Raw genomic sequence first — 114,087 nt, 5'->3', positions numbered from 1 at the left:
AACATCGCCATAACGCCATCACCAATAAATTTATCCAGCGTACCATTGAACTTGAAAATAGCTTTCGTACATACATCCAAATACTCATTAAGCACCTGAATAACTTGCTCTGGCTCTAGTCGTTCCGACATCGGTGTAAATCCGCGAATATCAACAAATATCAATGAGATATCCTTACGGCTTCCGCCAAGCTTCACATCCTCACCGGATTGAAGGAGCTCGTCCACAACGGTTTTGGAAACGAATCGTCCGAAAATCCCCGTAACCCGATTCCGTTCCTTCCGTTCTTCCAAGTAATGGCTAACCAATGACCACACGTAGATGGTAACTAGCGCAAATTGCGGATAGACCAGCGGCAAGAACAAGGAACCAATGCTATAGAACCCTAACCAAATAAGGCCATAGAGTACGAACAAGCCAAGGAAAATGAATAGTGCAGTCTTCCCATTGAACTTTTCAAATAAGAATATCGCAAGCAGCGAAACAAGAAGAATAATAGCGATCCCAGCTGACTTCGAAGCATCTTTATAGAAAACACTTTCTAACAAGGTTTGAATCATATTCGCATGAATCTCAATCCCGAACATTTTGACGGAAGAGATCGGTGTCGGGTACTCATCCTGCATAGCCGTTACGAATGGGCCCACCAGCACAATGCTCCCCTTCAAAGGCAACGGTTTAGAACTATTAAGAACATCAACGAATGACAACAATTCATAGCCAGTTGTTGCATCCACCTTTTGCCTTGGCAGTGTAAAGAACTCTGTCGTCACTTGATTTCTTTCATTGGTAGGCACGACTTCAGTTCCGCGCATCCATTCTCCCGTGCCTGGATCACGCTTGACCTTTTCGTTATCTTCCAAAACTAAATTCGCCAGAGCAACACTGAACGCGGGTATGTAAGTGCCTTTCTCGTCTGGCAATCCAACCGGCAGCTTACGAGCTTTGCCATCCTTATCAACAAACACATTGATGTGTGCCATCTGATCTCTTTTGGTCGTTAGGGTTGTGGAGGGGTAATCAATTCTTTCAGGAACTAGTTCGCCTGCAGACTGTTGTTTAGAGGGGTAATTGATTTGTACTGGTAAAATAATATTGGAGTACTTCGCTAGCACATCAGCTAATGCTTTATCGTCAGCCGGGTTCTTCGAAGGCTCTGCAAGCACAACGTCGATCCCAATAGCCGCGGCACCGGATTGCTCCAATTTCTCTATGACTTGCGCATATGTACTTCGATCCCATGGAAACTTCCCGATGGCAGAAAGTGATTTCTCATCGATTTTAACAATCTTGATGCGATCATCCGGTTGACGCTCATCGACCGATTTTGCACCACGCAAAATATCTTGGAGAGGACCTTCAACAAAGTAAAACAAACCACTCGAGTTCACGGTGTAGAAATATGTCGAAAATACCATTAACAATAGACCTACTACTAAAGTCTTAATCCATTTCTTCTTACCCATATAATCCTCCCCGAGTTTACTAGTTTCATTGTAAGATGCTATGTAGGAATTGGCAATAAATTGTTACAAATTTCACCGCTTTTCAGCAAAAAAAAGAGCCCGTTCCCATACAGGAAACGAGCTCTTTCGACATTTCGTGATTTTTCCACAAAATGAATCTTTAATTATGATTAGCTAAAAGGTGAATCCGCAACTTTAATGGAGTCTGTCGGGCAGCCATCTTGAGCATCTTGTAGATCATCAAATAGATCTTCAGGAATTTCAGTAACCCCTTTGTTTCCATCTCCATCAAAAATCACTTCTGCTAAACCTTCATCATCGTAATCATAGATATCTGGAGCTGTAGCTCCGCAAGCGCCGCAAGCGATGCAGGTATCTTTATCAACGAATGTATACTTTGCCATGTTTTCTACTCCTCCTCAAATTATCCTCACTGTAAAATATAATATAAATACGGACAAAGTTCAAACCTTAAAATTGACAATCAACAAAATACTGCTCAATAAAGTCGGCAATTCCGCTAATATCATTCAAATTGAACAGCGGATAATTAACAACCTCTTCTTGCATTGTTAAATCTGTCGCAGCTGCTACAGGAAAAGGAACTAGCGCTTTGATCATTTCTCTTTGTTCTATTGTACGATAAACAGCAATCTTTGGATGCTTTTCCCTCTTGAATCCTTCGATAAAAATATAATCAAGATGGGAATAGGTTAGTAACTGCTCCTCTAGGCTTGGCGACTCCTTTTTCTCATAAACGTGTATGGCATCTGGAGAAAGTGTAACCACAACTTCTGCGCCTGATTCGGCGAAAACAGTGGAGTCAGCACCTTTCGCTTCTTTATAGTGTCCATGTGCATCATGTTTCATTACCGCGATCCGATAGCCGCGATGCTTCATTTCAACAGTAAGCTTAGCTACCAGCGTTGTTTTCCCACTATTTGAATATCCCGCAAACCCCAAGCAATGAGCCACGTCCTCACTCCTCCTTGTCTTTATGAAGAGGATTATTTCGCAAATGATCCATCTGCAAGGAAGTTCCTCTCACTTTATGATTTCGAATTAAGGAAGATGGATCGTCGCTCATCATTCCCGCTGTAAGGATCACACCTTCACCAAATTTATCTCGCAGCCCATCCATGACTTTATTCAGATTCTCCCTGCGCGGCTGTTTCTCATAATCGAATAAATCAAGCTGGACGTAGGATTCTTCCTTGGCAATCAAATTCTGCAGGGTGATTCCTAAGAGTCGAACCGGATTCCCATCTTCCCATTGATGATCATATAACTGGCAGGAAGTACGATAGATATCATCCATATGCTCAGTAGGCGTTGGCAGCGTAAGCGATCTCGTAATCGTCCTCATCTCAGGATCACGAATCGTGATCTGGATCGTTGAAGTCATGAGTTCTTGCTTTCGCAGCCTTCTCGCTACCTGATCCGCTAAATTCAGCAGGACCCGATGAATTTCGATGCGATCCGTGTAGTCACGCGGCAATGTCGTCGTATGCCCAATCGACTTACTCTGTTCTTGCTCTGGATTCACCACCGATGGATCAATCCCATTGGCAGATCGCTTCAAGTGCGCGCCCATCACGCCAAAGTGCTTACTTAGCAGGGCGTCATCCCCCACTGCTAACTGCCCTAAGGTATGGATACCAAGCCTAGTCAGCTTTTCCGCCGTTTTTTTCCCTATACCATATAAGTAATGACAAGGCTTGTCCCAAAACACAGTAGGCACATCCCGAAGCCGCAAAACCGTAATGCCATTCGGCTTCTTCATATCTGAGCCCATCTTCGCTAGCAGCTTATTTGGGGCAACGCCAATAGAACAGGGCAATTTCAGTTCTTTCATTATTCTACTTTGAATACTATTAGCAATTTCTAGCGGCGTTCCGAACTGTTTGGATCCTGTGATATCTACAAAACATTCATCGATAGACATAGATTCTACCATCGGTGAATATCCATAGACTATCTGCATAAACCGCCTCGAGAAATTACGATAGAGATCAAAATCAGGTCTAATTAAGATGAGATCCGGACAAATTTTCAACGCTTGCCTAACTTGCATTCCTGTCCTGATCCCCAGCTTGCGCGCTGCATATGATGAAGTAACGACTATCCCTTTACGCAGCTCTACACTTCCAGCAACAGCAAGAGGCTTGCCTTTGTATAATTCCGGCTCTACCGCTTCATGAACCGAGCAATAGAAAGCATTCATATCTATATGTAAAATGACTCTGCCTTGCTTGGGATAATGATGCTCTATGGACACCATATGGATACCTCCCAGTGTGATTGAGTGAGATTTCAGAGCCGTCTACTCGAGTGAAACACAACCATCTTGAGTTGTCAAAAAAATAATCATTCAAGGCGGCACAATTTTACGTTATGATGTCTTTAGCTGTACATTTATGTTATAATCGTAAATTATACATTAGCGCTTTAAAGCAAGCGAAACTACTCGCAACTCTTAACACCGAAGTCACTTTGCTAGCTTTTGAAGGAGGAACCCATGCCAACATCAGTCAAAATCTTCGACACCACCCTACGAGACGGAACGCAAGGAGAAGGAATCTCCCTATCCGTCGAGGATAAAATCAAAATTGCCCGTAAGCTCGATGAGCTTGGGGTTCATTATATTGAAGGCGGATGGCCGGGCAGCAACAGCAAAGACATTGAATTCTTTGAGCGGGCTCGTACAATGACTTTCAAGAATGCCAAAATCACTGCGTTTGGCAGCACAAGACGTAAAGATTCGCTTGCCGCTGATGACATTAACTTAAACCGACTCGTTGAATCGGGTGCTCAAGTCGCAACGATTTTCGGTAAGTCATGGGACTTTCATGTGACTACGGCGATCCAAACGACGCTTGAAGAAAACTTGAATATGATTTATGACTCTGTACTCTTTCTGAAAAGCAGCGGGATGGAAGTCATTTATGATGCCGAGCATTTCTTCGATGGTTACAAAAACAATCCTTCTTACGCGTTGCAAACCATCAAAAAAGCGCAGGACGCTGGCGCTGATTGGATTACGTTGTGTGACACGAATGGCGGATCCTTGCCTAACGAGATTACAGAGATCGTAACAACAGTTACACAGCATGTATCTACTCCTGTGGGAATCCACGCCCATAATGATTGTGAATTAGGTGTAGCGAACTCACTTGCTGCCGTACAAGCCGGCGCTAGACAAGTTCAAGGAACGATCAACGGCTACGGAGAACGCTGCGGCAATGCCAATTTGAGCTCCATTATCCCTAACTTGCAGTTGAAGCTGGGCTATCATGTTATTTCCGTAGATCAATTGAAATCACTTACTTCCGTTTCAAGATATATCAGCGAAATTGCCAACATGCACATGCCTGTTAACCAACCTTACGTTGGTAATGCAGCATTCGCGCACAAGGGCGGTATTCACGTCTCTGCGATCCTCAAGGATGCAAGCACGTATGAACATACGAAGCCTGAGCTTGTCGGTAATAAGCAGCGTGTGCTTGTTTCCGAGCTTGCTGGCCAAAGCAACGTACTCGTCAAAGCACAAGAGCTTAACTTGGATTTCAACAAAGAGCACCAGAAGACGAAAGAAATCATTGAGAAAATTAAAGATATGGAACATCAAGGCTATCAATTCGAGGGCGCTGATGCAACGTTAGAACTCTTACTGCGCGAAGCCTTCGAAGGTCTTGAAGAAATCTTCACCCTTGAGTCATTCAAAATGCTCGTTGAGAAAACGGCCAATCGTTCCGTCGTTTCAGAAGCTATCGTCAAAGTGAAAGTGCATGGCGAAACGATCTATACCGCGGCTGAAGGCAATGGTCCCGTTAATGCACTTGATAATGCTTTACGGAAAGCGCTCATTCAGTACTATCCTGATATTAAGAATGTACACCTTTCTGATTACAAAGTGCGAGTATTGGACGAGAAAGGTGCCACAGCCGGTAAGGTTCGCGTCTTGATGGAATCCACAGACTTTAACACTACCTGGAATACACTAGGTGTATCCAGCAACATTATCGAAGCTAGTTGGTACGCACTCGTAGACAGCTTACGTTATGCACTAATCAGCAGACAACGTGTTGAGCCTGTAAAAAAAGAGCAACAAGAACGATTAGGCTTAGTCAATCATTAAGCCTACGAAAAAGCTGCAAGAGCATATTAGCTCTTGCAGCTTTTTGCATGTATACTCATTCTTCCTTCAGAAGACTTGCCATCTTCTTATCAAGCTCCTTCGGGGAGAGTACATGGATAATGTCCCGAATCACGCCATTTTTATCAATAAGAAAGCTTGTGGGAATCGCAATAACGTTGTAAGTATCGGCATTCGTCCCTTGTTTATCAAGCAACACCGGGAAAGGAAACTGATACGTTTCCACGAATTTCTTAATATTGTCCATTTTATCCCCAGGCGTCACATTCACCGCATAAAGATCAAATTTCCCTTCATATTTCTTATACAAATTCACAAGATCAGGCGCTTCTTCCTCGCATGGACCACACCAGGATGCCCAGAAATTCACGAACATCGGCTTAGCGCGAGGTCCGCCAACGGAGTAATCTTTCCCATCTAATCCTTGCAAGGTAAAAGAAGGTGCTAAGAAATTCACCTTTGCCGCTTGCTCGCTTGGCATCAACGTTTGTTTATCTACATTCTGCACATTTTGATAAATCGCAAAGCCCGCCAATAACACGACGAAAGCAATCACGATGAGATTCTTCTTCACAGTATCAACCTCCACTCCCTCTATATTATCTCCAAATTAGCGAAAATTCCAACATCACACTCCAGAAGTATGCTTTCTTCCAATCGGGGAAAAGTAATCCTACTCTTTGCGATGAAAGGAAAAGCTCCCATGAAGCACGCTGCCATTAAACATAAAGGTAAGTCTCCAGTTAATAAAATGAAGTTCTACGAACACGAAGAAACGTCCGACAAACCAAAAACTGATGCCAGTGAGAAAGGAAGCGTTTGGCAATATCTCGCAATTGCCTCCATTCCTTTGGTGCTTGTCCTTGGCAATTCCATGCTTGTCCCCATCCTGCCTGATCTGCAGGAGAAAATGAGCATCTCCCGTTTCCAAAGCTCGCTAATCATTACACTGTTCTCACTTACTGCCGGCATCCTCATTCCGGTAGCCGGATATTTATCTGATCGTTTCACTCGGAAGGCTGTCATTATCCCTTCACTCGTTGTGTACGGTGCCGCCGGGGTCCTCGCAGGGCTTGGCGCCGTCTGGAACTCGTACCCTATACTTATAGCCTCCCGAGCTGTACAAGGCCTTGGCGCGGCAGGGACAGCCCCTATTGCCATGGCCTTAGTCAGAGATATCTACAAGGGACCCAAAGCAAGCAAAGCACTCGGACTCATCGAAGCCTCTAATGGCATCGGAAAGGTCATTAGTCCAATCTTAGGCTCTCTCCTTGCGTTAATAATCTGGTTTGCACCTTTCTTTGCTTTCCCTCTTTTTTGCTTGCTTGCATTGCTTGCTGTTATTTTCATGATCAAAGAACCTGCCAAAGAGAAAGAAGCCGAACCACTGAAACAATATTTGAAGCAAATTAAAACCATCCTAAGAAGCAAGGGTCATTGGCTGCTGCCTGCATTTGTTGCCGGCTCAATCACCTTATTTATATTATTTGGCGTACTCTTCTACCTCTCACAAATCTTAGAAGAGAAGCCCTATAATATCGAAGGCGTACGCAAAGGACTCATCCTGGCCATCCCTTTACTTTGCCTCGTCATTACCTCTTATACTACGGGAGCTAAAATCAAACAAAACGGCAAACTCATGCGTTGGCTCATGAATATCGGTCTGATGATCATGGTCGTGTCTCTCGCATTAGCTACTTTCCTAAACGGGAATCTAATTGTCTTCATTGGCTTACTATCCTTCAGCGGGATAGGAACAGGACTCCTTCTCCCCTGCCTGAATACACTCATAACTGGGTCAGTCGAGCGCGAGCAACGCGGTATGATTACTTCGTTATATAATAGCTTACGGTTTATCGGAGTCGCCTTCGGCCCCCCGCTATTCGGGTGGCTCATGAGTATATCACACAAGACACTCTTCATTACCGTCGCTTCATTGTCTATTCTCATGCTTGTCATCGTATTTTTCTTTATTAAACCTCAAGCAGAATTGAAGGAACAAACATGATATACTAACCTCATTACAAGCCATGTGAGGGGAGGAGCGTAAGTGAGCATTTTTATAACGAAGACGTTATATAATGAAATGATCTTACACAGTTTGCGCTCACTCCCCAATGAAGCATGCGGGATCCTTCTAGGAGAAGCTTCCTCGCAGCAAAAGGAGCTTCAAATACATACATTTATCCCTCTGCCTAATCACGCCAAACATCCCACGCGGCAATTCGCCATTAATCCCATCGACATGCTTCCCTATCTAAAAGACAGCCAGCATGCCATAGTAGGTATCTTTCATTCACATCCAACAGCAGACCCCATCCCATCTGCCGAGGATCTCCTTACGTTGTGGCACACGATTCCAACCTACTGGATCTTATCGCTGCAACACCCAGAAAACCCTGATCTCCAGGTCTATCAGTTAAAAAAAACCACCACTACCGCATATCACAAACTTTCGTTTGTCATCGGTCAGTGATGGCTTAGTAACGCATATAAATCGCCGAGAGTATCCACATCTCTAGCTCTTATTTCTTCCATGAATCGCGACCATAATTGCGCAGTCATGAGTGCATCTTCTAGAGCATGGTGACGAACGGTAACAGGAACATCATAGGCATGAAGAAGGGAGTCTAAGCTCAAATTTTTGCGCTTGGGCATGAGCCATTTCGCAATCATCATAATATCTAACACACGATGGGATAAACTTACTTTGGACGTACGCCACAAGGCTGAGTTCAGAAAGTTTTTATCATGTCCAATCGCATGCGCAACTAAGATTTTCTGCTGAACGAATTCTAAGAAATCACTTAGGACACCAATCAAATCAGGCGCATCACTCGCCATTTCATTCGTAATTCCGGTGAGTTTCACGATTTCATCTGGAATCTTACGCTTGGGGTTCACCATTTTATAAAAGGTATCTTGCGTCTGCACTTCGCCGCCAATCACCGAGACAGCGCCGAATGAAATAATTTCATCACCGTTATAAGGAGAGAAGCCCGTCGTTTCCAGATCAAACACCACAATTTCCATCGAATGCAGAGGAATTTCAAATAAGGAATCCTTCCGCTGCTCCTTCAGCATCGACCGAATGAAGGCCATTTGCTGCGCACTTTGTGCATCAAACATCGAGGTTAGGGCAGGTGTTAATCCACCCATTTTATATAAATGCCACATCCGACCTGCTGGTCGCATATCTTTCACGCGAGTCACCTCTCCCTACACAATAAAACGTGATTTCCATTTCCGATTTACTAACCTTTTTCTCTCTCTATGTGTGATCCTATGGATTTACTGACATATCTCTGCAAATCAATTCCTGTCCGCAGACATCGCTTTAATTGCGAGCGAGTTTCCTTGTTAAGCTGATCAGCGGTAAGTTTACCTCTAGTCGTATATTTCTCTTCATCTAATTGGAAAGGCGTACTATCCCTTAGCTTTAGTGCAATAGAAAACGCGACTTCCCAATCCCTGGCTAACTGCTCAGCAACAATCCCTTGCGCCTTAAGCAGATTAATTCGCTCTAAGGTAGAATTGGCTAGAATACCAGCTTGAATAGCCAGCAGCCGAACCCCATTTACAATGGGAATGTACGCACCATATTTGATATCAAATCCACCCGCATCTTCGCCATATCTTTCTGTAATCAAATGTCCAAATACACCTAAAGAAATTTTGTGATGCAACGTATTCGACAGCAAATATTTCAATAACTCTGGATGATCCTGGACATAAGCAAGAAAAGATTGCTTCAACTTCGTCACTAGTAGCTCAGAACCATGAATACACCTGATATCCGCCAGAATGAGCAGGTAACGCACATTTTCCCATTCCGGTTCCTTAAACCAGCCAATCATCATCTCCGTGTATCCCTGCAGCGAATTACGCCATAGTGGATTACTCGAAATGACATTCCCTTCACATGGGGGATAACCCAACACATCTAAACCGCGAAGAATATACTGGGTAAGCTTATCAAAATAAGCATCTACCTCATCTTGCGTATGTGTTTCGCTATGTCCATAAACAAGTCCATTGTCCTGATCACTCCAGAGTGTCTGTTCCCTTCTACCTCCACTGCCTAACAGAATAAATGCATAGTCGACAGGCGGCTTCCCGTACCCTTCATCCTCAAGCAAGTGCTCAGCAATCTGGGCCGCTCTCTGTATCAACGCATCATGCACTTGATTGATCTGCTGCCCTAGCTCAGAAGTATAGGAAAAAAGGAGATGCTCCCGAAACATCTCATGCACCTGATCTCTGGTGATTCGCATTTCATCGAATTGCTCCGACTGATAGATGCGTTCCAGGATCCGTTCCATTGAGAGATGATTCATGTTGCATCCCCTTTGCTCTAGTAGAAAGTAAATGTGTTATTAAACGGACACGCCGTTTTGAGCTGCTTTTTTCATTTGTTCTGGGTATCCATATGAACCATGCTCGGAAAGATCCAGACCAATGATTTCTTCTTCTTCTGTAACACGAAGACCGATTGTCGCTTTAAGAATACCTAGGATAATGAAGGAAAGAACAAGTACGAATGCTAGAGCTCCGAATACACCAAGCGCTTGAATACCTAATTGGTGGAAACCACCGCCATAGAATAGACCCGCACCACCGATACCTACTTTTGCTGAAAGCTCAGGCGTAGCGAACAAACCAGTGGAAAGTGTACCCCAGATACCAGCGATACCGTGTACAGAGAAAGCGTAGATCGGATCGTCGATTCCAGCTCTTTCGAACCATTGTGCTGTGAAGAATGTTACGATACCAGCTACTGCGCCGATTACAAGAGCAGCCCAAGCGTCTACGAACGCACACGCTGCAGTGATTGCAACAAGTGCTGCCAGAACACCATTCAACATGCTAGGAATATCCGCTTTACCGAAGTACATCCAAGAGATAATTAGTGCAGCTACAGCACCTGCCGCAGCAGCCATATTCGTTGTCAATGCGATATAACCGAAGAACCCATCACCCATAGCGCTAAGTGTACTACCTGGGTTGAAACCGAACCAACCGATCCAAAGAATGATGACACCGAGAACAGACAATACTTGGTTGTGACCAGGAATCAAGTTTGGCGTTTTATCTTTATTATATTTGCCAATACGCGGTTTAAGCAAGATCGTTGCTACTAATGCTGCTGTCGCACCTTGTAAGTGAACAACGGTTGAACCCGCGAAATCTTGCATACCCAATTTGCTCAACCAGCCGCCGCCCCATACCCAGTGAGCTACGATGGGATAAATGACTACAGTGAACAAAATTCCGAAGATGAAGTAAACTGGAAGCTTCGCTCTTTCTGCGAACCCACCCCAAGCAATGGCAAGGGATACACCAGCGAATGCTAATTGGAATAAGAATTTAATCCCGATTGGAACATCAGAGAAGGATAGAGATGCGAAAGCTGCAGAAGCTTGATCTTCTAAACCTGTTACGAAGAAGCCCGTTTCTCCGAAGAATGCATTTCCATCACCGAAGGCAAAACCGAAACCTACAGCCCAGAAAGCAATGGCACATAATCCGAAAGTTAAAATCGTTTTACCGGCTACGTGACCGGCATTTTTCATTCTAGTTGACCCCGCTTCTAAAAGTGCAAAACCAGCTTGCATGAAAATGACTAAGATTGCTGCCAACATAACCCAAACTGCGTCAATTGCGCTTTGAAGTTGTGGTACTGTCGCCTCATCCGCTGCAAATGCGAGTGTAGGGAACAGCAATGACATAAGACCGAAAGCTAACAACAATTTCTTAACCATACGACCACTTCCTTTAATGTTAGATTAAGTAACATGTAATGAAACTCTTAATGTCATTATATACAGGTTATTTGGGTTTGACAATAGGATTTTCGTTAAAAAATTGAAAAAAGCGAAAAATAACCTAACATCAAACAGGCATAATTCGTGTTTCGGCTCATAGGCATTCAAAAAACACCCTTTTTACATCAAAATCCAATGTCAGGTTTGCGAAGCATCACGTTTGACTGTACGGTTTATAATCAGTTATCATGTTTATATAGAAGAAAGATATTTCAAACCAGTGAAGTAGAGGTGAATTTAGCATGGGGAATGAGAAGCTTTATAAAATCGGAGAGCTTGCGAAGCTTGCCGAAATCAGCCCTCGTACCATTGATTACTACACCAAGCTGAGCTTAATTGAACCCGAGAAAAGATCGGACACGAATTATCGACTATACAGTGATGAAACCTTGCACCGACTCAAGCGTATTGAATCAATGAAGAACGAGAAATATACCTTAGAGGAAATCAAAGTAAACTTACAACAATGGAGTAAAGTGTCCTCCGATGAATCGGTGACAGATAAGCTTACATCCCTTCAATTGCACCTTGAGCAATTAATGAAGGAAGCCAAAGAGCTTAGCCCGCTCGTCCAGCAATTAAAGCCTAAACAGCTGAAAAAGCTGTATCACATCCTGACACAACCGACCGCCGCCTGTATCGAAGCACTTATTGTCCTTTTAGGTAAAAATCCGTTCTCATAATTGAATTACGGAGGAGTGCCCTATGTTTTTTCACCCGATGAATTTTCTGATTATTATTGCATTCGGCCTTTCCATGTGGGCGTCATTCCGAGTGCGAGGAACCTTCAACAAATGGTCCCATGTGCCCGTCTACTCTCGCATGACGGGAGCTGAAGCGGCCAGACGAATGTTAGATGCTAACGGCCTATACAATGTCCCGGTAGAAGCAGTTCCTGGAACGCTGACAGACCACTACGATCCAATGGCTAGAGCAGTTAGGTTATCTGAGCCCGTCTACTACCAAAGCTCCATTTCTGCTGTTTCTGTTGCGTGTCACGAAGTAGGTCATGCTGTCCAGCACCAAGTCCACTATCCAATGCTTGTGGCTAGACACAAGATGTTCCCAGTTGTTAACTTTGCTTCAGGCGTGGCTCCAATTCTTATTCTTGCTGGGTTCTTTTTTCAAAGTGTTCCTTGGTTACTGGAAATCGGTATTATTTTCTTCGCTGTAGCCGTAGCTTTTCAATTAGTTACGTTACCGGTTGAATTTAATGCCAGTAACAGAGCCCGCAATGAAATGGTGGCACAAGGGTTTATTTCTAATGAAGAAGAACGAGGCGTGGCGAAAGTCTTGAATGCTGCCGCATTAACATATGTAGCTGCTGCATTAATCTCCGTTCTTGAGCTTCTGAAATACATTATGATATTCAATGGTCGCAATAATGATGATTAAAAGTAAAAGCTCTCCCTACACGGTTGCCTCGGCACCGGTCGGGAGAGCTTTTCTCATTTAAAATATTCATATAGAAATCGCCGAAACACTTCAGCCACCAGCGGCAGCTTCACATCCTTGCGACAAATCAGCCCAACCGTCCTAGTAACCTGCGGATCTGTCACACGGATCTTGACTGGCTGCGTCTGACCACTTTCCAATAAAGCCATCGCCGGAAGCAAGCTGACGCCCATCCCCGCGGCAACGAGACCACGAATGGTATCTGTCTCTTCACCCTCAAATTCAATCTTAGGAACGAAGCCTGCCTTGTGACAAGCCTCCATCACAATCGTTCGCAGCGTGTATTCTTCACTAAACATAACAAAGGGCTCATTCTTCAACTGCTCGAGTCGAATCGATGTATAGTCAGCCAGTATATGATTGGAAGGTATAATGGCGTACAGCTCTTCTGTTAATAAAATCTCACCTGTCACATGTTCGTGTGATTCTGGGAAAGGTGAAATAAAGGCGAGATCGATCTCCCCTCGCGATACGTCCCGAATCAATGAGGTGTATGTACCTTGACGCAATCTAAACTTCACATTCGGATGATTTTTTTTAAAAGCCGCAACAACCGCAGGAAGTAAATTGATGACTAAGCTATGCGGGAATCCAATACGAATTTCTCCTGCTTCTGGATCGAGAAATTCATGGATTTCGCCCACTGCACGCTCCAGGTCAGTCAAAATGCCTTCAACTCGGCTTAGAAATAAATGCCCCACAGAGGTTAAATGTAAATTCCGCCCCTTTTGCACAAATAAATCAACACCTAGCTCTTCTTCGAGCAAATGGATCTGCCTGCTTACCGCAGACTGTGCCACATGGAGCTCCTCCGCCGCTTGTGTCACATGTTGTTTCCTAGCTACCTTCACAAAGTATTGCAATTGTCTTAATTCCACGTGAGTAAATCCCCCGACTTCACTACTTGATAACGAAGCAAACTCCTTCAATGTCTCCGATTATAGCGCTATAGCAACGATTGGACAACTTATCAGCAAAAAGCTTATAATAAGTAAGTTGTTATTTAGCATGGATAATAAAGGAGGAAATCATTCAATGGCACAAGAACGTACTGGTGTAGCTACCCTGAAAAGCAATCCTATCACTTTGGTAGGACCTGAAATTAAAGTAGGTGACAAAGCACCTGATTTCAAAGTCAACAAAGATTTGATGACGCAAGTCTCACTTGCTGATTATGCAGGTAAAGTGAAATTGATCTCCGTAGTTCCTTCCTTGGATACTGGCGTATGTGACGCACAAACTCGTCGTTTCAATGAAGAAGCAGCAAGCCTAGGTGAGAATGTTGCTGTTCTTACAATCTCAGTTGACCTTCCATTCGCACAAGCTCGTTGGTGCGGTGCAGCTGGTATCGACAAAGTGATCACACTATCCGATTACAAAACAAAATCCTTTGGTGAAGCTTACGGCGTATTGATCAAAGAAATCCAATTGGATATGCGTGCTATCTTCGTTATCGACGCTAATGACACTGTTCAATACGTTGAGTACCTTGGCGAAATGACAGCTCACCCGAACTACGAAGCAGCTGTAGAAGCTGTTAAAAAATTAGTTTAATCCACACAAATAAAACAGCAAGGAGGCCAAGCTTCCCTGCTGTTTTTGTTATCCATCGATTTTATATGACGCAAGCTTACGGTCTAATTGTTTATAAATATCTAGAATTGTACGATAATTGGAGCCAAGATCGCCCATGGAACCACGTGAAGCTGAATAAATATCAACAGCCGTTTTCACAGGATTAATGGCAAACAATGTCAATGTTACGTCTTGGGTTCTCCCTGTCACTGTTCGGCGTTCAGCAAGGATTTCTCCTACATTCGGAACCTCGTGAAGCAGCTTGTAACCTGGTGTTTTCTTCAAAACAGCCGTTACCTCTTCCCAAACTTGCTCTTTCGGCAGTTTGAAATATCTAGTTTTAAGTAAAGGATCTCTAGCTTTTTCCCCTGTCGTTTCATGACTACGTACTAATCCGATTAAAGTTCTCTTTAGCAAAAGCCCTTTCCCCCTTCAATGAAGTGCATGTAGACCACTTGCCATTTCAACACTATTCTCTATAATACCATTGATTAGGCTTTAGAAAAAGAGGAAATTGAAAATCAGGGGATCTCTCCCCCGATTTAGAACGTTCCCATACAATTTTATCCAAAAAATGTACTATACAGCAAATATGCGTTTAATCCAGCAATTAAAATGGCTACAAACCAACTCAAAACGGCCATCCACTTTGGAATTACGAGTTCGCCCATCTTTTTCCGATCCGATGTGAAGGTAACTAGCGGGATTACTGCAAAAGATAGCTGTAAGGATAAAATAACTTGGCTGAGAATAAGCAAATCTGTCGCTCCGCTTTCCCCATAGATACCAATCACAATAACCGCGGGAATGATCGCAATTAATCGGGTAATCAATCGACGCAGCCATGGCGTTAACCGGATGTTAAGGAACCCTTCCATGACGATCTGTCCGGCAAGTGTACCTGTTAGTGTTGAGTTCTGACCGGATGCAAGTAGTGCAACTGCAAATAATATACTTGCTGCCCCCGTGCCTAACATTGGCCCAAGAAGATGATACGCATCTTGAATTTCTGCAACTTCTTTCCCAGCTGAGTGAAAAGCTGCCGCCGAGAGAATGAGGATCGCTGCGTTAACGAATAAAGCGAGCATTAAAGCTACCGTTGAATCAATGGTCGAGAATTTAATGGCTTCGCGTTTTCCCTCGATCGTTGGTTCAATTTTACGCGTCTGAACAATGGATGAGTGCAAATATAAATTATGCGGCATAACAGTCGCACCGAGAATACCAAGCGCAATATATAACATAGCTGGATTCGTAACAATTTCAGTTGTTGGAATGAAGCCTGCAGCTACAGCTGCAAATTCAGGTTGAGAGAAAATAAGCTCCATAATAAAACAAACCATAATAAGTGCAATTAAGCTAATAACCATCGCTTCAATATAACGGAAGCCTTTCTTCTGCAGCATAAGTACCAAGATAACATCTAAAGCGGTCAGAATTACGCCATAGATGAGCGGTAACCCGAATAGTAACTGCAAAGCAATCGCGGCCCCAATGACTTCAGCTAAATCACAAGCAGCAATGGCAAGCTCGCATAAAAACCAAAGCGCATAGGAGACTGGCTTACTATAATGATCACGGCACGCTTGCGCTAAATCTCGACCTGTCACGATGCCAAGACGCCCAGACAATGCCTGTAAGAGAATGGCCATTAAATTTGAAATTAAAATAACGGAAAGCAGTGTATATCCAAATTGCGAGCCTCCCGCCAAATCCGTCGCCCAGTTGCCTGGATCCATATATCCGACAGCCACGAGATATCCAGGCCCTACGAAGGCTAGAAGCTTTCGGAAAAATCCCGCCTTTTTGGGTACTTTCATACTATGGTGAACTTCAGGTAAACTTGGCATGGAGGCATCCTTACGCCATCCATTCGGTTCCTGATCCGGTTTCTTCATTGCAACTTCCATCGTTTTACCCTTCTTTCGTAAGACCAATAATGTTGTGCTAGGGAAACTTTTATATGTAGTATACTACATAACCTCATCTTATGCTACAGGTAAACATTTATGTTCCACCGAAATTGTTTTTCCCTAGGGAAAGTTTTGAGACAAGTTATATCAAATTAGGGTGTGACGGCCAGCGGGAGCACATTCCTTGCGCACAATCTTTGTGCGCTAGCGTGCGACAGCCGGCGAGGCCGCCTTCCTTGCGCACTATTTTTGTGCGCTAGCGAGCGACGGCCAGCGGGAGCGCCTTCCTTGCGCACAATCTTTGTGCGCTAGCTTGCGACAGCCGGCGGGGACGGCTTCCTTGCGCACAATCTTTGTGCGTAAGAGCGCGACGGCCGGCGGCGACGCTTTACTTGCGCACAATCTTTGTGCGCTAGTGTGCGACAGGGCGGGGACGCCTTCCTTGCGCACAATCTTTGTGCGCTAGCGTGCGACAGCCGGCGGGGACGCCTTCCTTGCGCACAATCTTTGTGCGCTAGCGTGCGGCAGCCGGCGAGGGCGCTTGCCTTGCGCACAATCTTTGTGCGCTAGCGTGCGACGGCCGGCGGGGGAGCTTTCCTTGCGCACAATCTTTGTGCTCTAGCGTGCGATAACCGCGGGATCGCTTTCCTTGAGCACATCTTTGTGCGCTAGCGTGCGACGGCCGGCGGCGACGCTTTCCTTGCGCACCATTTTTGTGCGCTAGCGTGCAACAGCCGGCGAGGGCGCTTGCCTTGCGCAGGCAAAGAGCCCGCAAGACCACCACGGTTAAAACGGGATACTACTTTTTGAATTGTATACTTTCTAATATGTTCAAAGATTCATAAGAAAATTGAAGTTAAAAGAAGGATATTTGATAGCATGGAACGAATACAATGAATTAGTTATCTTTGTATATTCAATAAACAAACAAAGAATATCGAAGCAATGACCATACTTCATTATAAAAGGGTGATCCTCATGGCTTATTTTATGGGTTTGGATTTAGGTACATCTGCAATCAAATGCATTCTAGTGGATGAGGCCGGTGCTGTCATCGGCTCACATTCTGCTTCATACCCGCTGCAACAACCACATCCAGGTTGGGCTGAGCAGCATCCAGAAGATTGGTGGAACGCCACCATCGCAGGCATCCAAGGGCTCTTAGCCAGCACTGGCGTATCTGCTGAAGCCGTAGCAGGCATCGGCTTCTCCGGCCAGATGCACGGCTCTGTCTTCCTTGACGAGGCGCAACAGGTCATCCGGCCTGCGCTGCTTTGGTGCGATCAGCGCACCGCGGAGCAGTGCGCCTACATCGAGGCGACCGTCGGCGAAGCCGAGCTCGGCCGCCTCACAGGCAATCGGGCGCTTACCGGCTTCACCGCGCCCAAGCTCCTCTGGCTCCGGCAGCATGAGCCGGAGAACTACAACCGCGTTCGGCATCTCCTGCTGCCGAAGGATTACGTCAGGCTGCGCCTGACGGGGGCGTTCGGCATGGATATGGCCGACGCCAGCGGCACGCTGCTGCTCGATGTAGCCAATCGCAGCTGGTCCCAAACCGTCGCGGAGCGGTTAGAGATCCCGCTCGAATGGCTGCCGCCGCTCTATGAGTCCGGCGACATCGCTGGGCACCTGCTGCCTGAGGCAGCAGCGCTTACCGGCTTAGCCCCCGGCACGCCGATCGTTGTCGGCGGCGGCGACCAAGCCTGCGGCGCCGTTGGTGTTGGCGTCGTCCGCCAAGGCATCGCCTCGGTGGCGCTCGGCACGTCTGGTGTCGTCTTCGTCCACGACGACACGTATCAAGTGGATGAAGCGTATCGCCTTCATTCCTTCTGTCACGGCGTGCCAGGGAAATGGCACCGCATGGGTGTGATGCTGGCAGCCGGCGGCTCCTTCCAGTGGTGGCGCAACCACTTTGCGAGTGAAGAGTTAGAACGGGCGCAGCAAGAAGGCAAAGACGTCTATGAAATACTGACGGCTGATGCAGCTACAGCGCCGCTCGGCAGCGAAGGGTTGTTGTTCCTCCCTTATTTATCAGGTGAGCGGACGCCACATCCTGATCCGAAGGCACGCGGCGCATTCATCGGCCTCAATCTTAGACATGAGAAAGCACATTTGACCCGTGCTGTTCTAGAAGGTATTACCTTCGGGCTTCGCGATTCCATGGAATTGATTCGGGAATCAGGTATCGAAGTAACAGAGCTTCGTGTTAACGGCGGAGGAGCTAGAAGCCGCTTCTGGCGTCAAATGATTGCTGATATTTTCGGCATACCGGTTGTAACGGTCAATTCAACAGATGGACCTGCCTATGGTGCAGCGATCATGGCTGCCTCCGGCGTTCTGAACATAGATATAACGAAATTATGTGAAGATTGGATTGAAATCACAGATCGCGTAGAACCTAACGCTGCTAACCAGCAGAAATATGAAGCGTATTATCAAGTGTATCGCAGCCTTTACCCTACATTGCAAAGCACCTTCCATCAGTTGACGGATCTTGCTGAGCAATCTGACAAATGATAAAAAAAGAGGTTGAGCAGGCATGGTGCCTGTTCAACCTCTTTTTTATTCGAAGAAACCCGCCTATGCCGTCCGGTTTTGGTGCTTCAAACCCGCTCTCGCAGGTGGGTGTCCGCAGAGGTGTATTTGAGGTCCCCTTTCGAGGGCATGTCAGCCACACTTCAATATAGGTCTCCCTAGAAACAGTCATTGGTTTAAAACAACTTAAAACCGTTACGAGCATCGCAGATTTCTTCTGTTTTCTTATTATAGATCCAACCTCGCTGATTATCAACTGGCAGGATTAGTCTTTAGTCTTGTCATTTCCATCTTTTTTATGCAAACTAATCGGAGAATTAGATTCTACACTCTCGTCTTCATTATCATTTCCCGCTTCAGCTGCTTCCGCTTCAGCCAGTCTCTGTTGTTCCTTCTCTTCCAGCTCCTGTTGTTTCGTCTGAAGCTTTGTAAAGCTTCGATTAAACTGCCAGAACGAGAACGTAGCAACGATAGCTCCCATGAAGAAAACAACTAAGAAGAAATTGAATTTCGTTAAGCAAATGTAAACAATAACGCCATTACAAATGAGCAAAACAATCGAATTGATTGGGTTACCAATTGTAATTAAGATGGAATTCTTAACAATTTGGAAGATTTTCATGTGCAAATGAACAATAATTGAGAAGAAATTAAACAAGGCAATGATCATAATAACCGTGAAGGCAATAAAAAGAACGGCCAGTACTTTCAACGAGCTTCCTTGCTTCAAGTAAAAGAAATAGTTTACCGCGATAATGACGAAGATTAATACAAAGAATATACCGCCTAGCATGCTTTGCAAGTAGTTTTCTTTGTACCCGCGGAAAAATGTTTTTAACAATGGTACATCTTCTTCTCCGGTCACCCATTTCCTAGCTACTGCAAACATAGCGGTCGTTGCGGGAAATAAAGTAAACGGTGCCAAAATAGCAAGAATCGGCAGCGTCGCTTTTAACGCGTCCGGCGTTTGACTTACTAACCCCATAAAGAGGAAAAAGAATACCGGAATCGAGCAAAGCATCCAAAGCAGATTAATAACGGAGAACCGCATTATCCACTCCGATATTCTGTACAGTCCTCCCATAACTCCCTTAAACTCCAAAACTGCTTCCTCCTTAGCGTTTCCATCTGGAAACTTTCTACGTTGTTTGCTGCTGACATGACCATAAGCATGTCTTAATTGTATATATACTTAATTATAGCCTATTTTTGATCATATAGGTAGACGTCTAGTCGTTATAGGTTCTTTTACATATTATAGTAGTGTCTAATGGCCCCACCCCCATATCTTTATTCAGGAGGTTGATACTATGTCTTATCCGGCTGGAACATCCGCAGCTGCAATTTTGGTGCTATTCATCTTGTTAGTTATCATCACTAGCGCTTTCGTACTCTAATCTATATACAAATTGAAAAAAAGGCGGGGATCCTAGGATCTCCGCCTTTTCAGTCTAACATTTTATTTGTTTACAAGTGTATCTTCACTTTTGCGCGGCGCTCTGGAACGATCGCGATTTCCGGAGTTATTGCTTCCGTACTCACGGTTTCTCGAAGTTGAGCTGCTTCCGCCTTCTCTGTTTGAACCATAGTCTCTGCTATCCTTACGTGGGTAACGTGAGCCACCGCTGGAGGAATTGCCTGAACCTGATCCACCATAACTACCGCCGCCTTGACGTCGATCGCTTGAACCTGATCCTGAACCGTATCCACCGCCAACACGTCTACCTGAGCTGCGAACATCGAATTTTTTCTTTCTTGCACGAATCGGATCTTCTGGTGTCAATTCGATATTAAGATCTTTCTTGTCACCTGTAAGAAGTTTCATCGCTGCTGCAAGTAAGTTTACCGAATCGTATTGCTCAAGCATTTGAATAGCTAGGCCTTTGAATTCGGAATGCTCTTCTTTTTGAAGCATATCCAAAATACGCTCAGCTGTCATTTTTTGTTTACCTTCAACAGCTTCTGCTACGCTTGGCAAAGGTTTTTTGTTGATTTTATGACGAGTAACCTTCTCGATAAAGTGAAGGTGATCGATTTCTCTTGGCGTTACGAAAGTCCAAGCAGTACCTTCTTTACCTGCACGACCTGTACGGCCGATACGGTGAACGTAGCTTTCTGGATCTTGCGGAAGGTCAAAGTTAATTACGTGTGTTACACCAGATACGTCTAGTCCGCGAGCAGCAACGTCAGTTGCAACAAGCACATCAATACTGCCATCACGGAATTTTCTCATTACGTTATCACGTTGATTCTGAGACAAGTCACCGTGAAGACCTTCAGCCGCATAGCCTCTTTTTTGAAGAGCTTCTGCCAACTCATCTACCCGACGCTTAGTACGCCCGAAGATAATAGCTAGATCTGGTGCTTCCATGTCAATCAAACGGCTAAGCGCTTCGAACTTTTGTTTCTCATGCAGTTCAATGTAAGCTTGCTCGATCAATGGAGCACTTACTTGTTTAGGAATAACGGAAACGTGCTCTGGGTTCGTAAGGAACTGTTGAGCCAATTTCTGAATGTTTGTCGGCATTGTTGCAGAGAACAACATCGTGTGACGCTCAGCTGGAACTAGTTTAAGAATGGATTGGATATCATCCATGAAGCCCATGTCAAGCATTTCATCCGCTTCATCCAAAATAACCGTTTGAACATCATCAAGCTTGATTGTTTTACGGTTAATATGGTCAAGAAGACGTCCAGGCGTTCCGATAATGATTTGCGGTTTCTTTTTCAAAGCGCGGATTTGTTTCACGATATCCTGTCCACCGTAAATTGGCAAAGAACGAATGCCTTTGAAACGACCGAGTTTTTCAATCTCTTCCGCAACCTGAATGGCAAGTTCCCGTGTTGGACACATGATTAAAGCCGAAATGCGCTCTTCTTTTACATTGATTTTGTTAACTAGTGGAATACCGAACGCTGCTGTTTTCCCAGTTCCTGTTTGTGCTTGCCCGATCAAATCACGGCCGTCCATGGCCAATGGTATTGTTTTCTCTTGAATTGGTGTGGACTCTTCAAAGCCCATTTCCGTAATCGCACGTAGTACCGATGGGTCTAAACCAAACTCCTGAAATGTTTTCAAATAAATTCAATCTCCTTTTGTACAGGGCAGGCTAATGCCTTGTATCTTTTTTACCCTTAAGTACGACTTCCTATCCGTCTCTATAGTTTCTTGGTGGAATACACTTTCGATTCGTCATCTTCCATGATCCAACTGGCCGCCCTTAAGAACATCTAAAATATTATAGCACAAGTGATGTACACATTGCCAGTGGCTACTTTTAAACATTCCAACGAAACCGAATGAATAAGTAACTCGTATTAAAGGGGAGAACAATAAAACGGAATCGTACAGAGGAGAGTTTCTTATGTCTATTTTCAAACGTGTCAGCAACATTCTTCGCAGTCAAAAGCAAGTACCATCAACCGCACCCCTCGGAAATCCGCTTGAAGATGCACGTGTTGGCGATATTGTGAATGTGGACTTAGAGGAATATGTCATTTCCGGTAAAGTCATTTATTTTGACCGCGGGTTTGCTCCACATCGTTATGCCTATTATCTGCAAAGCGGCAAAAATATTCAGTGCTTGATTGTGGAAAAAGGCAGAACCTATGACTGCTTCTTATGCAGCTTTATTGAAGGCGCATTAGATGACCCCAATGATGTACCTACGCGGCTAGAGTTGGATGGAGATGTTACTTTCGATTTGGAGTTCCATCGTAATGATGTCTCTCGCACAGAAGGCAACACGGATTTCCGAAGTGGAGATGATATCATCTTCTGGCGATATTTTGGTCCAGACCAGCGCTTCTTTTTCCTGCAATGGCAAGATGGTAAATTTATTGCCCTCGAGGGAGAACGCACACCAGGCAATCAGATCAAATTTTTGAAAAATTTTTGAAATTGACACTGATGACGATGAACCTATGTTATCATGGAAGCAGGTTTCCGATGTTCCCTGAAAGGAGGACTACTAGAAAATGAAGAGATGGACTTCATGGCTTTCTTTCCTCATCATTATCGCTCTTTTAACCGCATGTGGCGCTGATGCCGGACGTTATATCAAAGATGAATATCCGTTAGTAAGCGTTGACGGCAAGGGAAGCAATATGTCCAAGGTTTACTCTGTTGAAGGCAAGAACGTGCCTACAGTCGCGAGTGAACTTGCTGCCAAAGAAACCCCTACTGAGAAGAGTAAGGAATCTGAGGATCAGATGTTCCTTGTTTATAAGGACAAGGTAATCAACATCCAGAAGGATCCCAACGATAATAAAAATACATTAGTTCAACTAGATAGTATCGAATATGCCAAAAGCCATTATGATTCCTCTTTTTTACAAGGCTATTTAACTGCCACGTTGCTTCAATCCTTATTTGGTGGAAGCTGGTATAACAATAGAGGGTCCTATGATTATCGCGGCTATACGCAAACACCGTATTACAAGTCAGGAAAGGCGACAACGCCAACTACGGGTACTTCTAAAGAGACGAAGCCAACTACGTCCGATCGGACGGGAGGCTTCACAAGCGGTGCAGCGAATCCGAGCTCTGGCAGCTCTTCAACAGCCCGTAAGAATGATGGCTCGACGCCAAACAAAGTCACGAAGCCAACAACAAGCAAGCCAAGCACAACCAAAAAAACGGGCTCCTTCAAGCGCCGTTAAGATCTCACAAAAGCTGTTGTCCATAACTTGGACACAGCTTTTTTTCATGTGTTTTCATTTATTTGTCCACTGGTTAAATAATGATTGCAGTTTTATAAGAATGAATTATACTTGCAATATGCTGCATACTATTTTAGAGGTGATTTGTTTTGAAAAAGGCGCTAGATGTTCTAATCATTCTAGTTGGCGCACTGCTTGTCGCAGTCGGCTTCAATATGTTCCTTATTCCCCATCAGCTGCTTAGCGGGGGCGTTTCGGGAATTGCCATGATTATTGGTTATTTCACAGACTACAATATTGGATTTCTTTATTTATTATTTAACATGCCATTAATGATCTGGGGTCTTGTTTCCATTGGGAAACGTTTTATCATGATCAGCGTGGTATCTGTCGTATTAACAACATGGTTGATGCAAGTTATTCCCATGAACTTCGTTGCCAAAGATTCGATGTTAGGCGCTGTGTTTGGCGGAGTGCTTATCGGTATTGGCAGTGGGATTACACTTCGTATTGGGGGCTCCAGCGGCGGATTTGACATTGTCGGCTTGATCTTAACCCGTAAATATGATTTCCCGCTAGGGACTATCCTTTCCTCGATGAACGGTATCGTCATCGTCGCGCTCGGCTATTTTAAAGATAATTGGGACCTCGCCTTATTTTCTATGTTAGCAATTTTCATAAGCGGGAAAACTGTCGATATGATACATATCCCACATATTAAAGTGACCGCGTTCATTGTCACCAAACATAAGGATGCCATTATTAATAAGCTGCTTATGATCCCCAGAGGTGTTACCTTGATTAAAACAGAAGGCGCATATACGAAACAACAGCATGATATGCTTATGACGGTTACGACGCGATTTGAGCTCGTAGAATTAAAGCGAATTATTAAAGAGATTGATCCGAAAGCGTTCGTGAATATTGTGGAAACAGTCGGTGTTGTTGGGGAATTTCGAAAGCCCAAGTAATAAATCAGCCAACTGCCCCTTTATTCCAGTTTTAATTGTGTTATAATGAATGTAATTTCATATAGTTCTGGTTTTCAGCGATGGTAGGTTCAGGCGTAGTTCTTATTCTAATCTTCTGATTGGAAGGGTGATGCTTGTGGAGACAGTCAAATTATCCAGGATTGTAATGAAATTAACGCCCGAGTTGTATCCCTCTTTAACCAGCAATGAGTTGGAATCCGAGATCGTGCTACGGTTCGGTATAGAGGCACTCGCAGCGGAAGATGTCATGGAAATTATTCAATTCAGCATTTCGGAACATCATAAGGACACCCTGTACCATTAAGGGTGTCTTTTTTTGCATCGCATCTGATGATCTGATGTCAAGATTATTAAAATTGTAATAATTAAGCTATATAGGTTATGATAAGTCCATGATATAATAAGGCTACATAAATTTTACTGGAGGTGTCTGGAATGGGAGCTTTATCTCCTTGGCACATCATTCTTATTGCGATCGTTGCCCTACTCTTGTTTGGGCCTAATAAACTGCCTGAACTTGGACGTGGTTTCGGCAAAATGTTCCGCGAATTCAAAGATGCAACGAATGGGAACGGCAATAACTCATCCAATGATGATCAACCTACGATCGCACGGAAAGAAATTAACCCTGAAGTTACGAATAGTGAGTCAGGACAAGTTAATAAGTAATATTTAAACACTCGGAAGCTCAGATTCCGGGTGTTTTTTTCATTTTTCCTACAAAAGACCGTGTTTCTCATGCGTCAAATTACTCATACAAGCTTCTACAAAAGCCTACAAATTTCCTCTGTGCGTAGTTTCCCGCTTGCCTTATAATGAAAGCTAGAAACAAGGATTGGAGTGGACTTATACATCATGGAAATTTTACTTGCTTCACTTGCCCTCATTTGGGGGAATGTTACAGCCGCAAACCCAGACGCAAGCTTTGAACAGCTCGTTCAGGCTTCACTAGAAGCGAAGAACGCTGTAGCGATCGTTCAACCCGTAACTCCTGCAACTCCTGCGGAGGCGACGGATCCACTCGCACCTGTCAACAAGGTAGATCCACAGAAGGATGCCCCTGTTGTGAAAGGGATCTACTCAACTGCCCATAGTGCAGGCGGTTCGAGACTCAATACGCTTGTAAAGCTACTTGATGATACGGATTTGAATGCAATGGTTATCGATGTGAAAGATGACTGGGGTTACATCACATGGGAAACTGGGAATGCCGAGCTGGATGCAATGGGAACAACCCAGAAAATCATTGGTAATATGCCAGGCCTTATGACTACACTACAAGAACATAACATTTATCCAATTGCACGTATCGTCGTTTTCAAAGACACAATTCTTGCTAAGAAGAAACCGGAAATATCTTTCGTTAATCCAGATGGCACATTATGGGGGAATGGTAAAAATCCTCCTGATAGCTTCGTTAATCCATACAGCAAAGAGGTATGGGACTACAATATCGCCGTAGCCAAAGAAGCTGTTAAAGCAGGCTTTAAAGAAATCCAATTTGATTATGTCCGTTTCCCTGAAGGTTTCGAGAAAAGGGCAGATATTCTCAAATATACCAAGGATGAGCGTTCACGGATTGATGCCGTCTCTTCTTTCGTGAAATACGCAAGAGAACAATTATCACCGCTTGGCGTTCGCGTTTCTGTTGATATCTTTGGCTACGCGGCTTCTGTCCCTGCAGCTGAAGGTATTGGTCAGGATTTCGAGAAAATCTCGCAGAATGTCGATGTTATTGCTCCAATGATTTATCCAAGTCATTACAGCACGGGCTGGTTCGGTTCCAAAGTGCCCGATGCAGCGCCGTATGCTACCATCAATGGTGCTTCCAAGGATACTAATAAGAAGCTTGAAGAAATTGATAAAAAGGGCTGGAAGCCGGTTGTCCGTCCTTGGATTCAGGATTTCACCGCATCTTGGGTGCCTGGTTATATTAAATACGGCAAACATGAATTAGATGAACAAATTCGTGCCCTGAAAGACAACGGCATTAACGAGTATTTGTTATGGAATGCCAATAATAACTATACGCCTAATGTAAGCTATTAATAGTTAACTGTATGTACCCTGAGAGCCGATTTCGCTCTCAGGGTATTTTCACATCTGGTTAGAGTTTACTTTCGGTTTCCATTTCCTTTATCATTGTAGTATTCGTAGTGAAAAATAGTTAGGATGTGATACTGTGCTGAAAATCGTAGCTATAACTGGCATGAATTTAACTTCTATGCAAGAACAAATGCCGCAAGACTTGAAGGAACGCTCACAGTTTCACTGGTTTTCATCTTCCAAGGATGCTGGAGACCTCATTCCTGATGCGGATGTCATCATCTCCGCAGGTCGCTTACACCCTGAAATCGTCTCTCGAGCAGCGAAGCTGAAATGGGTACAAACCTTATCCGCTGGCGTTGATAAACTGCCTCTCGCTGAGCTGGAGCAACGTCAAGTGCTTGTTACGAATGCCAGAGGTGTTCACACCATTCAAATGAGTGAATTCGCGCTGAGCCTTATGCTGCAATGGGTTCGGAAAGCAAATTTACTTCACGATAACCAACAGCAGCACGTGTGGGACCATCAAGTTCGCTTTGGTGAGCTGCACGGCAAGACGATTGGCATTATCGGAGCTGGTGCCATCGGCGAAGCGGTAGCTCGTAAAGCCAAAGCATTCGATATGTCGGTCATCGGCCTCAATCGTTCGGGGACACCGCAAGCCGCCTTCGATACAACCGTCCACGGTGAGGATGGCCTTCAGCTGCTCCTATCTCAAAGCGATTTCGTCGTTGTTCTCCTTCCTAGTACCGAGAAAACCAGGGGCTTCTTGCAAAAGGAGCATCTAGCGCTTATGAAGCCAAGTGCCTTTTTCATCAATTTAGCTCGCGGAGATGTCATCGACGAAGCAGCATTGATCCAAGCCTTGCAGGAGGGTAAGCTTGCCGGTGCAGCTTTGGATGTTTTCGAGCAAGAGCCGTTACCTTCCACTTCTCCATTATGGGGCATGAAGAATGTAATTCTAACCCCTCATATTGCGGGCGCATCCGAACATTATACAGATCGCGTATCCTTAATCTTCTATCACAATTTGCGCGCGATACTGGATGGCGGAGATATGATCAATGTTGTGGACTTAGCTGAAGGTTATTAACCACTGTTCTCTTAAAAGCACCTATCGCCACGATCCCTTTCGCTCAGGTTAGCATGAGTGGAGTCATATCCTGAGCCGATGGGATAGTGCCCAGAATTGTAGGTGATAAAGTCGTCACACGCGGTTGTGGGCCGCTGGGCCTCCGCGCTAACGCTCAAACAAAAAGCACCTTATCCTACTAAATCACTTAGGATAAGGTGCTTTTCAATTATAGCGCCGGAATTGCATTGAGTCCGCGCATATAAGGTCGCAGTGCAGGCGGTATATAAATCGATCCATCCGCCTGTTGATGATTCTCAAGCAAAGGAATTAAGATACGTGGCGATGCAACAGCTGTATTGTTCAGCGTATAGCAATAACGCAACATGCCTTCTTGATCGCGATAGCGAAGATTACTCCGTCTCGCTTGAAAGTCCAGCAGGCTCGACGACGAATGTGTTTCGCCATAAGCCCCGCGGCTTGGCATCCAAGTTTCAATGTCGAATTGCTTGTAATTCTTAGCCCCCATGTCCCCCGAACATACAGCCACAACACGATAGGGTAGTTCTAGAAGAGCAAGTAGATCTTCGGCATTTTGTGTAATCTGCTGCAGCATGCGCTCAGCTTCCTCGGCGTTATTCTCGCAAAGGATCACTTGTTCCACTTTCGCGAATTGATGAACACGATATAGTCCTCTCACGTCTCTCCCTGCCGAACCCGCTTCTTTGCGGAAGCAATTCGACACTGCCGCTAACTGAATCGGCCCCTTCGTCAGATCAACGATCTCCCCAGCATAATACGAAACCAATGGACCTTCCGAAGTTCCAACTAACCATGCATTGTCATCCTGAAGCTCATAGGTTTGATCTTTGCCAGCTGGAAAGAAGGCAGCGTTCAGCAGGGTTTCCTCCCGCACCATGAGCGGTACATCCATCACGGTAAACCCGCGATCTGTTAGCAGGTCAATGGCAAGCTGTTGGACAGCTCGATGCAAATAAAGCCCCATCCCTTTGAGGTAATAATTTCGGCTGCCTGCAACCTTAACACCTCGAACGACATCAATCAAGTCTAGCGCTTCGCCAAGCTGCAGGTGATCTTTCATCTCGAATGCAAACATCGGCTTTTCACCAACGACCTTCAGCTCTACGTTCTCTTGATCGCTCGCTCCTATTGGCGTATCCGGCGAGGCGAGATTCGGTATTTTCAGCATGAGTTCCTTAAATCTTTGGTCATACTCGTTCAATTCCGCTTCCAGAGCCGTTAAGCTCTGATTCCAGCCGCGAACTTGCTCCTTCAAGCTTTCTGCTTCTAGAGCCATCCGCTGCGACATATAGATCGCAATCTGCTCCGACGCGCGATTGCGCTCTGCTCGGAGCTGATCCACTTGCCCCTGCAATTCTCTTTTCTTCTCATCGATGAGGAGAAGTTCCTCAACATGGCATTCTACTCCTTTGCGAGTAGCTGCTGTTTTCACTTGCTCTTGGTTGTTACGAATCCATTTGATATCCAACATTTCCCGTCACCGCTTCCTTTTCGAATGTGTGAAAAAGACAAAGAACGCCCTCAGTCCGATTGGGACGAGGAGCGTTCTGCTCGCGGTGCCACCCAACTTGATGAATGACAGGAACTGTCATTCATCCGCTTGGTTCCGCGATAACGGGCGGTGCCGGTTTATTTAGAGAAAGATCCTAAGATCTTTCCGATCATGAACGTCTCCGAGTTGGATGCTCTTCATAGACATGATGTCGATGTATATATTGTTGTCTATAATAGCCGAAATTTGAAAGAGAATCAATATGCTTTAGCAAAAATAGGCTTATTGTGACAAACGGCTAGCTAATTCATAGAGCTCCATATTAAAGGTACGTTTCGTGTTTACAACCAGATCGATATCCGTTGCCACGAGTTCACCTTTGATGATGCCGCAAGCTTTGGAAGAATCACCCTCCATGAGTTTGCGAACAGCGAAATCACCTAAACGGCTTGCCAAAATACGGTCGTTGTGCGTAGGTGCACCTCCGCGTTGAATATGACCAAGAACGGTAACACGAGGCTCAATGCCGTTCGTTTCCGTGATCTTCTTGGCAATACCTTCGCCAGTGCCTGCTCCTTCAGCTACAAGGATAATACTGTGACGCTTGCCATGGTTGAAGTTATCCTTCATCCGATTAGCTACCTCAGTGATATCTACATCCACCTCAGGCACAATAATGGTTTCAGCACCGCTTGCAAGTCCCGCATACAGCGCGATTTCACCACAATGACGCCCCATAACCTCAACAACAGATGAACGCTCATGAGATGTCATGGTATCGCGCAGCTTGTTAATCGCATCCACTACAATGCTTACAGCAGTATCAAATCCAATTGTAAAGTCCGTGAATGGGATGTCGTTGTCAATGGTGCCTGGCAGACCCATCGTTTTGATCCCCAGCTTACTAAGCTTGTTTGCGCCTTGATAGGAACCATCCCCACCGATAACAACGAGGCCGTCAATTCCGCGTTTACGCAAGTTATCTGCACCGATTTGTTGTCCTTCAGGTGTCATAAACTCTTTGCAACGAGCCGTTTGAAGGATCGTCCCTCCGCGTTGAATGATGTCACCTACGCTTCGCAAATCCATTTTACGGATATCATCATTAATAAGACCTTGATACCCACGTTGAACTGCATACACTTCGAGCCCATGGAATAAAGCACTTCGAACAACCGCCCGAACGGCTGCGTTCATCCCCTGAGAATCTCCTCCACTGGTTAAAACGGCAATTGATTTTACTGCTGACATTTTTAATTTCCTCCTTCTACATTCTTATGAATGACATTCATGATGTCGTACGGATATACATGCTATTTATCCAGAAAAAGAGCCTTGTCAAAGGACTATTTTTCATCAGACGCTTTGATATTTTCTTCACTTGGTGTTGACTGTTGACCTTAGGGTCCGATAAATAGAGAGCAAGCAAACCTTCGATTATCATACGATGAAATCTCGGATGTTCCAAGAACAAAATTTTACTTCTCGCCTCTTGCACGATGAAAGCGATTCGCTCTACGGTTATATCCAAGGAGTCATAGTAGGTACAGAAATTCAGGTCTCCGCCTTCTCTGTCTTCTTCCTGATCAATCAGATAATCAAGCAAAATATGTAAACCACAAACATACGGAAAATAAGCTTCCCGAATGGAATTCACCTGCTTGTCCGTCAGAACGGGATCACATGCAGCCAAAAACAACATAAACATGCCTAAGGTTGAGCCTGTAGCGGCAGCAAACTCATTCCAATCAATCTGATGATACTTATGGTGATGGTTATTCCACCATTGATGAAGCTGAGCTTCACGCAAATCCTTGCGGATATGCTTGTACACCTGCAAATCACAGTATAAGCCAACGAATTCTTTCACTTGGTCAGCTACCTTCAAATACGATGGCATCTGACAGATCGAAGCCTGACATTGCTGAACTAGCTCAGTTAAATAACCATCGTCATCCTTCTCATCTCTGTACGCATAGTAATCATGTTGTGGCTTCGCGGGATCAACCGCATCTAGCATCGATTGATGCAATTGGCGAAAATCCGACGGATCCAGTGATGTACTGCGATCACATAAATTATCTAAATAGTCGCTAATGGACTGGAAAGCTACGATAAGTGGGATGAGCACATGACGCATCGATAAATGAGCAGCTGCATATACAGCTCCTCCTTGACAATGGAATTGCTTCGTAGCAATGCTAGCTAATGCTTGAGTTCGAAGCTCTTCATCGGGAATATTCGCTGCTTTACTTTTCCAACGGGTCAGCTGTTCATTGACTTCTGGTAAAATATAGCGATACACACTGATCATTAATCGAATCGGTCCTTGCGGAACCTTTGCATGGCTCCTAATCCATATCCTACTTCTGTCCAATTGCTTCAAGCAAACTTCCTCCACAACTTTGTTCATAGCAGAATTGAAGTAATAGCTGCATTTCAGCTCGCTGAATGTGACGTAACCAACTGTCTACTGTAGGATTCTGCACAAGTGACACTTGGATTTCAATCACATCAATAAATACATAGGGATTCCAAACAGGCGATGTTACAAGCACTTCAAGCTTATGACGAAGCGCATCATTTTCCAATTCAATAAAGTCCTTGAGCGATAAACTATCTCTTACACATTGGATAAGATTAGAAAAAATAGGATGATGGCCAACATCGTTAAACCAGTATTTCGCATTGCTATAGTCGCCTTCCATGCGATGCATAAGCGCATGCCAGTAGCTTCCCGTAGCATTCGTAATTTCCTGTGAAATATCATGTGATTTGTCCAGACTTTCATTTAGGAGAAAGAGACCCGCCTTAATAGCTTGACCATAGGGCAGCTGTTCAGGACTTCCCTCCGTAATTAGCGCAGCTGAGAGTGCTTCTATACGTGCATCCATCGCGACATCCCATTCTTCTATCGGATAAAGCGATGGGAGATGCTCCAGAAGAGGTTTTGCTATCGCTCCAAGCCAGTTATTCCCATCCTTATTGCTATGCATGCAGTCATTCTCCCTTCATTGACAACCATTAATGGTGGGTTTTTGATTCCAAATCTTGATTAGTACGGAACCAGAGATGAAGATCATTTATGATTGAAGCCAAGTCAGCAATATCGGAATTCAAACGGCAGGAGGTTACGAAATCGTCTTCCTTATCGAGTTTATTTTGCTTTTCAATTATTTGTGCTTCCAATTTCATAATACGATCTGGGATAATGCCTCGTATTTGCTCCCAACGTAACAAGAGATGGATGCGAACGGCAGCATCATACATGTCCCATTCCAATTCCAAAACGGGAATCTCGATACCGAGCCTCTCATCATACTGAAAATAACTGTTCATTCCTTATGTACCTCCTTGCAGGCAAACAGTCTGTCTTGTTCAAGAAACATTCTACCTTTAAATGTATCACTTCAAACCTTGGGTTTCCAGTTAAAATTGTATGTCAACCTGATTTCATTTTCTGATATACTTAAGTAATTGTTTTGCAATAAACGAAGGAGTGCGATTTGGATGACCGCTAAGACATTAAAAGAAACGATCACATGGCAACAGCTCATCTCCTTTTTCCTCCCCCTCGGACTGTCTGCAACGCTTGTAACCCTCTCGCACGTTATTATTAATAGTACGTTGGCTAGGGCGGATAATCCCGAGCTCGTCATCGCCACCTATGCCATTCCCCTAAGTCTTCTAGGACTGACTGAGAGACCAGTCGTCTTACTGCGTCAAGCCTGCTCTGCGCTCGTCAGGGATCGGGTTTCATTCCGTGCCATGGGCGTTGTCAGCTCTTATGTATTTGCCTGCATCATACTGCTTGGACTCATACTCTGTTATACACCGGTTGGCGAATGGGTGTTTCTTTACTTTTTTGGCGTAGAACGCGAAATACTGGCCGCAACGCTAAGTGTATATCGTATACTTATGTACGTTAGCATCTTCTCCGGACTGCGTTGTTTATTTCATGGGATTATTATTTTCAACATGCGCACCAAATGGCTAACCATCGGTATGGGTGTCAGGATCATCGCGATGTATTTATTATCTTTATATTTCATCACAACGGATAATGTCTCTAGCGGTAAAGTAGGTGCCATTATTTTCCTTGTCGGTATGGTGATTGAGGCCGCTATTGCAATTTGGGAAGGGACAAGCTTGCTGAAGCGTGTCATTCCTGAGAAAGCACCTGACCATCCAATTGAGACGAAGCAGCAAATTTTCAGCTTTTATAAACCGCTGCTATATTCATCTGTCATTGCCGTAATTATCGGACCATCTATTAATGCTATGTTAGGCAAAACAACTCATATTCATCTCGCCATCTCGTCCTTTGCGATCGCGGGATCCTTAACGCAGTTAGTAATGAGTTTTTTCTCGTACATACATCAAATCGTGCTAAATTTCTATCGCAAGGATGCTGAACGCGTAAAAAAATTCATTCTCCTGCTGAGCTTCATTCCAGGAGCACTCATTGCCATACTGGCCTATACGCCGATCGGCCCTTGGTTTATGACTCATGTCATGGGTGTGAATGCCGAATTAAGACAAGCCAGCCTAAGTGCAATGCGAATTTTCATGATTATGACGATTGTATTCCCTTGGCTTGATTATATGAATGGCATTATCATGCTGCGAGGCCAAACTAAAATCATGGTTTTCTCGCAATCTGCGAATGCTACTATTACGGTACTCACTTTATTCGTTGCCATTGCAACTGTTCCAGGCTGGAACGGGATGATTGGCGCGCTGGCACAATCGGTAGGGATGCTGGCAGAGCTGCTTGTCGTTATCTATGTGCTCAAACGAACAGCTGACGTTCAGCAACCTAGCCAACTTCAAGAAAATAAGTAATGAAATGGTGTTGATTACGTTTGTCCAAATCAAATCAGATCGATTCGAATGATCGATTGCTCAAAATGTTTACTCTATCTTTTTTTATGACGATGGGAATTGTTGTTACCTTCTTTCCGCTTTATTTCGATTACAAAGGGTATTCCAAAATCCAAATCGGCTTGCTTTATGCCATTGGGCCGTTGATTGGCATAGCAACCAACCTGCTCTGGGGATTCCTGAGCGATCGCTACCAAACCGTCAAGAAGATCATGATCATTCTGATCCTTGGTCAGCTAGTAACAGCGGTCTTGGTAGTCACCGCAGGCTGGTTCTCCTTGCTCTACGTCTGCTTGGCGGCGTTTTTCTTCTTCCAACAGCCGGTGAACTCCTTGAATGACAGCCAAGTTATGCTGCATGTCCGCTCCAGCGGGAAAAGCTACGCCTCCTTCCGCGCATACGGGTCAATCGGCTTCGCGCTTGCTGCTGGCGGCTTCGGCATATTACTGCGAGCCTATGGCACCGGGCTGACACCTGTCCTGCTTTTTATCACGATAGGCTGTACATTGATCATAGTTTTTCTATTGAAAGATGCGCGTCAAGGCGGCAAGAAGATGGCTTTTGGTGGCATGGTGAACATCATCCGCTCCAAAAAATTCATCTGGTTCCTTACTCTCGTGATCATCATGTCGGTTTCCCATCGGTTCAATGATGGCTTCTTAGCCCTCTATATGCGTCAGCTAGGCGCTTCCGATTCACTCATTGGCTATGCTTGGATGACATCGGCACTTAGCGAGATACCTGTATTTTTCTATTTGAGCAAGCACGGACATCGCTTCAAGGAGCTTCCTTTACTTGCCTTTGCAGGCGTTATCTATGCCTTCCGCTTCGTGATGATGGGCTTTATCCAAAATCCTACTTGGATCATAGGCGTTCAGCTTCTCCACAGCTTAACTTTCGGCGTTTTCCTATTCACGGCGAATCGTTATTTGAGCCAAATTATTCCGGATGAGTATCGTTCCTCGGGTCAAGCTATATTCGCAGTTGCCTGGTCCAGTGTCGCTGGCTTGATCAGCGGTACGGCAGGCGGGTGGATCTATAATGCCGCAGGCGGCAGCACTGTTTATCTCATTGCCGCTGCCTTGTCGACTACGTCAGCCATCGGTTTTCTGTGTACATATCTATTTCAAAAGAATGAGGATGCCCTTCCAAGTCGATGATATAGAAATCGTCACTTCCTTACAGCTTTACCAACTTGGGATGTCGCGGTAGTTGTACTCCCAGCTGATCTCCCCTATAATAAGGATATAGTCTTAGTACCAAGTAATGAGAAAACCTCTATCGAGGCAATTCAAGGATGAGCGACCGCGTTTAGAGGAAGGTTTTATCGCCAAATAGAAAGACGTTTTCGGGAACCGAAAACGTCTTTCTATTGTGGAAAATCACACAGAATAATATGAGCAGCAAAGGTAGGTACACATTTACTATGATGTATGAAGATTTCAAAGCCATCGTTCTTGAAAGACGCAGTATTCGCAATTTTACAGAGCAAGCAGTCGCAGTTGAAGATATTCGAGAGATCATCGACTGTGCTCGGTACGCTCCTAGTGATACGAATTCACAAACGTGGAAATTTATCGCCATTCGAAATACAGAAAAAATCAAACATATTGAGCAATTGACCTGGGATCAGCTCCATCTGCGTGCCGCGGAAGCTGAGGAGAAGGGGCTATCCAGAGAAGCACGCATGCTCGTGAGATCCTTCGGACCTTACGCGACGGCCTTCTCCGATGCGCCTGTTCTCATCATCTGCTTGGCGACACCGTATGAGTCCAAGTTCCGTGATCGTATCTTCGACCCCATTCAATTGGTCGATGACCATGTTTGGGCTGAAGAAGGCATCAAGAGCTCCTGTCTGGCTTCACAGAACCTGATGCTTGCGGCTCACGCTAGAGGCTTAGCAACATGCCCTATGACAGGACCCGTGCTGTTAGCACAGGATCAAATCAGAGCTTATCTAGAGATTCCAGCTGAATATCAAATCAACATGGTGATTTCCCTAGGCTATCCGAAGGAAAGACCTGGGAAAATGGCCCGCAAGGAAGTTGATGATATTCTTCAAATCATCGACTAACCGTATCTGGCAAAGCTAATATTGGAACGAAAAAGGAGCTAATGCGTGTTCACGCTTAGCTCCTTTGTTTATTGCAAATATAAATACGCCAAGTGTAAGCGAAAAAAGGTCAAAGATGCTAAAGTACACTTATTTTCGGGGGAAAGGGTAATACATAGCTAAATTAGTGCGAAAGAGCATCTTTTAAGACTTTGCCAAAATTAATTGTTGGATACAGCTTCTTGTGACCCTCTCTTCACTTTACTTGGCCAGAAAACAGCATCCCCTAGCAGCATGGTAATCGAAGGTACGAGGAACGGTCTTACAATGAACGTATCCAGAATCACACCAACGGCACAGATGACACCGAACTGCACAAGCACTTGAATCGGCAGCGAGGCTAGAACCGCAAAGGTGCCTGCCAAAATCAATCCTGCTGAAGTAATTACGCTGCTCGTTGAGCTTACGCCCAATCGAATGGCATCCTTCAGTTTCAAGCGATTTCGCTCCTGCCAAATGCTCGAAATCATGAAAATATTATAATCCTCACCTAAAGCTACGAGGAAGACGAACGCATATAGCGGTATTAATCCTTGGATTGCCGCCGTATCCATGAAATAGTGCAAAATGAGCCAGCCTGCACCTAAAGCCGAGTAATAGGAAAGTAACACGGTTGCGATCAGATAGACGGTTGCCACAATAGAACGTAGATATACAAGTAAGAGTATCGCAATTACGGCAATAACAACGGGAATGACAATCTTCGTATCGCGCTCTACAACGGTTTTCGTATCATATTGCGTAGCCGTTTCTCCCCCCACCCACACCTGCGGTGAAGCTATGCCTGCCTCTACCAGCTTCTGCTCCAAGGTGCTCCGAATTTCAGGAATCCGATTGATAATCTCCAAATCGTAGGGATCTTGTTTGAAAATCAACTCATATGCCTTATAATTAGCGTCCTTCTTACTAGCCTCTGGTTTACTTACCGATTCTACATAAGAAAGCTTTGCAAGATCTCCTTGGACATCTATATTCTTGCCTGCTGTATTAACTACCACTTTAACTGGAGCTAGTGAGCCTGGTGAAACATGCTCGGATAATAAGCTAAAGCCTTCTCGTGACGCCATCGTGGAAGGGAAAGATTCCAATATGTTATACGTAAATTTTACCTGAGGAGCAAATGCCGCAAGTGTGATGAGAACGATTAATGAGATGACGAGGACACTTTTTGGTTTCTCCGTTACCACGCGTCCAAGCGCGGCACTCATCGCGCCAACGGGCTTTTGCTCGCGAATTCGCTTCCCTTTTCGAGCTTCCTTCACTGCTCTCATTTCAGCCGTCAATGGAATGAAGGGGAAGAACGACACGCGTCCTATGATGGCAAGCAGCGTAGGAACAAGGGTTAGACTTGCCAGTGCCATGATGAAGATAGCTACACTGAAAGGGATCGCGAAGCGGTGATTCGAACCATAGTGAGCGAATAACAAGCCCAGCAAGGATACAATAACAGTGAGTCCACTCATCCCTATCGCACCTGTTGAACCTCCAAATGAAGCGCGAAGTGCGCTATATTTGTCTTTCTCCTCCAATAGCGCTTGTCGATATCGGGCAACGAAGAAGAGGCAATAATCCGTTCCTGCCCCAAACAGCAGTACGGTCATAATCGAGATCGACTGTGCGTCTACCGTGATCCAACCTTGCTTGGCCATGAATCCAAGAAGAGGTGAAATGACCCCATAAGCAAATCCTACGCCTACTAATGGAATGATTGCCAGGATTGGCGAGCGATACAGTAAAATGAGCAGCAGTAGTACAAGCAGCACCGTTGCTAACAACAGCGTAAAATCTGCTCCTTTGAAAAGTGCTGTTGCGTCCGTTTGAATGCCGACCGGCCCCGTAATTCGGGCATGCAGTCCGTCTTCGTCTACGTTAGCCTCAAAGGGATCACTCCCTAATTGACTGACCGTGACCTCTTCCAGTGTGGCCATGCTTTCCTGGAGGACTTCCGTTTCTGTTCCTTCGTTGAATGAAATCGGCAGGACGAGAAGCTTACCGTCCTTGGATACCATGCTTTTTAGAGCTGACGCCGGCATGGTATGCAGCGGAGGCAATCCCTTCTGCCCGGCTAACGGGACATCAGTTAGCTGCTTGGCAACCTTTTGAACACCAGCTAAATCTAAATCGGTCAAGCCTGTTCCACGATACCAAACAACAAGAGCAGGAACGCCATCATTACTAGGAAACTGCTCCTTCACTAGGGCAGCTGCCTCAAGCGACCACGAATCCGTTGGCAGTTGCCGTGCAGCATTATTTTCTTGTGAATTGACGTTAGGTAGAAAGACAGATAAAATGCCTGTAAGTAAAACCCAAACAGCCAATGTCACCCATTTGCTGCGGCGACCTGCAACTATACCGCCAATTTTACTGAACAAAGGATTTTCATGCATCGTGTAGCCTCTCTCCCAAAATGTGAAATAGTGATATAATTATTCTTGCAGCCAAATTAATTATATATACTACATAGTTAATTAATCAAGTTTTATTTAGATTCGTCTCAGGAGTGACACAAACTTATGGAAAAAAAATCAAAACCACTCGGCAGACCCCGCGTTTCACAGGGAGAAATGCCTCTTAATCAAAAAATTTTAATGACAGCCATTCCACTATTCCTATCTCGTGGCTTCGAGTCTGTCTCTATGGACGATATCGCCAAAGAATGCCAGGTTACGAAAGCATCGGTCTATTATTATTTTCCTTCCAAATCGGACCTGCTTACAGCCTCAATGGTTCTGTTGATGGATAACGTAAGACGCGTTACGATCCAACGATTAAGCGAGCCCACTTCGCTTCGTGAAAGGCTGCTTGGCATTACAGAAGGACATCTGAAAGCGATCGATTTCGATCTGCATTCTTTCATGCGCAAGATGGAAGCTACCCTTTCTGAGGAGCAGATGATGGCTATGCGTAAATCCGAGCAAGGCATCTTGGATGCGCTGGAGAATGAATTCAGGAAATCGATCGAGTCCGGTGAAATCGGTCCTGTAAATCCACGCGTGATAGCTCGCGCTTATACCTCTCTCCTCATGATGGGCCATGCGCGCGATGGAAACGGGGATAAAATGTTCCCTCATGAGGGGCAAGCCGCTACGCAGATCATTGACATTCTATGGCACGGCCTATACCCGCCGAAATGAGACAACGTTAAAAGAAGCAAGCCTATGCCTATTCCCTGTCAGGAATTGCTGAGCTTGCTTCTTTCATGATTCATTTCATGCATAGGGAACAAAAAAGACAGCCCCGAGTGAACCCGAGAACTGTCTTTATTGCTTGTGCTATGACACTATTTATAAGTAGGGAATCCCAGTATCTTATAATTTGGTGACGTTAGCTGCTTGAGGACCACGGTTACCTTGAGTGATATCAAACTCAACGGATTGGCCTTCTTCTAATGTTTTGAATCCTTCGCCCTGAATTGCGGAGAAGTGAACGAATACATCGTCGCCTCCATCAACAGAAATAAAACCGTACCCTTTTTCTGCGTTAAACCATTTCACTGTACCCTTCAAATGAACAACCTCCTAAAAATATCGCCATCTATGACGAATAAGGAAATTATACCATTTGCATGGTGAAAAATCAACGGAAATTCCGAGGTGGATAAGCTGAAATTTGTTGATGTACCAAGGTTTTCCACTATGCAGAGGGGCCTTTTTTTATGCTTAAAAATTGATGAGAATTCGGTAGAAAAGGTAGACTAGCTTCTCTCTTCTGAACGGTAAATCTGTCCCTTTCCAGTTCGCTGATTAGGACATGGAGCTGAGCATATTCCACTTGCCGGAAACTAAGCAGCGGATATAATCTCACCTCGCCGCCTGGCTTGCACACTCGAAGCAATTCTCTAATAGCTGCCAAATGAAAGGCATAATCAAACTGTTCTTCATATAGAAACAGAAAATGGCTGCACATCACGAGATCGAAGCTTTCCGCTTCGAAAGGAAGCGAAGGTAAAGAAGCTTGATGATATCTAGCTGCGCCTTCCGAGCTTGCATAGTCCTCGATAAATCGCTGTAAAGCCTTTATTCGTCCTGCTTTATGCTGCTCAACAGAACCGTAGAATGTCCAATCGTACACATTGGTTAATTTCGCCATCTTCTCAGCGACTAGTTCAATCTCATGCCTACCATGCTCAGCAATTGCACTTGGCGACTTCTCATATAACGGATCAACCGCTTCTGCGTCAATCCCAAGCTGCCTTGCTTCAGTTGTAAACGACGATGCGCCGCCGGCGACATCCAAAACCCGTTTGCCAATGAAATCGGCTGTCTGTAACATAAACATTTTCTCGTATTCCACATACGATCTCGAGGTCATAGCAACCCCTACTTGCTCATAAACACGCTTCTGTTCCATGCTCATCTCTCCTCATCTCAGCTCGTAACCCCTTCCCTCTGGAAAGGATTAGGAAGATTCTAACATGAGGGTTTCCACGGTGCAATATGAAAATAACGAAAAACAACGAAAAAACGTTAGGCCTGTTTGGAAATAGCCGCATTTTATGATACGATTGTTTACATCTATAAGCTTACTACAGAAACGAGGAACTAAGATGTCACACCAACCTTTTAAAAGACATACGATTTATAAAAAAGATAAATGGAACATGCTCAATGTTGAGGTTCAAGGTACGAAAATCGTCCTGACCGAAATCTCCGACCAATGGGGCGAAGAGTGCCACACATTTATTGGACGACCTGCCATGCTGCACTGGGCTAGCGAGCGCTTTGCCAAAGATAAATTCGATGGCACTGAGGAAGAATTGCAAGCTATCATGGATGCTTTTAAAAACGTATAGTAGAAATCATGACTATTTTAAAAAGTGCTGCATATAATAAAAGTATAATCTCATAGCAATACTCCAAAGGGGAGTAGCTGATACAGTAAAGTCGTCAATTCGGATCCTCATCAGGTCCCGGCTTTATTGGCAACGACAAAACGTTGTTAGCAAGACCTTTGCCATGTTCATTGGTGAAGGTCTTTTTTGATGAATTAGAGCCTTCACCGGTCCAAAGGTGCTGGGCTCTTTTTGCATCCAAAAACCCTGAAGGAGTGTGTTCGCGTATGGATTGGTTATCAACAGGCTTTTTTGTCTCCCTGCTCAGCATTATTCTGATTGACCTGGTGCTGGCAGGAGATAACGCAATTGTGATTGGGATGGCTGCACGTAATTTAAAAAAGGAAACGCAAAAGAAGGTCATTCTTTGGGGCACGGTTGGTGCCATTATTATTCGTGCACTTGCCACGTTGATTGTTGTTACGCTGCTCAAAATACCCGGCCTGCTGCTAATCGGGGGAATCCTGCTGCTATGGATTTCGTATAAGCTTCTGAGCGAAAAGAAAAATCATGAGCATATGCATGTGAAAGACAGCATGTGGGCAGCGATTCGAACCATTATTATCGCAGATGCCGTCATGGGGTTAGATAATGTCATCGCCGTCGCTGGTGCGGCACATGGAAATTTCTTGCTCGTGATTCTCGGTCTGCTCATTAGTGTCCCTATTGTCGTCTGGGGAAGCACCCTATTCATTAAGTGGATCGAAAAATTTCCCTCCATTATTTATATCGGTGCAGCTGTACTTGCTCTTACCGCAGGCAAAATGATTACGGGAGAAAAATTCTTATCCCCCTTCTTCGAGTCCAACCCGTTAGGCAAATGGTTATTCATTGGTTTACTCATTGTTATTGTGCTTGGAGCAGGCAAATGGTCGAAAATGATAGGTTATCAGGTGCACGTCGGAGATAGCGGACAATTAACGCTTCCCAAGGAGCTTAGTGAAGAAGCTCAGATATCCCCGGAGGATCGATTCACCGTCAAAATGGATTCGCGCGGCAAGTTCATACTCGTGAAAGTGGAAGATGAGGAAGATGAAGTGGCGACGAGAGACACCATGCAGCATGCCGGATGAAAAAGGTGTTTGACCCATCGCATCGAAAATTAGTATGATACGAAGCAAGTATCATACTCTATAGGAAAAAGGATGATTTTCGATGACCGATTCTGGATCTATTCTCACATTTGTAATTGTATCCTTTTGCCTGGCGATCATTTTGATTATGAAAAAAGACAGCCTACCGGCACAAATGAAACGCTATCTTGCATTACTGGCGATTGTTATGGTCTCCATATCCTTCGTTCTGATCTTGCTTAGCTTCTTCCGAGCAGGAACTTGAATTTACTTCCTTCCAGCTTTTTCATATAATGAGAATATCTCTTTCGAGGTAATTCAAAGATGAGCGACCACGTTTAGAGGTAGATTTTATTGCCAATAAGAAAGCTGTTTTCGGGATCCGAAAGCTATACTTCCTTATGTGGTCATAATTGCACGCGCAATCGGTCATACTAGGTGAAAACCATGATATGGGATTTCAGTTAGAACGTCCCTCATGGGAACATGCCGGGAGCGTGACCGCAATGCGTTGGATTTATGTAACGGCTGCAATGGGAATTCTTCTAAGCTCAATCCCCATAGCTGATTTACACGCAAAGGATACCAGCTTACCCCAATCTCAAAACAAGGACAGGAGGGCTCCGATGACTCAATTATTGGAACGCAAGCAAGTACCGGCCGAGCACCGATGGAAGTTGGAGGATTTATTTGCCGATCAGAAGGCTTGGGATCAAGAATTTCAAGAAGTGAAAAGCTCGCTTAGCAAAGTCAGTGCCTTCCAAGGGAAACTTAACGATGCTGCTTCAGTGAAACAAATTTTCCAGTTGGAAGATGAACTCTCTGTGAAAATGGAAAGATTATATGTCTATTCCAACATGAAGCATCATGAAGATACAGCAGAACCGACTTATCAGGCCTTATCCGAAAAAGCAAAAAAACTCAGTGTCGAGGTAGGAGAAGCGGCTTCCTTTATTTCTCCTGAAATTCTAAGCCTATCGGACGAGAAGCTTCAGCAGCTTGTGAGTGATCCTTCCTTATCTTTTTATAAAGATACACTCGAAGAAATGATTCGTCAGAAGCCACATACGTTATCTAAAGAACAAGAAGCTCTTCTTGCTCAAGCGGGTACGATGGCGGGTGCGCCTAGCACCATTTTCGGCATGCTGAATAATGCGGATTTGAAGTTCCCGAAGGTGAAGAATGAAAAAGGTGAAGAAGTTGAGCTTACTCACGGCAGCTATATTCAATTCTTAGAAAGCCGTGATCCTGAAGTTCGAAAAAATGCATTCACAGCCGTATATGAAACGTACCGCAACAATCGCAATACGATTGGCGCTACACTAAGCGCGAATATCAACAAAAACATTTTCTATGCGAAAGCACGTCATTACCCTTCTGTTCTTGAGTCCTCGCTGTTCGGGGATAATATTAAGAAAGAAGTGTATACGAACTTAATCTCTACCATTCACGAATCCTTACCACAGCTGCAACGGTATCTCAAACTCCGTAAAAAGCTGCTCAAGGTCGATGAATTACATATGTATGACCTATTTGCACCGCTCGTTGAAGAGTTCAAGATGGATATTACTTACCAGCAAGCGAAAGAAGAAATCAAGAAAAGCTTAGCTCCGCTTGGTGAAAATTACTTGAAAATTCTTCAAGACGGCTTCGACAACCACTGGATTGATGTGTATGAGAACAAGAATAAGCGCAACGGCGCTTACAGTTGGGGAGCTTACGGCACGCACCCTTACGTGCTGTTGAACCACAAAGACAACTTGAACAGCATGTTTACGTTGACACATGAGATGGGTCACGCGATTCATTCCTATTTGTCGGATGAGAACCAGGAGTATCGCTATGCGCAGTACACGATTTTCTTAGCTGAAGTCGCGTCAACGTTGAATGAAGCTCTGCTCATGGACTATCTGTTGAAACGTGTAACAGATCCGAAGGAAAAAATGTATTTGCTTACATACTATGCAGATCAATTCCGGACGACTGTATTCCGTCAAACCATGTTCGCGGAATTCGAAATGATTACACACGAGAAATCCGAGCAAGGTGATTCCTTGACACCACAAGAGTTCAGTGAAATCTACTATGGCTTGAATAAGCTATACCACGGCAATGATATGGTCGTGGATCAAGATATTGAGATGGAATGGGCTCGTATTCCTCACTTCTACAACAGCTTCTATGTGTATAAATATGCGACAGGCTTCTCTGCTGCTACTTCCTTTGCGAAGCAGATTTTGGATGAAGGCCAGCCTGCGGTTGACCGCTACCTCGGCTTCCTGAAAAGCGGCGGCAGTGACTACTCACTGAACATTCTCAAAAAGGCCGGTGTGGATATGTCAACACCGGAGCCGATTAAACAAGCAATGAGCGTATTCAGCTCGTTGTTGGATCAAATGGAAGAGCTTACGAAATAAGCGATTCATCGATAAATGGAAAGCCCTCCTTGCAGTTTGAGGGCGGATAGCAAGAAAAAAAGGTTGAAAGCAGAGGCTTTCAACCTTTTTCTTAACATAGAGAGGATGATGGCTACATGAAGATGCAATGGATTCTAATCAGTGCTTTAGTGTTCGCTCTAATTACGGCGGTTTTTGCTGTCGTCAATGTGGAGCCCGTACAAGTGAACTTTATGTTCACGACCACATCCACGCCTCTTATTCTCGTCATTTTAACCTCAACCTTATTAGGCGGTTTAATTGTAGGTCTCTTCGGCATGGTTCGCCAATACAAGCTGCAGCGAAAAGTTAAGCAACTGGAGAAGCAGGTTCAAGAAGCTCAAAACCCGGCAGCCGTACCATCTTCTGAATCCAATCTAGGACAGAACGAGCCTAGTGTATAGACATTTTCTACAACTATCAGAAGAGCAAAATACTTAAAGTCAGGCAAATTAGCCCTCCGATGAATGAGGATCCCGCGTTAACTGCATCATTACTCATCCCTCGGAGACCACGGATTTGCCTTGCTTTGCGGTTACAGTGCTCCTGCTTCTCAATCGTTGTACCGCAGACCTCACACTGAAACATAACCTGCAGTGTAGCCCCGAGCCAGGAATCGACGAGAGATCCTCCTAATCCAGCAATTGCACCTAGCAAGATCAGAATAAGGATAGAGCTGTTCACCTCATGTGACTCTCCAAGCTGGTTGAAGATACCCCCCACAAGACCAATAAACGCCCCACCAAGCAAGGAAGCTATCAAACCTAGACCCGTAATCCCGCCTGAAGTTCCTGCAGCTACCCGCTTCCCGCTCACAATAGACCTTGGGATTGATTGACTCATCCCGCCAATTTCTGTTGCCCACGTATCCGCATTAACCGTTGCCATTACGCCTAAATAGATAAACCACCAGATAGGATCTGGCCAGATGGCATTTCCAATACAGAGAAGCAAACCAAGGCCTCCATTAGCAGCGACTTGACCTGCATCTCGTCTTCCACCCTTGGCATAGCCACTTTCCGCTGCCTCTTTACGTTGATGCTTAAGCTTCGACAGTGAGCTGGAAGAGATGAAAAAAGCGATAAGTGTACCGAACCACACTAGGCTGCCGAGCGCATACATCATTGTACCTAGCAGCACTGCTGCAATCAGCCCAGATAAGGATAATGATCTTTTCCAATAGGCTGCGCCTGCTATAATCACACTTCCAGCAAATCCATAAACCAACGGCATCATCGGGATTCTCCCTTTCATTTCTCTTTTTCACGAAGATTTATTATGAATATTGTACCATATCCCGCCAAACTCTATTAAATGCCTAACTTATGTAAAGTAAATTCGACAAATTTCAGTTTTTTCTGCATTTTGTTATCCATAAACAACCAATTATATGATACTATGAAAGGGATAAGCGATAGGAGGCTGACATGGAGCAAGATCAATTCATAACCCATTCCCGTTTCAAAAGAGACCTGGAGCCCGAAGAAATGCTGCGTGTCATTTTCGACTATGCTTCCAAAATTGCTAATGAACGTATTCTTGAACATGTACTTATGCTGATGGCGGATATGGGCCGTGAGATGATCGTCTCCGATCGTTGTACCGTCTGGCTGCTCGATACACAAAAGAATGAGCTTTGGTCCAAAGTGGCTCATGGCCTGGATGAAATTCGGATTCCAAGCTCTGCCGGCCTTGTCGGCTATGCCGTGACCAATGATCAAGCTGTTTTCATTCATGATGCTTATACCAATGAGGAATATAAATCTTATCTGCAAAATGGCGCCTTGCGTACAGATCAACAGACAGGATACCGCACGAAAGCCTTAATGGTTATTCCTTTCAAGAATAGTCAAGGCGAGATTATGGGGGCTTATCAAGCGATTAATAAGTTAACGGAGAATGAGCAGTTTTCCGATAAAGACATGGAATATTTAACGCTAGCCTCCTCATATGCCGGGAAATCACTAGAATCTGCCTTGCTAACCATGGAAATTGAAGAAACGCAAAAAGAAATTATTTTCCGTATGGGTGAAATTGGCGAAAGTCGCTCCAAGGAAACAGGAAATCATGTGAAGCGTGTAGCTGAGTATTCTTATTTGCTAGCGATTGAGTTAGGCATGAGTCAAGAAGAAGCAGAGCTGTTGAAAATCGCCTCTCCCATGCACGATATCGGCAAGGTAGCCATTCCTGACGCCGTGCTCAACAAGCCCGGCAAGCTGACGGATGATGAGTTCAAGCTCATGCAAAATCATACGTTGATCGGATACAACCTGCTCCGGAATTCGACCCGACATATTCTCAAAACAGCGGCCGTTGTTGCCCATGAACATCATGAGAAATGGAACGGGCGTGGTTATCCCCGCGGCATTAAAGGGGATGAGATCCACATCTACGGTCGTATTACTGCCATTGCCGATGTTTTCGATGCGCTCGGCAGTGATCGTGTCTACAAAAAGGCCTGGGAGCTCGATCGGATCCTGCAATTGTTTCAAGAGGAACGTGGAGAGCATTTCGATCCTGATGTAGTTGATGCCTTTTTCAAACAATTACCTGCCATTCTCCGTGTTAGAGAGCAATACTCGGATGCTGCCTTAGCCAATCCAATTGAATCATAACATCCTACATAGTGTGCAAAGGAAAAAGAGCAGTTCTCTTAAGTCGATGACGACCTTGGAGACTGCTCTTTTTTGCTAAACGTTAACGGTAAATGCTCCGAATGGCTCTTCTCCCCAGATCAGCTCCATACGGTCGCCGTCTTTAACAGGGCCTACACCTTCAGGTGTTCCTGTGTAGATGATGTCGCCAGGACCCAATCCATAGTGCTTCGCAATGTAATCGATGATCGTCTGAAGATCAAAGATCATCAGCGAGATGTTGCCATCTTGTGCAACCTGCCCGTTCTGACGAAGCTGGAAGTTCGTTTTCGTTAATTCGGACGCTCCTGGGAACGGACGGAAAGCCGTGATTGGCGCAGACTTTAGGAAGCCTTTGGCAGGCAGCCATGGTTGGCCTTTTTTCTTAATCACATTCTGTACATCGCGGAGTGTGAAATCAATCCCAAGGGCGTATTGATCTACGATCTCATCGACTTTGATACCTTCAGTATAGGGTTTCGCAATATGTAGGACGAGTTCAGTTTCATAGTGAATCTCTCCTTGATCACTAGGTAGAGAGATTGCGCTGCCATCTATATCTACTAACGCATGTGTAGGTTTCGTAAAAATCATCGGTTGATCAGGAACATCGTTCCCCAACTCTGCGGCATGTGCGCGGTAGTTGCGTCCAACGCAATAAATATTTCGGATCGTAGCTGTCATACTAGATGAACTCCTCTTCTATTTCTTAATCACATTTCCTTGGGCATCCACCCCAGCACCAATTGAAATTTGACTTAATCGTTGAAAAAGCTTAGCCCCATCTTCAGCATTCATCGGAGTCGGCAGTGCTGATTTCGTCAAAATCGGTACAAGATGAATATTGCAGGACTTGTCCTTCGTACACGCGGCTTCTAAAATAACCGTTTCCCAAGTTTTGGGCAAATCGTTCGTTGTAAAAATGAAATTGCCTAAGCTGTACGCGATCCATTTGCCTTTGTACTGCTCAAAGCCTTGCAGAACATGCGGATGACCGCCGATAATCAGATCAGCACCTGCATCGATGTAACGATGCGCGAGCTCCTTTTGATTTTTATCCGGATTGTCATCGCGTTCTACGCCCCAGTGAGCCACAACAACGACAAGATCAGCGGAAGCTTTAGCTTTCGCAATCGCTTCTACAGGTACCTTGTAACTGTAGGTTTCAGCAACGCCAGGATGGCCAGGAGCAGCTTTCCAAGAAGCTTCTGGTACGACACGGCTGAATCCAAACACAGCAATCTTCAAGCCATCTTTTTCCACGATCACAGGTTGATAGGCTTCTAGATTATCCTTGCCGGCTCCCACTCGCTTAATGCCTTCTTGATCAAGTGCCTTCATCGTATCCAACAAGCCTTCAGTCCCATAATCCATGATATGGTTATTCGCTAAGTTAACAATGTCGACTCCAGCTTGTTTAAGAGGTGGCAGCGCCTCAGGCGAAGAACGATACACATACTCTTTGCTCTGAACACTGCCTCTAGATGTTATTGGTGACTCCAAATTTGCAATGGTAAAATCAGCTTTTGTTAAGAAATCTTTTACATTCGTATACGGGTAATCATAGCCTTTTTGCTTTAGGATATCTTCCACTTTGGAGGCCATGATGACATCACCCACAAAAGTTAGCTTCACTTGTGCGCCTGTCCCCTCTTGCTTGACCGTTGTTGCATTCGCAGATGGCGTTGGTGTCGGGGTCACGACGGTAGAAGCTTTGGGACTAACCTGCACAGTCGAATTGCCATTCGAAGTGGAAGTCGTTGGTTTAGGCGAAATGATCGCTATAGGTGTTGAAGCTGCTCCTTCTTCTTCCCCATTATTATAATTGGAGGTCCAATAGGAAGCCCCGATTCCAATGGCAAAACAAGCAACCGCTGCAACTGTGAAGCCACCCAACACTTTAAGTGAAGGCTTTTTGCTTGGACTTGAAGGTTTTTTCGACTTACCGTGACGTTCTTGTCTGGATTCCAATTAAAACATTCCCCTTTCCCCCTACAAATTATAACAGATGTCGACATCGTTGGGTAATAGGGAGCGGCTCACATTTTCAGATTGCCTGCCTTGTGGTATAACAGAAGCAATGTATAGGAAAAGAAAGGAAACGAGTAACTTGGAGAAAATCGCCATTATTTCGGATATTCATGGAAATCTACCTGCTTTAGAAGCAGTACTTCACGATATAAAGCGCAGAGGCATCACACGTATTTTCTGTTTAGGCGATCTGGTTGGCAAGGGGCCCAACTCAGCTGAAGTAGTAGACCTCATTAAGCAAACCTGTGAAGCCGTTGTGCAAGGCAACTGGGATTTAGGCATTACGCTGCCGCAGGAGCTGCCTGCTGGCTTGTGGCAGCAGCAATCGTTAGGCGAAGCGCGTATAGCCTATTTAAAGCAGCTTCCGTTCTCGATCGACGTGACGCTCGGTGGGAAGCGTGTTCGATTGTTCCACGCGTCAGCACAGAGTGTCTTTCATCGTTTGAAACGCGAAGCTTCCAAGGAAGAGCGATTAGCCATGTTTGAAAATACGGAAATGACAGGAACTCCATCTGATGGGAATGAGCCGGATATTGTTGGGTATGGGGATATTCATATCCCCTATATGCTGACGCTGAGCAATCCATCGGAGAGGGATGCAGGTGGCGGTGGGTGTGCAGGACTGCTGCAGGATGAGGATTCTGTGCAGTCTACAAGTGATGCAGAGCTGACTGTGTCGAGGAGCGAGGCTTTCGGTGGGAAGGCAAATCTGCAGGATGAGGATTCTGTGCAGAGTACAAGTAGTGCGGAGCGCAGTGGGCTGCTGCTCTTCAACGTAGGGAGCGTCGGTGTCCCCTATGACGGCATCCCTCAGGCTTGTTACTGCGTCATCGAAGGAGAGACGGACTCGTCGATTCCATCAGGGGTTGCACTACAATTCGTGCGTGTGCCGTATGATATCGCGAGAGCTGTTCAGATGGCATATGACTTACAGATGCCAGATAGTCGAAGATACGAGTTGGAGATTACAACAGGTTTAGTGCATTTGGGGATTTGAATGAATGAACTGATGTGGTGATATACCGTGACTGAATTTTATTTTGTTTATTCACGGGCTACGGGCACTTTAAGGCCCCAAAAGGACCTTATTTCCCACGCCGTGGCTGGCGATCGAACTTTAGGCGCCCAAAAAGGCGCTAAAGTCCTTGGATGACTGCCTTTCTCGGGCTTCGGGCACTTTAACGCCCCAAAAGGATCTTATTTCCCACCCAGTGTCCTGCGGTCGGACTTTAACGCCCAAAAAGAGCGTTAACGCCCTCGGCTAGCGTATTTGCGATACATGCCGTCGGTAGACGTCAGGAGGATTTTCCCAATATTCGTTAAGTCAATTGATTCTCGATAAGATTTTACCGTTGGATGAATTGTGATGGAAATTAATTCCACTTCATGCTAATATAGGTGTATGATGGAAAGTGAGGCATGGTAATGAATGAGGCTTAACTGGCGTAAAATCATACTGATTATCGTGTGTGCTGAGTGTTTGTTTATCTACTGGAACAGCCTAAGTACCATGAGCTTCAAGAAACAACAAATGACCCGTCACTCCCCCACTCAACAACAACAGTTACCAGTTTCACAGGTTAAACCACAAATAAAATCACAGTCAGATTTACATATACACGAAAAAGCATCCTAATACCACAGAAAAGAGCGATCAGCTGCCCAGCAGTTGATCGCTCTTTTCCTACAATATGCTCTATTTCACGCGAGCTAGAGCCAGCCCATCGTATGCCGGGAGGATTGTGCTCTCCAGCCTGACATCTGTCGCGATCCGCTGATTAAACGTTCGCATCGCTTGAACGGAAGCTTTCGTTTGACTCTCATCAACGACTTTGCCGCGCATCAGCGTGTTATCTCCCGCAATGATTGCGCCTGGATTCGCCAGTTTGATCGCGAGCTCCAAATAGTTCGGATAATTCACCTTATCCGCATCAATAAAGAAGAAATCGAAGCGCTCTCCCCGCTCCAGCAGGTCATTCAAGTGATCAAGCGCTTCGCCTATACGATATTCGACGAATTCGCCAAGGCCAGCTTCGATCACGTTTTGCTTCGCCACGTCGGCGAAATCCTGCTTCAGCTCAAGAGAAATGAGCTTGCCGCCCTCTTTTAACCCTCTCGCCAAACAAATGCCACTGTATCCGCCTAACGCTCCAATTTCTAGCACCCGCTTCGCACCAATCATAGTGACCATCATCGTGAGTAGTCTGCCATAACCTGGCGCGATAGAGATCTCAGGCATGTTTTGCGCTACGATGACTTCCTTGACCCTTGCAAGTACGGCATCTTCTTCATATAAACCTTCCATATAGCTTTCTGCTGATATCGTTTCCATGTATTTGTCCTCCTAAATTCGCATCAAATGTGTGGTCTTTGCAATACCCGTTTGTAAGTGTAACCTATTTGTCCTATACTTGTTAATTGTATGAGTTTTCTGAGCGTTGTACAACCCGGATGGAAGGACTATACCAATGCCACAAAAAATTGAACTAATCGCCACTTGCCCGATGGGACTTGAGGCTATCGTTGCCCGTGAAATCCGTGACCTCGGCTATGAGGAAATGACCGTCGAGAATGGACGTGTCCGATTCTTTGGTGACGAATTGGCCATCTGTCGCACCAATCTTTGGCTGCGTACGGCAGATCGCGTCCTCGTGCTTATGGGGCAATTCAAAGCAACTACCTTCGACGAGCTATTCGAAGGCACCAAAGCTCTCGCTTGGCCAGACTGGATTCCGAACGATGCCGAATTCCCTGTCGAGGGTCGCTCCCATAAGTCACAGCTATCAAGCGTTCCCGCTTGCCAAGGCATCGCCAAGAAAGCTGTCGTTGAGAAGATGAAGCAACGCTACGGCACCGAGTGGTTCCCTGAGAACGGGGCACGCTACGTGATTGAAGTCGCGCTGTTGAACGATATCGCGACGTTAACGATCGACACGACCGGTCCCAGCCTGCACAAGCGCGGCTACCGCAAGCTTGTAACCGAAGCGCCGCTGAAGGAAACCATGGCGGCAGCATTGATTTTGCTGAGCCGATGGAACGTTGATCGGCCGCTCTACGACCCGTTCTGCGGGTCGGGGACCATCCCGATCGAAGCCGCGATGATCGGCTGGAACATTGCGCCAGGCCTGCGGCGCAGCTTCCCTAGTGAATCTTGGGGGAACATTCCCCGCAAGCTGTGGGACAAGGCCCGCGACGAAGCCTTCGACGCGGTGAAAGACAACGTGCCGCTGCACATCGTCGGCAGCGATATCGACCCTGCCGCCATCGAAGTGGCAGAGGCGGCCGCCAAGGCAGCTGGATTGACGAAGCAATTCCAGCTGAAGGTTGAGCCGATCGCCAAGGCGCGCCCGCGCGGCGACTATGGCTGCTTGATCACCAACCCGCCGTATGGCGAACGACTTGGTGAAGCACCGGATGTCGAGCTGGCGCTGCGCGAGCTCGGTGCATTAACACGACCGATGCCGTCGTGGAGCCTGTTCATTCTAAGCCCGAGCACTCAGCTCGAGCATTATATGAACCGCCGCGCTGACAAGAAGCGCAAGTTGTTTAACGGGCGGATCGAATGTAATTTGTTCCAGTATCTAGGGCCATTGCCTCCGCGTAGGTAAAGATCCGTTAAAATTAAAAAAGCGGCAGTTCAGAGGTTATACTAACCATCTTAGCTGCCGCTTTTCTTTTTTCAGGAACATCAATACAAAGTTGATCCCCACGTGGAATTTCTGTAAAGGAAATTTTACTGGATGTTACCTCACGATGCCTTACTCTTGTTCATAAACATTAATTCTTCGAACCATTCTACTTCTTTCATCATAAAGAACGATGTTGTCATTGCGGTCCACCGTAAAGCGAATGAATTGGTTAAACAACAGCTCCGAAGGGTCATAAGCATCGATCGGCTCGTGGCCCTTGCTTTTCCCATTATACAGCCCTTTATTAAATTTCATTTCATTACGATTTATTAGTAATGAGGTTTTACCATCCACAGTCACTTTATAGATTTGCTCTGGCGTCATCACAAAAAAGCTTCCGTTCGCCCCAATACAATTGACGGCTCCTTCGATTTGCGCTTGGGCAGCATTCTTGAGCCCCGTGTCCGTAAGAGTAGAGATGTAGCCGGTACTCATGTCGTATGTGTATATGGTGTTATCTTTAACCGTGGATACCAGTTGACTGTTAGGTTCGATATATGTTTTCGTCTCAAATTGGCTTCCTCCGCCCTTGAGACTGGAATAAATGGCTCTAGCGCCTCCCCAATAAAATTTCCCTCCATCAACGGTCTCAAACATCGCTGGCAAGTAAGTATGGCCGGTGCTTGTTTGCCCGAACCTCATATCCAACGGAATCGGCTTGTTGAAAGTGAAGTTATGAGTTTCCATCTTCACTTCAGGCTCAAGGGAATAGGCGACTCCTCCTCCCCCAAGGACATACACGCGATTCAGCATCGGATTGTAATACAGTTGCATGGCTTGAAAGCTTGCATAAACGAAAGTGTTTTTCCTATGGATTATATTATTACTATCTCCCGGAACATCTTCATATTCGAAGTTTAATTTCCCGTCAATCCGGAATACGGTACTGGTACGATTGGACTCAGGTTCGTATTTACTGACTATATAGCCTTCGTTGGCGTAATCACGAATTGAATAAATGTTACCATTCTTGTCGACAACCACACTTAAAACCTGCGTTGCCCTTGCAACTTGCTGCCCGGCATCCGGGTCCATGACTAGGTTGTCTACTGTGGGTGGAGAAAGCTTTTTTCGTTCAGCTATTGGAGCAGCAGTTGACACATCCATTGTCAAAGTGATCGTTTGAAGCTGGCTATTGTAAGTTACAGTTTGACCGAGTTGTTCAGCAACGAATCGCAATGGCACCATCGTCGTCTCGTTCACAATTATTGCGGGTTGCTCCAAAGTAACTGGTTGGTTGCCAACTACTGCATCTTTCGAGTTGATGCTAATAATGACCGTTTTGGCAGAGGTCGTGAGTCTAACGGTTCTCGTAACTCCATTCCACTCTATGGCTGCGCCTAGAGCCTCTCCGACGAACCGCAGTGGAACCATCGTGACGCCATTTACTAGCACCGGGGCGCTTTGCAACTCGTAGGTTTCCCCTCTGACCATTGCCTTTATATCCTGTAGCTTCAATACAATGGCTTGTCCGACAGCTTCGGCTCGAATGTATGTTGGTGTGCTAGTGACCATGAACATTAAACAACAAGCAAATAGGAGCATTTTTGTTCTTTTCATAGAAGTACCAGGCCTTTCATGCCAATTTTACTAATTTGTAATATGAGGTAATAAAAATATCACACTGCCGCTTGTCAGCAGTCCAATCGGGTCACTTTGAGGGTTTATTTTATCCATATGACATAAATCAGAAGCGCCCACAAGGGAATAGACAGTAGTACGCTCCAGAAGCAACCTTTAGCCATCGCTAGCTTTGGTTCCTCTTCGGTCCGCTGGTACCGGCCTTTATTCCACAATTTCCACCAACTCCAACGGCAACCCATCGGGATCTGCGAAAAACGTGTAGCGATTCCCCGTGATTGGATCAATCCGCACTGGCTCAACCGCGATACCCTTACTTTCTAGTTCGATTACACTTTGCTCCATGTCAGCAACAACAAAGGCCAAATGACGTAAGCCCCGCGCTTCAGGCTGATTGACACGTAATGGCGGGTTCGGAAATGAGAATAATTCAATCTCTTGCTCCGTTTGACCGATGCGCAAATCCAATTTATACGAGTCTCTCTCCGCGCGATACGTTTCCTGAATAACGGTGAGTCCGAGTATATCTACATAGAAATGCTTAGAACGCTCGTAATTCGAACAAATAATCGCAACGTGATGAATCTGTTTGAATTTCATTCGTTGAACCTCCTCACAAAGAAAAAACCGCATGCTGGGCTGCTCCCATCCTGCGGCTTGTTCATTTATTTTACCCTGCTGCTAGCATGGTTTCAACAATTTTGTGCAAAACGTTGTCCGCTTGCTCATATTCCACTTGGCAAGTACCTGCGGCGTGGTGCCCGCCCCCACCATTTTGGAGCATCAGATCGCCAATGTTCGTTTGTGCAGTACGATTGATTATGCTATGTCCACATGCGAATACGCAATTTTGTTTATTACGTCCGTCTACGATCCAGATAGATGTGTTTTGCTCCGGATAGAGTGCATAGACCATGAAGCGATTGCCTGGATAAATCGTTTCAACATCGCGAAGGTCCGTAATAATAACATTACCTTCAACCCTTGTGTAAGTTTGCAGCATGTCCCGGTATAACGCATCCAACTCATAGTATCGCGCTACACGCTCTTTCACATCCGGCAGCTCCATTATTTCACCAACGGATTTCGTGGCACAATGCTCAACAAGATCCTCCATCAACTGATAGTTGCTGATGCGGTAATCCCGATAACGACCTAACCCAGTACGTGCATCCATGATAAAAGAGAGCAAATCCCATCCGCTCGGATTCAAAATATCTTCCTTGTTAAACTGCGCGGAATCAGCTTTGTCTACGCCTTGCATAATATCATCGATATCTCCGAAGGTTTCTTTGCCCCCATAGTAATCATAGACAACTCGCGCTGCGCTTGGAGCGATACGAGTTTCTCCTTTAAATGAGACCGCTTCACCCATCCGTGTAAGCTCACTGGAGTGATGATCGAACCATAAGCCGCAGCCAGCTACATAAGGCACATTGGCCAGAATATCATTTTCCGATACTTCAATTAGGCCGTCTTGCATATCTTTGGGATGAACAAATTTCATTTCATCCACCATGTTTAATTGTTTGAAGAGCATCGCGCATACTAAACCATCGAAATCAGAACGTGTGATCAATCTCATGCTATGCATCTCCCTTGGTATAGTTCCTAAGAACTACTAATGGCAATATTATAGCAGTTAGTGTCGATTGGTGACAATGAGAAAATCACTATCCATAGCCCTTCTACTCATTTCCGACAGAAAAAAAAGAGCAATTCACCTAGATAGGTTGAACCGCTCTCAATTTGGATGATAGACATTGGAAAAGTTTTGTTAAAAAGCCTTCGATTTGTGCCATTGGGGGCATTTTTACAGAAAGTTTAACTTCGCCTTTCCAGTAGAAAATGAGGATACTATTGTTTCTTCCGTGAAACATTTCGACATCCCAACACGCTTCGTTTAGTGCATATTCTTCACGGTTTATCATGAGCTTTGGACCATCCGTGGATGGCACCAAACGTGCAACATGGTTGCCGCATAGTGAAGTTGCTTTCTGTTCCTCAATCATTTGATTGTCCGATTTCATGCCGCTAGGGCCTCCTTAGTGCAAATTGTTCAATTTTATTTCCTATGACAGAGAAAAACCCCTACCGTAGTGAACCGACTAGTGGGGTTCTGAAGTGAATTCCCAATCGTTCGGCGGCTGGCTGGCTGCTTGTCCTATGCAGGAGAAGTAAAGCCCCTGTAGCTTTGCGTCACTGGCTTTCGCCAGCTTTGCCTTTGTCGAGATGATGTGCAGAATCTGTTTAGTTGTTCATGTTTAAACGGTACATCCTATACCTCAAGAATAAGGGATGATGATTTGAAATCGAATAGTGCGGAGGAACTATTTTTACGAAATCCATCAAAAAGTTTGCATTTTCGACGAAATTTTCATCATTTTTTGACGTTTTGTGCCTCTCCAATAGAAGATAGATCCGATTAACGATAAAAATGCAATGATGAGGAACAGCGTAGTCCCCCCATAGGATACTAGCAAAAAGCCGCCAATCCACGGTCCCATGAAGTGACCGATGTTCGTTAGCGTTTGAGCACCATAATAGGTACCTCTCATTTGTTCAGGCGCAAGCTTATCAATCAGCATATTCGCGGCAGGATAATTCAGAATTTCACCGAACGTGAAGATCGCCATCGAGATAATGAGCCAAGTTAACGAGTGGGAAATGGCAAAGCCGATATCGCCTATGGCAAACATGAAGTTTCCAACGACAATGGCTGTTAATGGTGAATACTTCTCCGCCCATTTCCCCAGCGGAATCTGCATGGCGATGACGACAATAGCATTGGCGCTCATGAGAATCGCAAACATTTTGACCCCGTCGGCAAAATCCCTCTGAAGATACTGTGACAACGTCACCATAACCTGCGAATATCCGATTGCTCCGATAATGCCACCAACAATGTACAAACGGAAGGTCATATCCTTACGAATGACGTCCCATGCCGAGCGGAAAGTAACGATCGCTTTCTTCTCACCTTCGATTTTTTTAATACCGAACTTAATGAGAAGCGCGTAGAGTGTTACACCATAGATTAAATAAATAATCCCGGTCAGCAGGAATGGCAGGGCTCCGTTCATCGTCGCAAAGAAAGCTCCCAGCAAAGGTCCCACAGCTACACCAACGTTAATCGCCATATAGCGGAGTGAGAATACCTCTCTTCTTTTGGACGGCTCCGTTAGATCTGCCATTAGCGCTTGCGACACAGGCTCATAGAATGAACGGCAGAGACCATTCAGCATATTGAGCAGCATAAATAAGACCGGTAATTTAACAATACCGAAACCGAGAAAGACGAATCCCCACCCAAAAAGTGCCGCGAGCATGATCACGCGTCGTCCGAATCGATCTGACAACGTGCCGCCGACAAAGCCGCCAAAAGTACCAGCTAATGCACCCATACCAATTACGATACCGATGAGTCCTGGGCTCATAGAGGAGTGCTTTGCCAAATAGATCGCTAGAAAAGGTAAACTCATGGAGGAGGCAGCTCGTGCCATAACGGTACCTAAGATTAGCGTATGTACGATAGGATGATAGGATTGAAGAAAATGACGTATACGATTCATTGACGATGACTCCTCTCACTGATACGAATTACCCTTTGGTTAATTAATTGACGCCGAATTCCAATTATACACGAAATGGAGAGAAACGTGTCGTAATTTCGAACTGGGAACTTTACCTTAGTCCTCTTACTTCGCTCAGATGGTATTTATTGGGTGAAGGTTTTATAATGGCGATATGGAGGTGTTTGCAATGAAAATAGCGATCACAGGCGGCAGCGGCTTTATTGGAAAACGTTTAATTGCTTTCTGGTTGGGACAAGGTCATGAACTTATCAATATATCACGCACATCCTCAAAGCAGATTTCCGGTGTCCGAACGATAACATGGGACGAGTTGGAGAAAAATACGGACCTTCTTCAAGGACTCGATGCCATTGTAAATTTGGCTGGTGAATCTATCAGTCAACGCTGGACAGCCGCGGCCAAGAAACGGATTGTTCAATCCCGCCTGCAGGCAGCAGAGCGAGTTGCCAAGCTTGTTGCGAAACTGGATCCTAAGCCTAAGGTTGTTGTGAATGCTTCTGGCATGTCGTATTACGGCGTTTCAGAAAGGGAAACCTTTGATGAGGAGAGCCCTTATCGCAATACAGACTTTCTAGCTTCCGTCGTCAAGCAATGGGAGCAAGCAGCCGATCTCATCCAAGGAACTCGATTAGTGAAGGTTCGGGTTGGACTTGTTTTGGATAATAAAGAAGGCGCGTTTCCCAAGATGGCACTGCCGTATAAGCTTGGGGTCGGCGGCACTGTTGGAAGTGGCAGGCAATGGCTTTCGTGGGTTCACATCGAAGATATGGTGAGACTGATTGATTTTTGCGTTCAAAACGATGCCATTTCTGGTCCCGTCAATGCCACGGCTCCACATCCTGTCACGAATAAAGATTTCGGACGCGCGATTGCAACTGCGATGCGAAGACCGAATCTCTTCCCTGTTCCCGCTTTCATGATGAAGCTGATTTTCGGTGAGCTGTCTGTTCTCCTTCTAGAAGGTCAGAAAGTAATTCCTCGCGTTCTGGAGAAGAATGGTTTTGAATGGCGCTTTCCTTTACTTACAGGCGCCCTTGGCAATCTGCTGAAAAAATAGCTTCCCTTTCGAATTAAAATTGTGTACAATTGAATTGTGTAAAATAATAATTACAAAAGGTTGTGACCTTATGAGCGTACATCAGTTTCAAGTGAAAACGATCCGTGGTGAAGATAAATCCCTTGCCTCTTACAAAAACCAAGTCCTGCTCATCGTCAATACAGCAACGAAATGCGGATTTGCGCCTCAATTCAAAGGCCTGCAAGAACTTCATGACACCTATAAAGATCAAGGCTTCAGCGTTCTTGGCTTCCCCTGCAACCAATTCAAGGATCAGGAGCCAGGCGATGATGCTCAGGTTGAGCAAGCGTGTCAGATTAATTTCGGCGTGAATTTCCCGCTGTTCTCCAAGATCGACGTGAATGGCGCGGATGCTCATCCGCTCTACCGATTTCTGAAAAGCAAGGCATCTGGTTTATTTGGTTCAGGCATTAAGTGGAACTTCACTAAGTTCCTCGTGGATCAGGACGGCAATGTGATCAAACGCTACTCCCCAACAACGTCGCCGCGCAAAATTGAACGTGATATCCAAAAACTTCTTGAGCAATCCCCTGTCCACGCTTAAGTTAGCTTGCTGAGAAAAAAAAGATATTTATAACAACGGCTATGCCGTGCCGTCCTTCAAGGATTTCTCACAGTATTTATGGAGAAATATAGCCAACTTTTAAATTCCGCCCTTGCCAATGGCTTAGGCGGGATTTTCTCGTTTTGAGGCGCATACCTCTTCCACTATCGCAATTAACTAGGTTTTGCCGAACTAAATGGAACCTACTCCACCTCCACGATGCTCTAATCCGATTTTGCCAAACTAATCAGCCAGTTTTTGGTGTACCGCCCACTTTTAGACCGTATAAGCTGGTGAAATCGGACTAATACTCCTTTCTTCTGCCAGCAGCCTCAAATAGGCAGGTAAAATCGAACTACACGGCTTAAACCAACTCCGATGAATGTTATGCTTGGTCTGCTACCTCGCCATCTGCTGAAAAATGCAATAGTGCAACCTTTCTCTATCAAATAGATGATTTCAGCTAAAAAGGATGCGAAAAAGCATCAATTTCTGCATTTTCAGCTCTGCTGAGACATTTTCAACCCCAAAAGATGCCTTTTTGCATGTATTTAAAATGTTGAAGTGAATCCCCCTGAAAAGGATGCTCCTTTGCAACTTTGCCACCTATGAACCTAACATATATAAGGGGTAAGCCTCGCTTCCCCCAATTCTAAAAAAAAGCATCCTGTCCAATTGGACGGATGCTTTTTGGTTATTTCACGTATTTCTTAGCTTTTTCGATGGCTTCGTCTTCCGTTGCGCCCGTAATGTAACGGCCATTAATAAATATAAATGCGAACCTTGAACATGGACCGCAATACGATTTGCACGCAACCTTGACTTCGGTGTCCGGTGCAATGGCACTTATTTTGGCAAGCGCCGATTTCACCTTCATGTGTTTGCATTTATCACAAATGCGAATATCATTCCGCATTAGTGGTCTCCGTGGTTCCCCTTGCTTGGGTTCGTAATCATGAAACCTTCTTCTGGTGTGTAGAAGTAGTCAATACGAATACCGTCTAGAAGCGGCTCCGTTTGATCTAACAAAACATCAATGCCTTTGTCAGTACTAACAACAACATCATTTGCCGTTTTATCGTCAAGACCCAAACCATAGTGAGCATGGTCACCATGCTTGTGTGTCACTTGTACACGAACCAACAAATCTTTGTTTTCTTCTTTATTAAGCTCCAATTGAAGTACCTTAGCTGCATTGCGTGAAATTTTGACTTTCATATGTACACATCTCCTGAAACAATAAATTTTAACTCTATTGTAAAGAATCTACGGCATGAAATCAACCTTGTCCTAAACTAGCCATTCTATTGCCAAATTCCATAAGGAACTTTAAAATACATAGTAGCATGACTAATCATCCCTTATTACAAAATGTTAACTTACTAACCTAAAAGTAAGTATCCTACCGACTTTGATGAAAGGAAGCGATCTCGTGTCAACTCTTGAAAATGAAAAAGTCGCCTCAACTAGCAATTATATACCCAAAATCCCCAAAGAAATCGAATGTTCCGTCGAACGAACACTAGAAGTTATTGGCGGGAAATGGGCATTTCTTGTGCTTCGAGAATTGTTTTGTGGCACGAAGCGTTTCGGCGAGCTGCAGCGTCAAATTACAGGCATCAGTCCGAAATCCCTCACGGATATTTTGCGCCATCTTGAAGAGCATGGGGTTCTGGAGCGTATGGCTTTCCCGACTGTTCCTGTTACCGTCGAGTATACGTTGACACCAAAAGGGCAGGATTTGCATCAAATTATTAAAGAGATGAAGCTTTGGTCAGCAAAATGGACATAATGTCTTATTAGGGAAACTTGTAGAGGAGAGGAACTTGATGATTACAATCAAATCCAAAGAACAAATTGAAGCCATGGGGAAAGCAGGCCGAATCCTTGCCGATTGCCATAAAGAAATTGCGAAAATGATTCGCCCGGGGATAACTTCATGGGAAATCGATCAATTCGTCGAAGGCTTTCTGGCCAAACATGGTGCAACGCCTGAGCAAAAAGGCTATCATGGCTACCCGTATGCAACCTGTGCATCGGTGAATGATGTCATTTGTCATGGCTTCCCGAAGAAAGAACCTTTAAACGATGGAGACATCGTAACGATTGATATGGTTGTGCGTGTCGATGGCTGGTTAGCGGATTCCGCTTGGTCGTACGCGGTTGGCAACATTTCTCCTGTTGCTGAAAAGCTGCTCCAAGTTACGAAGGAATCCCTTTATAAAGGGATTGAAAAAGCTGTGGTCGGCAACCGCATCGGAGATGTCTCACATGCTATTCAAGTCTACGCGGAGTCACAAGGCTTCTCCGTTGTTAGAGATTTCATTGGTCATGGTATTGGCTCCGAAATGCACGAAGAACCGCAAGTGCCTCACTATGGACCTGCTGGGAAAGGGCCGCGCATCAAGGAAGGCATGGTCTTCACCATCGAACCGATGCTGAATGTTGGTAAGTATCATTCCAAAGTAGACCAAGATGGATGGACAGCTAGAACGTACGACGGCAGCTTATCTGCCCAGTACGAGCATACGATTGCGATTACAAGCAATGGACCGATTATTCTAACTGAACAATAACTTTTCTGGAGGAACAGGGATGCTGTCTTTTTACAAGAAATATTGGCGAACGGTATTTGACATTGGGCTCATCGCATTAACCGTCTACTTATTCATGCTGCTATTCAGTTACTTGTACGCCATTGCCACGCCAATCTTTCTGGCCTTGATCATTTTCATGATGATCGAGCCTCTGGCACGCTTCTTGAATCGCAAAGGTTTGAGCAAATCGCTAGCCTCGGCAATTTCGACCTTAGTGTTCGTCTTGATCATCCTTGGCGCTTTGGCCGGTGCTGTCGTCATTTTTACCAGCCAGATCATGAGTCTTGTTGATAAAATCGATGATTATGCTGCGGTATTTAATGACCAGGTTATCCATCGAATAGCTGAGCTGAATGATCGCTTTCAAGCTTTACCTGATGATGTAACGGGCAAAGCGAAAGATTATGCTGGTCAATTTGCTGGAAAAGCTTCTACCTTCCTTGTTGCCTTTTTATCTGGATTGGTCGCTTCCCTGACCTCTTTCTCCACATTCATGTTCAATTTCATCGTCGGCATCATTCTCGCATACTTCTTAAGCATCGAAATTGAATCTTGGAAACGGATTGCAACTGAACAAACACCAAATACCTTTAAATCAGCTTTCTTTTTCTTAAAAGAAAATGTCGTTAAAGGTATTGTTTCTTACATAAAAGCGCAGGCCAAGCTCATTACGTTGACCTTCATCGTTGTATTTATTGCCTTGCTTGTACTTAATGTAAACAATGCCTTTTCTATCGCGCTTCTGTCTGCGATCTTCGATGTCCTGCCATTGCTCGGTGTCTCCACCTTATTCATACCGTGGATTATCTACTTGTTCATCGTTGGCAATACGACACTAGCGATTTGGCTAAGCGCACTGCTCCTTGTTGTTATTCTCGTCAGACAAATTATGGAGCCCAAAATCACAGGTGAATCCTTAGGTGTATCGGCTTTTACAACCTTAGCCTTCATGATCGTTTCCCTGTCACTCTTTGGTGTTGCGGGAGTTATCTTATCTCCTGTTCTGATCATTCTCATAAAGGCCTTACATACACAAGGATATTTGCAGCGCTGGATTCGTAAGCCTGAGAACGAATATACCGAAGGCAAGCTGCCGTATACTGGCAATTAGTTGATTTATGTAAGCAATAGAGCCCCCACTCTTCTATCAAGAGCTGGGGGCTTTTGCAATGCTACACCCGATACATACTGCGATAAATGGAAGGAGCCTTACCGATTTTGTGAGTAAACACGCGGCTCAAGTAAAAGCCATTCTCATACCCACATTGCGACGCGATCACGTCTAACGTAAATGTCGTGGTTTCTAACAGATGTCTAGCTCGTGTTAGACGCAGGTCGTTAATGAACTCCGTTGGCGTTTGGGTAAAGGCTTTACGAAACCTGCGGGTAAATTGAACAGGCGTCACGCCAAGAGAATTGGCCAATTCCAACATGGAAAGCTGGCCGAATGCATGATCCGTCAGATAGTTCCGTGCCTGCTCCATCTGCTCATCTATGACAGTAGGCGTGTGACCATCTCGGATATTTTGGTCCATAACAACCATGCGTAAGAGATCATTCACTACATACAGTTTATGCTTAGTGCTCTCTTCATCCCAGCCTTGCAGAGTTCGCATGTAGCGATAATTGGACGTTAGGCGCGGTAGATCTAGTAACGACAGCTTTCCCTGCCAGTTAACATCGTGTTCGATATGGGGCTCCCCAATAAACTGTATAAAGTGAAAGGTAAGCGGCTCCAACGTTTTTCTTCGAAACACGATTCGCGGGGGGCATAGAACAAGATCTCCGAATCGCGCCTCTCCTTTCTCCTCCCCGATTTCATAAAAGAAGCTTCCCTCTTCCACAGCAAACAAAGTCCAGCATGCATAATCATCTCGCTCGAACATAAATTCTTCTTTTTGATGCCAATACACATGAGATAAGAGCTTCAAGGCAGGATCGCGATATGTCATTTTTCCATCTCCGAAATAATTGAAATAAAGTATATGCTAATTGTAACTCACTGTATGTTAAATGGATATGACCTCTTTTAAAATGAAAGATAAGATATTCCATTCCTAGTGAGGTGCTCATAAATGAAACATGAAACCGTTACATCCGATATTACCGTCGTTGGCGGTGGCTTGGCAGGAGTATGTGCAGCTGTCGCTGCAGCACGATTAGGTCAAACTGTCTCACTTGTCCAAAATCGACCAGTACTTGGCGGGAATGCAAGCAGTGAAATACGTGTTTGGGTGTGCGGTGCCACTTCACATGGTGTTCATCGCAATGCCCGCGAAACCGGCATCATGGGCGAACTTTTCGTGGAGAATCAATATCGGAACATCGATGGCAATCCGTATATTTGGGATCTGGTTGTGCTTGAAAAAGTGAAAGCTGAGCCGAATATTACATTGTTCCTGAACACCGATGTGCATGAGGTCGATGCGTCAGGTGATGACAATAATCGCACCATTCAAGCGGTGACGGGCTGGATGATGGGTTCAGAACGACGGATTCGTTTTGAAAGTCGTGTTTTCCTCGATTGTACTGGCGATGGTCTAGTGGGCTTTCTCGCGGGTGCTAAATTCCGTATCGGTCGCGAAGCACAACATGAATTTAACGAGGAATGGGCGCCTCATGTCCCGGATGATATCACGCTGGGAAGCACGCTGCTCTTTTACACGAAAGATGCGGGGCGCCCAGTCAAATATATCGCGCCAAGCTTCGCGAAAGATATCACACAAACGTCGATTCCTATGAAGCGAGTCATTCGCAGCGGTGATAACGGCTGCTCTTACTGGTGGATTGAATGGGGCGGCGAGCATGACACGGTCCATGATAATGAGCGAATTCGGGATGAGCTCTCCTCGGTTATCTATGGGATTTGGGATTATATCAAAAATTCAGGGAGATTCGACAGCGCCAATTTAACCTTGGAATGGATTGGATCGATTCCAGGGAAAAGGGAGTATCGCCGTTTCGTCGGGGATTACGTGCTGAATCAAAATGATGTGATAGCGCAGGAGCTGTTCGAGGACCGCGTCGCCTTCGGCGGCTGGTCGATTGATTTGCATCCGCCGCAAGGTATGTATGCGACAGCCAAAGGCTCTAAACATATGCATATGGATGGTTCCTACCATATTCCATTCCGTTCCCTCTATTCGACCAATGTGTCGAATATGCTCATGGGTGGACGCAATATCAGCGCGTCCCACGTTGCTTTCGGTACGACACGAGTCATGGCGACATGTGCGGTCATTGGCGAAGCCGCAGGTACTGGCGCCGCGCTTTGCGCAGCGAAAGGGATCTCGCCGCGGGAGCTGCACAGCCACCACTTGAGCGAGCTGCAGCAGACGCTGCTGCGACAGGATGCGTCGATTCTTGGCGTGGCGAATAGCGACGAGGCTGATCTCGTGCGCAGCGCCTCTTTGACGGCCTCCAGCACGCTGACAGAGCTTGCTTTGGAGCAGTCGGGTGGTGTTTATCCTTTGAAGACGCATGTAGGGCTTCTAGTGCCCGTAGATCCGTTTATTGATGGCATAGCGCTATTATTGGATGCCACAGCAGCAACTGAGCTTATTGTCGAGCTATGGGACACAGGCAAACCTCAGAATTACGTCCCTCATAATCTCGTTACGTCTGTTGTAGTGCCTGTAAGTGAAGGAACAGAGCAATGGGTCACCGCTTCATTGAAATGGGAGCCTAAGCATGCACAGAATGCTTTCATCGTCCTTAGAAGCAACTCTGCTCTGTCCGTTCATTTGTCGAGTCGTCCGCAATCTGGCGTGCTATCCTTCAAGCATGATGCGGCTTCAGCGGATACCGTGGACTTCGGAGATATGTACCATCATCAGCCGGTGATTGACTGGAGTCCGAAGGATTTCCTTCGGAAGCCAATCTGCTTCCGACTTCTCTCGCCTACTTCCGCCTATGCGGCTGAGAAAGCAGCGGATGGCTATAAGCGGCCTTATGGCAGTCCGCATCTGTGGTCTTCCGTTGGAGACAGTGGTACGGAGGAATGGCTGGAAGCCAGCTGGTCTGAGGTGCAGAACATCGGGCAAGTACATGTGACGTTCAATGATGATGTGAACGAGGATTTAATTAATTTGCATCACCATCGCACCGAATTCGAGATCATTCCTGAATTAGTCAAAGATTATAAATTACAAGCTTGGGTTGGTGAAGCGTGGTCAACGATTGCTGAGGGGCTGAACAATCATACACGGCATCATGTTCATGTGTTAAACAGCAGCGTATCAACGAACCTCCTGCGTGTTGTCGTTACATCAACGAATGGCTCTGCGCGAGCAGAAATCGTGGAGTTACGTTGTTATCGTTAAAATAGTACGTATCTTGAAGAACCGATACAGCCACGTCAATCGTGGTTCATATCGGTTCTTTTTTGCGCATGACGCTTGGACATGCCCCCCTAATTATTTGAAAAATAGGTACCGATTCCCCTTGCTTAACCTTACATGATGTGTTATATTAAAAGTGCGTAGAATCAAGGTTTTCGCTTTTAAAAGCTGACATAGGAGTGATGAAAATGTTACAAATTCCGCATGGCGAAGAAATTATTTGTGTAGAAATGACAGTTAAGGAAGCGCTTGCACTAACGGGCACGAAATTCGCCCAAAATCAGAAATTGGAAACAGACGCAATCAAGAAGCTTAAACAATCCTTAGAAGATAAATTGCTCACACCAAACCATTAATTCATACACATATGAGCCGGCCCTGCGAGGTAAACTCGCGGGGCTTTTTATTGTGATCTGGGAGTGACGGCGGGATTGGCTACCGTTTAGGGACGTTACGCCGGCGCGAGGGGCTTTAACTCCTAAGTATCTGGGCATTATCCCATTGACTCAGGATATAGATCGACGCTTGCCGACCTGAGCGAAGGGGATCGTGGCAAGAGATAGCTTTCGGAGCAGGTCGATTACCTAAAAGAGCTAGAGAGTGAGCAAGATGGCTGAGTCCGACGGCGTTAACGCCATTTCGGGGCGTTATTGACTACGGCTTAGCGTTCAAGCCCCAACAAACAACAAATCCGCCCCCAACCAAGGGGCGGATCCATCTAATTAATTCTCTTACGTGTCAAAATACACGGTACGCCTCTGCCCACTGCGCCAGGCTGCGACATCATTTCCAAGTAGCGCATTCCCCTTGCGCAAGGTGTTTTACAAACCGCACATGTGGCCGATTCGACCATTCTCATCGTGTATTGCGCATGGGATGAAGGATCCTTTTTCTTCTTAACAACCTTGCCTTTACCTTTAGGTGGTGCCATATTCACGCCTCCCAACAGCTTCCTTACTTCAGTATATGAAGTCTGGGCTGATGGGTTCGTGGCGGGCGCATGCAAGTTCGTATGACTTGTCTTTTTACAATTCCAAAGCTGTCAACAGAATAGGAACGACTTCCTCATAAAGGGAAGCAAATGTTTCGACAGGCAGCGGATTTACGCCCAAACCAACCTCGACGGTAAAGCCAGGTCTCCGAAATTGCTGGATAAACCAATCCTTGTACCCCGCATCACTACCTGAAAGCTTCACTGCCGCGTAATCACTGGCCATGGCCAACCGCTCTGCAAGGGCTTCGGATTCAGCAGGCTCATAGTCCCGATAATTCCAATAAATTTCTCTACCTTGGGTATGTAGTGCAACAACGAGCTCGAAGTCATGACTCTCGGTAAAGTGAGCTAGCGCTGCGGCTTCCGGTTCAGATAACGGTGCTTCTCCGCCATAATCACGCTCGCCAGGTCCATCGTGCTCTCTTCGCAACTTTTCTTCTTCCCAATGTGCGGGGAATTGATCATTGAGATCTACGCCTCGTATATTCGCCTTCCAGTTCAAAAACGACAATGAGCCTTGATTCCAGGCCACTAATGCTTCTCGATGAGGATGCTCTTCAGGCAGCCCATGCAGGACAAGTTCGACACCGTCAGGATTGACCATGGGCACAACCCACAGCGAGTACTCTGATAAAATCCTCCTTATATTGCGACCCTGCCAAGCCGTCCCTCTGGCATAGGAGCATGCTAGATCTTCAACAAATTGCATCAGCAGCGGTGCGGTTATCCATTCATTCGCATGCATAGCTGCATTGAAGTGAATTTCCTTCGATCCATGGCCAATTCGAAGCGCAAGGATATCCCTTCCCATTACACTTTCGCCAATACAAGCGACTTGCAAAAAGGGATATATTTTGCCTAAACGATTCAGCTCGTTACCCAATGTCTCGTACCCATACCCTAACACACAACCACCTCACAGCCATTTACTTCTTTCGTATGGCTAATCTTATGATTAGGTTCCAGGAATCATGCGGTATCCCGGCTGGGGCAAGCGAAATAAAAATAGACCCCGAAGGGTCTATTTGCAAGGCTTAGATAATAGTCGGTACCTGCCACACTACAGGCATAAAGGCAATATATTCCTTGAGCCAGTTCTCTGCAATCTGCCGGAATACCGTAGGTGCGCCGCTGCAGAAAAACTGATGAACCGGCATTTCTCGGGATATCGTCTGCATCCCTCTCTGGAACAGGATCGTGCTTATATCTCTGGCTGTCTCTTCGGCCGACGAAATCAACGCTACTTCCGAACCCATGACCTTAGAAATAGATTCCATGAGAAACGGATAATGGGTACAGCCCAAGATTAAGCAATCGATAGGCTTCCCTTTTAAGGGACGCAAGGATTGTTCCACAACGGCATGCGCACTATCACTACTAAACAGCCCTCTCTCCACAAATGGAGCTAGTAACGGACAAGCCTCACTAAAGACATGGATGTCTGGCGAAATTTGCTTCAACGCCGTTTCATATGCTTGGCTGCGTATGGTTCCATCAGTGCCTATGACACCGATCATACCGCTTCTAGTCATTTTGATTGCTGCTCTAGCCCCCGGTGAAATCACACCTACAACAGGAATCGAGACACGAGCACGAATGTCTTCTATCGCGACAGCAGTGGCCGTATTACAGGCAATCACAATCATTTTGGGATTAAACTGAAGTAGGTAATCTACGATTTGACGAGTAAAGTGACGCACTTCATTTGCAGGCCGGGGCCCATATGGACTCCTTGCCGTATCTCCAAAATAGATAACTTTCTCATGCGGCAGCTGTCTCATAATTTCTTTTACAACAGTTAATCCTCCGACTCCGGAGTCCAGTACGGCTATCGCTTGCTGCACACATATCCGCTTCCTTTGCCGGTTGATGAATTCATAAACCACATGGTTAGGATATGTGAGGCCAAGCTTAAAGGTACCAAGAGTACCACACAGTTTTAGACCAAATCTTGTTTACTTCTTAGGCTGCAGCTCTGTTACGAGCCCGAATTCATAGCCTCTCTTTTTGATTTCTTTACAAATACGATCAAGCGCCTGCATGTTCTCAATAGAACCCTGATGCATCAAAATCACATTTCCCTCATGCAGGTTATTCATAATATCGTTGTAAGGATCCTCAGCGCCATTCGCTCTTGGCTCCCAGTCACGCATTGCAGTAGACCAAAACACAGAGGTATAACCCATCTCAGATACCAAGCTTAAATTATGAGGATTGTAGTGACCGTAAGGGAAACGGAAATAGTTCCCAACGTCTTTACCCGTTATTTGCTTATAGACAACTTCAAAATCCTTAATTTCTTTACGAATCTGATCGTCGGACAACTCATTAAAATCGGTATGTGTCATCGTATGGTTCGCTACATAATGACCGTCTGCCACAATTCTTTTCAAATAGTCTGGGTTCTTCTTAATGTTGTTTCCAGTGATAAAGAAATTAGCTTTGACATTATTTTCTTTGAGCGATTTCAACATGAGATCAACCTCAATTAAAGGTCCTCCTGCGTCAATCGTTAAATATACCTTCTTCCCAGTCCCGACCCAGACTGCCTTCTGGTCATTCGTAAAGGATTTGGTTTCATGCGGAAAATCTGGAACCTGGCCGATTTTCTTCTTCATATAGTACCAAGAATATGGTGTCCGATCCGCTGGCAAGGTCTTTGGTTTGGAAGCATCAGACGTCACAGTAGGTTTGGGTGATGCACTTGGCGTCGCCGTGGCGGCAGACGTGCTTGGTGTAGCGCTTGGCTGCGTCGTTATGTTTGGTGTAGCTTTGGGTGTTGTCGTTGGTGATGGTGTTGGCAATTGGGCAGGTAGTGGAGAAACTTTAGCAGTAGCAGATGATGAAGGCATGGCTTTGGAAGCAGCTTCATTGCCTGCAGGGGCTGTCAGACTTATGTCTGCACAACCGACCAAGGTGACGCTCAGTATGATCAGAAGTGCAGCTTTGTGGGTTCGTTTTGTCATGAGTTACACCTCGGTAGGATTGGATTCTTCTACCATGCCTATTCGACAGTGAATGACAAATTACCTGCCTAACATTGATGTACGAGGGTTATTTTGTAGCGCGATAGGTCAAGAATTGTAAAATGGTAATCAAAATGAAGGCAGTTCCAGCAAGCATGGGAATCGTAATAAAACCGAGCCAGTTTAAGTAATCGGTATCACAGGCAATTGGTCCGCAACCTGTACCTGTTTCTTTAAATACACCCATTTGTAATAAAACGTGATAGATCGAGATACATGCGCCCCAAATCGTTAACGGCAGTACGTATACGGTTAATTTGTAATCTCTGCGCACAGCTGCAATACCTAGAATGATGACCAATGGGTACATAAGAATGCGCTGATACCAGCATAGCTTACATGGTGCCAGATGCATGATTTCCGAAAAATATAAGCTTCCTAGCGTAGCAACTAAGGCGATGAACCAAGAGAGATGCATGCCGTTGTCTCGCAGCCATTTTTTTGACATGTTAATATCGCCCCCTTTCTAATTCCCTATTATAAAAAAATAGCAGAAAGAAGTCACGGGATTGATTCTCTCGACCTACTAAAATAGCAAATTGCTTACGAACTATATGAGAAGTCTGCTAACAACTCAGGTAATTAGTACCATTAAGTGCTATTAACGTTTCTATTTCCGGCCAATTCTATTACAATTAACATATGGAGGGATTCTTATGATGAAGCAATTTGAAGGATTCGGTAAATTTTTGGAGAGCTTGCGAGGGAAAATGTCCTTGCGCGAAGCAGCTAACAAGAGTGGACTGTCCCATGCTTATATTCGAGATCTCGAATTAGAAAGAAATCGTTCAACGAATGAAAAGATTAAACCATCCCCTGTCACTTTGAAGAAACTGTCGGACGCCTATAAATTCTCATATACAGATCTCATGGAGAAAGCTGGCTATCTTGAGAAAGAGAGCCAGGATAGTCAAACTACACCTTTGACTCTTCCTTTGACAGACATTCTATTTATTGAAATTGGTTCTACCGAAATGATGTACCATACGCGGATCGGTAACCGCAGAGTCCCTATGCAGTCATTGCTCGATTTCAGTCATTTCCTAGATCAGTTAGAAGAGAACGGCTTTAAGAAAATGGATACCGACTTATTCGTCAATTTGTCTCATGTGAAGAAGTATGATGCACAGGAAGGTAAGCTTTATTTTGACCCTCTTGGTGTCAGTCTATGTGTAACTATTGCGGCTGTTCGGCAAAAGAAATACCATGATCTCATCGTGCGCAGTGTCGCCAAACATTCTGGAAACGAACTTGAATTTCACTTTGACAAATACCGGATGGCGGACACTCGACTTTCATCAGTCCAACGACATAATTGAACATTTTACAAAAAAAGGAGAAAAATTCAGCGAAAACTGAAACTTATTCTCCTTTCTTTTCGTCTTAATAGATGACGATATGGCTTGAATTGCATGAGAGAGGATAGATGCCATACCATGGCGGTTCAACAAACAACCACCCTACAGACGACCAGACAAGCGAGCGTGAAGCGCAAACGATCTGCAGGACTGCGATTTATGATGATTACCATTCTTAGTCTTACTATACTTTCAACCTTAGGATTAAGCTGGTTTTTCCTAACTGCCTCTGGTTCGAGTCTGCGCTTCATGATGGCAGATACGATCATCACAACTCAGCATCGGGATTGGGCCAAATATTTGATTGGTACGTCCGAATTGCAAAAACGGGTTGCTGCTTACTCTCAAAAATTTGATGAAATGGGTACAGAGAAGGATCTTGGACTCGTTGAAATTGCACCTGTTCCGTCCTTCACTCCCGTAGAAGTGCCTGTCAAGAAAGAGTTAGTGACGATTGAGAACATTTCCGGTCCGAACTTCAAAGGCAAGCTCGTTACGATAACCGACCCCACGAAACTTCGAATCGCCGTGCCGGAGAAAGCGGGAAAAGGGGAGAAGGTTTCCTCGATGGTCAAACGTACCGGCGCGATCCTAGGCGTTAACGGCGGCGGGTTTATCGACCCGAATTGGGAAGGTAATGGCTTTCAGCCGGAAGGCGTTGTGATATCTGGAGGCAAAATCTTTTACAATGACAAAGGCATGAACGGTACCGTACAGATCGTCGGAATTGATAAACAAGGCCGCATGATTTCCGGGAAATACAAAGTATCCGAGTTGCTCGAGATGGGCGTGCAGGAAGCTGTTTCCTTCAGCCCTCGATTCATTGTGAACGGTGTTGGGCAGATCAAAGGGCAAGCGGACGGCTGGGGCATTGCGCCGCGTACATGCATGGCTCAAACTAAAGACGGTTCTATTCTGTTTGCCATTATCGATGGCAGACAAACGCACAGCATTGGCGCAACGCTTTATGATATACAAGAAATTTTCTTAGCCCGTGGTGCAATCACCGCGGCGAACCTGGATGGGGGCGCTTCGACGGTGCTTGTCCATAATAATGCCATCATCAATAAACCTTCGAGTGAATACGGAGAACGCTACCTCCCTACTGCATGGCTCCTCTTCGATCATCCAGAGACGGCAGTCATTAAGAACGTATGGGAAGGGCTGGATATCAGTAAAATTGATCCGTCCAAGTGGTAATAATAAAGAAGCCGAGTGCTCCACAGTGGAGCGCTCGGCTTCTTTGTTTGGGGGATTAGCGGCCTACGATGACTAAGTCTTCAGCGGCTTCCGAAGCTTCAATCTCATCAAGGACATCATCGACTGATTGCGAATCCTTCCAAGAGCGAACCGTCTCGACAACACTTGCTGCTGTGTCTTTGGCTTTACCAACAAGATCCGATGTTGTGGAACTCACTGTTTTGGCAGCAGCTTGCGTTTTTTGACTCACAGTGCTTGCAAGTTGAACTGTTTTGTCGCTAACCGCAGTAGCTCCTTCAGCAATGTCACTGCGCAGCTCACGACCGGACTTCGGTGCAAACAACAATGCTGCTGCAGCTCCAACCAAACCGCCTACGACAGCCCCGATAAGAAGATCTTTTCCTTTTTTTCCATTGGACATGTGATATCCACTCCTTAATGATCTGATTTCGCATTCCGATGCGCCTGCCATCTCTGCCACAGCTCAAACCCTGTCGTTGCCCATTCCATGACGTCGTGGATACGCTTCTGGTGCGTATGTACGACTTTTTCCGCACCAAGTATTGACTCGTTCATCATACGCGAGGCCTTGCGCAGCGTGGAAGCGACTTCCCCGACTGCAACCCCTGCCTTTTCAACCGATTGGATACTTGGCTCTAAGGCAAGGAGTTGCAAATGTACCTCTTCCGTAAGCTGCCCTAATTGCTTCATTAGATTCTCCGCTTGTTCTGTAGTATGGCCAATCTGCTGTTTAACTTCAACAACCGTGTCCCCTAACAAGCGAAGCGTTCGTGTAGCCGTGATGAACATACGAACGGTAAACGCAATGAGCACTAAACAAGCTACAGCCAAGCTGACGATACTGATCTCACTCCATGTCATGCGGGTCACCTCCTGTGAGCGTAAAGCTGTGAGGGCGGATGGGGCTTCTAGACGAATGCCTATGAATTACTACAGTATAGGTAGGTAGGGCTTGTTTTGACACAAAACTGACTGGAAAAATTTCTGGAACCTGTCATAATAAACATCAATAGCATGGATCACAGTTGGGGGAATCTAGAAATGAACCGAGAACAAGGCCTACAAGAAATTGAGCGTACTCGTATTATCGCGATCGTCCGCGGCGTACAGGAGGCACATATCCTCGCTGTTGCTGAAGCCCTTCATAAAGGCGGCGTTACGGTCATGGAAGTCACCTTAAATACACCAGGCGCGCTGACCATGATCAGTAATCTCCAGGAGCAATGGGGAGATCAGATGTTCATCGGAGCAGGCACAGTACTGGATCTGGAGGATGCCAAGCAAGCGGTTCTCGCTGGTGCTGCCTTCCTAGTCACACCAAATTTGGATGAAGAGGTCATTCGCTGGTCGCGGCAGGAAGGAATTCCGATCTTCCCTGGTGCTATGACACCGACCGAAGTTGTGAAAGCCTGGAAAGCCGGGGCTACGGCCGTTAAAATATTCCCAAGCGCCAGCTTAGGCTTGCCTTACATAAAGGAATTGATGGGACCTCTGGACACAATCCCGATGATGGCTGTCGGAGGCGTTACGGAAGGCAACATCAAGCAATTTCTGAGCATCGGCTGCTATGGCCTAGGCATTGGCGGCTCACTGATCAACCTGAAAGAGATCGAAGCAGGTAATTTCGGCTGGATCACGGACAAGGCGGTTCAATTGCTCGCGGCGTCGCGAGCTTGAGCTGTCAACAAAAAAACGGAGCTCGCGAACTTTCGCGACTCCGTTTTTGTTTAAACATCAACCTTGATAGTTTGGCACGGTGTTTTTGTCCCCGACTTTTACTGACACGTCCTTCGTTTGACCATCACGCGAAATTTTTACTTTCAACACATCCCCCACTACCGCTGCTTGCACAGCTTTAGTTAAGTCCGCTGTGCTAGCTATCGCGCCGCCGTTCACTTCCAAAATGACATCATACTGACGGATACCCGCTTCGAACGCAGGCGAACCTTGCTGCACCTCAGCAACTACAGCACCGTTTGTATTATTAATTTTCAAGTCTTGCAGCATGTCATCTGAAATATTTTGCAATGCTACGCCAATATATGGCGCTGGATCTTTCGGAATTTCTTCGTTATTCTTCAGCTGTTCCACAACAGCACTAATTGTGCTTGCTGGAATCGCAAAGCCCATTCCTTGCGCTTCGGCGTTCACTGCTGTATTGATCCCAATGACCTCACCGTTTAAATTCAAAAGCGGACCACCGGAGTTACCTGGATTAATGGCCGTATCTGTTTGTAACAAATGCTTGTAATTACGTGTCCCCTGCTCGTCATCAATGCTGATCGTCCGTTCCTTAGCGCTTAGAACTCCCGTCGTGACGGAATAGTCGAAGTCATATGGATTGCCGATGGCAACCACCCATTCTCCTACTTCCGCATTGTCTGAATTTCCGATTTTCAGAGCGGGAAATGCCTTGTCTCCCTGAATTTTAAGCACAGCCAAATCTAAATCGTAGCTGCTCCCAAGTAGCGTTGCCGTAAATGGGGTATCATAGCCTTGTACGTAAACCTCGATTTCGTCAGCACCGTCAATAACATGCTCATTCGTCAAAATATAGCCGCTATCTTCAAAGATGAAGCCCGATCCGATACCATTTTGGATGGTGTCACCCGTTTCCGTTCCCTGCTGAAGGGGATTTCTTCGCGTCCCTGATGTGTTCGTCTGTTTAACTTTCGTTTCAATTTTCACAATGGCTGGGCTCGACGCTTTCGTAATTTGTGAAATACTATTCGTACCCAAGCTGTTCAAAGAAGCTGTTTGAACGCCGGCACCCGCCGCGTTAGCAGCGGAAGCAGCTGTGACATTGGACTGTACTGTTTGAGCATCATAGCCAAAAAGGTTTAACTTATCCGATGTAAACATCAAACCGCCGACAACTACAGCCCCCGCCATAAATGCTGCGAAAATAGGCTTCACTCTGGAGCTGTTTGGTTTGCTTTCAATTTTTATATCATTCATGTTATTGTTCATATCCTCATTCATAGGATTACCGCCTCTCGTTTGCCTTGAATTTATTTGCTTGTTGATAGCTCAAGTATAGAGCGCTAACCTGAAGTGTTACTTAAACTGGGCTGATAGCGGTATGAATGTTAGCTGAAAGTTTACTGAAGGTTGTGTAGGTTGCAGAGGACAGCGGAAGAGCTGTAATGATGTTTTTCAACGTTACAGCGGGCGCGGACGGGGGATTTGCCTCTGTAGTGATGATTTTCACGCTACAGAGCGTGAGTGGGACAGTGGAGTCGTTTTGATGAGCTGTAGCGTTGTTTTTCAACGTTACAGCGGGCGCGGACGGGGGATTTGCTTCTGTAGTGATGTTTTTCACGCTTACAGAGCGTGAATTGGGCTGTGGAGGCGATTTGCTAAGCTGTAGCGTTGTTTTTCAACGTTACAGCGGGCGCGGACGGGGGAGCTGCCTCTCTAGTGATGATTTTCACGCTTACAGAGCGTGAATTGGGCTCCGAAAGGCAAAAAAAAGAAGCTAAGCAGATCACAATCTGCTTAACTCCTTTGGAAAGCTATTTATTTTGACGTATGATATACACACATTTGTTAGCACCTTTGGCAAGACACTCTGTACGCTCAACATCCGCATCCAGTAGATTACGGAACAGAGATAGCTCACACTGACAGGCCTGCTGGAACGTGTTGGCCACCATCGCAATTGGGCAGTTATGCTCATTAAAAATATAAGCGTCATCGCCTTGCGCCGACCAGTCCACCATATAGCCATTCTCATTCTGAATGAGCGCTAATTCAGCCACACGATCCTCTAAGCTTTTGGCTTGCATCCTCGATTGATAACGAGCTTCAAGCTTACCCTGCCTGCCTTCAAAAAGCCGTTCAATTTTCTCATGGCCTTCATCTTCTAGTAACTCGTCTAATAGATCCAATGTTAACTGCGAATATTTCTTGGGAAATAGTTCATCCGCCTGCGGTGCTAAGGTATACACACTTGTTGGACGCCCCATCGCTTGCCTAACGAGCTTAGCCTCGAGCAAATCATCCTTTTCCATCGAATGAATATGCCTTCTTACGGCCATCTCCGTGATCCCGAGCTGTTTGGCCAAATCCTGAACACTTAATGGTCCTTGCGTTTTGAGCATGGAAAGAATCACTTTACGTGTTGATGTCTCTAGTGTTTGATTCACGCTCTCACCTACCCTCGGACCTCATTTAGGACTCATTTTACAGCATCACAAGCAATAAGTAAATTATGAAACACTTATGTATGTTATGCCAATTCGCTCTTAATGAAGGCCCGTACACTCACAGTAAATGCCTCAAAAGCCACTGGGAGTAGCGGTATTAACGGATGTAACGACTCGCGATTCCAATCCGCATAATCCTGAACAAGCGGTTTTCTAAGCTTTACCAATTGCAACAGCGTCTCGGTCAATGACTCCGAATATGCCCCTTCACCATGTACAATTTCAACAATATCTTCATAACTGCTTGCATCTCGTAAAATAAAAGCATCAATCAGCAAGCTCCCAATGTCCGTCACGGTTTCAATCGCTAAATGAAGTACACGTTCTTGCGCTAGCTGCCATACGAGATCGTTGCGGCCCTCTGCCCACTGCGCTTCTAATTGCTTACTTGCCTCAGCCAAAACGGCCAGAAACTGAATGCGCCCATCAATTTGTTCATGATTAATAAAATACATGATCTATCTCCGTCCTCTTTTTCGCCATTTCGTCCATACCAACATAGCAAAAAAAGTGATAATCACCAAAAATATGAGCAAAACTGCCTGCATCAGATATTCATAACTCACGCTTATTCACCCTCTTGATTTGTTCTCATTGTACATGCTATCAACAGTTTATCTCTCGTAGATGTGAGCGTCAAGCTTACGCAGGCTTCAATGATAGAGTCATTGTCCTCCTCCAGGGATCATGATACAGTGAACGGAGAGAAAAAAAGGAGAAATTTCGACATGTCATCTAAATCTAAACTATCAGAAATCGATATTGTCCGCGCGATTGCCATCATGGCTGTCGTCCTCATTCATGGTACATCCGGCGCGACGCTGCTTCCATTGGGGACAGGCTCTCAGACACTCTTTTTCATCCTCAATAAAGCTAGCTTGTTTACCGTTCCCCTCTTCATCTGGATAAGCGGGCTCGTGTTGTTTTACTCGTACTATGATCGGTGGGAGCCAGGAATGGCGCGTGTTTTTTGGACAAAAAGGCTGCAAAAGATTCTGATTCCATATGTCCTATGGTCCCTATTCTATTATGGGTATAATCAAGTCATGTTTCATGGCACCCTGCAATTGGACGCTTTTTATTTATTCAAGCTGCTTCTATCTGGCAATGCGAGCTATCATCTGTATTACATCGTCATTATTGTGCAATTTTATGTGCTGTTCCCATTCATGCTTACTGCGGTCAAGCGATTCAGCTGGCTGCGCCGAGGTCTGATTCCTCTAGGTATCGGCTTTCAAGCCGTTTCCTATACCTTACATTATTGGGTGGTTCCGCTACCGGAATACTCTTCCTTGTTCCTAGGCTATACAGCCTCCTTCTGTTTCGGTGCTTTCATGGGCATCTACTATACATCAATGGTGACATGGGCTTCCCGTTTCAAAATGTGGATCTGGAGCGCCGTCCTCCTTGCCGGGGGAGCTTTCGTGGGCTTGCTCCTGCTTCAGCATCATGGTCGCGCTGATATCGATAATACATGGTTCGAGCTCGCGCTCCTCACCTACTGCATGTCCATCCCACTGCTCTGCGTGCCGTGGGCGCGCAAAATGCTGGCACGCGGCTCACGCTGCGCTGCCTTCTTATCTGCCTTAGGCTCAGCCTCCTTCGGCATCTATCTCGTGCATCCCGCGATCCTCACCCTGTGGGATCGCATTGCGCCAGAGCCAGCGCCTGGGCGCATCTGGCTCTATGATTTGCACACCGTCGCAGCCGTAGTTATCGGACTGCTAGGCGCTTGGCTGCTCACGCGCGGGTACGCTCGCGTCGTAAAAAAAGGTTCCGCTCGCAGATGAGCGGAACCTTTTTATTTCATGCGCGCCAGCCAAGCCCAGCGCCGCTGCTGTCTGCGGCTATAGCGTGGCAAGCCGCGGTAAATGTCCAGCGCTTCGCGATACGCGCGCTTGGCATCCTCCTGGCGGCCAAGCTGCTGATATAGCTGGCCGAGCCGGTAGTACGCCTCGACCGACGAGGAGTGCAGGTCGCGGAAGTGTTCAATAAACTGAGCCGCTCGTTCCGGAGCAAGGGGAGCCAGAGCCTCGCCGAGGCGCAGGTAGGCTTCGCCATATTTTACACGTGGATTAAGCTCGACTGCTTTCAGCATGAACGTTTCCCCTTCGGCAATTCGCCCTAGCTTTAGCAGGCACAGTCCAATTTCATAGTGAACGTCAGCAGATTCCTGCATGATCGGTAAGGTTTGCTCCAAGTAGGGCAGTGCTTCTTGATATTTTTTGCGTTCAATCAGGATTCGTGCCAATTCCAGCTTCGCTGACGTATTGTGCGGGTTGGCATGAAGGTCAGATCGCAAGCGAGATGCCTTCCGACGTAATTGAAATGGCCTCCAAATATTCGGCATGATGCCAACGTATCTTCTATCCAAGACATACAAAATCACGAGTAAGATGAGCAGCGCTAGAAATGGATTACCAACGATTCGCCAAAGTAAGCCAAATACTAATAATTTGATAAGCAACGTCTATTCCCCCTTTTCAACTTCCTTATACTACCATATTATGCGGTGATTGTTCATCTGGAAGACAATAATAATTCCATATCTGAAGAAGATTACGTACGAGGAATCGAAACAAGCTGCCTCCGGATAGTACCAGCGCCAGCTTGCTGCAATCTAATATTCTCTTACTTAAAATATCGGCTAGCCTAGTTCTTCTGATAACAACGCATATAATCGATCGTAAACTCACTTGGATAGACGGGCGAAGTTCTAGAACCACTCTCTTGCTGGGGGATTTCATAAATGTTCAGCATCAGCTGCATGGGATAATGCGGTGATTGCTTCGATCTATGAATGAGTTGGTTGTCGATATAAAAATCGACGCCACTCTCGGTCCAATCCACACCATAAATGTGATATTCAGTAGGGTCGATCGGGAATTCCTTTTCAAAAAATTCATCCCTTATCGTCGGATCACCAAATGGATGAATACCAAACCCTAGCGTACAGATATCCTTATCAACATGCCATCCCTTTAATTCAAATGGGCAAATTTCAGCTGATTGATGCGGGAGATCCTCGAATCCAATCATCCAAAACGCACAAACATTATTGGGATTATCCGTACCTTTTGCCCGCAATTCAAAATATCCATACTGCGGAGTAAACAGCTTCACAGCGTTTTGCTCTTCTCGAACAAGACATTGACTTGCGAATTTATGTTGACCATATTCACTTCCTAAAGGTCCAGAGAAAACACCTGTTTGGAGGTTGCTTACTTTTACGTCTCCATTAAATTCAGGACACCATGGCAATTGGTTTTCATTTATTTGCAGGATTAATTGACTATCACTGATTCTGTAGTTAGCTTCAGCGCGCACCCGATTGCTCCATTGGGGTAAATAGTACGGCAGCCACTTGCTGCGGTCAAGTTCAGGCGAATCAAAATCATCATTAAACACCAACGTATAGCCCTGTTTGTCCAAATCATTTCTTGGAAAGCCGCTAGGTATCATCTACCGTTCCCCCATTCCAGATTCCGTCGTTTATTTGGATTCATTATACCATTTCAATGGCAATAAACAAGAACAAAAGTTCTCATTGTGTTACTTGACTAGAAATGAAAAAACTCCCCGAATGGAATCAGGGAGTTTAAAGAAATTTGTCTTAGTAATATCGAATACGATTATTGTTCCAGCAATTTTTGCAGCTCGCCAGTCCAGTTCGTCCAGCCATACTTAGCGCCTCCCAGTGCCTGTGCATTGGAGATGCCTGTTTGTTCGAGATGAAGGTTCACTTTCCCCTCCCCTAAATCCTGCAGCGTCCAAGTAACTGTGTGAACCTCTCCACCGGCAAACGTGTAGGACAACCGGTTAGGTGCGTCTACGAGAAGCACTTCGCCCTCAATAACGCCATTCCAGTATTCCGTTGCCTGTGTGCGAAACTGAAAACGATGACCTACTTCGGCTTTAAAATCATTCGCCATGATCCACTTGGCTAGTTTGTTGGATTCGGTTAATGCGGACCATAGCTTCTCGATCGATGTCGTGAATTCAAAATCTAAAGATAATGTTAAACTCATTCTTCTTCCTCCTCTAATAGTTGGTTCAAGCGAAACATATTCGTATTCCATAATCTACTATAGATAGCCACCCAATCTTGAACTTCTCTGAGTGGAGTGGCGTTAAGCCTATATCGCGTTTCTCTGCCGACTTTTCGATCAAGTACCAGACCAGCCTCTTTCAGGATTGTCAAATGCTTGGATACCGCGGTACGACCCATTTGAAACTGAGCCGTTAACTCATGAAGGGGTATCTCCTCAGCCTCTGCTAACAGACGAATAAGTCGACGTCTAGTTGGATCAGCGATCGCGTCATACACATCCCGCAACTGGTTGTTCTCGCTCACAACACCCCCCCTAAGATATTATTACCAAGGGACAACCGTTAATTTCAGAATTTAATAGGTGTTTCACGATAAGAACTTACCCAAAAAGATGAGGCAATTCGTCTGCAAATAATAATACGACTGCAATAGCTATCACGAGATTTAATAAGGCCGGTATCATTTTGCCGATCGGATGTTTCACTCTCAGATGTGACAGGCACGCCAATAGCATCATAATACCAATCAATATCCCGGCCCATGCGGCAATCACTGGATACCAGTAGCCGATAATGAGTCCTACGCATCCAAGAATTTGAACGTAGCCCGTGATGACGCGGAACCATTGAGGAAGCTTAATTGAATCAAACAAATCAATCTGATGCTTAGCTCCTGCAATCTTGCTTCCGCCAAAGAACCCCATGGAGAATAACAGCCAACTTTGAATGACAATGGTTAGAATATACATGTGAAATCCTCATCCTTTTTCATTTATTTATTATACGACACCATTAAGTGTCCTATTTCATAATATAACACCATTAGGTGTCCTGTAAAGCAATTATTATAATACATTTGCTGGAAACCTCCTTCATTAGGCGATTAACAGTCAAAGAAAAAGCCTTTAAACACACACAACTCCTCGTGTTTAAAGGCTTTCTTACTTTATGGAACTATCCCGAAAGAACGGTTATCGTATCTCCAGCCCCGTTGGCAAAGTAGACACGATTGTTGTTCTCGTTGGCAACGCCTGCCGATACGCCTAGCCCGAGAGGGAGGTTCGCTTTCATGATTTTGTTATTCGCTCCATTAATGACACTTGCTCTGCTTGGCGGAGTTTCCTCCCCCGCAGTTGCGACGTAGATGCGATTCAGCTTGCTGTTGACGACTGGAATGCGCGGCGACTCGCCATCAGTGATTGTGCCGATGATTGTATTGGTTTTCCCCGAAATGACGGTGATTTTAAAGCTCTGCGTCGTATCATCCGGCGCATAAACGCGGTTCGTTTCAGGATTAACCGCGAACGTGTCGATATCGCCAACATTAGGAATGGTCTTGATTATCTTGTTCGTTCGCCCATTAACGATAGAGACGCTTTTATTCTCTGCGATCGCGATGTATAGACGATTCGTGCGCAAATTAAAAGCGAGCGAAGACGGTCCCTGCCCGACTTTGATCGTGGCTATCACGCGATTCGTGCGGCCGTTGATAACGGTAGCGGTATCTTCTCCTGGATTCAGGATATAAATACGATTCGTGAACGGATTGACCGCTACCGTATGAGGAGCGGCGAAGCTCGGGTTCTGCTGCCCTACCCCGACTGTTGCAACAACTTTCTTCTTATTGCCACTAATGACCGTGACCGAATTTCTATCAAGATTAGCCGCGTACACCTTATTCGACTTGATATTGACCGCGATGGAAGCGAAGCCCCCTCCTACGTCGAAAGTATGAGTCAGCTTATTCTTCTTACCGTCAATGATGAAAAGCTTACCTGACAAGCTGGCAACATAAACCTGATTCGTTCGCGGGTTGACAGCCGCGGCTACTGCCCCATTGAGCCCTTCGATTGTCGCAATCACGCGATTCGATCGGCTGCTGATCACGGATAAACTGCTGCTTCCGTTATTCGGCACATATAACATATTCGTCCGTTTGTTTAATGCGATATCCGACGGTGTGCTCCCCACTTGGATCGTCGCGATGACTCTTATTTTGCTAATCGCAAACTCCTCCCTTACTCGCTTTCTATTAGGATATGGGGAGCAAAGCTTAAGAGTTTGTACGATGTTGCACGCTAAGAAAAAAAACGGCATTTGCTGCCGTTCTCACCACCACGATCCATACAAAAAACACGATCCCGAAGGATCGCATTTATGAATTTACCCATAAAACTCGTCGAAACTTCTCGTCAAGATGATTGATTTGTGCCTCTACTTTTTCAAGATTAACCAGATGCTGATGTTCAGGTAGTAGGATTCCTAGAATACGCAATTGCAAATAGTCCCTCATAACTTGAGAAGGTGATAAATGATGAGTGAACAAGAACCTGGGATTAACGATGACGGATAACATTGTTTGATCTTGTGTATGAAGCAACAACGCATTCATGCCTGGATTAAAAACTCCTTTTTCCATGCCGGATGCATAAAAAGCCTGAATTAAAGAATTACGCTTAGTAAGTGACTCTGAAAATCCTAGATATATCTGTTTAGCTAACTCATAAAAGGGATATTCCAGATTTATCTAGAATACATATTACTTCAACAAAATGAATCTTCTATGTGAGGAGAATGGTGAATGTGTTCTATTTATACATAGTGATTCTACTACTCTTGTTTTATATTACTTTTATCTTACCTACACAATGGCTAAAAATTGAAAGAGTTACATATCCTCTGGATTTAAATTTAAAAATCCTACAGATTAGTGACTTGCATGTAGAACGGTTAAGAATAAGTCCAACAAAAATAGCCACTATTATCAATGATGAAAAACCAAATTTTATATTTATTACAGGTGATTTTACCAAACATCGTAAAAAGCTCTCCAAACTAGAAAAGTATCTAAGAGCTATGACTATTAGTAATGTCCCTATATATTGCGTACTCGGCAACCATGATTATCAGCAAAAAAATGTCATGGATTTAATACATCTATTAAGGAAGCATGGATTACATGTATTAAGAAATGAATCGGTACATTTAGATCAAATCGAATTAATTGGAATTGATGATTTTGATTCAGGTAAGAGCAACATAGAAACATCGTTTCAACATGTTGATCCAATTAGAACTAAAGTCATTATTACGCATGATCCTAACATCGTTCTACATCTAAACCAGCACTACGAATATTTAATGGCTGGACATCTACATGGCAAACAATTTAATATTCCATTTTTGTTTAAAATGAAAGACTCGGGTAAATTGCCTCGTATGGGGATATATAAGGGTCTACATAAAAATCAATACGGGGCTTATTACATATCTAAGGGAATTGGGCAGACGGGTATTAATGCAAGATTTTTAGTCAGAAGTGAGATCACGATGCACTATTTATAGCTTGAAGGCCCTCTTCGCTCCGTCCGCGCGGGCGAACCTGAGGGGTTCTCTCCCCCTCTTGATTCCATAGAAAAACCACGATCCCAAAGGATCGTGGTTTTTATTGTATGGAGCCTAAGGGGATCTAACCCATGACCTCATCGCTGCCAGCGATGCGCTCTACCGAGTCAGGTGGATTCACTACCAAAAAGCTTAGAGCAAGCTACTCCAGTGCCTCTTTCCGTAAAGAATCCTAATAATTGTAACGGTTTCTTCTTTTTCCGAGATAACATAGAACACGATGTACGAGTCCACAATTAAATGTCGAATGCCTTTCGATGCCAATCGTTCATCGCGAACTAATCCGTTTCTAAAAGGCATTTGCTCCAATTGAAAAGTAGCCTCAGCGATTCTGCCAATCATTATTCTTGCAGTCGTCGGGTCCAATAATTCGTTTGCGATATAGTCAGCGATGTCTCGCAAATCCGCTTCTGCCAGTTCAGTGATCACTAAAAGATATTTTAGGCTCACTCCTGAATTCCTTTCTCGATGTCTGCAAGTGCATCACGAAAAGGTCGTATCTTCTGCTTCTTCAATGCATCCATGCCTTCATCCAGCAACTTATACAGTTCGAATTTTCCAACTATTTTTTCGTACGTTTCAATACTCATTACAGCCAGATCACCTTGGCCATTCTTCGTAATGTAGACAGGTTCATCATATTTATGGCATAACTCCGATATCTCGTTGTAATGATTTCTTAGATCTGAGCTTGGTCGAATAGTGGGCATGTTAATTCTCCTCCCGTCAATATAACGTTATTTTATCAAAATAACGATACGTACTCAAGGACATTGAGGCAAATTAACAAAAAAGGGCACTTTTCATTTACGTTATAAGTTTGTATCAAGTGGGGTAAAGAGTTGTGCATGAGGCAACCTCGATGCGGACTTAAAAAACGTAGATACAGACGCTGACGCTCCGTCCGCGCGATCCGCCCCCCCAACTAATCCTGAGTTAATGGGATAGTGGTCTAAAGGACTTCGAACAAATCATGTGGCCTCGGGGATGCCATTATACCGTCCCAAAAACCAAGGGATATCCGAATGCTGATTTTAATAGTTGACGATGCTTACTCGAAGATGACTTTTAGCGGTGGATTCAGACGCCGTGCTCCTCCGCTATCGCTCCTTCCGTGCGTACGAACCCTGAGGGGTTCTCTCCCCGTTTCCATACAAAAAACCACGATCCCAAAGGATCGTGGTTTTTATTGTATGGAGCCTAGGGGGATCGAACCCCTGACCTCATCGCTGCCAGCGATGCGCTCTCCCAGCTGAGCTAAGGCCCCGTGATGTCGCTTACAACGTCGACTTTTTGTATTATACATGAATATACGTAGTCAGGCAATACCTGCCCCTTCAGTTTTTAATTTTGCAAATATTCCCATTCAATCGTTTGTCGTTTCTGTAGCAATAGGCGCACAAACGTTGTTTTCGTGCGTATTTTCATGCTAACCTAGTACTATAAACTAGTAGATCGTTTAGGAGTGACGAAGAAGTGTCAAACGCAGTATTGTATTGGGTTTTCTTAGGTGTCGCTTTTGTGGTGCCGTTTGTCATTGGTGTTCTTTTGATGCGGAAAACGAACCGCTTAGGTTTTTCGTTTTGGATCACGACGGCATTGAATATTGTACTTACCCTATTGGCCGTCTTTTGGTGGAAATCGGTGACAACAGATAAGTTCCAAATGATGTTCGGGATGGCTTTCTATGGCGTATCCGCAGTGAATTTAATGGTTATTGAATTCTTTGCCTTGTTCAGTATTCGCAAAAAATTGAATCCGTGAGTGAAAGGGGCCGTTATGCCGAAGTTAACACGATCGAAGACGGTATTCTACGTGTTCCTAGTTGCAGCGATTCTTTGGATGGCTTTCATCTATATGAAGTCTGCCGAGCCTTATCAGCAGCAGAGCTTGAAGCCATATTTGGAATCGAAATTTTCCACCGAAAAGTTGAAAGAGCATATCCCCAAAGTGAAGTTTACTTACGATCAACAGGTGGTTTCATGGCAAGACCCCATCAATTTGATCGAATTCTTCATAAGAAAAGCAGGGCACGTTAGCGAATACGCTGTGCTTGCCCTGCTTTGGTCGATAGCCTTACTAGCGAAACCTGTCAGAATGAACATAGCTTTGATCAGCTCCTTCCTGATTTCATTGCTTTACGCAATGACGGATGAATGGCATCAGTCGTTCGTGAAAGACCGAACGGGGCACGGAATCGATGTGGTCGTCGACGGAGTTGGTATACTGTGTGCGCTCATTCTGGTTGTCGTGGTAGTTGCAATAAGAAAACGTATTAAATCCAGAAAAACAAGCTAGTTAGAAGCACGTAGACTTTTCTTTTGCGAACGGATTTCCATTTCCAATGTTCGCGGGATTGGCTTTCCAGATCTTGCTGCTGCCACTCCATTAATTTCTCTGATACATAGAGGTCTGTTGGTTGCATATGAGGTTCACTTTCCTTTCTTTTCCTGATACCCTTAGTTTACGCTGGAATAAGGGGAACAAAAAGAGTATAATTCACTTCAATGATTTCCCCTTTTACCACATAAGAATTTATAAGTTTCCAAGTCTCGGAACAACAAATTCTTATTGGCGATAAAAACAACCTTTAAAACGCGGTCGGGCATCCTCGTTCGATAGAAGGTTTTCTTATAGAAAGGACGTTGAAGATGCAGCTACTGACTCATTTTTTGGAGCTTCGTGCGGGTTTTGAGCATGGTGTTGAGCATAAGCCGCAGCCAATAACGCTGGAAGAATTAGCGGAAAGATTATATTGCTCAACACGAAATGTGAAGATTTTATTGAAAAAAATGAGTGATCAAAATTGGATTTCCTGGAAACCAGGTCGAGGAAGAGGAAATATTTCCGAGCTTACTTTTTTGGTCTCATCAGAAGATATGATCTCGAAACAAGCAATGGCGCTTGCAAGTCGGGGGGATTATTTAGGCACGATCGAGCTGATTCATCAACTAGGTAAAGGAGAAGCGTTACAAGACTCCTTCATCGAGTGGTTGTTCAGCTTTTTTGGCTATCGGACGGTTGAACACGAGGAGCGTTTCAAGGATACACTGCGCGTTCCAGTGTACAAATGGCTAGTAACGCTGGATCCCGCCCAATCTTTCTTTGCCTTTGATTTTCATCTGGTTAGCCAAATTTTCGATACCCTCATACGTTATAATTCGCAAACGAAGGTGATCGAGCCGCATCTTGCACACTACTGGGAAATCAGCGAAGATGGATTGCATTATACTTTTTATTTGCGAAAAGGCGTGCTGTTCCATCACGGCAGAGAGATGACAGCGCATGATGTCAGCTACTCCCTATCGCGATTACGGAAGCTGGGTCAGGCCGCCACGCAAGGCTGGATGACTGAGAGTATTGAGTCGATTACGGTACTGAATCGAAGTGCAGTAGCTATCGAGTTAAGTCAGCCTAATGTGCTGTTTCTTCAGCAGCTTGCGCATATCTCTATGGCCATTGTCCCTGAAGAAATTTGCCGGGATAATGAATCTATTTTTGGTCGAATGCCCATTGGCACAGGTCCGTTCAGGCTGGAACGTAACGATGATTACATTTGTAAGCTGCGTGCATTTGATCACTATTTTGGCGTGCGACCGCATATGGATCTCATTGAAATTTGGCTCTTGCCCTCTGATCTGAAAGAAGCGACGCCTAGCTGGGATAAGGTTCAAGTGTTTCGAGGGGGATCGAATTCGCATAATCCTGTTGGAGCGATTGACAAAGAATCGGAATGGCATCAGATCGAACAGACGATTATGGGCTGCAGCTTGTTGACGTTTAATCGGAATAAAAGAGGGCCGCAATGCCATGCCAACTTCCGCAAAGCCGTTGATCTCGTCATTGATCGCGAGCTTATGATTAAAGTGCTTGGCGGTTTTCGAGAAGCACCTGCGAGCAGCTTTTTGCCTAGTATGGATCCACTTGCAAAGTCTAGAACGGATATAGCTGAGGCGAAGCGTCTGCTGGATGAAATGGGCTACAATGGCGAAACACTTCACATGTATGTCTATCGGAATAATAACGAGGATGCCATGTGGATTTGTCGGCAGTGTGCACAGATTGGGATCCCCATCGAGATCACGATTCGGAGTGAATCCGATATGATGCAACTGAACACGATTGATGAAGCGGATCTTATTTTTTATCACATTTGCATGGAAAGCAATTATGACCTTCATATTATTCAGATATTGAAACAAAGTAACAGCTATGTTCGTGCGCATTTGAATAGAGAGCGGTTGCCATGGGTAGATTTGAAAATGGAGGGGATTCTTAGTAATCCTAGTCTCGATGAGCGAATTGCGGGTTTGCATGCCTTGATTGCTGAGCTTCAAGCGGAGAAGTCGTTCCTGTTCGTCCTTCATCGCTCGCAACAAACGACCTACCACGATTCGATCAAAGGTGTGACGATCAATGATTTAGGGTGGATTGATTTCAGGGAAATTTGGTTTACACCAAATGGTTAATTAAAAGAAAAAACGACCTTACGGTCGTCTCGGAGCAGGCGTTTCAAAACGGTTTTCCATGGTCATCCAACGTCCGTTAGCAACGAAAAAGCCGACGAACGCGAAAACGAGCAGTCGAATCGGAATCCAAACCGGATTAATAGATTGTAAAAATATGAATTCAAAAAGGGTCGTTAGGAGCGCTGCTCCAATTCCCCATGGAACGATTCCGAACATTACTAAATATTTGGAACGACCGAGTTGCTTTCTCTTGAGCCATACTGCTTTATGCGAATCTTTCATGTGTAAGCTCCCTTTTTTCTTTCTAGTATAGCATTGCTGGCGAAAAATCTCGAATGATAGCTGCCAAGCATTCCTATAAGTTAAACTTGTAAAGGAGGATGTTAATGATGAAGCGTTATAGCCTTGTTTCAATGAGTCTATTCCTGCTGGTTATCCTTACAGCTTGCTTTTGGTCGAAGGATACAGAGCCTTCTTCCTCTACAACAACGAACGGCATTTCACTAAGCAATATGTTCGAACCGTCTACCTTCGAGCGCCCCGTTGGGCTTGAGCATCGTGTTGGCAACCCGGATCTGTTGTATATTGTCGAGCAGCCGGGTCGGATCATGAGCGTGAATATCAACAAGCCGAAGGAAAAACCGACACTCATTTTAGATATTACCGGTCGCGTCAACGACAGTGGAAACGAGCAGGGTCTGCTTGGATTAGCCTTCCACCCGAAGCATCCGAATCAGGCTTATGTGAACTACACAACGGAGACGCATACGATAATCGCGCGATATGAAGCTGATACCACGAACCCTTCGCTTCTGGATCCGAAGAGTGAACAAGTGCTGTTAACGATTAAGCAGCCATACCCTAACCACAATGGTGGACAATTAGCATTCGGGCCGGATGGCTATTTATACATAGCAACGGGTGATGGAGGCAGCAGCGGCGATCCCCAGAATAACAGCCAGAACTTGCAATCTTTACTGGGCAAAATATTACGTATCGACGTAGACAAACAAGCAAACGGGCTCCTCTATGCCATCCCCGCTGACAATCCGTTTATTACCAAAGGAGCTAAGGAAATCTATGCCTATGGACTGCGGAATCCTTGGCGATTCAGTTTTGATACCGTTACTGGCAAGCTCTGGGCGGCAGATGTTGGCCAAAACAAGTTCGAAGAAATAGATATCGTGGAAAAAGGCAAAAACTACGGCTGGCGCATTCAAGAAGGATTCGAGTGCTACGAACCAAAGGTTGGCTGCAATAAATCCGGCTTAGAGCAACCTATTTTTACCTATGGTCGTGATCAAGGTGTCTCCGTAACCGGAGGCTATGTGTACAGGGGCTCAAAGCTGCCAGATCTGAAAGGCTGGTATGTGTATGCGGATTATGGTTCGGGTACCATTTGGGCATTGTCTCAACTTAGTGACGGCACTGTCAAAAATAAAACCTTACTCGAATCCGGCCAGCACATTGCTTCCTTCGGGACGGACGCAACTGGCGAGTTGTACCTGTGCACGCAAGATGGCAAGATATTGAAAATCGTTTAATGGTTACCCGCCTATTCTACTTCCACAGGAAGCCGAGCCTAGCCATGTGTGCGGGTTACCCGCCCAACACCACCCTAGCTTCGGCTTTCTGTCACTAATCCATAACGCAGTGACTCTACGGTCACCACAACGAGAGCCGAGCAGCGAGAAGCCATTATTTTTCTGCAAAATATCAGGAAAATGGGTAACTAGGCTTATTCCCTCTTCTAGGGTAAGCGGAGAACGGTTATCTTGCGTTATGAAGGTAAGTGCTGCGTTAGGAGTTACGTTGCGTGTTCCTTTCCCCATATCGATATCCACCATCACATAAGCCATTCCCTCTGGAAGCTGAATCCCTTCAATGGGTTGAAAGCTAGTGATTTCCTCCATATCCATGACGCTGAACCCCTTCTTCCCTTCTCGCTCCACGCGTTGTATCGCTAGTTCGCCATGTACCCACTCTCGCTTTATCACAATGACAAAAGGAACTTTATCTTCTTGCCATTCTAAATGGACATAATTCATTTCATAGATTTTACTCTTTAGCGGTTCCAATGCTTTACGAAATTCCTCCTCGCTTAAACCAACTAGCTGAGGATACCCTTTATGAAGCAAGTTCTCGACTTGCCGATCGAATTCTTGATTTAACATCTGACCGTGCATACCTCCTTAGCGAACTTCTAGTTGTTCTTATATATTCATCATACAACATTCAAGCTAATTCTAAAGTTTATTGATTTTCCCCCTTTTCAATTAAAATAATATAGAATAAACCTTATAACTCTGCTTTAATCTTAGAAGAATGTGTAGATGAGGTGAGCCTTTGACCATTAGACCCATTGATATCGCAAATAAACTTAACATCAGCACGAGTACCTTGCGAAATTATGAAAATAAAGGTCTCATTCCAGCCTCCACACGGTCATCCAAAGGCTATCGACTTTACACCGATGAGCATGAGGCTTACTTTGCCTGTATTCATGCCATGGCACCAGGCTTTGGGATGGACGCGACAGTTAGCGTTTTACGACACATACAAAATAAAGAGCTTGCATCCGCGCTCCGAATCGTGAATGGGCTGCAAGTTAACCTGCATCGAGATACACAGTTGGCTGAAACGAATATTCAAATCTTAGAATCACAAAAGCCTAGCTTATTTGATACCCATGACATGATCCACTGGATGACCATTGGTGAAGTCTCAGAGAAAACTTCCCTCCCGCGCTCTACACTTCGACACTGGGAACAAGTCGGTCTCATCACTTCGTCACGCGATCCACAGAATGGCTATCGGAGATATAATCCTTCCCAATTACACAAAATCCTGCTGCTCCGCACCTTGCGACCTGCCGTCTATTCGCTTGATCTGATCGGACTAAAACAAGCCATCGCAGACATGGATCCGAATGATGTTGAACACGCCAAAAGGATCGCACAGCAATCCCTACTATTCCTAGACAGAATCAATCAGGAACAGTTACGCGGCGTTTATTATTTGTATAATTTATGCCGGCTTCTGGGACTAATTACGTAGACTAGGGTCACCCTTTGCGTATAAAACAAAGAAGCTAAGCGCAAACACGCCACCTAGCTTCTTTTCCATTCCAAGTATTAGGTTGCCTTACAACCGGTCAAAATTCAAATCTTTAAATTCAATCTTCCCGCAGAAGGCAAAATGCTTGATACTGCGCTTCTCCTCCTCCGGCATCTTGGCGAGTTCGGGATTACCCTGCAGGCTGCCGAGCCCAGACTGGTCCTGGTCTATCCAACGATTCATAATCTCTCGGATAATTTCGTCTAGACTCTGCTCCTGCCCAGATTTGTTCTTATGCATGATAGGTATCCATTTTTTACCAAACTTAACGTGAGTTCGTTCATCGATAATATCGATTTCTGCTGTCATCCCGGACAGAATGTCGCCTTTCTCATAGTACGATTCCATCGATTTCTTCTTTCTCGTGAAGGAACAGGTCTCTCCGACCATCGACAGCTCTGAGTAATAATTCTCGAACTCGCTGATGGCATCTTCTCCATACGGAATAGCGAACTCGTTCGTATCATAGCCCATCTGTTGCAAGCGTCGCACGCCCATTTGATGATGGCGAGTTTCATCCCATATATGACGGCTGAAGTCGCAGTAAAATTCAAAAGGCATATCCGAAAGCCCTTAGAACACATAGCACATCGGATCAACAACTTGTATTTCCGTCATATAATGCCACATGAAAATTTTCAAGTTGTCAGCGACTTCATTAGGTGGAATAAACTCGGCCGTCGTCTTCACCTTGTTAGGCTTGACGCGCTTACGAGGCGCTGGTCCTAACGGTTCGGCAATCGGGAACGCCGGGGGCGTATTTCCTATGGCTTCCACCTGTGTCTCGTCGACGCTGCCGATGTGCTTGAGCGCATCTTTGGCATAAGCTCGAAACCGTTCGACACTAAGCAGCATTTCTGGCTGCTTCACAGCTTCATGGACGATCAACCGTGCCCAATCGTTATGTTTCCGCTTTTTGGGGATGATGTCCTCGAGCAGCTCAATGGTCGGCGCATCGAAAATCGGATCCAGCCCATCCAGCAACCGTTCATAAGCATCCACCATGGAACGGTTCAGCTCTAGGAACCAGCCCGCCATGAAAGCAAAGAACGTATCTGCCCGCGAAACGTTCTGTAACAATTCTTCCAGCGCGGCAGACGGAATCGCCACCTTACGGTTGCTAGATAGTTCTTCTTTGCGAGTGAGTAACTGCTCAGCGAATGTCATTTGATGCCACATGATGTGCGACATTTCGCACTTCCACGCGAGCTCTGGAGCCGCGGGAACCCAACCAGCAACGACGCGGGAGGACGCCCATTCTAGAAAGACGAGTCTATTCAACGTCTGGATCTGGTCGGCGGCCCGCATCCAGTAGCCGCCAAGTTGATTTTTAAACGACTCCGATTCGAAAGTTTCTATAGGGAAAGCTTGTGTCATTGTCAAATCCTCTTTTCCATGTGAGAATAAAAGTAAGCCCTTGCTAATTACAATTGTAAAGGGTTTCATGATGTTCATTCTTGGTCGATTTTGTATTTCAATGAGGTGATTCTGCGAGGTGGAAGCAACTACATTATTCTATACAGATGAGATGTGGCTGGAGAGCAAGGACTTCCCCTTCTACACCGCTCGCTATGCGTTTGAAGCAGGGGAGATCATTCCGCTACATGCGCATCAGTTTGTGGAATTCGTCTATGTAAGTGAAGGTGTTGGGAAGCATACGTATCGCGGACAGACTTACGATATTGCGAAGGGAGACGTCTTCGTGATCGAACCGAACGTGCCGCATGCTTATGAAGCGAGTAACGGCCCGTTGGTCGTCTACAATGTTCTTTTCCAAACGTCCGTACTTAATTCGGAGATTGGGACGTTGTCCAAGGAGACATCTTTCTTAGACTTTTTCTACATCGAGCCATTTTTTCGTAACTATACGGATTTCCAGACAAGACTTACCTTAAGTCATCATGAGCATCTGGAGATCGTTCTGCATCTCGACCGATTGTTGCGAGAGTTTCATCACAAGGAAATGGGCTATCGTATTATCATCAAAAACAGGCTGATTGAGCTGCTAATCGACCTGAGCCGACGCTATGCAAGCCACGTTCATCCTCCTTGGCCACCGTTGCAGGATGTTCATGATTTGTTTGAGGATATGGCCAAATTTATATCCATTCACTATGCTAGTCCGCTAAGTCTGGAACAAATGAGTGCGTTATGCGGGATGAGCCTATCCACATTTTCGATGAAGTTCAAGTCCCATTTCGGTCAAACATTCGTCGAGTACCGCAACCAAATTCGGATACTTGTCGCGCAGGATCTGCTTGTCCGCACGGATGACAAAATAGCCACAATTGCAGAGCAAGTGGGCTTTGAGGATTTGAGTTTTTTCAATAAAGTATTCAGAAGACTATCTTTAAAATCTCCCAAGACTTACCGAGAAGAAGCGCAACAGGCTGGAAACTTCCATAAAAATAGTTCACTCCGAACCCCCATGAAATCATGAGGGTTGTCGTTGTTAGGTCTCTGTCATGATGCCGCCATTCACATGCAGAACTTGACCTGTAACGAAAGAGGAGTCGTCCGAAGCTAGATAAATATAAGTCGGAGCCAGTTCGAACGGCTGACCAGCGCGCTTCATAGGCGTTTCTAATCCGAAGGTTTTCACATATTCAGCTGAATAGCTGGAAACGATTAATGGCGTCCATATGGGACCTGGTGCCACCGCGTTCACTCGTATTCCGCGCTCTACTAGTTGCAGGGACAACGAGCGAGTAAAGGATACGATAGCTCCTTTCGTTGATGAATAATCAACCAATAGCGGAGCTCCCGCGTAGGCGGTAACTGATGCCGTACTGATGATAGAGCTTCCAGGGTGGAGATGAGGAAGTGCTGCTTTCGTCAAATAAAAGTGAGGAAAAATGTTGGTACGATACGTATCCTCCAGCTGTTCGTTCGTGATGTCCATGATGCTCTTCTGAGGGAACTGGACACCTTGGTTTAAAACTAAAACGTTGATTTTCCCATAACACGCCAACGTTTTTTGGACGATTTCAGTTGAGAACTCCGGTTGGCGGAGATCGCCTTCAATCAACAGACAACGTCCGCCGTATTGCTCCACCATCGATTTGGTCGCGACGGCATCTTCACGTTCGTACAAATAGACAATCGCTACGTCTGCGCCCTCTTTGGCGAATCCAATGGCAACTGCACGACCAATCCCACTGTCACCACCTGTTAGGATGGCAACTTTACCCGACATTTTCCCGCTTCCCTTGTATGCAGGGTTATCGGATATAGGAATCGGGTTCATCAAATATTCGAGTCCAGGCTGTCGGTCTTGATGTTGGGGTGGGAACGTAACAGGCACCTGCTTGCATTTCGTTTCTTGGCTGTAGTACGGATACATCGGAATCATAGATGGACCTCCAATTATCATGTTGGTCCATGATATTCACCTAGTTGATGAATGGTCCCCTTCATCTCCAACCAACCTCGTGCAATCCTTTTGACCCATCCATTACCCCAACAACCCCATCCTTTTCAACGTGGTCACCACCTCAATCAAGGCTTTGAAGCTCCTAATAATCGCCGTACTGGAGCCAAAATTCATGACGATATGCGTATCGGTATCCGGATCGCTGAACATATGCGTTCCCAGAATCCCGCTATGTCCCTGGAGCCTTGGTAACCCCCTGAGCAAGAAGAAAAATTCCTCGAAATGGAGTTCCATCATCCCTAATCCATAATGGATGCCATTTCGGAATTTGTGTGTGAAAGTTGTCATTGCCTGAAGCGATGCGGCATTAACGCATGTTCCATGTAGGAGTGCTTTTTGAAAAAGCAGGAGATCATGCGGCGTCGCACGATGCCTCCCCCCGCCCAATCGCAGCTTAAGCTTGGAAATCGGCTGATTTCCACCTTGTTCAACCAAATATCTTGAATCGGTTCCGCGGGTGTATGCTTCGGCTCAGAATCATACATCAAATAGGAATCGTTCATTTGCAGTGGGCTGAATAGCTCATTATGCAGGTTATCGCTAAAAGAAAAGCCCGTGACACGCTCAATGATCTGCCCCAGCAGGATATAGCCTGTATCGGAGTAGTGAAAGCGCGCGCCTGGAGGTCCTAGGCTAGTTTGATTTTCCCGTGTGAATTCGATCAATGCTGCAGGCGTCCACCATTCATTGGGATTGGCAACGATTCGTTGCATAAACGTAGGCTTACGTATAACCGGATCTTCAAAATAATCAGACAAACCCGAGGTGTGATCCAGCAGCTGCTTGATCGTCACTTTCCCCGCATAGTCCACATCTCGATACACGAAGAGCTTCCTCAGCTCAGACGGCGGCAAATAGTCAGCAACAGAATCATCCAGCGAGATACGGCCACTCTCCGCCAGTTTCATTAGTAGCACAGCTGTAAAAACTTTCCCAATGCTTGCCGTATGAAAAGGCTGATTGAGTGAGATCGCAGCGCCATTCCTTGCTGATATTTCACCTACTGCGTAGTGATATGCAAATCCGCCGCTTTCAATCAACACTTGTAAGCCAGTTTGATGGCGGCTGCTCTTAAGAATTCGCGTGAAGTACCCATTGAGATGCCTTGTTGCTTCCTCATTACTCCAAGATTTCCGAACAAACATCGCCATAAGGAACCTCCCAAGAATGAATTGTGTTCGCTAACGGTCCAATGTTACTATTAGTAATATAACTAATCGTAGTGTAAGGACAAGTCGTACGTCAACGCGAATAATAAGGGGTGTCGCCGCTTGGAATTTGTCATTCTCGGTTTATTGATTTTGAAGAATCAAACGGTCTATGAGCTCAACAAAGCGTTCCAACAAGGAATCGCCTTGTTCTATAGCGCCAGTTATGGCAGCTTACAAACAGCTTTAAAGAAGCTCCTTCAACAAGGAGATATTGGTTATGAGGAGCAAGTCGAGCGGGGACGAAACAAAAAAGTGTATGTCATTTCCGCCAAGGGAAAAGAAGCCTTCTATGCTTGGATGGGCGCGGAAATACCAGCTAGCAGATTGGAATCCACAGCGTTAGCTAAAGTGTTCTTTTTGGGATTAGTCGATTCCGCCCAAGAAAAGCGTGCCGTACTCCAGCAAATCATCGTACAGATTGAGAAAGTAGAGTTTGAACTAAAGCAAATGGACGAAGGGCTCCAGCACGTACAAGTTCCAGCTCCCTATGCTGACATTCTTGCGTACCAAATCAAAACGCTTGATTATGGCATCCGATCGCATACTTTTGCCAAGGCATGGTTCGAAGCGCTTCTTGCCGAGCTCCCAACGAATTCGTCTTAAGGCACTATGTGTGCATCCACAAAAAAATGCCGCTCACTTGAGCGACATTTTATCATTCCTATGATCGGTATACTCATAAATCCTCGAACTGAAAAAGCTCGTAAATAATACGCCAACGGAATCAATTGCCATGTCATACAGCCTGCCATCCCGATGGAAATACAATTGGAGAACTTCTGTTGCTCCAGCAAACAAGATGGATATGACAATCGACGACTTCATGTTCTGCAATAGATTGAGTAGTAGTAAATACATCATCCCGAATCCTAGGAAATGTCCTATTTTTACGATCACCCAATGAGAATGAATACTTCTGATGTCGAAAAGTCTGAGCATCTCGGAGAAATCAGGATTTCGATCAACATCGAAGTACAGGACATGATTACGTACAAGCTGTCCCAGATTGAAATTACATAGACAAACAATGAGAATTAACGCCCAAATGATAACCAGTACTACCCTCATACGCTTTTTCTCCATCATATTTTTTAATTACATAAGGCCTAACTTAACGATATCTTCTATCTTTCCCAATCACAAAATATCCCAGACATGATCGATCTGCATATGAAACTATCTTTGAAGCAAACTATGCGATGTCTTGCCTAACCCAACTTACTTGGAGGAGTGATGTTCATGCGCGAGGGATTGATACCCGCTGTTCTGGGGACTGTCGTTTCTGCATCTGGTGCTACCATGCTAAAAAGCAAGTATAAGCTTCTTGGTGTCGGCGTCCTAGGCTTTGGAGTTGCTCATGTGATTCTGGGAGCGATTGATTTGGTTGAACATCGTTAGGTTTTGGTAAGATCAACAGCAAGAACCCCTATGTCTCTGACGTTGGGGTTCTTTCATATACGTTTTACCTGATCCTCAGCTTTTCTCCCGCTTATGATCTCGATACTGCTTCGGCGTCACACCGGCAACTTTCTTGAACGACTTGATGAAATGAGTCTGATCATAATAGTTCAGACGGGTCGCAATCGTGGAGACCGATTCACTTGTGAAATCCAGTAGTTTCTTGGCTTCTTCCACTTTCTCTTGTTGAATAAAGGTACTGATCGTCACACCGGTTTCCTTTTTGAAAAGGGAAGATAAATAGGTTCCATTCAAGCCAGTCTTCGCAGCCAGATTCGATCACTTATGTTCCTGGATATGCGTTGGACAACGAAGAGGTCGACCACTGCATAATTGAAGAAGCCAAAATTGGCGGCGCAAGCGGCGGAGGTCACCCTTATTTTCGCCGGATTACCAGATGGCTTCGAATCTGAGTTGGCCGACCGTGCACACTTGAAGCTGCCTAAGAACCAACAACAGATTATTGAAGCCGTCGCGGCTGTACACAACAACGTCGTTGTCGTCCTAATGAACGGCTCATCGCTGGAAATGTCTTGGGCCCCGCAAGTTGCCGGGATCATTGAGGCTTACCTAGGCGGACAAGGAGTTGGCCGCGCAATTGCTGATGTCCTGTTCGGGAATGCCAATCCTAGCGGCAAGCTGGCAGAAACATTCCCTATGAAGCTGGAAGATAATCCATCCTTCCTTCATTTCCCTGGCGAGGGTGATCGCGTGGAATACAGAGAAGGCATCTTTGTCGGCTATCGCTATTATGATACGAAAAAAATGGCCCCTCTTTTCCCTTTTGGACATGGGCTTAGTTACACAACTTTCGAATATTCTAATATTACCGTGAACCGCGCAGAGTTGCTTGATACAGATACCTTGGACGTGCAAGTTACCGTTTCAAACACCGGATCTTGCGCGGGGAAGGAAATCATTCAGCTGTATGTAAAGGACATCGAAAGTTCCGTAACAAGACCCGACAAAGAATTGAAAGACTTCGCTAAGGTAGCGCTCGAACCAGGCGAACAAACGACTATCTCTTTTACACTTGATAAGCGTTCCTTTGCTTATTACAACACCGAGCTGAAGGATTGGCACGTCGAGAGCGGCGAGTTCGAGATTCTCATCGGCGGATCTTCAAGACAAATTGCACAACGAATTACGATTCTAGTGAATTCAACAGTGGTGCTCCGCCAAACGTACACGCGTAACTCTTTGCTTGGTGATCTCATGAGAAATCCGGTTGCCGCACCTATGATGCAAGCACTCACGCAGAACTTCCAAGCCTCCATGGGAATCTCGGAAGGTGATGAGAAAATGGCCAAAATCATGCAAGCCGCACTCATTTCCATGCCGCTTCGCAACCTCATTTCATTCAGCCAAGGTGCATTCTCAGACGAGATGGTGGAACATTTACTCCTCCAACTTAACGGACAAAACTAATCATAGAAGCGAGGGGTCCAACTATGGAACAAACGAAAATTAGGTTTTCTGAGAAGCTGGGCTATGGCGTTGGGGATTTGGCTAGTAATCTGATATGGACATCAGCCGCGACATTTCTAACCTTCTATTATACAGATATCGTTGGCTTCTCAGCAGCAGCCGTAGGTACGTTGTTATTGCTTGCCCGTTTCTTTGATGCTTTCGTAGACATTGGCGTCGGTGTGTTAGTCGATAAAACAAGAAGCATGCACGGCAAAGCTCGTCCCTGGTTGCTTTGGCTTGCCATTCCGTTCGGCATATCGGGCGTCTTACTATTCTCAGCTCCAGATTTAGGCCCTACAGGAGCACTCATTTACGCTTATGTTACCTACTTTTTAATTAATGTGATTTATTCAGGCGCGAATGTGCCATATGGCGTTCTCAATTCTCTGATCACGCAGGATCCTTATGATCGAACGTTGCTTAACATTTTCCGCATGTTCATGGCGATTATTGGCGCTGTCTTGGTTTCAACACTTACCGTTCCGATCGTTGATGGTTTTGGAGGAGGCAAGCACGGTTGGACGATGACCTTCGTTATGTATGGTGTTCTTGCGACGATACTTTTCCTGATAACTTTCCGTACAACGAAAGAACGTGTGAAGCCCGCAGTTGTCCAAGAAGTTGTACCGCTAAGCCAATCCCTGAAAGCGCTCTTGCGCAACAAGTACTGGGCATTGCTCGTTGTCTTCTTGATTCTTAGCTTCATCATGACCTCTGTCAGCACAGCCGTTAATATTTATTACGCGCAATATATTCTTGGAGATGCCAGTTTAATGTCCATTCTGGGCCTCATATCCTTTGTTCCTTTGGTGCTTGGACTACTGCTCGTTGCTCCGATTATTAAAAAGTTCGGTAAACGCAACTCCGCTATTATGGGCTTACTCATCTCCATAGTGGGTGCTGCGATTACGATCATTGACCCTACCAATCTGACGATTGTGATCATCGCTTCTGTGATCAAAGCGCTCGGCGGCGTTCCCTTGGCCGCAACGATGTTCGCCATGCTGGCTGACACTGTCGAGTATGGCGAATGGAAAACAGGCATGCGAACAGAAGGCCTCGTATATAGCGCTGGAAGCTTCGGTTCCAAGGCTGGCAGCGGGCTTGGCGCGGCTTTAGTCGGCTGGTTGCTCGCATTCGGAGGGTATGTCGGAGGTCAAGAGCATATCAGTGAATCTGCACGTTCTTCCATCCTGTTCATGTACATCTATTTGCCAATCATTATTAGCGTGCTTATGGCGATCATTCTTTACTTCTATAAATTAGATAAGCAATTCCCGCAAATTGTGAAAGAGCTGCAAGAAGCGAGAGACAATTAAATCATTTACTAAAAGGCAATCTCAAGAGTCTAAAAAGACTTAAGAGATTGCCTTATTTTTTTGAAAAAGTGAAAAAAGAAAAAGCTGCCATGGTGAACGTCCAACCCTAAGCTCTCCGCACACCTGACACCAGGCATCTGGGCGACGGGGCCGCATTACGCTTGAATCGGAATTTTCATCTTTACAGACAATTATTTTGAAAACGATTTAAACTTTAAAGGTGAAACACTCGGCAAATAGAAAGACCTATCCCATTCTGACATACGTCTTGAAACATTTTACATAATGAAAAACAATTTCCTTTTCCCAAATTTTTATGGCCGGGATTTTTTCATGTTATTGCCTTTCTTATCTCGTTAAAGAAAGGAAAATGAAAAGAATTTGTCGAATTTTGTCTGTGGTATTAGTTCTAACAGTCCATTTGTCCCGTTCATTTCTCAGCCAAAACACTACTACGATAGAGGGAATCATTATGCATATACCTTTTAAGGGCATTAAATTGACCTATATTGTAAGCTTCATTGTGCTGTTCGCTATGATCATGACATTTGCGGTAAGTACGTGGTCTAGCTATAGTGCTCAAAAACAATCGATTGTCAACAATATGCTCGAGCTTAACAAGATTAACGCCGAAAAGCTTAGCGATACAGCAGATTCCCTGTTCAAATCCATGAAAAGTAACCTCGCCTTATCGGTGGATGTCTTGAAGCGTCTTCCAGACGATGAAGAGAAACAGTATTATATGGATACATTCCGCAGCTCGAACAATTATTTCAACTCTCTTATTCTAGTTGATCCTGATGGGACAGTTAAGCTGACTTCCCCCCGCGACTTGATCAAAGTATTCCCAAGAGTGCTCGCTCCTGCTGGAGTAAAGGCCCTTGAATCTAAGCAGCCTATGGTGTCGGATGCGTTCACCTCAAGCACCAATCGATTAGTTATTTTTATTAATCAACCTCTTTTTGATGACAATGGCAATTACAAAGGAATGCTAGGCGGGAACATTTACCTGCATGATACGAATGTCATCCAACAAATTTTCGGAGTTAACGAAATTAGTGAAAATGGATCCTATTTTTACGCCGTCGATGCGAAAGGTCAAATCATTTACTCTCCGTTTCCTGAACGGGTGGGTGAATTCGTTGGCGATGTCAATCCTGTTGTTCGAAAGCTGATGGATGGCGAAAGCGGACAGCAAGCGTTGATTAACTCTAAAGGCGTGCCCTTTTTGGCAGGCTTCTCTGTTGCATCCGAAAGCAAATGGGGCTTTGTCTCACAAACACCCGAGGCCAACGTTCACATCGCTTCTCGCAAACTTATCAAGGACATGATGGCGAATACACTACCGCTCATGTTGATTCTCAGCCTGATTGTACTCTGGATTTCGAAGAAACTATCGGATCCGCTGACCCGATTATCGGAATATGCGCTGCAATTTGATCATGAAGCTGCTACTCCGGCTCCACCTCTCATCCATCATTGGAACTATGAAGCCAATGCGCTGAATAGAACAATACTGCGTGTGGTCAGTCTGCTTCAAAACCGGGTTGCAACGTTTGAACAAGAGGCAAATACGGATCCGCTCACCAAACTTGGAAATCGTCGTATGATTGACGATCACGTTCAGCAGTGGCTGGATCAGCAGCTATCATTTAGCATTATCATGCTAGATCTTGATCATTTCAAAACGGTAAACGACGAATTCGGCCATCCAAAAGGAGATGAAGTCCTTCAATTTCTCGCGCGGGTGATACAAAAAGAAGTGCGCAGCGGGGATATCTGCTGTCGGTTTGGCGGCGAGGAGTTTATGATTTTACAACCTTTCGCAACAGAGGAACAGTCACTCCTTGTCGCGGAGCGCATTCGCAATACGATGGACCAGACTTTGAGTCCAGTCGGCCGTCCTATCACGCTTTCGTTGGGGATTGCCTCCTATCCTGCTTGCGCCGTGGACAAGAATGCATTGATCCAAATGGCTGACAAAGCATTATACGAGGCAAAACGCCGCGGCCGCAACCAGACCTTCAGCTATAGCATGTTCTTGACTCAGAAAATGTAATAGCTTGCTCACTCACATCGTATTCTCCATTCAAAGGCTTTATCTTTAGAAATTCCTAAAGGTAACAGCCTTTTTGCTTTGTCTGAATCTTGTCTCGTCGTTATTTAGTCTATTTACAAACCGACGGTTTGTTTGTATTATTGAAAGAGAAGGATGCATTCCCCATTTCCGGAGGTTAACCCAATGAAGAACGAAGAACGTCGTGAAATCACCACGCGCAAATTACTTGAAGCAACGAAGGCACTGCTGCAGGAAAAAGGCTGTCACGCCATCACCATGAAGGATATCATGGAGCAGTCTTCCCTCTCGAAGGGGGCTATATTTCATTATGTCAAAAGTAAAGACGAAATTTACGCATGGGTGCTGCATGAAAGACTCGAAGAAATCAATGCGAGATTCCTGCACGAGACGGAGCAACCTGCCACAACCTTTGATGGACCCATGCAAAGCATCGTGAGCAATCTTGCCGCTTTGGAAGATCCCAATGAAATAACGAACAAAATTCTCAAGTACTTGTTAGGGAAAGAAGATGATCCAGCTATTGCGGAGGTACTTCAACATTTCTATGCGCGTTCTGTGACGTTCTCGAAGCAATGGATCTCGCTAGGGCAGCAGCATGGCGTGATCGTCGAGACGGTAGATGCGGACAAAACAGCAGAAATGTTCGTCCTTTTATCCCTAGGGTTACGGGTCCGTTCATCACTTGGAGCAACCTTAGGTAAGCTATCCAGCGAAGTTTCGACGTTCATGTCTACAATTTTGAAAAAATAATCAAGTTAACGGACAGGAGGAATTCACATGGCGCCATTTATTGCGCTTGTTTTATCCTTTATTTGTTTCCGAGGTATGGGTTATCTCGGTTGGGCTTATTTCAATGATTGGCATTCTGCGCTGCAAGGTGCCGTCACTGTCATGTTTCTGCTCACTGCCTCTGCTCACTGGGGCAAAAGACGTCCAGACCTCGTTCGGATGGTCCCTCCTATGTTTCCCCGACCCGCGCTTATCGTTACGATAACCGGATACCTCGAGATTGCGGGTGCAGTAGGCATCCTGCTTCCTGCAACGTCCCTCGCTGCCTCCATTGGCTTAGCACTCATGCTGATGGCTATGTTTCCGGCTAACGTCTATGCCGCTCGTAGGAAGCTATCGATTGGCGGCAGACCCGTTCCGCGTTTGCCTGTCCGAATTGTGCTGCAGATTGTTTTTATTGCTGCGATTGTGTTAGCGTCGCCGGTGTTTGGGGGTTGAGTGAGAGCCCCGCTCTCGAGACGTACGGCCATGAACTCATCGACATTTGTGATATAATGATAATAAAATTATTAGGAGCTGCTGACATGCAACAAAAAATCAATCCATTCCTATGGTTCGACGGCAATGCCGAAGAGGCAATGAACTTCTACACGTCGATATTCAGTGATTCCAAAATTGAAAGTGTTCACCGAGCTGGGCCTGAAGGCAAAGTTATATCTGGTACATTTTCGATCCATGGTCAACAGTATATGGTATTAAATGGCGGTCCTCAGTTCAGATTCACACCGGCCCTCTCCTTATTCGTCAACTGCGAGACACAAGAGGAGGTTGACTACCTATGGGAAAAGTTGTCTGATGGCGGTGAACCTCAACGCTGCGGTTGGGTACAGGACAAATTTGGCTTGTCATGGCAGATCATTCCAACCACGTTAGGGGAGCTCCTTCATACCCAGGATCGAGAGAGAGGGGCGCGTGTAATGAATGCGATGCTCGGCATGCAAAAGATTGATATCGCCGCTCTCAAACGGGCTTACGAGGGCAAGGAATCCTCTTACATTTGACTCGCTGATTTGCTTTCAATTATCATAGAGTAGTACAAATAACTCATTGAGGTGATCCATTCATGGCGGTTCAAGCGGATAAAATTTTTGTGAATTTACCTGTAAAAGATTTGGACAAGTCTATCGCTTTCTTTCGCGCTATTGGATTTGATTTCAATCCGCAGTTTACGGATGTGAATGCAACCTGCATGATTATCAGTGAACACATCTTCGCCATGCTATTGGTCGAGCCGTATTTCCAAACCTTTACGAAAAAAGAAATATCCGATGCAACAAAAACAACAGAAGTACTCGTTGCTTTAAGCTTCTCTAGCCGTGAAGAAGTGACAGAACTCATCGAAAAGGCCGTAGCCGCAGGTGGTACGCTTTATAGTGACCCTAATGATCACGGTTTCATGTATCAACACAGCTTCCAAGATCTTGACGGCCATCAGTGGGAACTGTTCTGGATGGATCCGAATGCAGTAAATCCATAAATGTCAATGAGGCAGTGAGAGCAATCTCACTGCTTTTTTTTACCCATTTTGATCACACCATCATAACCATGCATATTCTTTGTTTTATACGGCATATTCTTTGAATTCATAAGCTTGCCCCCACTCTCTCTAGCAGGATAAGATTCATCGTTGTATGATAGAAGAGATTCATAATCCTAGTAGATGAGGGCATGGTGTGACCTCTATGAAGATACTGCGCAGTCCAATAAAGACATTACGCGGAAAGATTCTAATCTCCTTATTTTTCCTAATCATACTCCCAGTCGTAATCATCCTATACCGCTTCTATAAATCTTCTGAAGATATTGTGCAAATTCAGCTTAACCAATCCAATCAAACCGCCGTGTCCCAGAAAGCCACTGCCATGAACGATATGGCCGTACGTATGATCACTGCTTCAAGTCTAATCATTAACGACCCGGAGACGGAAAAATTTTTGAAAGAGCCTGCAGATTGGTCCAACAATTACCTCTCCTTCATTAAACTCACGAGCTTGCAAAAAAAAATGTCCAACGTCAAAGATCTCTTGCTTGACAGCACAACTCAGCTTGGATTATTTGACAATAGAGGGTATACCCATACAACATGGTCGGCCGTCACACCTACGAATATCCAATCGTTCTATAAGGAAAGCTGGTACGAGCCCACCCTGAAGCGCAATGGTTTTCCCTACTGGACGGTTCCCTACACACTTCCCTCACCGAACAATAATCAAGATCTGATTGTGATGACGAGACAAATCAATGGGGAATACACGAGCAATTATGGTGTTTTTTTTATCAGCGTGCCAGTCTCCGTCTTCTTCTATCCGAACACCGAGCTTCGCAGGCAGCAAGCTTCAGGCATCACCGCTGTTCTCGTCGATCAAGACCAGAAGCTCTTGATTGGTGATTCTGCTGGTGCAGATTTATTGGCAAGCCAAGCACTTCTGAATGTTCATACCAATGTGAATGGCATTAAGGAAGTAAAAGTCAATGACCAAGTCTATTTCTTAAATGATGCCTATGTCCCACAGCTCGGATGGCGGCTTGTACAATTCATGAACCAGAAGGATTTTGCCACACAGCTCAGTAGGGAAAAAGACAAATCAATCACCTGGGTAGTCGCCTGGTTCCTCCTTTTTACCATTGCCTTCATTGTTCTCATGCTTCGTGTGACGAGTCCTTTCAAACAGCTGGCGAAATCCATGACGAAGGTTGGGAAAGGAGAATTCAATACACTGGTCACTGTAAAAGGGGAAGACGAGATTGCCATGCTAGGCAATAACTTCAATCGTATGGTGCTTCATTTGCAAGATCTCATCTCTGATTTATACGACGAGCAGCGACGCAAGCAAAAAGCCCAATTCCAAGCGCTGCAAGCGCAAATTAATCCGCATTTTCTACTAAATACACTCAATTCCATCAAATGGATGGCGCTGCTCTCCGGGGCTGATCATATTAGCGAAATGATTACGAAGCTAGGTAAGCTGCTTAATTTCACCATGCGGAATGAACAAGAGTTCGTCACGTTACAAGAAGAACTGGACTATTTACAGGTCTACCTTTCCCTGCAGGAAATTCGCTACCATGATCAAATCACATTTACTTCTAATATTCCGGAAGCACTACTCGACTGTGAAGTGTTAAAATTCACGCTGCAGCCTGCTGTCGAGAACAGTATTATTCATGGGAATCGGTTCCCGCTTCTCATCGATCTTCAAGCGAAAGAAATGGGTGGGAATCTACATATTGTCATGCAAGACAACGGAGTGGGCATGAGCGTCGAGATGATTCAACAGGTTGAAACATCCCTGAATCAGCCTCACGCCAAGTTCAGCGGTATCGGCATACGCAATGTCAACGAACGAATCAAGCTTCACTTCGGGATGCAGTATGGCATGCAAATTTCGAGTGTGGAGGGCGAAGGCGTCCGACTACAACTGGTGCTGCCTTTGAAAAGGAGGAATACAGATGCTGAGAATTTTGATCGTTGATGATGAAATCCTTGTGCGCATTGGCTTAAAAACAATCATTCCAAGAGATAACGAGGAGTTCCAAGTCATAGGAGAAGCCGCCAATGGGTTGGAAGCGCTGAAAATATTAGAATCACAGGCCTGTGACGTCGTACTCACCGATATTCGCATGCCGGAGATGGATGGTTTAGCTTTATTGAAAGAGATCCGTGAACGCTGGCCGAATATCAAATGTCTCATTTTATCCAATCATCACGACTTCAACTATGTGCAGCAAGCACTACGGCTAGGCGCTATCGAGTACGTTACGAAATTGGAAATCAATCCTTCCGAGCTCATGGAGAAACTGCGTGCGATTCGAGATCAGCTCAATATTGAGAGGCAAGGCCAGCACGCGAGAACCCAGTTAGAGCAAAAGGTGAATCAATATAGCAATGAGGTGAAGGAGAAACGGCTGCGCGAGCTCCTATTAAGCCACGTTTCACGTCGGGAAATTGAACAGGCTTGGCGGGAGTTTCAATTGGAGCCCTTCCCTGCTCCCCTTTCCGCCGCGGTGATCCAAATCGAAGCGTATGAAGAATTAACGCAGAATAACCGTTTCCAAAGCGATCGACTATTGACCTATACGGTGAAAAATGTCCTCAATGAGATTCTGAAAAAGTACGGCAATGGGGAGCTAGTTGAGATTGCAGCTGGAAAGTTTTGTGTTCTCACAGGCCAATTGAATGCCAATATGATGCTAGAAATGCAAAACGCCGTTCAAGCTTTCCTGAAAATTTCGCTCGCTGTCGGCGTATCCCCCTCCTACGAAGACACGTTGGCCTTACATCAAGCCTATGAGAAGGCAGAGCATGCGCTAAGCTACCGGTTTTATTACGGCGGAGCGTGTATCGTTTACTATGATCAATTAAATTTATCAGTGCCTACACTCGCTGAACCATGGAATGAAGAGGAATGGATTAAACGCATTGAGGAAGGCGACGAAGCTGGCTTGCACAAGAAAATTCTCTCGTGGACGGAGGAAATCTGTCTTCATAAGAATGTGCCTCCTGCGATCTTGCGAGAGCAGTGGCTCAGTCTGCTCCATATTTTCGCACGCTGCTTGAAGGCCGAAGGCGGCGATATTTATTCTGTCACCCTGCACGAACAGCAGTATCCGTACCATGTCATTCGTAATGCTGAGACTTTGCAGGCTTTGTCTAACTGGTTCATTGGCTGGCTTCCCGTCTTCTTGGCGTACAAGCGTGAGCATGGGAAAGAGAAGCTTCGCCCCGAGATTCAAATGGTGATTCGTCAAATCATGGAGAAATATAATCTACCTCTCAAAGTCGCTGATTTAGCCAGTACTGTTGGCTACACAGAAAATTATTTGAGTATCTTGTTCAAAAAAGAAACAGGTAAAACGATCACTGATTATATGACGAATGTTCGAATGAAAAATGCGCGCGAGCTGCTCAAGAATCCAGATTATAAAATATTCGAAATTTCTGAGCTCATCGGGTATGCCGACCCCAATCATTTCAGCCGCAGCTTTAAGCAAATGGAAGGCATGTACCCGACCGAGTTTCGCAAGCTCGTCTTCGGTCATCGAACATCATAGAATAATGCTTACTTCGTAAAGAATACTCCGTGTCTTTTTGGGAAAATTTGCATTACGATTTAACTACCAAAAGAAAAGGGGATGAACAAATGAAAAAAGTACTAGGCATGGGAGCATCAATCGCACTTGCTGTAAGCGTTCTCGTAACAGGCTGCTCCAAAGCACCAGAAGCTTCACCTTCCGCAGCTGCGTCCGTCGCACCTGCTGCAACAGCAGCAGCGGCTACACCTACACCAACACCTGAACAGAAACCAGTTACACTTAAATTCTGGGGTGGTGTACCACCAGAAAGCGGACCGCAAGACGCGGTTGACGCATGGAATAAAGCCAACCCTAACATTAAGGTTGAATATACGCGGTATGTGAACGACGATCCAGGTAATCTGAAGCTGGAAACAGCCTTGCTCTCGAATACAGACGCACCCGATATCTATATGAACTACGGTGATGCGTATATGACGAAGCGACAAGCTGCTGGCATGGCAGAGCCATTGGATGATCTGATTGCCAAAGCAGGCTTTGACGTTGAGGGTATCATCGGAGCCGCAAACATCAAGAAATTTGCAGACGGCAAATATTATTATCTCCCTGCAAATAAAAACTTGGGCGCTGTGCTTTTCAATATGAAAGCTTTAGAAGGAGCTGGCGAGAAGCTGCCTACAGCGTGGACATGGGACGATTTCAGCGCAATGGCCACCAAGCTGAACAAAGGGGCTATGAAGGGTACCATGCTAGATCCAGCTTTAGGTTGGTTTGGTGATACGGTGCTACAAACAGCCAAACCGCAAGACTGGGTAATCGCTGCTGATGGCACATCCAACTTCAACAACCCAGCCATGAAGAAGGGCTTAGAAATGCAGAAGAGCCTGGAAGACAAGGGCATTATGATGAAATATTCCGAGGCTGTTGCTGGTAAAATTACTGTGCAAAATGAGCTTCTGACGGGTAAAGCAGCTATGATGGCTTCCCAAATTTACATCATCCGCTACATCAAAGACATTAAGAGCTTCCCGCATGATTTCAAGGTCGCGTTTGCTCCTTATCCGCAATTCACGGCTGGCGGCAACATTAATCCAGGCGGCGGTATGGGCGACTATATGTCCATTAATAAAAACAGTAAAAATAAAGAAACAGCGTTCAAATTCATCTCCTGGTATTTACAAGAAGGTAATATGGCCATGGTGCCAGGCGGACGTATCCCAACTAGCAAAAAAGCAGATGCTGCTAAAATCGCCTCCATCCTTATTGGCGATGCGAAAGATCTGATTGATGAAGCTTCCTTGAAGGCACTTTTAGCTGGCAATTACACATTCCCAACTTCCTACAACGTACCAGTACCAACGGAATTACGCGCCATCTTTAAAGATGAGATGGAAAAATATCTGCTTGGTGCACAACCGATTGACAAGGCTTTGGAAACGATGAAAACGCGTGCTGATACGACGATTAAAGGCGCTAAAAAGTAACAGGCTTATCGAAACCTCCAGCTGAATCTTGCTGGAGGTTTTTTCAATCAAACTACAGAAAAGGTCACGTTCACGCTATGTGAATTCGCAACTGATCTTGGTAAAGTTAGCCTAACACATGAATTCGAAAGGGTGTCTTACGAATGAAACGACATTTCTGGCATAACGCGAAATTCAGGGAAAACCTTGCAGGCTACCTGTTCATTTTGCCCAACTTCTCTGGGTACCTTATCTTCATATTGCTTCCCATCTTATTCAGCCTTTACCTCGTTTTCGTAGATTGGGAATATCTCAAAGGGTTCGCAGGGATCGAATGGGTTGGCTTAGATAATTTCAAAGCGCTGGGCAGTGATCCGAAATTCGTGAAAGCGCTGAAAAATAATATGATTTTCACACTTGTCAGTGTGCCCGCTTCTATCATCATTGGACTGCTGTTAGCTGTCATTCTAAACAAGTATGTATTTTTCAAACAGACGCTGCGCACTTTGATTTTCCTGCCCTACGTCAGCTCGCTTGTGGCCGTATCCGTCATCTGGAGCATTATGTACCGTGCTTCTGATGGTCCGATCAACCAGTTTCTGAATACGATTGGTTTCGCGCACCCACCAGGCTGGCTGTCCAGCCCCAATTCCGCTCTTTTTGCGATTATTATTATGCAGGTGTGGGTAACGATTGGTTACTCTATGGTTATTTACTTGGCTGGTCTACAGGGGATTTCGAAGGATTTGTATGAGGCTTCCGATATGGATGGGGCTTCGAAAATACGTCAATTCTTCCAGATTACCGTTCCAATGCTTACGCCGACAACCTTTCTCGTTGCCATTACACTCATTATCGGGTCATTCCAGGTGTTCGGACCTGTCAACATTATGACGCAAGGCGGCCCCATTGATTCGACGATGGTTCTATCCTATCACATTTACTTACTTGCTTTCCGCTTCTACAAAATGGGCTATGCAGCTACCGTCTCATGGGTGCTATTCGCCATCATCTTCGTTGTCACGATCATTCAATGGCAGAGCCAGAAACGTTGGCAGCAGCACTTCTAATTGCAAAGGAGCCTTCCCATATGGAAACTATTGTCCCTATTGAAACTACACGCAAAACCTCAATTGCCAGAACCAGAAAGGGCAGCTTGTGGCTAAAAGTGCTGCTAACGATTATATTGGCAGCAATCTCCATTCTCATGATCCTGCCCTTTATTTGGATGATCTCCACCTCCTTCAAAATTAATGGCGAGGTATTCAAATATCCGATCGACTGGATTCCGAATACATGGCATTTTGAGAATTATAAAAAGGTATGGGCTGGCACGGACCCGTTCTATTTATTCTATTGGAATTCGATCAAAATTACGGGGATCACGGTCGTTGGCAACCTGCTCACAAGTGCCATGGCTGGCTACGCTTTTGCCAAAATACGCTTTAGAGGACGCAACTTCCTGTTTCTGCTCTATTTATCAACGATGATGATTCCGGGTCAGGTGCTGCTTGTTCCCCGCTTCATCTTGTTCGATCAGCTGCAGCTGATCAATACACACGCTTCCATTATTTTACCAGGCTTGTTCACGGTATTCGGTACTTTCTTGATGCGTCAGTTTTTCAGTTCCCTTCCAAACGAACTATTGGAGGCAGGACGCGTCGATGGGTCCGGTTACTGGCGGACGTTCTGGCAAATTTGTTTGCCGCTGACCAAGCCTGCGATCGTCACTCTTTTGATTCTCTCTTTCACTTGGCACTGGAACGAATATGAAACCCCTCTTATCATGCTTCGCGAAAAGGACCTGTTTACAATTCCACTTGGCTTAACGAGTTATGTTGAAGAGTTTGGAACGAATTATGTCCTCACCATGGCAGCTTCCGTTTCCGGACTTGTACCTCTGCTCATCGTTGTGGTTGTATGTCAAAAATGGTTCGTAGAGGGCATTGCAAGCTCGGGATTGAAAGGCTAGCCTTCACAACAAAGGAGGCTTCACAATGCGTGCCTTGCGAAAATGGTTACCGCTTCTCTTCTCTGCCCTGCTTGTGCTAGGCGCCTTCCCCACAGGTCGTGTGGAAGCGTCTAGCACAGCAGTTGTCCCCATTGCTTGGAGCACATTCACAGCAGGCAACCCGACAGACGCCAATTCCTTACGGGTATTGGACATTCTACTGAATACGAACAAGTACGCACTTAGCACATGGTGGACGAACAAAGGCTTTGCCGCACAAACCGGCAGCTATCTCACCTTCGGCGGTGTCGATGAACCGAACATCAGGCCTCCAGCCAGTGAAGCCCTCGCGCTCGCGATTTCACTGAAAACAGGTGCCTACGATTCGGCTGAAACTGGCGTTACGCAGACGAACGCGATGACCATCGCAACCAAGCTTACCGCTTCACTTGCCTACCAACACAGAATTAATACCACCTCAGGCTGGGGCAACGGCTGGCAGACGGCTTTCTGGGCTTATCTGGCCGGAACGGCTGGTTACCTGCTCTGGGATGACCTCTCCGTGACGGATCGCGAGTATGTCCGCAAAATGGTCGAGTATGAAGCGAATCGTTTCAACAGCTACACAGTCCCTTATTATCGCAATGAAGCAGGCACTATCATCTCCGCTGGCGATACGAAAGCGGAAGAAAATGCCTGGAACTCCTCCTTGCTCCAACTTGCCACCGCCATGATGCCCGATCACCCCAATTGGAGCCTATGGATGAACAAGAACATTGAACTCATGATCTCCGCTTACTCTCGCCCATCCGATACGACAAGCACACGCGTCCTTCATGGCAAAACTGTAGCAGATTGGCTGCATGGCTCTAATGCGAACGAAGACGGCACCGTTGTGAACCACAGTATCATTCATCCCGATTATATGAATTCCATTACTCAATTACTGAATGCCCCTCTTTTATACACATTAGCAGGTAAAAATACGCCTGAAGCAGCGCTCTTTAATGCTGATATTGTTTATGACTCGCTTGTCGATCTTAATTTTGCTAATCCGCCATATGCTGCTCCTGGAGGAACGATTTATATTGATGGCAGTGCGAATGCCTACTATCCGCAGGGGAATGACTGGGGAACGAAGCGTCGTATGCATTTTGCTTATATGGATGCTGCTGCATCTGCCTTCGGATTCGATACGTTGGCCAGCCAGAAGGGTAACTACTGGGAGCCCTATCATGCCCAAATGGTCCTGGATATGCAGAATCGTACGGGTCACACCGATGGGCACACCTATGAAGCCACGTCCGAAGACACCTATGCGGGAAGAGAAGAATGGGTAGCGCAATTCGCTGGTCGAGATTATTTGACCAAATGG

At 45.4% G+C, this 114,087-nt stretch carries 120 protein-coding genes, 2 tRNA genes, 1 other RNA gene, 1 pseudogene and 1 riboswitch (2 of these 125 running past the window's edge); of the genes and pseudogenes, 60 read left to right on the top strand and 64 right to left on the bottom strand.

Annotated features, from left to right (window positions below):
* The 4 genes from AC58QO_RS08590 to AC58QO_RS08575 form a co-directional block, all read right to left on the bottom strand.
* On the bottom strand, positions 1–1,466 hold the 5' portion of the coding sequence (locus AC58QO_RS08590) for a CHASE2 domain-containing protein (RefSeq protein ID WP_497264878.1). Its footprint begins 382 nt before the window's first position; only the first 1,466 of its 1,848 coding nucleotides appear in the window; it begins with the start codon at positions 1,464–1,466; its stop codon lies off the left edge, out of view.
* Between the two features lie 170 nt (positions 1,467–1,636).
* Entirely contained in the window at positions 1,637–1,870 is a 234-nt protein-coding gene (locus AC58QO_RS08585; protein ID WP_028556576.1) for a ferredoxin, read from the bottom strand.
* A gap of 67 nt (positions 1,871–1,937) precedes the next feature.
* Entirely contained in the window at positions 1,938–2,441 is a 504-nt protein-coding gene (gene mobB, locus AC58QO_RS08580; RefSeq protein ID WP_497264877.1) for a molybdopterin-guanine dinucleotide biosynthesis protein B, read from the bottom strand.
* A 4-nt stretch (positions 2,442–2,445) separates the two neighbouring features.
* Positions 2,446–3,747, bottom strand: coding sequence for a DNA polymerase IV (locus tag AC58QO_RS08575; RefSeq protein ID WP_497264876.1), 1,302 nt, complete (start codon positions 3,745–3,747; stop codon positions 2,446–2,448).
* 237 nt (positions 3,748–3,984) lie between these two features.
* Between AC58QO_RS08575 and cimA the strand changes: the two genes are divergently transcribed.
* A complete protein-coding gene (gene cimA / locus AC58QO_RS08570; protein WP_497264875.1) occupies positions 3,985–5,604 on the top strand; it encodes a citramalate synthase in 1,620 nt (539 codons plus the stop codon).
* A gap of 55 nt (positions 5,605–5,659) precedes the next feature.
* Here the strand turns inward: cimA and AC58QO_RS08565 are convergent, their stop codons facing one another.
* Entirely contained in the window at positions 5,660–6,196 is a 537-nt protein-coding gene (locus AC58QO_RS08565; protein WP_497264874.1) for a TlpA family protein disulfide reductase, read from the bottom strand.
* 129 nt (positions 6,197–6,325) lie between these two features.
* On the opposite strand from AC58QO_RS08565, the gene AC58QO_RS08560 reads away from it, so the two are divergent.
* Positions 6,326–7,630, top strand: a complete 1,305-nt coding sequence (locus AC58QO_RS08560) for an MFS transporter (protein WP_497264873.1) — start codon at positions 6,326–6,328, stop codon at positions 7,628–7,630.
* A gap of 42 nt (positions 7,631–7,672) precedes the next feature.
* Positions 7,673–8,098 (top strand): M67 family metallopeptidase, encoded by a 426-nt coding sequence (locus AC58QO_RS08555; RefSeq protein WP_497264872.1) that lies wholly within the window; start codon positions 7,673–7,675, stop codon positions 8,096–8,098.
* On the opposite strand, the gene AC58QO_RS08550 is transcribed toward AC58QO_RS08555, so the two are convergent.
* From AC58QO_RS08550 to AC58QO_RS08540, 3 genes are read right to left on the bottom strand one after another with little or no spacing between them, the layout of a single operon-like run.
* On the bottom strand, positions 8,092–8,826 hold the full coding sequence (locus tag AC58QO_RS08550) for an exonuclease domain-containing protein (RefSeq protein ID WP_497264871.1): 735 nt from the start codon (positions 8,824–8,826) through the stop codon (positions 8,092–8,094). The genes AC58QO_RS08555 and AC58QO_RS08550 overlap by 7 nt on opposite strands.
* A gap of 50 nt (positions 8,827–8,876) precedes the next feature.
* Complete coding sequence (locus AC58QO_RS08545; protein ID WP_497264870.1) at positions 8,877–9,959, bottom strand: DUF294 nucleotidyltransferase-like domain-containing protein; 1,083 nt, start codon at positions 9,957–9,959, stop codon at positions 8,877–8,879.
* 39 nt (positions 9,960–9,998) lie between these two features.
* The gene (locus AC58QO_RS08540; protein WP_497264869.1) at positions 9,999–11,384 is read right to left on the bottom strand and encodes an ammonium transporter; all 1,386 of its coding nucleotides are present in this window, start codon (positions 11,382–11,384) and stop codon (positions 9,999–10,001) included.
* 305 nt (positions 11,385–11,689) lie between these two features.
* On the opposite strand from AC58QO_RS08540, the gene AC58QO_RS08535 reads away from it, so the two are divergent.
* Positions 11,690–12,130 carry a MerR family transcriptional regulator gene (locus tag AC58QO_RS08535; protein WP_497264868.1) on the top strand — a complete coding sequence of 147 codons (441 nt, stop codon included), beginning with the start codon at positions 11,690–11,692 and terminating at the stop codon, positions 12,128–12,130.
* 22 nt (positions 12,131–12,152) lie between these two features.
* Entirely contained in the window at positions 12,153–12,842 is a 690-nt protein-coding gene (locus AC58QO_RS08530; RefSeq protein WP_497264867.1) for a zinc metallopeptidase, read from the top strand.
* A 53-nt stretch (positions 12,843–12,895) separates the two neighbouring features.
* Here AC58QO_RS08530 and gltC read toward each other — a convergent pair whose 3' ends face one another.
* Positions 12,896–13,780 (bottom strand): glutamate biosynthesis transcriptional regulator GltC, encoded by an 885-nt coding sequence (gltC, locus tag AC58QO_RS08525; RefSeq protein WP_497264866.1) that lies wholly within the window; start codon positions 13,778–13,780, stop codon positions 12,896–12,898.
* A 157-nt stretch (positions 13,781–13,937) separates the two neighbouring features.
* On the opposite strand from gltC, the gene tpx reads away from it, so the two are divergent.
* Positions 13,938–14,456, top strand: a complete 519-nt coding sequence (gene tpx, locus AC58QO_RS08520) for a thiol peroxidase (RefSeq protein ID WP_497264865.1) — start codon at positions 13,938–13,940, stop codon at positions 14,454–14,456.
* Between the two features lie 48 nt (positions 14,457–14,504).
* Here tpx and AC58QO_RS08515 read toward each other — a convergent pair whose 3' ends face one another.
* Together AC58QO_RS08515 and AC58QO_RS08510 are read right to left on the bottom strand one after the other, a co-directional pair.
* On the bottom strand, positions 14,505–14,894 hold the full coding sequence (locus AC58QO_RS08515; protein ID WP_477592161.1) for a DUF1499 domain-containing protein: 390 nt from the start codon (positions 14,892–14,894) through the stop codon (positions 14,505–14,507).
* A gap of 146 nt (positions 14,895–15,040) precedes the next feature.
* Positions 15,041–16,387, bottom strand: a complete 1,347-nt coding sequence (locus AC58QO_RS08510; protein WP_497264864.1) for an Nramp family divalent metal transporter — start codon at positions 16,385–16,387, stop codon at positions 15,041–15,043.
* 948 nt (positions 16,388–17,335) lie between these two features.
* Between AC58QO_RS08510 and xylB the strand changes: the two genes are divergently transcribed.
* Entirely contained in the window at positions 17,336–18,907 is a 1,572-nt protein-coding gene (xylB, locus tag AC58QO_RS08505) for a xylulokinase (RefSeq protein ID WP_497264863.1), read from the top strand.
* A gap of 52 nt (positions 18,908–18,959) precedes the next feature.
* On the opposite strand, the gene ssrS is transcribed toward xylB, so the two are convergent.
* Together ssrS and AC58QO_RS08495 are read right to left on the bottom strand one after the other, a co-directional pair.
* Positions 18,960–19,141, bottom strand: a non-coding RNA gene (gene ssrS / locus AC58QO_RS08500) — 6S RNA.
* Positions 19,142–19,190: 49 nt separating this feature from the next.
* Positions 19,191–20,027, bottom strand: a complete 837-nt coding sequence (locus tag AC58QO_RS08495; RefSeq protein ID WP_497264862.1) for a YesL family protein — start codon at positions 20,025–20,027, stop codon at positions 19,191–19,193.
* A 208-nt stretch (positions 20,028–20,235) separates the two neighbouring features.
* Between AC58QO_RS08495 and AC58QO_RS08490 the strand changes: the two genes are divergently transcribed.
* Positions 20,236–20,322: a YjcZ family sporulation protein gene (locus AC58QO_RS08490; RefSeq protein WP_497265446.1), complete on the top strand. Its 87-nt coding sequence runs from the start codon at positions 20,236–20,238 to the stop codon at positions 20,320–20,322.
* Positions 20,323–20,384: 62 nt separating this feature from the next.
* On the opposite strand, the gene cshA is transcribed toward AC58QO_RS08490, so the two are convergent.
* Positions 20,385–22,004, bottom strand: coding sequence for a degradosome RNA helicase CshA (gene cshA / locus AC58QO_RS08485; RefSeq protein ID WP_497264861.1), 1,620 nt, complete (start codon positions 22,002–22,004; stop codon positions 20,385–20,387).
* A gap of 286 nt (positions 22,005–22,290) precedes the next feature.
* On the opposite strand from cshA, the gene AC58QO_RS08480 reads away from it, so the two are divergent.
* The 7 genes from AC58QO_RS08480 (at position 22,291) to AC58QO_RS08450 (ending at position 27,718) form a co-directional block, all read left to right on the top strand.
* Positions 22,291–22,824 carry a DUF4178 domain-containing protein gene (locus AC58QO_RS08480; protein ID WP_497264860.1) on the top strand — a complete coding sequence of 178 codons (534 nt, stop codon included), beginning with the start codon at positions 22,291–22,293 and terminating at the stop codon, positions 22,822–22,824.
* Positions 22,825–22,903: 79 nt separating this feature from the next.
* Positions 22,904–23,587: a DUF4247 domain-containing protein gene (locus tag AC58QO_RS08475; protein WP_497264859.1), complete on the top strand. Its 684-nt coding sequence runs from the start codon at positions 22,904–22,906 to the stop codon at positions 23,585–23,587.
* 149 nt (positions 23,588–23,736) lie between these two features.
* Entirely contained in the window at positions 23,737–24,558 is an 822-nt protein-coding gene (locus AC58QO_RS08470; protein WP_497264858.1) for a YitT family protein, read from the top strand.
* A 130-nt stretch (positions 24,559–24,688) separates the two neighbouring features.
* A complete protein-coding gene (locus AC58QO_RS08465) occupies positions 24,689–24,883 on the top strand; it encodes a hypothetical protein (RefSeq protein ID WP_056616326.1) in 195 nt (64 codons plus the stop codon).
* Positions 24,884–25,014: 131 nt separating this feature from the next.
* Positions 25,015–25,248 (top strand): Sec-independent protein translocase subunit TatA/TatB, encoded by a 234-nt coding sequence (locus AC58QO_RS08460; protein WP_497264857.1) that lies wholly within the window; start codon positions 25,015–25,017, stop codon positions 25,246–25,248.
* A 186-nt stretch (positions 25,249–25,434) separates the two neighbouring features.
* Positions 25,435–26,628 (top strand): putative glycoside hydrolase, encoded by a 1,194-nt coding sequence (locus AC58QO_RS08455; protein ID WP_497264856.1) that lies wholly within the window; start codon positions 25,435–25,437, stop codon positions 26,626–26,628.
* Positions 26,629–26,761: 133 nt separating this feature from the next.
* The gene (locus tag AC58QO_RS08450) at positions 26,762–27,718 is read left to right on the top strand and encodes a D-2-hydroxyacid dehydrogenase (protein WP_497264855.1); all 957 of its coding nucleotides are present in this window, start codon (positions 26,762–26,764) and stop codon (positions 27,716–27,718) included.
* 208 nt (positions 27,719–27,926) lie between these two features.
* Here AC58QO_RS08450 and serS read toward each other — a convergent pair whose 3' ends face one another.
* From serS to AC58QO_RS08425, 5 genes are all read right to left on the bottom strand, one after another.
* Positions 27,927–29,210, bottom strand: a complete 1,284-nt coding sequence (gene serS, locus AC58QO_RS08445; RefSeq protein ID WP_497264854.1) for a serine--tRNA ligase — start codon at positions 29,208–29,210, stop codon at positions 27,927–27,929.
* A gap of 303 nt (positions 29,211–29,513) precedes the next feature.
* Positions 29,514–30,482 carry a 6-phosphofructokinase gene (pfkA, locus tag AC58QO_RS08440; protein WP_497264852.1) on the bottom strand — a complete coding sequence of 323 codons (969 nt, stop codon included), beginning with the start codon at positions 30,480–30,482 and terminating at the stop codon, positions 29,514–29,516.
* A 37-nt stretch (positions 30,483–30,519) separates the two neighbouring features.
* A complete protein-coding gene (locus AC58QO_RS08435) occupies positions 30,520–31,545 on the bottom strand; it encodes a tetraprenyl-beta-curcumene synthase family protein (protein ID WP_497265445.1) in 1,026 nt (341 codons plus the stop codon).
* A gap of 49 nt (positions 31,546–31,594) precedes the next feature.
* Positions 31,595–32,227 (bottom strand): hypothetical protein, encoded by a 633-nt coding sequence (locus AC58QO_RS08430; RefSeq protein ID WP_497264851.1) that lies wholly within the window; start codon positions 32,225–32,227, stop codon positions 31,595–31,597.
* Positions 32,228–32,255: 28 nt separating this feature from the next.
* Positions 32,256–32,570: a hypothetical protein gene (locus tag AC58QO_RS08425; RefSeq protein WP_497264850.1), complete on the bottom strand. Its 315-nt coding sequence runs from the start codon at positions 32,568–32,570 to the stop codon at positions 32,256–32,258.
* A 171-nt stretch (positions 32,571–32,741) separates the two neighbouring features.
* Between AC58QO_RS08425 and AC58QO_RS08420 the strand changes: the two genes are divergently transcribed.
* The 3 genes from AC58QO_RS08420 (at position 32,742) to AC58QO_RS08410 (ending at position 36,189) form a co-directional block, all read left to right on the top strand.
* Positions 32,742–34,076 carry a multi antimicrobial extrusion protein MatE gene (locus AC58QO_RS08420; protein WP_497264849.1) on the top strand — a complete coding sequence of 445 codons (1,335 nt, stop codon included), beginning with the start codon at positions 32,742–32,744 and terminating at the stop codon, positions 34,074–34,076.
* Positions 34,077–34,096: 20 nt separating this feature from the next.
* Entirely contained in the window at positions 34,097–35,275 is a 1,179-nt protein-coding gene (locus tag AC58QO_RS08415) for an MFS transporter (RefSeq protein ID WP_497264847.1), read from the top strand.
* Positions 35,276–35,541: 266 nt separating this feature from the next.
* Positions 35,542–36,189 carry a nitroreductase family protein gene (locus tag AC58QO_RS08410; protein ID WP_497264846.1) on the top strand — a complete coding sequence of 216 codons (648 nt, stop codon included), beginning with the start codon at positions 35,542–35,544 and terminating at the stop codon, positions 36,187–36,189.
* 200 nt (positions 36,190–36,389) lie between these two features.
* Here the strand turns inward: AC58QO_RS08410 and AC58QO_RS08405 are convergent, their stop codons facing one another.
* Positions 36,390–38,615 (bottom strand): MMPL family transporter, encoded by a 2,226-nt coding sequence (locus tag AC58QO_RS08405; RefSeq protein WP_497264845.1) that lies wholly within the window; start codon positions 38,613–38,615, stop codon positions 36,390–36,392.
* A 126-nt stretch (positions 38,616–38,741) separates the two neighbouring features.
* Between AC58QO_RS08405 and AC58QO_RS08400 the strand changes: the two genes are divergently transcribed.
* Entirely contained in the window at positions 38,742–39,362 is a 621-nt protein-coding gene (locus tag AC58QO_RS08400) for a TetR/AcrR family transcriptional regulator (protein ID WP_497264844.1), read from the top strand.
* A 174-nt stretch (positions 39,363–39,536) separates the two neighbouring features.
* Here the strand turns inward: AC58QO_RS08400 and AC58QO_RS08395 are convergent, their stop codons facing one another.
* Both AC58QO_RS08395 and AC58QO_RS08390 read right to left on the bottom strand, forming a co-directional pair.
* Entirely contained in the window at positions 39,537–39,734 is a 198-nt protein-coding gene (locus tag AC58QO_RS08395; protein WP_028556542.1) for a cold shock domain-containing protein, read from the bottom strand.
* Between the two features lie 127 nt (positions 39,735–39,861).
* Entirely contained in the window at positions 39,862–40,578 is a 717-nt protein-coding gene (locus AC58QO_RS08390; RefSeq protein ID WP_497264843.1) for a class I SAM-dependent methyltransferase, read from the bottom strand.
* Between the two features lie 196 nt (positions 40,579–40,774).
* Between AC58QO_RS08390 and AC58QO_RS08385 the strand changes: the two genes are divergently transcribed.
* The 5 genes and pseudogenes from AC58QO_RS08385 to AC58QO_RS08365 all read left to right on the top strand — a co-directional run bounded on the left by AC58QO_RS08385 (position 40,775) and on the right by AC58QO_RS08365 (position 44,971).
* Positions 40,775–41,020, top strand: coding sequence for a hypothetical protein (locus AC58QO_RS08385; RefSeq protein ID WP_436237680.1), 246 nt, complete (start codon positions 40,775–40,777; stop codon positions 41,018–41,020).
* Positions 41,021–41,286: 266 nt separating this feature from the next.
* A pseudogene (locus AC58QO_RS08380) lies at positions 41,287–41,928 on the top strand (TerC family protein); the annotation flags it as partial.
* 286 nt (positions 41,929–42,214) lie between these two features.
* Complete coding sequence (locus AC58QO_RS08375; protein ID WP_028556538.1) at positions 42,215–42,397, top strand: hypothetical protein; 183 nt, start codon at positions 42,215–42,217, stop codon at positions 42,395–42,397.
* Positions 42,398–42,758: 361 nt separating this feature from the next.
* Positions 42,759–44,549, top strand: a complete 1,791-nt coding sequence (gene pepF, locus AC58QO_RS08370; RefSeq protein ID WP_497264842.1) for an oligoendopeptidase F — start codon at positions 42,759–42,761, stop codon at positions 44,547–44,549.
* A gap of 116 nt (positions 44,550–44,665) precedes the next feature.
* On the top strand, positions 44,666–44,971 hold the full coding sequence (locus AC58QO_RS08365; protein ID WP_497264841.1) for a LapA family protein: 306 nt from the start codon (positions 44,666–44,668) through the stop codon (positions 44,969–44,971).
* 16 nt (positions 44,972–44,987) lie between these two features.
* On the opposite strand, the gene AC58QO_RS08360 is transcribed toward AC58QO_RS08365, so the two are convergent.
* Entirely contained in the window at positions 44,988–45,803 is an 816-nt protein-coding gene (locus AC58QO_RS08360) for a DUF92 domain-containing protein (protein ID WP_497264840.1), read from the bottom strand.
* 191 nt (positions 45,804–45,994) lie between these two features.
* On the opposite strand from AC58QO_RS08360, the gene AC58QO_RS08355 reads away from it, so the two are divergent.
* Positions 45,995–47,182: an HD domain-containing phosphohydrolase gene (locus AC58QO_RS08355; protein WP_497264839.1), complete on the top strand. Its 1,188-nt coding sequence runs from the start codon at positions 45,995–45,997 to the stop codon at positions 47,180–47,182.
* Positions 47,183–47,257: 75 nt separating this feature from the next.
* Here AC58QO_RS08355 and AC58QO_RS08350 read toward each other — a convergent pair whose 3' ends face one another.
* Together AC58QO_RS08350 and AC58QO_RS08345 are read right to left on the bottom strand one after the other, a co-directional pair.
* Positions 47,258–47,884, bottom strand: a complete 627-nt coding sequence (locus tag AC58QO_RS08350; RefSeq protein WP_497264838.1) for a fumarylacetoacetate hydrolase family protein — start codon at positions 47,882–47,884, stop codon at positions 47,258–47,260.
* 18 nt (positions 47,885–47,902) lie between these two features.
* Positions 47,903–49,171: a CapA family protein gene (locus AC58QO_RS08345; RefSeq protein ID WP_497264837.1), complete on the bottom strand. Its 1,269-nt coding sequence runs from the start codon at positions 49,169–49,171 to the stop codon at positions 47,903–47,905.
* A 139-nt stretch (positions 49,172–49,310) separates the two neighbouring features.
* On the opposite strand from AC58QO_RS08345, the gene AC58QO_RS08340 reads away from it, so the two are divergent.
* Positions 49,311–50,228, top strand: coding sequence for a metallophosphoesterase family protein (locus AC58QO_RS08340; RefSeq protein WP_497264836.1), 918 nt, complete (start codon positions 49,311–49,313; stop codon positions 50,226–50,228).
* A 699-nt stretch (positions 50,229–50,927) separates the two neighbouring features.
* On the opposite strand, the gene AC58QO_RS08335 is transcribed toward AC58QO_RS08340, so the two are convergent.
* On the bottom strand, positions 50,928–51,563 hold the full coding sequence (locus AC58QO_RS08335) for an O-methyltransferase (RefSeq protein ID WP_497264835.1): 636 nt from the start codon (positions 51,561–51,563) through the stop codon (positions 50,928–50,930).
* 136 nt (positions 51,564–51,699) lie between these two features.
* Between AC58QO_RS08335 and AC58QO_RS08330 the strand changes: the two genes are divergently transcribed.
* Positions 51,700–52,839, top strand: a complete 1,140-nt coding sequence (locus AC58QO_RS08330) for a THUMP domain-containing class I SAM-dependent RNA methyltransferase (protein ID WP_497264834.1) — start codon at positions 51,700–51,702, stop codon at positions 52,837–52,839.
* Between the two features lie 150 nt (positions 52,840–52,989).
* Here AC58QO_RS08330 and AC58QO_RS08325 read toward each other — a convergent pair whose 3' ends face one another.
* The 5 genes from AC58QO_RS08325 to AC58QO_RS08305 form a co-directional block, all read right to left on the bottom strand.
* Positions 52,990–54,480: a copper amine oxidase N-terminal domain-containing protein gene (locus AC58QO_RS08325; RefSeq protein ID WP_497264833.1), complete on the bottom strand. Its 1,491-nt coding sequence runs from the start codon at positions 54,478–54,480 to the stop codon at positions 52,990–52,992.
* Between the two features lie 225 nt (positions 54,481–54,705).
* Positions 54,706–55,101: an SMU1112c/YaeR family gloxylase I-like metalloprotein gene (gloA2, locus tag AC58QO_RS08320; protein WP_497264832.1), complete on the bottom strand. Its 396-nt coding sequence runs from the start codon at positions 55,099–55,101 to the stop codon at positions 54,706–54,708.
* A 70-nt stretch (positions 55,102–55,171) separates the two neighbouring features.
* A complete protein-coding gene (locus AC58QO_RS08315; protein ID WP_497264831.1) occupies positions 55,172–56,086 on the bottom strand; it encodes an exopolyphosphatase in 915 nt (304 codons plus the stop codon).
* A gap of 139 nt (positions 56,087–56,225) precedes the next feature.
* Entirely contained in the window at positions 56,226–56,531 is a 306-nt protein-coding gene (locus tag AC58QO_RS08310; RefSeq protein ID WP_497264830.1) for a hypothetical protein, read from the bottom strand.
* A gap of 109 nt (positions 56,532–56,640) precedes the next feature.
* Positions 56,641–56,734: riboswitch (cyclic di-GMP riboswitch) on the bottom strand.
* Positions 56,735–56,849: 115 nt separating this feature from the next.
* Positions 56,850–58,073 (bottom strand): MDR family MFS transporter, encoded by a 1,224-nt coding sequence (locus AC58QO_RS08305; RefSeq protein WP_497264829.1) that lies wholly within the window; start codon positions 58,071–58,073, stop codon positions 56,850–56,852.
* 190 nt (positions 58,074–58,263) lie between these two features.
* Here AC58QO_RS08305 and AC58QO_RS08300 point away from each other — a divergent pair, with 190 nt between their 5' ends.
* Positions 58,264–59,154 (top strand): TIGR01777 family oxidoreductase, encoded by an 891-nt coding sequence (locus tag AC58QO_RS08300; protein WP_497264828.1) that lies wholly within the window; start codon positions 58,264–58,266, stop codon positions 59,152–59,154.
* Positions 59,155–59,224: 70 nt separating this feature from the next.
* Entirely contained in the window at positions 59,225–59,719 is a 495-nt protein-coding gene (locus AC58QO_RS08295; RefSeq protein WP_497264827.1) for a glutathione peroxidase, read from the top strand.
* 694 nt (positions 59,720–60,413) lie between these two features.
* Here AC58QO_RS08295 and AC58QO_RS08290 read toward each other — a convergent pair.
* The gene (locus AC58QO_RS08290; protein WP_028556521.1) at positions 60,414–60,635 is read right to left on the bottom strand and encodes a YuzB family protein; all 222 of its coding nucleotides are present in this window, start codon (positions 60,633–60,635) and stop codon (positions 60,414–60,416) included.
* Entirely contained in the window at positions 60,635–60,937 is a 303-nt protein-coding gene (locus tag AC58QO_RS08285; protein ID WP_497264826.1) for an iron-sulfur cluster assembly accessory protein, read from the bottom strand. The genes AC58QO_RS08290 and AC58QO_RS08285 overlap by 1 nt, the downstream gene beginning before the upstream one ends.
* 214 nt (positions 60,938–61,151) lie before the next feature.
* On the opposite strand from AC58QO_RS08285, the gene AC58QO_RS08280 reads away from it, so the two are divergent.
* From AC58QO_RS08280 to ytvI, 3 genes are read left to right on the top strand one after another with little or no spacing between them, the layout of a single operon-like run.
* Positions 61,152–61,511, top strand: a complete 360-nt coding sequence (locus tag AC58QO_RS08280) for a winged helix-turn-helix transcriptional regulator (RefSeq protein WP_310222395.1) — start codon at positions 61,152–61,154, stop codon at positions 61,509–61,511.
* Between the two features lie 37 nt (positions 61,512–61,548).
* Positions 61,549–62,295, top strand: coding sequence for a type I methionyl aminopeptidase (gene map, locus AC58QO_RS08275; RefSeq protein WP_497264825.1), 747 nt, complete (start codon positions 61,549–61,551; stop codon positions 62,293–62,295).
* Positions 62,296–62,314: 19 nt separating this feature from the next.
* Positions 62,315–63,427, top strand: a complete 1,113-nt coding sequence (gene ytvI, locus AC58QO_RS08270; protein WP_497264824.1) for a sporulation integral membrane protein YtvI — start codon at positions 62,315–62,317, stop codon at positions 63,425–63,427.
* Positions 63,428–63,488: 61 nt separating this feature from the next.
* Here the strand turns inward: ytvI and AC58QO_RS08265 are convergent, their stop codons facing one another.
* Complete coding sequence (locus tag AC58QO_RS08265; RefSeq protein ID WP_497264823.1) at positions 63,489–64,268, bottom strand: helix-turn-helix domain-containing protein; 780 nt, start codon at positions 64,266–64,268, stop codon at positions 63,489–63,491.
* A 123-nt stretch (positions 64,269–64,391) separates the two neighbouring features.
* On the opposite strand from AC58QO_RS08265, the gene AC58QO_RS08260 reads away from it, so the two are divergent.
* Both AC58QO_RS08260 and AC58QO_RS08255 read left to right on the top strand, forming a co-directional pair.
* On the top strand, positions 64,392–66,638 hold the full coding sequence (locus AC58QO_RS08260) for an FAD-dependent oxidoreductase (protein ID WP_497264822.1): 2,247 nt from the start codon (positions 64,392–64,394) through the stop codon (positions 66,636–66,638).
* 206 nt (positions 66,639–66,844) lie between these two features.
* Positions 66,845–67,012 (top strand): hypothetical protein, encoded by a 168-nt coding sequence (locus AC58QO_RS08255; protein WP_497264821.1) that lies wholly within the window; start codon positions 66,845–66,847, stop codon positions 67,010–67,012.
* A 362-nt stretch (positions 67,013–67,374) separates the two neighbouring features.
* Here the strand turns inward: AC58QO_RS08255 and AC58QO_RS08250 are convergent, their stop codons facing one another.
* The 5 genes from AC58QO_RS08250 to AC58QO_RS08230 form a co-directional block, all read right to left on the bottom strand.
* On the bottom strand, positions 67,375–67,587 hold the full coding sequence (locus AC58QO_RS08250) for a hypothetical protein (RefSeq protein ID WP_497264820.1): 213 nt from the start codon (positions 67,585–67,587) through the stop codon (positions 67,375–67,377).
* 94 nt (positions 67,588–67,681) lie between these two features.
* Positions 67,682–68,557, bottom strand: coding sequence for a M14 family metallopeptidase (locus AC58QO_RS08245; protein WP_497264819.1), 876 nt, complete (start codon positions 68,555–68,557; stop codon positions 67,682–67,684).
* Between the two features lie 127 nt (positions 68,558–68,684).
* Positions 68,685–69,494: a glutamate racemase gene (gene racE, locus AC58QO_RS08240; RefSeq protein WP_497264818.1), complete on the bottom strand. Its 810-nt coding sequence runs from the start codon at positions 69,492–69,494 to the stop codon at positions 68,685–68,687.
* A 111-nt stretch (positions 69,495–69,605) separates the two neighbouring features.
* The gene (locus tag AC58QO_RS08235) at positions 69,606–70,616 is read right to left on the bottom strand and encodes a polysaccharide deacetylase family protein (RefSeq protein WP_497264817.1); all 1,011 of its coding nucleotides are present in this window, start codon (positions 70,614–70,616) and stop codon (positions 69,606–69,608) included.
* Between the two features lie 88 nt (positions 70,617–70,704).
* Positions 70,705–71,124, bottom strand: coding sequence for a disulfide oxidoreductase (locus tag AC58QO_RS08230; protein ID WP_497264816.1), 420 nt, complete (start codon positions 71,122–71,124; stop codon positions 70,705–70,707).
* A 208-nt stretch (positions 71,125–71,332) separates the two neighbouring features.
* On the opposite strand from AC58QO_RS08230, the gene AC58QO_RS08225 reads away from it, so the two are divergent.
* Entirely contained in the window at positions 71,333–71,995 is a 663-nt protein-coding gene (locus AC58QO_RS08225) for a helix-turn-helix domain-containing protein (protein ID WP_497264815.1), read from the top strand.
* A 117-nt stretch (positions 71,996–72,112) separates the two neighbouring features.
* Positions 72,113–73,234 (top strand): phosphodiester glycosidase family protein, encoded by a 1,122-nt coding sequence (locus tag AC58QO_RS08220; protein ID WP_497264814.1) that lies wholly within the window; start codon positions 72,113–72,115, stop codon positions 73,232–73,234.
* A gap of 55 nt (positions 73,235–73,289) precedes the next feature.
* Here AC58QO_RS08220 and AC58QO_RS08215 read toward each other — a convergent pair whose 3' ends face one another.
* Together AC58QO_RS08215 and AC58QO_RS08210 are read right to left on the bottom strand one after the other, a co-directional pair.
* Complete coding sequence (locus tag AC58QO_RS08215) at positions 73,290–73,655, bottom strand: YtxH domain-containing protein (protein WP_497264813.1); 366 nt, start codon at positions 73,653–73,655, stop codon at positions 73,290–73,292.
* Between the two features lie 14 nt (positions 73,656–73,669).
* The gene (locus tag AC58QO_RS08210) at positions 73,670–74,116 is read right to left on the bottom strand and encodes a DUF948 domain-containing protein (protein ID WP_497264812.1); all 447 of its coding nucleotides are present in this window, start codon (positions 74,114–74,116) and stop codon (positions 73,670–73,672) included.
* 180 nt (positions 74,117–74,296) lie between these two features.
* Between AC58QO_RS08210 and AC58QO_RS08205 the strand changes: the two genes are divergently transcribed.
* A complete protein-coding gene (locus AC58QO_RS08205; protein WP_497264811.1) occupies positions 74,297–74,932 on the top strand; it encodes a bifunctional 4-hydroxy-2-oxoglutarate aldolase/2-dehydro-3-deoxy-phosphogluconate aldolase in 636 nt (211 codons plus the stop codon).
* 57 nt (positions 74,933–74,989) lie between these two features.
* On the opposite strand, the gene AC58QO_RS08200 is transcribed toward AC58QO_RS08205, so the two are convergent.
* The 3 genes from AC58QO_RS08200 to AC58QO_RS08190 all read right to left on the bottom strand — a co-directional run bounded on the left by AC58QO_RS08200 (position 74,990) and on the right by AC58QO_RS08190 (position 77,918).
* Positions 74,990–76,237, bottom strand: coding sequence for a S1C family serine protease (locus AC58QO_RS08200; RefSeq protein ID WP_497264810.1), 1,248 nt, complete (start codon positions 76,235–76,237; stop codon positions 74,990–74,992).
* 533 nt (positions 76,238–76,770) lie between these two features.
* On the bottom strand, positions 76,771–77,403 hold the full coding sequence (locus AC58QO_RS08195; protein WP_497264809.1) for a helix-turn-helix transcriptional regulator: 633 nt from the start codon (positions 77,401–77,403) through the stop codon (positions 76,771–76,773).
* 83 nt (positions 77,404–77,486) lie between these two features.
* Entirely contained in the window at positions 77,487–77,918 is a 432-nt protein-coding gene (locus AC58QO_RS08190) for a DUF86 domain-containing protein (protein ID WP_497264808.1), read from the bottom strand.
* Positions 77,919–78,191: 273 nt separating this feature from the next.
* On the opposite strand from AC58QO_RS08190, the gene AC58QO_RS08185 reads away from it, so the two are divergent.
* On the top strand, positions 78,192–79,253 hold the full coding sequence (locus tag AC58QO_RS08185) for an acyltransferase (protein WP_497264807.1): 1,062 nt from the start codon (positions 78,192–78,194) through the stop codon (positions 79,251–79,253).
* A gap of 11 nt (positions 79,254–79,264) precedes the next feature.
* Here AC58QO_RS08185 and AC58QO_RS08180 read toward each other — a convergent pair whose 3' ends face one another.
* From AC58QO_RS08180 to AC58QO_RS08155, 6 genes are all read right to left on the bottom strand, one after another.
* Positions 79,265–79,930 (bottom strand): tetratricopeptide repeat protein, encoded by a 666-nt coding sequence (locus AC58QO_RS08180; RefSeq protein WP_497264806.1) that lies wholly within the window; start codon positions 79,928–79,930, stop codon positions 79,265–79,267.
* A gap of 185 nt (positions 79,931–80,115) precedes the next feature.
* On the bottom strand, positions 80,116–80,925 hold the full coding sequence (locus AC58QO_RS08175) for a glycoside hydrolase family 16 protein (RefSeq protein WP_497264805.1): 810 nt from the start codon (positions 80,923–80,925) through the stop codon (positions 80,116–80,118).
* Between the two features lie 170 nt (positions 80,926–81,095).
* Positions 81,096–81,491 (bottom strand): SRPBCC family protein, encoded by a 396-nt coding sequence (locus tag AC58QO_RS08170; RefSeq protein WP_497264804.1) that lies wholly within the window; start codon positions 81,489–81,491, stop codon positions 81,096–81,098.
* Positions 81,488–81,817 (bottom strand): ArsR/SmtB family transcription factor, encoded by a 330-nt coding sequence (locus tag AC58QO_RS08165; RefSeq protein ID WP_497264803.1) that lies wholly within the window; start codon positions 81,815–81,817, stop codon positions 81,488–81,490. Before AC58QO_RS08165 ends, AC58QO_RS08170 begins: the two co-directional genes overlap by 4 nt.
* 76 nt (positions 81,818–81,893) lie before the next feature.
* Positions 81,894–82,262, bottom strand: a complete 369-nt coding sequence (locus AC58QO_RS08160) for a DoxX family protein (RefSeq protein ID WP_497264802.1) — start codon at positions 82,260–82,262, stop codon at positions 81,894–81,896.
* Between the two features lie 205 nt (positions 82,263–82,467).
* The gene (locus tag AC58QO_RS08155; protein ID WP_497264801.1) at positions 82,468–83,610 is read right to left on the bottom strand and encodes a hypothetical protein; all 1,143 of its coding nucleotides are present in this window, start codon (positions 83,608–83,610) and stop codon (positions 82,468–82,470) included.
* 486 nt (positions 83,611–84,096) lie between these two features.
* Here AC58QO_RS08155 and AC58QO_RS08150 point away from each other — a divergent pair, with 486 nt between their 5' ends.
* Positions 84,097–84,858, top strand: coding sequence for a metallophosphoesterase (locus AC58QO_RS08150; RefSeq protein WP_497264800.1), 762 nt, complete (start codon positions 84,097–84,099; stop codon positions 84,856–84,858).
* A gap of 108 nt (positions 84,859–84,966) precedes the next feature.
* Here the strand turns inward: AC58QO_RS08150 and AC58QO_RS08145 are convergent.
* The 4 genes from AC58QO_RS08145 to AC58QO_RS08130 form a co-directional block, all read right to left on the bottom strand.
* Positions 84,967–85,064, bottom strand: a tRNA-Ala gene (locus tag AC58QO_RS08145).
* Positions 85,051–85,368: a type II toxin-antitoxin system RelE/ParE family toxin gene (locus tag AC58QO_RS08140; protein ID WP_497264799.1), complete on the bottom strand. Its 318-nt coding sequence runs from the start codon at positions 85,366–85,368 to the stop codon at positions 85,051–85,053. Before AC58QO_RS08140 ends, AC58QO_RS08145 begins: the two co-directional genes overlap by 14 nt.
* The gene (locus AC58QO_RS08135) at positions 85,365–85,628 is read right to left on the bottom strand and encodes a type II toxin-antitoxin system Phd/YefM family antitoxin (protein ID WP_497264798.1); all 264 of its coding nucleotides are present in this window, start codon (positions 85,626–85,628) and stop codon (positions 85,365–85,367) included. The genes AC58QO_RS08140 and AC58QO_RS08135 overlap by 4 nt, the downstream gene beginning before the upstream one ends.
* A gap of 484 nt (positions 85,629–86,112) precedes the next feature.
* A tRNA-Ala gene (locus tag AC58QO_RS08130) sits at positions 86,113–86,185 on the bottom strand.
* A gap of 209 nt (positions 86,186–86,394) precedes the next feature.
* Here AC58QO_RS08130 and AC58QO_RS08125 point away from each other — a divergent pair.
* A complete protein-coding gene (locus AC58QO_RS08125) occupies positions 86,395–86,682 on the top strand; it encodes a hypothetical protein (RefSeq protein ID WP_497250983.1) in 288 nt (95 codons plus the stop codon).
* 15 nt (positions 86,683–86,697) lie between these two features.
* Positions 86,698–87,216: a VanZ family protein gene (locus tag AC58QO_RS08120; RefSeq protein WP_497264797.1), complete on the top strand. Its 519-nt coding sequence runs from the start codon at positions 86,698–86,700 to the stop codon at positions 87,214–87,216.
* On the opposite strand, the gene AC58QO_RS08115 is transcribed toward AC58QO_RS08120, so the two are convergent.
* A complete protein-coding gene (locus tag AC58QO_RS08115) occupies positions 87,194–87,343 on the bottom strand; it encodes a hypothetical protein (protein ID WP_497264796.1) in 150 nt (49 codons plus the stop codon). The two genes, AC58QO_RS08120 and AC58QO_RS08115, sit on opposite strands and share 23 nt — an antisense overlap.
* Before the next feature lie 226 nt (positions 87,344–87,569).
* Here AC58QO_RS08115 and AC58QO_RS08110 point away from each other — a divergent pair, with 226 nt between their 5' ends.
* Complete coding sequence (locus AC58QO_RS08110) at positions 87,570–89,387, top strand: ABC transporter substrate-binding protein (protein ID WP_497264795.1); 1,818 nt, start codon at positions 87,570–87,572, stop codon at positions 89,385–89,387.
* Between the two features lie 18 nt (positions 89,388–89,405).
* Here AC58QO_RS08110 and AC58QO_RS08105 read toward each other — a convergent pair whose 3' ends face one another.
* Positions 89,406–89,669, bottom strand: coding sequence for a hypothetical protein (locus AC58QO_RS08105; RefSeq protein ID WP_497264794.1), 264 nt, complete (start codon positions 89,667–89,669; stop codon positions 89,406–89,408).
* 104 nt (positions 89,670–89,773) lie between these two features.
* On the opposite strand from AC58QO_RS08105, the gene AC58QO_RS08100 reads away from it, so the two are divergent.
* Positions 89,774–90,931, top strand: a complete 1,158-nt coding sequence (locus AC58QO_RS08100) for a PQQ-dependent sugar dehydrogenase (protein ID WP_497264793.1) — start codon at positions 89,774–89,776, stop codon at positions 90,929–90,931.
* A gap of 3 nt (positions 90,932–90,934) precedes the next feature.
* Here the strand turns inward: AC58QO_RS08100 and AC58QO_RS08095 are convergent, their stop codons facing one another.
* Positions 90,935–91,561 (bottom strand): DUF5701 family protein, encoded by a 627-nt coding sequence (locus AC58QO_RS08095; RefSeq protein WP_497264792.1) that lies wholly within the window; start codon positions 91,559–91,561, stop codon positions 90,935–90,937.
* Positions 91,562–91,733: 172 nt separating this feature from the next.
* Here AC58QO_RS08095 and AC58QO_RS08090 point away from each other — a divergent pair, with 172 nt between their 5' ends.
* Positions 91,734–92,444 (top strand): MerR family DNA-binding transcriptional regulator, encoded by a 711-nt coding sequence (locus tag AC58QO_RS08090; RefSeq protein WP_497264790.1) that lies wholly within the window; start codon positions 91,734–91,736, stop codon positions 92,442–92,444.
* An 87-nt stretch (positions 92,445–92,531) separates the two neighbouring features.
* Here AC58QO_RS08090 and AC58QO_RS08085 read toward each other — a convergent pair whose 3' ends face one another.
* Both AC58QO_RS08085 and AC58QO_RS08080 read right to left on the bottom strand, forming a co-directional pair.
* Complete coding sequence (locus AC58QO_RS08085) at positions 92,532–93,065, bottom strand: hypothetical protein (RefSeq protein ID WP_497264789.1); 534 nt, start codon at positions 93,063–93,065, stop codon at positions 92,532–92,534.
* A gap of 12 nt (positions 93,066–93,077) precedes the next feature.
* Positions 93,078–93,881, bottom strand: a complete 804-nt coding sequence (locus AC58QO_RS08080) for a hypothetical protein (protein ID WP_497264788.1) — start codon at positions 93,879–93,881, stop codon at positions 93,078–93,080.
* A 118-nt stretch (positions 93,882–93,999) separates the two neighbouring features.
* Between AC58QO_RS08080 and AC58QO_RS08075 the strand changes: the two genes are divergently transcribed.
* On the top strand, positions 94,000–94,944 hold the full coding sequence (locus AC58QO_RS08075; protein ID WP_497264787.1) for a helix-turn-helix domain-containing protein: 945 nt from the start codon (positions 94,000–94,002) through the stop codon (positions 94,942–94,944).
* Positions 94,945–94,956: 12 nt separating this feature from the next.
* Here the strand turns inward: AC58QO_RS08075 and AC58QO_RS08070 are convergent, their stop codons facing one another.
* The 3 genes from AC58QO_RS08070 to AC58QO_RS08060 all read right to left on the bottom strand — a co-directional run bounded on the left by AC58QO_RS08070 (position 94,957) and on the right by AC58QO_RS08060 (position 97,088).
* Positions 94,957–95,856: an SDR family oxidoreductase gene (locus AC58QO_RS08070; protein WP_497264786.1), complete on the bottom strand. Its 900-nt coding sequence runs from the start codon at positions 95,854–95,856 to the stop codon at positions 94,957–94,959.
* Between the two features lie 102 nt (positions 95,857–95,958).
* The gene (locus AC58QO_RS08065; RefSeq protein ID WP_497264785.1) at positions 95,959–96,141 is read right to left on the bottom strand and encodes a hypothetical protein; all 183 of its coding nucleotides are present in this window, start codon (positions 96,139–96,141) and stop codon (positions 95,959–95,961) included.
* An 80-nt stretch (positions 96,142–96,221) separates the two neighbouring features.
* On the bottom strand, positions 96,222–97,088 hold the full coding sequence (locus AC58QO_RS08060) for a serine hydrolase domain-containing protein (RefSeq protein WP_497264784.1): 867 nt from the start codon (positions 97,086–97,088) through the stop codon (positions 96,222–96,224).
* 120 nt (positions 97,089–97,208) lie between these two features.
* Between AC58QO_RS08060 and AC58QO_RS08055 the strand changes: the two genes are divergently transcribed.
* Positions 97,209–97,751: a helix-turn-helix transcriptional regulator gene (locus AC58QO_RS08055; protein WP_497264783.1), complete on the top strand. Its 543-nt coding sequence runs from the start codon at positions 97,209–97,211 to the stop codon at positions 97,749–97,751.
* A gap of 33 nt (positions 97,752–97,784) precedes the next feature.
* Here the strand turns inward: AC58QO_RS08055 and AC58QO_RS08050 are convergent, their stop codons facing one another.
* Positions 97,785–98,216: a VanZ family protein gene (locus AC58QO_RS08050; RefSeq protein ID WP_497264782.1), complete on the bottom strand. Its 432-nt coding sequence runs from the start codon at positions 98,214–98,216 to the stop codon at positions 97,785–97,787.
* A gap of 171 nt (positions 98,217–98,387) precedes the next feature.
* Here AC58QO_RS08050 and AC58QO_RS08045 point away from each other — a divergent pair, with 171 nt between their 5' ends.
* The gene (locus AC58QO_RS08045; RefSeq protein ID WP_056616564.1) at positions 98,388–98,546 is read left to right on the top strand and encodes a hypothetical protein; all 159 of its coding nucleotides are present in this window, start codon (positions 98,388–98,390) and stop codon (positions 98,544–98,546) included.
* Positions 98,547–98,621: 75 nt separating this feature from the next.
* Here AC58QO_RS08045 and AC58QO_RS08040 read toward each other — a convergent pair whose 3' ends face one another.
* On the bottom strand, positions 98,622–98,861 hold the full coding sequence (locus AC58QO_RS08040) for a helix-turn-helix domain-containing protein (protein WP_497264781.1): 240 nt from the start codon (positions 98,859–98,861) through the stop codon (positions 98,622–98,624).
* Between the two features lie 78 nt (positions 98,862–98,939).
* Here AC58QO_RS08040 and AC58QO_RS08035 point away from each other — a divergent pair, with 78 nt between their 5' ends.
* From AC58QO_RS08035 to AC58QO_RS07975, 13 genes are all read left to right on the top strand, one after another.
* Entirely contained in the window at positions 98,940–100,034 is a 1,095-nt protein-coding gene (locus AC58QO_RS08035) for a glycoside hydrolase family 3 C-terminal domain-containing protein (RefSeq protein ID WP_497264780.1), read from the top strand.
* A gap of 23 nt (positions 100,035–100,057) precedes the next feature.
* Complete coding sequence (locus AC58QO_RS08030) at positions 100,058–101,395, top strand: MFS transporter (RefSeq protein ID WP_497264779.1); 1,338 nt, start codon at positions 100,058–100,060, stop codon at positions 101,393–101,395.
* A 472-nt stretch (positions 101,396–101,867) separates the two neighbouring features.
* Positions 101,868–103,454, top strand: a complete 1,587-nt coding sequence (locus AC58QO_RS08025; protein WP_497264778.1) for a sensor domain-containing diguanylate cyclase — start codon at positions 101,868–101,870, stop codon at positions 103,452–103,454.
* Positions 103,455–103,637: 183 nt separating this feature from the next.
* Positions 103,638–104,225, top strand: coding sequence for a TetR/AcrR family transcriptional regulator (locus tag AC58QO_RS08020; RefSeq protein WP_497264777.1), 588 nt, complete (start codon positions 103,638–103,640; stop codon positions 104,223–104,225).
* Between the two features lie 27 nt (positions 104,226–104,252).
* Positions 104,253–104,702: a DoxX family protein gene (locus AC58QO_RS08015; protein ID WP_497264776.1), complete on the top strand. Its 450-nt coding sequence runs from the start codon at positions 104,253–104,255 to the stop codon at positions 104,700–104,702.
* A gap of 86 nt (positions 104,703–104,788) precedes the next feature.
* Positions 104,789–105,265 (top strand): VOC family protein, encoded by a 477-nt coding sequence (locus tag AC58QO_RS08010; protein ID WP_497264775.1) that lies wholly within the window; start codon positions 104,789–104,791, stop codon positions 105,263–105,265.
* 62 nt (positions 105,266–105,327) lie between these two features.
* The gene (locus AC58QO_RS08005; protein ID WP_497264774.1) at positions 105,328–105,741 is read left to right on the top strand and encodes a VOC family protein; all 414 of its coding nucleotides are present in this window, start codon (positions 105,328–105,330) and stop codon (positions 105,739–105,741) included.
* A gap of 205 nt (positions 105,742–105,946) precedes the next feature.
* The gene (locus AC58QO_RS08000; RefSeq protein WP_497264773.1) at positions 105,947–107,737 is read left to right on the top strand and encodes a sensor histidine kinase; all 1,791 of its coding nucleotides are present in this window, start codon (positions 105,947–105,949) and stop codon (positions 107,735–107,737) included.
* Complete coding sequence (locus AC58QO_RS07995) at positions 107,715–109,316, top strand: response regulator (RefSeq protein WP_497264772.1); 1,602 nt, start codon at positions 107,715–107,717, stop codon at positions 109,314–109,316. Before AC58QO_RS08000 ends, AC58QO_RS07995 begins: the two co-directional genes overlap by 23 nt.
* 89 nt (positions 109,317–109,405) lie before the next feature.
* A complete protein-coding gene (locus AC58QO_RS07990; RefSeq protein ID WP_497264771.1) occupies positions 109,406–110,782 on the top strand; it encodes an ABC transporter substrate-binding protein in 1,377 nt (458 codons plus the stop codon).
* Positions 110,783–110,925: 143 nt separating this feature from the next.
* Positions 110,926–111,831: a carbohydrate ABC transporter permease gene (locus tag AC58QO_RS07985; RefSeq protein ID WP_497264770.1), complete on the top strand. Its 906-nt coding sequence runs from the start codon at positions 110,926–110,928 to the stop codon at positions 111,829–111,831.
* Between the two features lie 20 nt (positions 111,832–111,851).
* Positions 111,852–112,733, top strand: a complete 882-nt coding sequence (locus AC58QO_RS07980; protein WP_497264769.1) for a carbohydrate ABC transporter permease — start codon at positions 111,852–111,854, stop codon at positions 112,731–112,733.
* Between the two features lie 25 nt (positions 112,734–112,758).
* On the top strand, positions 112,759–114,087 hold the 5' portion of the coding sequence (locus tag AC58QO_RS07975) for a 3-keto-alpha-glucoside-1,2-lyase-like domain-containing protein (protein ID WP_497264768.1). 1,098 nt of this gene lie beyond the right edge of the window; the window shows 1,329 of its 2,427 coding nt (coding positions 1–1,329); its start codon is at positions 112,759–112,761; the stop codon falls past the right edge of the window.

The organism is Paenibacillus sp. J31R30, from assembly GCF_059692115.1.
Note: the sequence above shows the minus strand (reverse complement) of the source record. Positions and strands in the feature narration are given on the sequence as shown.

What these genes read in the sequence shown, in the direction of transcription:
- AC58QO_RS08585 (WP_028556576.1), bottom strand. Translation starts at nt 1,870, where the DNA reads ATGGCAAAGTATACATTCGTTGATAAAGATACCTGCATCGCTTGCGGC.
- AC58QO_RS08575 (WP_497264876.1), bottom strand. Translation starts at nt 3,747, where the DNA reads ATGGTGTCCATAGAGCATCATTATCCCAAGCAAGGCAGAGTCATTTTA.
- cimA (WP_497264875.1), top strand. Translation starts at nt 3,985, where the DNA reads ATGCCAACATCAGTCAAAATCTTCGACACCACCCTACGAGACGGAACG.
- AC58QO_RS08560 (WP_497264873.1), top strand. Translation starts at nt 6,326, where the DNA reads ATGAAGCACGCTGCCATTAAACATAAAGGTAAGTCTCCAGTTAATAAA.
- AC58QO_RS08545 (WP_497264870.1), bottom strand. Translation starts at nt 9,959, where the DNA reads ATGAATCATCTCTCAATGGAACGGATCCTGGAACGCATCTATCAGTCG.
- AC58QO_RS08540 (WP_497264869.1), bottom strand. Translation starts at nt 11,384, where the DNA reads ATGGTTAAGAAATTGTTGTTAGCTTTCGGTCTTATGTCATTGCTGTTC.
- AC58QO_RS08535 (WP_497264868.1), top strand. Translation starts at nt 11,690, where the DNA reads ATGGGGAATGAGAAGCTTTATAAAATCGGAGAGCTTGCGAAGCTTGCC.
- AC58QO_RS08530 (WP_497264867.1), top strand. Translation starts at nt 12,153, where the DNA reads ATGTTTTTTCACCCGATGAATTTTCTGATTATTATTGCATTCGGCCTT.
- tpx (WP_497264865.1), top strand. Translation starts at nt 13,938, where the DNA reads ATGGCACAAGAACGTACTGGTGTAGCTACCCTGAAAAGCAATCCTATC.
- AC58QO_RS08510 (WP_497264864.1), bottom strand. Translation starts at nt 16,387, where the DNA reads ATGGAAGTTGCAATGAAGAAACCGGATCAGGAACCGAATGGATGGCGT.
- xylB (WP_497264863.1), top strand. Translation starts at nt 17,336, where the DNA reads ATGACCATACTTCATTATAAAAGGGTGATCCTCATGGCTTATTTTATG.
- AC58QO_RS08490 (WP_497265446.1), top strand. Translation starts at nt 20,236, where the DNA reads ATGTCTTATCCGGCTGGAACATCCGCAGCTGCAATTTTGGTGCTATTC.
- AC58QO_RS08480 (WP_497264860.1), top strand. Translation starts at nt 22,291, where the DNA reads ATGTCTATTTTCAAACGTGTCAGCAACATTCTTCGCAGTCAAAAGCAA.
- AC58QO_RS08475 (WP_497264859.1), top strand. Translation starts at nt 22,904, where the DNA reads ATGAAGAGATGGACTTCATGGCTTTCTTTCCTCATCATTATCGCTCTT.
- AC58QO_RS08465 (WP_056616326.1), top strand. Translation starts at nt 24,689, where the DNA reads ATGCTTGTGGAGACAGTCAAATTATCCAGGATTGTAATGAAATTAACG.
- AC58QO_RS08460 (WP_497264857.1), top strand. Translation starts at nt 25,015, where the DNA reads ATGGGAGCTTTATCTCCTTGGCACATCATTCTTATTGCGATCGTTGCC.
- AC58QO_RS08455 (WP_497264856.1), top strand. Translation starts at nt 25,435, where the DNA reads ATGGAAATTTTACTTGCTTCACTTGCCCTCATTTGGGGGAATGTTACA.
- serS (WP_497264854.1), bottom strand. Translation starts at nt 29,210, where the DNA reads ATGTTGGATATCAAATGGATTCGTAACAACCAAGAGCAAGTGAAAACA.
- pfkA (WP_497264852.1), bottom strand. Translation starts at nt 30,482, where the DNA reads ATGTCAGCAGTAAAATCAATTGCCGTTTTAACCAGTGGAGGAGATTCT.
- AC58QO_RS08435 (WP_497265445.1), bottom strand. Translation starts at nt 31,545, where the DNA reads ATGATCAGTGTGTATCGCTATATTTTACCAGAAGTCAATGAACAGCTG.
- AC58QO_RS08430 (WP_497264851.1), bottom strand. Translation starts at nt 32,227, where the DNA reads ATGCATAGCAATAAGGATGGGAATAACTGGCTTGGAGCGATAGCAAAA.
- AC58QO_RS08425 (WP_497264850.1), bottom strand. Translation starts at nt 32,570, where the DNA reads ATGAACAGTTATTTTCAGTATGATGAGAGGCTCGGTATCGAGATTCCC.
- AC58QO_RS08420 (WP_497264849.1), top strand. Translation starts at nt 32,742, where the DNA reads ATGACCGCTAAGACATTAAAAGAAACGATCACATGGCAACAGCTCATC.
- AC58QO_RS08410 (WP_497264846.1), top strand. Translation starts at nt 35,542, where the DNA reads ATGATGTATGAAGATTTCAAAGCCATCGTTCTTGAAAGACGCAGTATT.
- AC58QO_RS08405 (WP_497264845.1), bottom strand. Translation starts at nt 38,615, where the DNA reads ATGCATGAAAATCCTTTGTTCAGTAAAATTGGCGGTATAGTTGCAGGT.
- AC58QO_RS08400 (WP_497264844.1), top strand. Translation starts at nt 38,742, where the DNA reads ATGGAAAAAAAATCAAAACCACTCGGCAGACCCCGCGTTTCACAGGGA.
- AC58QO_RS08390 (WP_497264843.1), bottom strand. Translation starts at nt 40,578, where the DNA reads ATGGAACAGAAGCGTGTTTATGAGCAAGTAGGGGTTGCTATGACCTCG.
- AC58QO_RS08385 (WP_436237680.1), top strand. Translation starts at nt 40,775, where the DNA reads ATGTCACACCAACCTTTTAAAAGACATACGATTTATAAAAAAGATAAA.
- AC58QO_RS08375 (WP_028556538.1), top strand. Translation starts at nt 42,215, where the DNA reads ATGACCGATTCTGGATCTATTCTCACATTTGTAATTGTATCCTTTTGC.
- pepF (WP_497264842.1), top strand. Translation starts at nt 42,759, where the DNA reads ATGACTCAATTATTGGAACGCAAGCAAGTACCGGCCGAGCACCGATGG.
- AC58QO_RS08365 (WP_497264841.1), top strand. Translation starts at nt 44,666, where the DNA reads ATGAAGATGCAATGGATTCTAATCAGTGCTTTAGTGTTCGCTCTAATT.
- AC58QO_RS08360 (WP_497264840.1), bottom strand. Translation starts at nt 45,803, where the DNA reads ATGATGCCGTTGGTTTATGGATTTGCTGGAAGTGTGATTATAGCAGGC.
- AC58QO_RS08355 (WP_497264839.1), top strand. Translation starts at nt 45,995, where the DNA reads ATGGAGCAAGATCAATTCATAACCCATTCCCGTTTCAAAAGAGACCTG.
- AC58QO_RS08350 (WP_497264838.1), bottom strand. Translation starts at nt 47,884, where the DNA reads ATGACAGCTACGATCCGAAATATTTATTGCGTTGGACGCAACTACCGC.
- AC58QO_RS08335 (WP_497264835.1), bottom strand. Translation starts at nt 51,563, where the DNA reads ATGGAAACGATATCAGCAGAAAGCTATATGGAAGGTTTATATGAAGAA.
- AC58QO_RS08330 (WP_497264834.1), top strand. Translation starts at nt 51,700, where the DNA reads ATGCCACAAAAAATTGAACTAATCGCCACTTGCCCGATGGGACTTGAG.
- AC58QO_RS08325 (WP_497264833.1), bottom strand. Translation starts at nt 54,480, where the DNA reads ATGAAAAGAACAAAAATGCTCCTATTTGCTTGTTGTTTAATGTTCATG.
- gloA2 (WP_497264832.1), bottom strand. Translation starts at nt 55,101, where the DNA reads ATGAAATTCAAACAGATTCATCACGTTGCGATTATTTGTTCGAATTAC.
- AC58QO_RS08315 (WP_497264831.1), bottom strand. Translation starts at nt 56,086, where the DNA reads ATGAGATTGATCACACGTTCTGATTTCGATGGTTTAGTATGCGCGATG.
- AC58QO_RS08310 (WP_497264830.1), bottom strand. Translation starts at nt 56,531, where the DNA reads ATGAAATCGGACAATCAAATGATTGAGGAACAGAAAGCAACTTCACTA.
- AC58QO_RS08305 (WP_497264829.1), bottom strand. Translation starts at nt 58,073, where the DNA reads ATGAATCGTATACGTCATTTTCTTCAATCCTATCATCCTATCGTACAT.
- AC58QO_RS08300 (WP_497264828.1), top strand. Translation starts at nt 58,264, where the DNA reads ATGAAAATAGCGATCACAGGCGGCAGCGGCTTTATTGGAAAACGTTTA.
- AC58QO_RS08295 (WP_497264827.1), top strand. Translation starts at nt 59,225, where the DNA reads ATGAGCGTACATCAGTTTCAAGTGAAAACGATCCGTGGTGAAGATAAA.
- AC58QO_RS08290 (WP_028556521.1), bottom strand. Translation starts at nt 60,635, where the DNA reads ATGCGGAATGATATTCGCATTTGTGATAAATGCAAACACATGAAGGTG.
- AC58QO_RS08285 (WP_497264826.1), bottom strand. Translation starts at nt 60,937, where the DNA reads ATGAAAGTCAAAATTTCACGCAATGCAGCTAAGGTACTTCAATTGGAG.
- map (WP_497264825.1), top strand. Translation starts at nt 61,549, where the DNA reads ATGATTACAATCAAATCCAAAGAACAAATTGAAGCCATGGGGAAAGCA.
- ytvI (WP_497264824.1), top strand. Translation starts at nt 62,315, where the DNA reads ATGCTGTCTTTTTACAAGAAATATTGGCGAACGGTATTTGACATTGGG.
- AC58QO_RS08265 (WP_497264823.1), bottom strand. Translation starts at nt 64,268, where the DNA reads ATGACATATCGCGATCCTGCCTTGAAGCTCTTATCTCATGTGTATTGG.
- AC58QO_RS08260 (WP_497264822.1), top strand. Translation starts at nt 64,392, where the DNA reads ATGAAACATGAAACCGTTACATCCGATATTACCGTCGTTGGCGGTGGC.
- AC58QO_RS08255 (WP_497264821.1), top strand. Translation starts at nt 66,845, where the DNA reads ATGTTACAAATTCCGCATGGCGAAGAAATTATTTGTGTAGAAATGACA.
- AC58QO_RS08250 (WP_497264820.1), bottom strand. Translation starts at nt 67,587, where the DNA reads ATGGCACCACCTAAAGGTAAAGGCAAGGTTGTTAAGAAGAAAAAGGAT.
- AC58QO_RS08235 (WP_497264817.1), bottom strand. Translation starts at nt 70,616, where the DNA reads ATGACAAAACGAACCCACAAAGCTGCACTTCTGATCATACTGAGCGTC.
- AC58QO_RS08230 (WP_497264816.1), bottom strand. Translation starts at nt 71,124, where the DNA reads ATGTCAAAAAAATGGCTGCGAGACAACGGCATGCATCTCTCTTGGTTC.
- AC58QO_RS08225 (WP_497264815.1), top strand. Translation starts at nt 71,333, where the DNA reads ATGATGAAGCAATTTGAAGGATTCGGTAAATTTTTGGAGAGCTTGCGA.
- AC58QO_RS08220 (WP_497264814.1), top strand. Translation starts at nt 72,113, where the DNA reads ATGGCGGTTCAACAAACAACCACCCTACAGACGACCAGACAAGCGAGC.
- AC58QO_RS08215 (WP_497264813.1), bottom strand. Translation starts at nt 73,655, where the DNA reads ATGTCCAATGGAAAAAAAGGAAAAGATCTTCTTATCGGGGCTGTCGTA.
- AC58QO_RS08210 (WP_497264812.1), bottom strand. Translation starts at nt 74,116, where the DNA reads ATGACATGGAGTGAGATCAGTATCGTCAGCTTGGCTGTAGCTTGTTTA.
- AC58QO_RS08205 (WP_497264811.1), top strand. Translation starts at nt 74,297, where the DNA reads ATGAACCGAGAACAAGGCCTACAAGAAATTGAGCGTACTCGTATTATC.
- AC58QO_RS08200 (WP_497264810.1), bottom strand. Translation starts at nt 76,237, where the DNA reads ATGAATGAGGATATGAACAATAACATGAATGATATAAAAATTGAAAGC.
- AC58QO_RS08190 (WP_497264808.1), bottom strand. Translation starts at nt 77,918, where the DNA reads ATGTATTTTATTAATCATGAACAAATTGATGGGCGCATTCAGTTTCTG.
- AC58QO_RS08185 (WP_497264807.1), top strand. Translation starts at nt 78,192, where the DNA reads ATGTCATCTAAATCTAAACTATCAGAAATCGATATTGTCCGCGCGATT.
- AC58QO_RS08175 (WP_497264805.1), bottom strand. Translation starts at nt 80,925, where the DNA reads ATGATACCTAGCGGCTTTCCAAGAAATGATTTGGACAAACAGGGCTAT.
- AC58QO_RS08170 (WP_497264804.1), bottom strand. Translation starts at nt 81,491, where the DNA reads ATGAGTTTAACATTATCTTTAGATTTTGAATTCACGACATCGATCGAG.
- AC58QO_RS08160 (WP_497264802.1), bottom strand. Translation starts at nt 82,262, where the DNA reads ATGTATATTCTAACCATTGTCATTCAAAGTTGGCTGTTATTCTCCATG.
- AC58QO_RS08155 (WP_497264801.1), bottom strand. Translation starts at nt 83,610, where the DNA reads ATGCCGTTTTTTTTCTTAGCGTGCAACATCGTACAAACTCTTAAGCTT.
- AC58QO_RS08135 (WP_497264798.1), bottom strand. Translation starts at nt 85,628, where the DNA reads ATGCCCACTATTCGACCAAGCTCAGATCTAAGAAATCATTACAACGAG.
- AC58QO_RS08120 (WP_497264797.1), top strand. Translation starts at nt 86,698, where the DNA reads ATGCCGAAGTTAACACGATCGAAGACGGTATTCTACGTGTTCCTAGTT.
- AC58QO_RS08115 (WP_497264796.1), bottom strand. Translation starts at nt 87,343, where the DNA reads ATGCAACCAACAGACCTCTATGTATCAGAGAAATTAATGGAGTGGCAG.
- AC58QO_RS08110 (WP_497264795.1), top strand. Translation starts at nt 87,570, where the DNA reads ATGCAGCTACTGACTCATTTTTTGGAGCTTCGTGCGGGTTTTGAGCAT.
- AC58QO_RS08105 (WP_497264794.1), bottom strand. Translation starts at nt 89,669, where the DNA reads ATGAAAGATTCGCATAAAGCAGTATGGCTCAAGAGAAAGCAACTCGGT.
- AC58QO_RS08100 (WP_497264793.1), top strand. Translation starts at nt 89,774, where the DNA reads ATGATGAAGCGTTATAGCCTTGTTTCAATGAGTCTATTCCTGCTGGTT.
- AC58QO_RS08095 (WP_497264792.1), bottom strand. Translation starts at nt 91,561, where the DNA reads ATGTTAAATCAAGAATTCGATCGGCAAGTCGAGAACTTGCTTCATAAA.
- AC58QO_RS08085 (WP_497264789.1), bottom strand. Translation starts at nt 93,065, where the DNA reads ATGCCTTTTGAATTTTACTGCGACTTCAGCCGTCATATATGGGATGAA.
- AC58QO_RS08080 (WP_497264788.1), bottom strand. Translation starts at nt 93,881, where the DNA reads ATGACACAAGCTTTCCCTATAGAAACTTTCGAATCGGAGTCGTTTAAA.
- AC58QO_RS08070 (WP_497264786.1), bottom strand. Translation starts at nt 95,856, where the DNA reads ATGATTCCGATGTATCCGTACTACAGCCAAGAAACGAAATGCAAGCAG.
- AC58QO_RS08060 (WP_497264784.1), bottom strand. Translation starts at nt 97,088, where the DNA reads ATGGCGATGTTTGTTCGGAAATCTTGGAGTAATGAGGAAGCAACAAGG.
- AC58QO_RS08050 (WP_497264782.1), bottom strand. Translation starts at nt 98,216, where the DNA reads ATGAGGGTAGTACTGGTTATCATTTGGGCGTTAATTCTCATTGTTTGT.
- AC58QO_RS08045 (WP_056616564.1), top strand. Translation starts at nt 98,388, where the DNA reads ATGCGCGAGGGATTGATACCCGCTGTTCTGGGGACTGTCGTTTCTGCA.
- AC58QO_RS08030 (WP_497264779.1), top strand. Translation starts at nt 100,058, where the DNA reads ATGGAACAAACGAAAATTAGGTTTTCTGAGAAGCTGGGCTATGGCGTT.
- AC58QO_RS08025 (WP_497264778.1), top strand. Translation starts at nt 101,868, where the DNA reads ATGCATATACCTTTTAAGGGCATTAAATTGACCTATATTGTAAGCTTC.
- AC58QO_RS08020 (WP_497264777.1), top strand. Translation starts at nt 103,638, where the DNA reads ATGAAGAACGAAGAACGTCGTGAAATCACCACGCGCAAATTACTTGAA.
- AC58QO_RS08015 (WP_497264776.1), top strand. Translation starts at nt 104,253, where the DNA reads ATGGCGCCATTTATTGCGCTTGTTTTATCCTTTATTTGTTTCCGAGGT.
- AC58QO_RS08010 (WP_497264775.1), top strand. Translation starts at nt 104,789, where the DNA reads ATGCAACAAAAAATCAATCCATTCCTATGGTTCGACGGCAATGCCGAA.
- AC58QO_RS08005 (WP_497264774.1), top strand. Translation starts at nt 105,328, where the DNA reads ATGGCGGTTCAAGCGGATAAAATTTTTGTGAATTTACCTGTAAAAGAT.
- AC58QO_RS08000 (WP_497264773.1), top strand. Translation starts at nt 105,947, where the DNA reads ATGAAGATACTGCGCAGTCCAATAAAGACATTACGCGGAAAGATTCTA.
- AC58QO_RS07995 (WP_497264772.1), top strand. Translation starts at nt 107,715, where the DNA reads ATGCTGAGAATTTTGATCGTTGATGATGAAATCCTTGTGCGCATTGGC.
- AC58QO_RS07990 (WP_497264771.1), top strand. Translation starts at nt 109,406, where the DNA reads ATGAAAAAAGTACTAGGCATGGGAGCATCAATCGCACTTGCTGTAAGC.
- AC58QO_RS07985 (WP_497264770.1), top strand. Translation starts at nt 110,926, where the DNA reads ATGAAACGACATTTCTGGCATAACGCGAAATTCAGGGAAAACCTTGCA.
- AC58QO_RS07980 (WP_497264769.1), top strand. Translation starts at nt 111,852, where the DNA reads ATGGAAACTATTGTCCCTATTGAAACTACACGCAAAACCTCAATTGCC.